Origin of the sequence: Ferruginibacter sp. (assembly GCF_028288465.1) — a bacterium.
Lineage (GTDB): Bacteria > Bacteroidota > Bacteroidia > Chitinophagales > Chitinophagaceae > Ferruginibacter.
Genome location: NZ_JAQBNR010000022.1, coordinates 1 through 115,343, shown reverse-complemented (window position 1 = coordinate 115,343; position 115,343 = coordinate 1). Strand labels below are relative to the sequence as shown.

The following is a 115,343-nucleotide window of genomic DNA, read 5'->3' as shown; positions in this document are numbered from 1 at the left end:
GTTCAGTGACATAACACCCAGCTTTCTTTTTGAGTATGAAAGCACATTATTTGCAAGAAATATTTCCAAAACTACAGTTGGAATGTACATACGTCCTTTAAGAACTATGTTTAACGAAGCCATCGAGGACGGCACTATAAGCAGAGAAAAAAATTATCCTTTCGGGAAACGTAAATATCGGATACCTACTTCCAAAAGTGTAAAGAAGGCCTTGGATCTAGAGGACGTAAAAAGAATATATTATTACGAATGTGATCCAACTAACGAAAACGAACAAAAGGGTCGTGATTTCTGGTTGTTTAGTTATTTCGGTAATGGTATGAATGTAAAGGATATCGCTGCTCTCAAATATAAAAACATTCACGACCAGTATCTCGTTTTCGAAAGGGCCAAAACGGAAAGATCGCTTCGCAGCGATCCCAAGCCAATCACTGTTTTTATTACTGAGGATATGTGGGCAATAATTAATCGTTGGGGGAACAATGACAAATCTCCAGGTAATTATATTTTTCCGATACTTGAGTCTGGTTTGTCAGCTTTGAGACAATTTGAATTGAACCTCCTTTTTGTGGCTTTCATCAACAACTGGATGAAAAAAATAATGACCAGTTTGGGAATTGAAAAGAAAGCAACCACATACGTTGCCCGACATACCTTCTCTACAGTATTAAAGCGTTCAGGCGCAAGTACAGAATATATACAAGAAGCCCTGGGGCATTCAGATGTAAAAACTACACAGCATTATCTTGACAGTTTTGACAAAGAAGTAAAGAAGGAATTTGCCCACCAGTTAACATCATTCAAAATTTAAATTTTTCTGAATATGAAAACAGATAAAAGTATACCATCTTTAAATACACTGGAAAATTTGGCAATAACTATCCAGTATACAAATACTTTTTTCCTGGATAAAGTTCAAAGGCAGGTGAATACTGCTTTAACACTTCGTAATTGGATTATCGGTTTTTACATTGCAGAGTACGAACAGTCTGGTAAAGACCGGGCGGATTATGGAAAACGACTTTTTAAAGCCATCGCTGAAAGTCTCATTAAAAAGGGGCTGAAATCAATCAGGGAAAGACATTTATACCTTTGCAAAGACCTGTATAAAGCTTACCCTCAGATTTTGCGGACAGTGTCCGCAAAATCGTATCTAATTGATTTTCAGCACTCTGACATTCTGCGGACAGTGTCCGCAGAATTGAGCCCTGACAAAATTCAGGCTGATATGAACCAGTTGCTTACTAACCTTAGTTTTTCTCATTTTATAGAGCTTTTAAAGGCTGATACAGACGTTAAACGCCGGTTCTATGAAGTTCACGCTATTCAAAGCAATTGGGGCGTGAGAGATTTAAAACGAGCCATTGAAAGCCTTTTGTATGAAAGAACAGGACTTAGTACCGACAAGGAAGCTACTCTGAAAAAACATATGGTCCAATATGATGTGAAACCTGAAGATGTATTTCGTAATACTTATTTATTGGAATTCCTGGGCTTAGAGGAAAAGCCATCTTATAGTGAATCCGATCTGGAAGAAAGTATCATCACCAACCTCCAGAATTTCCTAATTGAAATGGGACGGGGGTTTTGTTTTGAAGCCAGGCAAAAGAGAATAACGTTTGATAATAAGCATTATCGAATCGACTTAGTTTTTTATCACAGAATCTTAAAAACCCATATACTGTTGGACCTCAAAATTGGAGAGTTCGATCATTCAGATTCCGGACAAATGAATGTGTATCTCAACTATTATAAAGACAACGAATTCACCAAGGGCGACAATGATCCCATCGGTATTATTTTATGCTCTGGTAAAAATGAGGCATTGGTAAAATATGCAACAATGGGTTTGCCACAGCAGGTATTTGTTTCAAAGTACTTAATCAATTTGCCGAGTGAGAAGGAATTACAGAAGATTATTGAGGAGGAGAAAGAAAAACGACAATAATTATATTGCTATTTCCCAAATAAGATTTCAGAACATCTATTTTGAAATCTGTAAAAGCAAATATGTTTATTTTGATAAGTTTATAATTATCAATTTAGGACTAAATAAAAAAGCCACACCTGGATGGTGGGGCTTTGCAAAATAAAGTTTTTTAGACTTAATACTAATCCATTTTAATGAAAATTCCTTTTTCATCAAAAATCAAATCTTTTCCTTTAATCTCCGCTTCAAACATATGCTTACCGGAAGCATCGGTTACTTTACCAGCTTCTGTTATTTTAGCGCCATTATAATGTTTTGCAACATATGGAGCAACATTTGAAGGAAGTTGACTAACAGGAATTGCTTCAACAATTTCAAGAAAAATAGCTGCCGGAGTAAACGTTACGGAATTATCTTCTCCCGATTTTCCTCCCCAGTTTGCTTCGTAATTCCCTTTCTCTTTTTCCCAACTAACCTTCTTCGCATCTGGATACTTTTTAACGAATGCGTCTTTTACTGTTTTGGGTACATCTTTTTCTTTTAAGTCTTGCGCCATTAAATTAGTGGTAGTTAAAACACTAAATAAAAGCATTGATGACATGATTTTTTTCATATTACTTGATTTAATTTATACAATTTACTATTCGATTCTGTTGAGATACTGAAGCCTGTTAAACATCGCCGAACATCAGTATTAAAACACTACACTTTATCATAAATAATTGTTAAATACCAGTTATCTTTTATTTCTTACAATGCAAATCGGAAAAGAAAAAGAGAAGACTTAATAATTATTTAAGTCATTTCTATAGAACTGCTTTCAATTTTTCAACCTCCTCCCCAATCAACTTTTTCACCTCCATCTTCACCTGGTAGTAATTATCCATCACCTGCTGTTGTGTAACCTTAGATACCACAGGAATGTCTTTGTATTGGCTCACCTCCTCATTTAGTTTATCAGCATCATTAATAATCTCTGCATGAAACATCTTCAGTTTTATTTTCTCCTCCGGGTTATCAGCAACTAATCCAACAAACTCACCTGAAGAAAGAGCTGCAATTTTGGAAGCTGGTATGGCGCTGTCCAGTTGCTTGGAGTGGCTGATGGAAGTATCGGTGCGGTTTACGGAAACACTCTGCCTGTCTTGCATAATTTTTCCGAAACGTTCCGATAACAGTTTGGAAGTTTCTCCCATCACCTGGCCGCTGATGATGTTACCTGTGATATTTACAATGACGTCTGCTTGCTCTTTTCCGTAATCTTTTTTTAACTGGCTGAAATCCTGCATGGCTAATGTAGTGGCAACTTTATTACTTCTTGCAGTGGCAATCAGGCTATCCATGTTGTTAAAGTAGATGGTCGGAAATTCATCAAACACCAAACTGCATTTCAGCATCCCTTTTTTATTTACCTGCCTTACCAATCTGGAAATATAGAGCGATAAAACTGCACCGTAAATTTGTTGCTTCTCAGGGTTGTTACCTACGCAAACAATTTTAGGATGTTTAGGATTGTTGATATCCAAGGTGAAATCATTGCCAGACAATACCCAATACAATTGTGGGGAAGCCAATCGTGCCATACCTATTTTTGCAGAGGCAACCTGGCCTTCTAATTGCTCCATAGCATCGTTTTGGTAAGCGGTGATAAATGGGTTTACCAACACTTCAATTTCAGGCTGGGTATTGAGTATCGGGAACAGTTCGTCATAATCAGCCAGCATCAGTTCTATTACATGCGGCAGTGTACAATATTTTCCATCTTCATACTTTTTCAAAAACCAAATGATAGCCGTAACAAAGTTGATAGGCGATTCTACAAAAAAATCTCCCTGCTTGTTTATCCATTCTCTATTCAACCCCAATAAAATTGTTCTGGCTGATTCTGTTGCATCGGTAATATCATTCATAGTATTTGGATCTAAAGGATTGCAGCGATGCGATACAGAAAGGTTATCAAAATTGATAACATAGAAGGATGGCGGTACGGAATATTTATATTTGTTTTGTTGCAACCAGTTGTAAACAATTTTAGATAAGTCATCGTATTTAAAATCATATACAAACATGGCAAAACCCTTTTCAATATGCTGTTTGATGACATGCTGAATTACAAACCAACTTTTACCGGAGCCAGGACTTCCGATCACTAACAAACCTCTGAAAGGATTGATGATATTTATCCAGCTTTTTCTTACCCTGTTTTTTAAATTATACCGGGCAGGAAGATTGATAGAATATTCGTTGGATAAAAACCTTTCTTCCTGCGGAAAAGTTTCATTTAAAGAATTAAAAATATCGTTTGATAAATTCAGGCTGATTAACCGGCTGAGTAAATTACCACTGGCGAGTATTAGCAAATATCCAATACCTGTTACAGCCATGTAAATAATGGCGGTATTTTCTACGGTATAATTCAGGCTTAATAAAATTTTACTGCCAAAGAAAAGTAGTAAGCCGATCAGTAAATATGCTGTAACAGATTTCCAATTTATCTTTTCGTTTTTTTTGCCTTGTGCTCCCAATAAAGAAACCACTAATAATCCTATGGCCAAAAACTTAGAAGTGTATTGATTGTTAAATAAGCCAGTGTGCATGATGTTGGTCATTAGCCTATCTGTGATGGTACTTTTAATTTCCCAATGCTTAAAAGCCGCATAACAGTAATAATAAAAATGCAGCAGTAAAATAAAGATGCTGGCAAATCTTGTAAAGTCTAATATCTTTCTCAGCCCCTGTTCATTCTCCCCGGTATGTGACATAACTCTTGTTTTTATAAATTAATTTTCTTCTTTTTCTTTCTTTTCTTTTTCAGCAGATTGTTTGGAGTGTTATCGTATTGCTCTTTGGTTGATAAAAGCACATCTAATAAATTTTCGTTTTTAGTAGTTGTTGAAATTGTTTTGTTCTGCTGTTTATTAAGGTCATTTTCTTTCAGTAAAACACCCGAAGAACTACTGCCTTTTGTTTCGTCGTGGGTAAGTGGATTTTCATTTACTACAGCCAGCTTGCTTTGCAATGCAGCCGCACTATATCCTTTGCCTAAATCACTGCCATTGAAAACAACTTTGTTTTGGTTGTCAACGAAAGTGATGCCATACAACCTGCCTTCTGCATTTTGTCTTAGTACGGTATAAATATTTTTTTGATTCAAAGCAGCTACTAAATTTTTCATACTTCCTGATGAAGTTTGCAGGCAATCATCAATAGCATTTTTAGTTCTTTGTTTCAATGGTTCCTTTGCAACTTCATTGGCAATAAATTTCTTTTCCAGATTATCAAGTATTGGTTTGCATCCAATAGAGCTTGCTTTGATGGGTACTCCAACCTTATTGCCATCAGCATCCAAAATGCGGTAAACAAGTCCACGGTTCTTGTAAATCCTTCCTTCTTCTTTACCTCTGTCTGCAACCACATTGAATTGTTTTAAAGCTGCATTAAATTCCGGTAAAGAAGTAAACTTGTATTGACTAAATACTTCACCCACCACATTTGAAATACTACGCTTTGTTTCAGACTTTCCATACACCGCTTTTTGTGCATCCACCGGCTTGATGCCAGGCTTCATTAATTGCTGCTGCCTTTCTGCTTTTATCAATCCATATTGTTGCTCTATTTCTTTTCGTGCTTTTTCAGATTGATTCCTGCCAATGTTGTGGGTATTAATTCTGCTGCCATCTTCCTTGATGGTGGTACTTACAATGTGAATGTGTGGATGCCCTGCATCCTGGTGTTTGTAAACAAGGAAAGGTTGTTGCCCAAAGCCAATCTTTTCCATATACACATTAGCAACCTCAATCAGCTTATCATTTGATAGCTTTTCAGAAGGGTCAAAATTTAATGAAATATGGATGGTCTTGGTGGTTGCTCTGCTATTCAAATTATTCAACATTTCAAAGCCATTTAATTTTTGATAGAAATTCATGTTCTTTGCTTCACTTAAATAATTAGCAGCATGCAAACATTCAGCAGCACCTTTCTGCACTTTTTTTTCGTTGTAGTTCAGTGCAGCTTCAATACTTTTCGGTATCGTTATTTTTGCAACCATTGCTCATAGAACTGGCTAACCTTTAATTTTATTTCTTCCACCTTGCTCACCAATGATTTTTGTAAACCATCGTAATGTTGTATCCAAAACCTGAACTCTGGTATCTTATCAAGTATGTGCAGTTTGTGTACCGCCTGGTTAAAATTATTGCCTATGCCATTGAGCTCTTTTTTTAACTCCAGCATCTGTTTCAAAAAATCATCTGCCGATTGGTTGCGATACTTCACCGTAACTGGCTTTTGCATTGATACGTTTCGGATATATTCACTAAGGCTCCTTTCTGTGGTTTGTTGCTGTTTCTTTTTTACCTGTTTTAACTCCTCATCATTCATGCGGATTTTGATAAAGATTTTCCGTACCTCATTTTCCTGCTTCTTCATAATGCTACTTTTAAGTTTTGTTACAATACTTCAATCGTCTTTTACAATCCCCGTACGACTCCGGAGTGAAGGGGCAAGATTTCAAACGTGGCCACGTTTGTACATCTTGCCATGTGCAAGACCCGGCACATTACGCCTTGATAAAGATGAATACTTGAAGAATTTGTGAGGATATGTTTCGGAGATACTTTGAAACATAAAAAAGACAAAGCCAGGAGGCTTTTCAATAAAATCACTTACATAGACTTTTTCTCGTTCCACAAATTCATTTTCACAATCAATCTACCATCATAGACAAGGCAAATTTTATACCAAGTGCAAGTAGTAGGCCGCTAAATTTCCCCATTGTTAGTAAGTGCTTTTTGCAGCATATCGGGATTGAATTATTATTGTGTTATGAGAAATGCCTTAAACAACCTTTTCAGCAATCAAATAAATTTAGAAGATAGCAGCCAGTTTTATTACACAATTACACCTTACGAATTGACCAATGCTTTGGGCAGTATCATAGCTGTTTTACAGGAATATAATTTTACAAAAAAAGACGATAATAATGGGCAATTTTCCTGCAAATTATACAAGACAAAAGAAGGTAATTGGTATGATATTGAAGAGGCAAAAACAACTGTAGAAAAAGGAACGTTGAGACTACTTAAATCCGCTATAGACACCAAAGAAAACAAAGATATTGCTGGCCTGTAATACGTATTAAATGATAAATTCTTCCGGACTTATTTAATTAAGAAAAACTCCATAAACTCTTCGCCATTAGTATCTTTCACTAACTGAATATCATCTCCAATTTCGTACATATAAGTGTATATCCCATCGTCTTTTATATGCAGAAATCTGCCTGGTTTATTTATTGAAACTGGATATTTTGAATACCATTTTTCAAAGTGATTTTTTGTCTCAATTTGTTCAACTGGGATTGTATCAAGATTGATCACCCTGTTAGTGCCATCAAACAGATGATCCAGCGTTAAAACCCTTTCTTTTTTTACCTCGTTTTTGTTTTTACTTAATGTGCGGTAATGAGGAGCTTCTATCCTCGTTAAATAACTGGCATGGGCTGGTAAATCCTTATTAACTTCTTGAACAAAATACACGGCTATTGCTACATTTTCCCAGGGCAGAGAATTCTTTTCCAAATGGGTTATTACTGCAAACAGGCTCAGCGCATCTGAATCCAATAAATAGCTAAGCATTTCATTGACTGAAGAAGGGATAAAACCTATTTTCTTTCCTTGTAAATACAGTGCGATGGCGCAGTCATCGTACTCATTCTCCGGCTCTCTTACAAGCTCTAATAAATCGCCTTCTTTCATACTATCCAGCAATTGCATTCCTTCGTAGTGGTGGAAGCCAGCTACGAAACATTGCAACAGGTATATTTTTCTAAAATTCTTTGTTAACGAAACTGGTAGTTTGCCGATGGCAATAGAAGCAATTAATTGTTTTAGGAAGCCTGAACGGTTCATGCCAGGTGTTGTGTTTTTTAAAATGAATGCGTATTGTTTTCCATAACTTCAATAGCACTTTTTTACGATCGTCATTCTTCAATTGATTTGATGTACTTATCAATATTTTTCAATTGCTTATTAATCTTTGCAACATCAAATTCAGTAGGATCAAATTTACCGCCTGCCCATATTTTTGTGTCCTTATAATCAGGATGACGGTTATTAGATAATATGGATAGAAAATCATAAAATCCTGTTATCCCGCCACAATCTTCTGGTGGGCATTTTAATGCACCTGATATGCAAAATGGCAATTGTTGAGTGTTGGCGAGCGATTCATATTTTTCCAATATTATTGAGTGCCCCCATCCGTCGCCAAAATCATATTCATACTTGAAACTTTCACCTTCTTTATCAATTAGGGCTATGAGTTTGGTTTCCTTGGCATTTATAATATGACTTTCATCTTGTCCTTCCAGATTTTCAATGATTTCCCCAATCCGGTAACCTTCAATTGTAAATTCAAATAAATGAGCGTTTGTCCAGCCCATTGCAATTTGGATTGCATGGTGAAGTTTATAAAAAGTGATATCTCTGGGCAGAAGTAATTCCCGCCAGATTAAAGGGCTGGTTTTATCAAGATTTATTCTGATTCGAATGGCCTCAGTTTCTTTTACTTCCCGTTTCATTTTTATCGATTTTAAGTCCGGTTTATTTTGATATTTGAAAGTAATTCCTGCTTCATCAATCCTTATTTGTACCGTTGTCTAATTTTTCTATTTCCTTCTTTACTTCATCTATCAACTGCTGCTCGGTGGGCAGGTACAGCTGGTATTTGCTGGCAATGATTGTTTTGTTGCTTTCCGGTAAAGTAATTTTTACTACTGCGTCGTTTTTATCGGCACATAATAAAATGCCGATGGTGGGGTTTTCAAAATCCTGTTTTTCAAACCGGTCGTAGTAGTTTACATACATCTGCAACTGCCCAATATCTTCATGGGTGAGCTTGGTAGTCTTTATTTCAAATATCACAAAGGATTGCAGCAAGCGGTTGTAAAAAACAAGATCAATAGAAAATTCATCGCCCTCAATATGGATGCGTTTTTGTCTTGCTACAAAAGAAAAGCCGTTGCCTATTTCCAGCAAAAAATCCTGTAAGTGGGTAATGATGGCCGCCTCCAAATCTTTCTCATAATAAGCGGCTTCTCTCTTTAAGCCCAGGAACTCTAACACCATCGGGTCTTTAATAATCTCCTTGGCATCGGAAGGCTGTTTTTCTTCCCTGGCTACTGCCAGCACATCTTTTACCTCGTTGCTTAGTAAGAGCCGTTCAAACAACTGGCTGTTTACCTGCCTTTCCAGTTGCCGGGCCGTCCAGTTGTTCTTTGCTGCTTCGGCGATGTAAAACTCCTTTTTATCCTGGTTGTCAATGCGTATGAGGGTACGGTAATGTGTCCAACTGAATTGTGAACGCAGTGCGTTCATAATTGGAAAGCTACGGTAAAACTGCCGAAACAAATTTAACTGCCGGTAAGAAAAGCCACTGCCAAACTGCGGTTCCAAGGCTTCTGCCAATGATTTTATGAGAAACGTTCCATAGCCAGCCCTATCCTTACCTTCCTGTTCTTCTTCTAAAATAACTTTGCCAATTTGCCAATACATCAGCACCCTTTCGGTATCTACCGTACGAATGGCTCTGTCCTTTGCCGTGGCAATGATGGACTTTATTTGCTGAATAAGTTCTTGTTTTAACTGCATGGTGCTACTGCTGTTTTATGATTTTACTTTCTACATCTGCTTTTGCAGGAAACAAATTTTTTTTACATGGGTCATAATTATTCTGTTTCAGCAATACCAGTAACCTCGGGGCTAACATTCTCTTGTTAAATTTTGCCTGTCAGTTTTAATAACATGTATCTTGAGGTTTTTATATTTGTATCATTTCAAAATTCGGGATTCTGTGCAATAATATTTAATCAATCTTATCTCTAATTAAAAGCTTAACCAAATTTGCTGGTTCAATGCCAATATTTTTATGACCACAATCTTCTCTCATTTTTTGTATAAAACTTAAGTAGGTTGTAATCACAAATTTTGCTTTTTCATTATTGTCTTTATAATCTATTCTTGCAGAGTTTCTGTAAATAATATAAGCATTTAACACGTTATCAGACATCCACATCATTGCTCTGTGATTAAAAATGAACATTTGCTTTTCAAATTCCTTTTCGTCTCTTTCTTGATAAACAGTTTTATATAAACCTTCTCCTAAGAATTTTGCAAATTCATCGTAAAGCTCAATTTTCCTTTTCCTGAGATTATCCTCAATTAATTTTTTTAAATCATTTTTTCTCGAAGCCCAAGAAACCCAAAGGGCTACAGATGCGCCAACTAAGGCTCCAAAAAATGGCATAATCGTAGAAAGTAAAGTTTGAGGCATAGTTTAAATTATTCAAAGAGATTTGCAATATTATTTTCGGGCTTTATTATTTCTAATACTTCAACTATTTCGTGTTTTGTTTTTGCTTCGCTGAAATTATTGCTGTATGTATGCGTTGTCTTCATCTTTACTTTTAAAGAATCATTAGATTGAATGGTTACTTTTCGTGAGTGAAAATCATTCAACCAATTGGAATCAAGCATAGTTGCAATCAAAGGTTTTTTACCTCTCAAAAAATGCCAAATAGGCTTGTCAGTTAACAATTCAATCTTTTTAGCCTTTAATACTTCAGTCGTTTCATTCTCAATTGAAGATTGTCCCAGTTCGGCCAATATTTTTGGCTTATTAATATTAATACCGTTTTTAATTATGGCATTTCCGAAAGAAGACTTGTATTCAAATGAGTCATCTTTATCCATTTTGTCAGTAAGTTTTTGCACTCCGGCAATTGCATTTAAAAAGAAGTAAAGGTTTAAATAATCAACCATTAAAGCCTCGCCTTTACTGATTTCTGAAAGCTCTTTATTAATTTTATTGGCTATAACCTCTAAGTCCTTTTTGCTATCAATTGAGGGATTTCGTTCTAAATATTCCAGTAACCAATATTTTGCCTTTAAAAGAAAATTTCCAATTATTCTTTTCCAATCTAAAGCTTTAATGGCATCGTCTGGAATTCCTTTCAGGACCTGTGCCACCCTTGTTTTAATGGAACTATACTCAATATCAGCAAGCCTGTAGTATGGAATTCCACCCTGATAAATTGAACTAATAAGATATTTATCAAAGTCATACAAAACTTCATAGAATTCTTTAAGGGAATCAAAAGAACTAAATATTTCTTTTTCTTCTTTGAATAAATAATTCAGTTCGAACTCAATTTCTGTAGCTGACGTTTTTGCCATATCTTAACTATTTTCTTTTTACTTTTCTTCTCACAAATAACCCGGCCGTATATTTATCATAAACACAATTAAAAACTCAATCCTTTTAGTTTTATTAATAAAAACTATTAGCGCATTATCTATTTACAAAAATTTACTTCTGTTCAATTATCTTTATTTCATCTTCGGTTAAGCAATAAAATTCGTAGACTAATGAATTTATTTCATTTTCCAAATTAGTTGTATTATGAATAGGGGCAGTCTTCTTTAAATCAATAATTTTAGATACTTTTTCTTCAATAGATGCAGTTATAGAATTACTTACATTTGGAATAGCAAATTGAAGAATATCTCTTATCATAATTTGTGGGAAGGTATCGTCATTACTTATTTGGAATTTCTTTCGAAAGTACCAACCAATAAACTCTGAATTGAGAATGCCAAGTAAAGCTTTATAGCTGAGTAAAGCTTTACCGGTCTGAAGTTTTAAAACGAATAAAAGTGTGTTACAGTAAGATGTATTGGGAATATAATGTGCTATTAAAGTTTTACCTGTTATTTTTCTTATAAGTATTTTTTCATTTTCAAAATTTTCTGGCAATCTAGGCGCTGCTAACCAAGGACCATATTTAAGCCAGTTGTTTTCTTTCCAAAGAAGTGAATAATGGCCAATATCTTTTCCATCAAAAAAGGGAAGCCAATTGTTATCAATTTTCTGGATTGAAGTGAATGGTTTTTTAGCCCTTATTTCTTCGGTCTGGATTGGCTTTCCTTTCCCAACTTCATACGTCTTAATACCTGAAAACATTCCTGCAAATTCAGCCAATTTTGGAAATGTCACATCGAGTCTTTGAATAATTGATAGCTCATAGATATTGCTTTGAAGATTAAAGTTTTTTCTGTGATACCAAAGCTCACTTGAAATTCCGAATGACCTCTTTGGAATCTTAAGATCACTTATGGATGATTTCTTTTCGAATAAATTTACTTGTACATTGCTTTTATTATATGGTAATTCTGAAATATTCTTTTGAAAGAATAGCAAAATAGTATCCACGGTAGCATCGTTAAAAACATTCGAAGGGAGCAAAACTAATTCAGACACTATACTATTTTTTAAAATAAAGGTTCTAATAGATTCGGTGAACCCAAGATTAATTAATGTATCTGGAATAATATATCCAAAATTCCCATGGTTTTTCAAAAGACAGACTGCTCTTTCAATAAAAAGTGTATAGCTTTCCCCTCGCCAATTAAATGTTTCATACTCTTTTTCATAAGGCACACCAGAGCTTTTATTGAAATTTACCCCATATGGCGGGTTACCTATCATCATGTCAAACCCAATATAATCACCATCACCGTTCAACACCTCAGGAAACTCAAACCGCCACTCAAAAGCGTTTTCATAAATCTTATTATTTTTTATTTCCCCAATTTCAGTTTCCAGCTTTGTTATTTCATTGCTTAATTGCTCTATCTTTTTTTTAGTATCCTTATTCCTTTTATTTCCTTCATCAAACAATTCTTTGGTCTGGCTAATATTAAATAAATCGCCCCGTAGTTTAGATAGCTTTTTATATTTGGGGTCATTGGGGCTTATATAACTTCTAAAATCTTTTTTAATCGAATCAATCAATTCTTCCATCTCCCTTTTCTGCTCCTTACTTTCAGCATCCCGGTATGTTTGCACGGCCACTTTATAACTATCAATACTCCATTTGCTGTTGCGTAGTGCACTCTTTATATCAGCATCTAAAGCAAAGCGGCTAATAAGACTGTTGCCGCATTTTATGTTGATATCAATATTCGGCAATGTTTCGAGTTCTGCGTAGTTACTTGAAGGCGTGTAATAAGCATTTTTCAGCAATTCAATCCACAAACGAAGGCGGCATATTTTTACCGAATTAGGATTTATGTCGACACCAAATAAACAGTTTTCGATAATGGTTTCCTTTTCATGAAATAAGGTTTCCTGTATGCGCTGGCTTTCTTTATTTTGAGGATTATAATCAAACAACTTTCCATCTTCATCCGTAATAATCAATTCATCATTCACCACTTCCACATGATAATCCCTTAATGATTTACCGGCAGCGTCCTGTAAAATCTTTAATTCACTTTTAACGGCAATCATTTCATTTAATGCACTTACCAAAAAGTGTCCGCTACCTACAGCAGGATCACAAATATGAAGGCTGTTGATAATTTTATTAGCTTCCTTTTTATCATCAATTTTATTGTACAAACTATCCATCGTATCACACTGCCAACCCTTGGTGTCATTAAATTTTTGAAGCACTGACCTGCGAATGGTTTCTTTACACATATACATGGTTACAAAACCCGGTGTAAAGAAAGAGCCATCTTTATAACCATTAATTTTTTCAAAAATCAACCCCAACACAGAAGCATTGATAAGATTTTTATTTTCTTCCTGTATTTCTTCACCGCCCTCACTTGTGAAATCATAGGCATCTAAAAATTCAAACAGGTATTGCAGCGTTGGTAAAGAGCCGGTTTTTCTTTTACCCTTATCATCTTTTAGTACAGTGCTGCCGCTTAGAGGAAGTTGCAGGCGATTATCTAATTCACTTATATTGATTGTTTGTCTTTCCAGTTCAATACGTTCAAATAAAGAGCTATTGAGGTAAGGAACTTTACTGAACTTTTCCTGAATATGGTTTCTTCTGCTCCCCGGCTTTTCGGCTAACACCTGGAAGAACAGGTTGCTTAATTCATCAAAATCAAATACCAATTTACTGTTCAGAAAAAGATAGTCTTTGTTTCCTTTATGGTATTTATAAAGTTGGGCTTCCAATAATTTTATGAATAACACCCGGTTAACCCATGTAATACAAAGCTCTAATGCCACATTGAATAATTGCTCCTCTTTGTTAGCACCAAATGTTAAAAGGTTGCTGATATTTCTTAAAGCATCCTTGTCTTCCAGCTTAATGATCGTGTTTTCCAGCAACGAGGCTTCATCAGACTTTGCTTTTCTTTTTATTAATTTTTTACTGCCATCCTTAACTTCTTCCAAACCGATGATGTGCAGCAACTCTGTATAAAACTTTGTATCAAGGCTATTGCTGTCATTTATAAAAGGCTGCTTCAATAAGTGGGCAGGCGATAAAATCTTATAGAGTCCAATTAGTTTAGTGTCGTCTGCCTTATCTATGTTGGCAACATATTTTTGATAATCCCGAACATCGAAATAAGCTGCCGGCATTTCTTCTGTTACTTCATCCAGAAAAGCTTTGGCAATACTATCATAAAAAAACTTTGTGTCTTTACCACTTAACTTCCAGTTTTCATAATCCTTCTTTAGTTTACTATTGCGAAAAACATTCTTTTCAAACCAAACTTCATCAATGATGAACCACTCATAAATATTGGTTACTACCAGGTATTTGATATCTGTGTTGCTATGGTCAAAACGTTCTCTTAAATAATACAGAATAAGTTCCTGCAAAGCCTTGGAATTCGGCTTAGCTTCTGCCATCATCTCCGACTTGTTGGAAGGCTTTTTTACTTCAAGGATTACGCCTACAGGCTCTTTGGTCGTTTTTCCTGTATGTATCACCAGGTCATTCCTGTCTTTGGTGTTTATTTCAAACTGGTCTTTGTACCAGGTGTCTTTTAAAAAGTCGGCTATCACATTTTTCAGGTGTTCTTCACTTTCCTGCTCATTGATACGGGCTAGTAATTGTTGAAGATTCTTCTTAAATAGTTCTATATAATTTCGGCTAACCTTTTCCTTCAGGTAGGCCTTATTTAGTGCTTTAATCGGCTTCGTTAGGTCCAGTTTCATTTATCAGGCTCCGGGTTAGTTATTAGTTTATGGCGTTTGCTAAAGGAGTTAGTTGTAAATATAGCTTATAAGCGGCAAACTCAACCACTTACAGGGTTTGGTGCAATAAAAAAGAGGGTTGTAAATCCCTCTTTCTTAAAAATATTACTGCGGATTTCAACACATGTTATTCACTTCTTTCGATAAATCAGCTTTAGATAAAACCTTTAATTTTTCACCTGATATACCAGCAATTCCGCACTGCGGCCAAAACCTTTTGGTGAAGCAACAACCAGCCGGTTGATTTGGGGGAGAGTCAGGGAGGTTGTTGCACCAGAACGGGTGTTTGCCTTTTCGGATACCAGGTAGGTATCGGGGTCTAACTGGCTCACAATATTAATGTATCCACCTCCACAACTTAAAAAGATGGCCCCGTTTTTTGGTTCATAAAAAATATCATCTGCATCATTTTCTATAGGTACCGTAGTTATTGGTTTGCCGGTAACAGCGTCTAATACCAAAAGTTTTGCCGGATGCCTGCAACCAATAAAAAGGCGGTGATTGGCTATGTCCAATGCCATTGGAAAATTGGATTTGGCAGCAGTCAATTTCCACCTGTCTGCCACCATTTGCTTATCCAAATCGATAATCTCCACCTGTTGTTTGTCGGGAACATTTACGTAAATTTTCTTTGCAGTGATATCCAATTGAAATGATTCAGGATGGCCTTGCAGTTTTATATCGGCCACCTGTTTCAAAGTAGCTGCATCAATAACAGCAATGCCTCCTTCACCATAACCAACATAAATCTTTTTGTTTATAGCATCATAGCGCACATTGTCGGCATCGCCCGGTAATTGAATGGAGGTTATTTTTTGATAGTTGTCTGCGTTAAAAATATCACAAGCACCGTTACCACCATTTGCCACAACAACAATATTTTTACCGGCAATAAAAGCGATGCCCTGTGGCTCACTTAAACCGGTGATGCTATGAATAACTTTGTTCGTTTTTAAATCCACCACCTCTACGCTGTTATTTCCCAATGCCGCAATAAAAATGCGTTGGGTGGTGCTGTCAAAAGCAAGATGATCAATTCTGCCACCGACACCGGGTAATGCAATGGATGTAATTAATGGAAGTGACTGGCTCTGTTTGGAGGGCTGTGCATTACAACCTTCCAAACAAAAAACAACCAATGTTATAGCAATACAATAACTTTTTAATTGACTCATCCTGCTATATTTTAATGCCCCATACCTTTTCCTGTTTTATCTAAGGCCGCCTTTAATCCTTTTGCCAGCTTTTCCGCAGGGCCAACACCCCAATAATGCAGGAAGAAAATTTTTGGTTCTTCGTGAACCATGTGATTATGAACCGCTACTACCTCAATTCCATTTTCAATAAGTGTTTTAATTACAGGTTGCACTTCATCCATCAGCATGGTAAAATCGCCAGCTACTGCTGCTTTTTCCGGTGTTCCCTGCCACGCCGCCCAGGTATTGAAACCCATAAAAGTGCTGATAGGAACACCATGTTCTTTAAGCATTACATCGGGCCTGCCAATAGTGTATTTGTACACGCCCTTGCTCCTTTCCCCTTTATGCCCCATCAAAGAATCCAGCATGGGGATGTTTAAAGTATTTACAACGCTGTCGCCTTTGGCTGCTTTGGGATCTGCGCCTCTTACCTCACTTACCTTGTTCAAAATAGCTTTTGCATTGGCTGCAAGTGTTGCGGCATTACCAAAGCCATCAATATGCATATACATTACATTGGGCCTGTTGCGTACAAAGTGATTGTGAATAGCGGTGATGGAAAGACCCTGCCTGATCACCTCCTGCTGTACCGGGGCTACATCATTTTCAGATAAGATAATATCACCCATCATCATTACACTATCGCCGCAGGGAGTAAATGCTATCCATGTACCCAATCCCATCGGTGGAATTATTTTAAATCCATCTACTACTATGTGCAGGTCATTTTGCGGAACAGTGATTTTGTATTCACCATTTTTTACTGTGCCCTTCATGCCCGTAACCTCCGCAATTTTAGCGGTATCCAGCTTACTACTTTCAGGGGAACAGGCAATGGTGTCTTTTTTCGTTTCAGCTACGACCGGTTGCGTTGCGGTATTGTTGCAGGATGCTATTACCATACCTGTAACAATAGAAACACATAACGGGATTTTTCTAATTAACTGTTTCATGTTTTTTGTTTTAATAATCGGTTGAAAATTTATTTTCTAATAATTTCTCTTTAAAAGCTGATTTAAAAAAATACGCAAATGTGATGATGAAAGCCCTTGTATCTGCCTTGCCATACCGGTAATTTGAAAACTCAGGCGTGTTGTTGATATAGCCGCTTTTGAATGTATTAAACACATCAGTCACCGTTAAACCCAGCCGTGCATTGCTTTTGCCCAATTTTTGTTGATACCCAAGGTCTGCGAAGTACTGGGCAATTCTTTTACCCTGCGGTGTGGGAAGTGCGGAATTGTAGGTGCCTGTAACCTGTAACTTGCTATCCTTCCATAGCACAAAATTGTTTATCAATTTGGCATACCAACCGAAAGCGGATTGAACTGCATCGGTTGAAATATTATCTCCATTTAATTTTTGCTGAAACAGAGAAAGGCTGACATTAAAATCATACAACTTTGACGGCTTTGCGTTAAATACGTTTTCAATTCCGTAGGTTGTTGCATTGCCGATATTTATAGGAAAGGTAAAATTGGCACCATTGGGCTGCAATTGGGAATATTGCCTGATGGTATTTATGGCATAGCGATAAAAGAGATTGGAAGACAGGCTGTATTTGTTCCATTCTTTGCTATACCCTAATTCCATCGCATGAATAATTTCCGGTTTTAAATTTGGGTTACCACTATGTGGATTCAGAGAATCCGTTATATCTGTAAAAGGATTGAGCTGGCCTAAACCGGGGCGATTGATTCTTTTGCCATAACTAATTTTCCAGTATTCATCCGCTGTATGATAATAGACAAGACTTGCTGTTGGAAATAATTTAAGATAATTATTGGTAAACTTCGTGCTGTTGCTTTGTGTGTTTCCATCATTCAAAACCTGCTCTGCTCTTACGCCTACATCATATTTCCAGTTTTCTGTCACAGTTTTACCAAAGCTTGAACTGTATTGAACATAAGCTGCATGAACCTGTTCATTAAATTTAAAGATATTGCTGGCGCCGGTGTTAACTACATAGATATTGTTTACTAAATCTGAGGTTTGGAAATCTGCATGTATACTTCTATAAATTCCTTTGTAACCGGTTTCAATTATAGCTCTTTTAGAAGCAGGGAACGCATAATCTAATTTTGCTGTGGAGACATTGCCATTTTCATAATTATGTGTTCGTTGATACCAGGTATTTCCTGTACCTATGTCGTATTTATCAAGGGACTGAGATGTGATATTTGTATTCTCCCTATCTCGGTTTATTGATGAGGTTATATTTGCTGACAGTGTCTTTCTTTCATTATTAAATTTCCTGTTGTAGTCCATAGCAAACTCAGCTACTTTCGAACGTTCTATTTCAATGGAGTGCCTGTTGGTGTTAGAATTCAAGTCGTTGTTCTGTTTATATAAAGCACTGTTTAAACTTTCATTGTTGTCTTGGCCTTCCATATTGCCAATGGCTTCAAAAGAAAAAGTATTCTTAGTGTCAGGAGAGAAGTCAGCATTGAACTTGAGGTTTTGCAATTGCTCTAATCTTTTGTCTTGCCTTTTTTGATTTAATAAATATTCATCGGGCATATAAAAGTTGGTACGGCTTCCATTAATTTTTCTTGTTCGCCCTGCAAAGCGGTTATCGTATCCTAAGCCAAGATTCCATTTTTTTGTTTTCTGGTTTACAAGAAAGGAACTGTTTATTCTGCCCCGGCTGCCCAACCCTGCACCCAATGCCACAGCTCCATTGGTGCCGTTTTGCTTATTTTTTTTAAGTTTAATATTGATGATACCGCTTTCCGCATTAGCATCATATTTAGCTGTGGGATTATTGATGATTTCTATACTCTCAATACTGCTGGCAGGTATCTCGTCAGGGTTACTTAAATTGGAATTTCTGCCGTTGATTAATATTAGGGGCGTTTTCCCCCTTAAAGTAATTGCTCCTTCTGCATCTACCGATATGGTAGGGGTGTTTTTAAGTATGTCGGTAGCGGTTCCTCCGGTAGCAGTAATATTTGCTGCAGCATTTACAATAAAACCCTGCGGTGTTTTTTCAATCAGTTTTTTTTGAGAAGTCACTGTTACTGTTTGAAGAAAGTTTTACATCCTTGTTTAGCTTATAGTTTTCAAATTTTATTGTACCTGCCGTTGCTGTAACCGAAAAGTTTTGTGCAGATGGTTTGTAGCCAATCAAACTGAATTTTATAATGTATTTGCCGAACTCAATCGGATCAATTATAAATGATCCTGAAGTATCAGTGGTAGCATAGTATGCAACTTTTCCTGTATCTGCCTGATTAAAAATAGTAACAGTAACAAATTCCAATGGGATGTCTTTATCAAAAACACGACCTGTAACCTTTCCCGTTTTTTGCGCCAACAGAAACTGGCTAAAAAAGGATAATGAGAAAGCTAGAAAACTTTTAATAACAATATTCCGGGTTCGTGTCAACATTTATTTACAATAATAACTTTAATAAAAGCCCCAGCAATGCTGCCACGGCAATTACATAAGGCTCCTGAATTTTCTTAATGTAAATTAAGGATAATAAAGAAGCCAAAGCTATTAAGGCTGTCGGTATATCAATGATGCTCCTGGTAGCTATCACAATTACTGCCCCCACCAATGCTCCAACAACGGCAGCAGTAATGCCATCTACAAATGCTTTGATCGACTTATTTTTTGCAATCTTTTTAAAGTACGGTGCAGGAATAACTGTAAATAAATAGCATGGTAAAAAAGTTGCCAGAGCTGCAACAGAGGCACCAGGAAAACCGGCTATCAGGTAGCCGATAAAACCTACGGTAATTACAACCGGGCCGGGCGTTATCATGGCTACTGCCACTGCGTCGACAAATTGCTGTTCGGTGAGCCAGTGATTTTCTGTTACTACACCTGCGTGTAAAAAAGGAACAATTGCCAAGCCACTTCCAAATACAAAGGCACCGGCTTTGTAAAGAACCATCCAATTTTCCCCAACGTATTCCATTCAAATTGCCAAAAGCCAGTAATGCCGAGAATGATACTGTTTGCAGCAATAGGTTTTTTTATCCATGCCGGAGGAGCCTTTACAAACATATAGATCAACCCTGCGGCAACGAATAGTAAAACGTTTTCTGATTTGGTGATTACAGTTACAATGATACCCGCTGCATAAAAAAGCCACAGCAACCAATTTTGTTTAATGGCTTGCAATTGTATTTTTCCAACAGACTTTAATGTAAGCTTGTAACTGCTCATAATAATAATACCTATCACTGCAGCACCCACCCCATAAAACACTGCCTGCATCCAGGGCAGCCCGCCAAATAGTTTATAAATGATGCCCAGCAACACTACCATAATAAAAGAAGGTATCACAAAAGCAAGACCGCATAAGGTTGCACCTAAAACCCGGTAATGTACAAAGCCCATATAAATACCTAACTGTGCTGCCAATGGTCCCGGAGCTAATTGCGCCAGCGCCAATCCTTCCCGATAGTCTTCTTCTGAAATCCAGGTGCACTTTTCTACAAGGTCACGGTGCATGTAGCCCACAAGTGCAACAGGACCACCAAAGCCGATTGTGCCTAATTTTAAGAAGTAAATAATCAGTTCACGGAGTGTGTAAGCAGGTTGATTCATTTAGTGCAGTTATTTTATTTTTAAAGATTTGGGTTCCAGGTGTGTTTTTCTTGTGGTACATATTTTGCCCAGCTATATAAAGCATCGTATAACTTCATTCCAAGTTCAAGCATCTCGTGATCATTGGCATAATTGTAAGAAAGCCCTGCTGAGATGGCCCATAGCCCGGCTGACTGTTGCGCTAAATCAAACCGGTCGGTATCCGCCCCACGGACAATTAAAGCGATTTGCAATAAAGCCGGATCTGTGAGTTGATGTTTGTGAATGATAAAATCAAATGTACATTCGACATGATAATGGGAGTATTCTGCTCCCGGAATATCATAAGGTATCGCATCTAATTCCATTGCTTTTTCAAACACCTGATCTTTTGGAACATAAAAAAACGTTGCATCCTTATCTACAAAGTTTTTGATAAGCCATGGGCAGGCTATCCTGTCTATTTTGGGTCGTTCTCTTGTTATCCATTTCATGTTGCATTATTTAACATGCAAATTTGAAAAGATAAAAAGTTATTAAATAGAATGCAATTAACCTTTTGTACCTGCTTTACTTTTTGCCAGTTCTTTTTTGTAAGTGGATGGATTTTTACCGGTGTGTTGTTTAAAGATTCTTGTAAAATGGCTCTGGTCTGAAAAGCCGGTGAGATAGGCTACTTCTGTAAGTGAATAGCTGCCCGCTTTTATTAGTTCAATTGCTTTTTCAATGCGTAGTTTCCTGATATATTTTCCGAAGGAAAGATTATTGAAGTGCTTGGAAAATTCCCTTGATAAATAAGAAGGATTTATATCAAGGCTTTTGGAAATATCCGTCAAACTTAAATTGGTGTCAATCTGGTCCTGAATTATTTCTTTTAATTCTTTAACCCAATCCGGTGTTTTCTTTTGTGCAGCTTTCTGGTTGATGAATTTATTAAACACATCAATGAATAAATGATCAACCGGGTTTTGTGTATGCTTTTCTTTTTGCAGATGCTTGGCCCAGCTATACAGGGCATCATAAATCATCATGCCTTTTTCCAGTAGTTTATAATCGTCTTTTGTATTATAAGCCAAGCCTGCTGAAATAGCCCAAAGCCCGGAAGCCTGGCTGGCTATATCATGCCTGTCAGTATCGGCACCTCTTACAATGGGTGCCATTGCAAGTATTGCAGCATCTGTAATTTTATATTTTTCAATGATGTAATCAAAAGTACATTTATCATCATGATGTGAAAATTCTACATCAGGAATATCAAAAGGAATTGCTTTTATTTTATCTGCCTTTTCTAGTACCTGGCTTGCAGGTACGTAAATAAATTCGGCCTCTTTATCTACAAAGTTTTTAATGAGCCAGGGGCAGGCAATGCGGTCAATCTTCGGGCGTTCTCTTGTGATCCATTTCATAATACTAAAGATTATTTAATACTTACCAGGATTTTATCGATCCTTTGTCCATCCATATCCATTATTTCAAAATTAAACTTATACCATTTTACTTTTTCGCCTGCGGCAGGTATATGATTTAATTCAGCCAATATTAACCCGCCGATCGTATTGTAATCGCCTTTTATTTTTTCTTCAGCTAAATCAAAATAGTTTAAAAATTCAAAGAAAGGATATTGACCATCAGCAAGCCAGCTATTTTCATCCCGCTGTACAATGCCATATTCATCCTGGTTATATTCTGTAGCATCGCCTACTAAAGCATCCAGTATATCATCCATACTTACCAGTCCTTCCACAATGCCATATTCATCTATTACAAAAGCATAATGCAGTTTTGATTCCCTGAACTGTTCTAAGATTTTATAAGCCGGGGTATTGCCATGAACCATAGCAGGTTGCTTTAAAAATTGCTGCAGGTTAAAAGCAGCGTCTTTAAAGTTTTTTGGAAAAATATCTTTTACAGAAACAATGCCGAGGGTTTTATCCAAACTTTTATTTACAACCGGGTATATTGAGTGCGGTTCCATTTCAGCCCTTTGTTTAATGGTAGCAAGATCATCTGTTATGTCGAAATAAACCAAATCGCTCCGGTGAGTCATCAATTCACTAACCTTACGATCACCCAATGCAAAAACCCGGTGAACAATATCCTGTTCTATCTCCCGTATCTCACCACCCTCGGCACTTTCCTGAACAATGGCTTTTATTTCTTCTTCACTTACGATACCATCTTTCTTACCTTTTAAACCGAAGATGCTGAGGAATAAATCGTTTGTTTTTGTAAGTAGCCAAATAAATGGTTTGGTAATAATGGAAATATAGGTCATTGGCCTGGCTACCAGCATAGCAATGGTTTCCGGAAACATCAGGCCAATTCTTTTAGGAATCAATTCGCCGAAAACGATGGAGAAGAAAGTAAGTATAATCAATACAATCACAACTGAAACTGAATGGGCGTATTCTGTAAGAAAGGAAACTTTTATAATGATGCTTTTTACGTCTTCAGTAATCTGTTCTCCACTGTAGATACCGGTTAGTATCCCTATCAATGTAATCCCTATCTGGACGGTTGATAAAAATGTGTTGGGATTACCAGCCAGCTCTAATGCTTTCTTTGCATTTTTATTGCCTCGTTTTGCGGCCGCTTCTAACTTGAACTTTCGTGATGACACCAAGGCAATTTCGCTCATGGAAAAAATGCCATTGAGAATAATAAGGAAGAAAATAATTAGTATTTCCATTTGAATAGAATTGCTTGAAAATAAAAAGGCGCTTTATTGTTGAACTGCCGGGTTGGTTTAAATCTACTTATAATTTTTAGCTCCTGCTAACTTGCTTATTCATCCGCCATATTCTTCAGTTTCATTAACAAATTATAAGCTCCTTTAAATACAAAAGTTTCGATCATCAACTTTTCATCAATAATAATTTCGGTAAACCCATTTTCAGTATTACCGGTTTTCACTTCTGTCATTTCGTACTGGTTCTTTCCTTTGGCGATAAAAACGTATTGTTTGTTTTCAAAACGTACAATGGCATCATCAGGCAACACTTTTGCATTATTGCTTTTTACTTCAATATCGGCAGTCATAAACATACCTGGTAATAATGTTTTGTCATACTGTTCAAAATGGCAATGCACTTCAGCGCTTCTTTCATTAGAAAGGTTTTTGCTGATTAAGATAATTGTACAAAGATGTTTTTTGTCAGGATCGGTATTAGTATAAGCCATTAATTTTTGCCCTACGAAAAGTTTGTTCATGTCTTTTTCGAATACAGTTAAAGCCAAATGAATATCCGTTGGGTTAACCAGTTCAAATAAAACCTCAGAAGGATTTACGAATTTGCCAATATTTACATTTACGCCGGATACATACCCATTGATAGGCGAATAAATATTGATGGTTCTTGAAATATTATTTGCAGTAATTCGTGCCGGATTGAGGTTGATCAGTTGTAATTTTTGTTCCAGTGATTTGATCAAAATATTTTGCGACAGGTAAGCTGCTTTGGTTTGTTCGAAAACTTTGTCGCTGGTGGCTTTGCTTTGGTTCAATTCCTTCTGACGGTTGTATTCACTTTCATTATAACTAAAGTTTGCTTTTGCTGTAAGGTAATCCTGTTGCAACTGGATATATTGCTGGTCTTCCATCACGGCCAATACTTCGCCTTTGCTGATGTGCATACCCGGCAATAGTTTTGTTGACTTTAAGTATCCTCCCAGCGGAGCACTAACAGATACCATGTTTTGCGGCGGAACATCTATTTTACCATTTACTTTCAACACGGATGAAATAGTTTGTTCATTTAGCTTTCCTGTAACCAGCCCGGAATTTTTAAGTTGTGCATCGGTAAGCGTTGCTGTATTTCCTGTAACCTGCACTGTTTCATTTGGTGCTTCTTTTTTTTCACTGCCGCAGGATATCAGGGTAAGTATGATGCTTGAAAGAATGATTATTTTCTTCATTGTATAATGATTTAACTGTTTTTAAATTTTACTGATGGTTTAAAAATGAACATTGCGGCAATCGCAATCAATAGCGTAAGTACACCTCCATATAAAAATTCTTTTTGAGGAAATCTAATACCTAAGAAACCTGCTATGGGATAAGTTATTGCCCACCATAAATGCGAAAATGCAAAGTGTGAACCATATACTTTTCCCTGGTCAGCAGATGCAATATTTTCCGCTATTAAAGTTTCCGAAGGCATTTCTGCAAGGCTTTGCCCCAACCCTGCAAAAAGCCATAATACCAGTAACATACTATAGGGAACATAATTGGCAAAACAAACGGTAAAGCCTAAAATTAAAGCACCACTGATCAGCGATATGCTTCTTGTAGTTGATTTATCTAAACTGCCTGCAACAAAAGCTGCAATGGCAGCACCAATTCCAAAAGTGGCCATTACCCAGCCATAATATTTATCATCTAAATGCAAGCCATTCTTTGTATGCCCGATTGTGTTTACTAAAATCATTGCACCAGCAATGGCCGACACAAATTCAATGCTTAAGGCAAAGCGCAATGTTTTATTGCCGAATAAAAGCCGGATACCTTTTATAACATCGCCCCATGTGTTTTGTGATTGTTGTGCGGCTGCTGCTACGCCTTTTTGCAGTTCCTGTTTTGGAATAGCAAGTATTAAAAATGCGGCTGCAATAAACGAAATGGCATCAATAAAAAATATTTCTCTTGCGCCCAGCCAAACCGCCACAACACCAGCCAATGCAGGCCCTAATATACCTAACAATTGATAAGTAGCGGTAGATAAGCCGACCGCTTCCCTGTAATACTTTCCTTCAATAACCTGTGGAATAACTGCACGGTAAGTGGGAGTAAAAAAGGCATTGAATACATTTAGAAAAAATACCAGAACATAAATATGCCATTCTGCATTAATAAATGGAAGGCAACAAATAATTGCCATGCGGATAAAGTGAGTGATGTATAATATTTTCTTGCGGTCAACCTTATCTGCCAGTACACCTGCAAAGGGTGAAAAAATAATAAATGCCGTAACTCTCAATGTTAAAGCTGTGGCAAGTATTACAGCTGAACGATCTTTATCTAATTGATAAGCTAACAATGCTAAACCAACCCATGTAAAAGCATCTCCAATCAAACTAATAGTTTGTGCCAGGTATAATTTTGCAAACACTTTATTCTTTAAAGCCTGAAACGGCTCGGTAAGTATTTGCAGGGTTGTTCTTTTATCTGTTGCTGTCATTTTATAATTATTTGGTGATAAAAGAATTGATCTCTACAATACTTGTATTTCTATTTTTTATTGCTTCTATGTAATCGCTTTTAATAGTTACTGCCTGGTTCACTAACAACACCCATTCTAAATAATTTATATCGCCACCTAAAAATTGTTTGTTGGCAGTGCTGGTAATAAGGTCCGCATTTTTTAAAGCCGTTGATTCAAAATAATTAATCGCTTCAGTATATTTTTGATACTGAGCTACAGCAGTCTTGTACGCAGTTTCAAAGTTTTTCAGGTTTATTCCATACTCATTTACAACGATAGCTTCATTTGCTTTTGCTGCATTGATTTTTGCCTTTTGGCCGTTTGTAAAGATCGGTATGCCCAGCCCAACCTGCACCGACTGAAACTGTGGTACGCTGTTGTAAGTTTTATTGTTTGCGCCAGTACCTTTCATCCCCATGATGTTATAGCCAAATGTAATATCAGGCAATAGCTTTGATTTTTCCACTTGTGTTGCTGCTGCTGCAATCTGTTGTTGTTGTTTCAAATATTGCAGAGCAGGATATACCTGTAGTATGGAAGTGTCAGCATTGGGAATGGTATTTATTTTAAATTCCTTTTCATCAGGAATAAAAATGATATCCGTATTCAACAATAATTGAAATTGAATTTGAAGTAACTCCATATCCTGTTGCAATTGAGAAAGCTGTAACCCTATTTGCCCACGTTGATTTTCAGCAGTTGCTTTTTCCAACACATTGCTTTCGCCTTTATTGAAACGAAGGGTGGCTTTACTTAAAAATTCAGCAAACAAGCTGTCGTTTTTTTGCAGGAGTTTTTTCTTTTCCTGTACATACAACAAATTGTAGTAAACCTGTGCCACTTGTTTTTTCAATATCGCTTCTTTCATACCAACATTCAATACACTGCTTTTCCATTCTTCACTCAGCAATGTTTTCTGAGTGGCATACACTTTCGGAAAACTGATGGTTTGTGAAATACCTGCTTTGGTATCAAGATAAAAACTATTCATTTGTCCAAACTCTCCAAACACATTGGTGGGAGGGATCACCTTTGCAGTCTTTATTAATTTCTGCTGGTACTCCGCCCTAAACCGCTCATTTTTCACTGACAGGTTATTTTTTATAGCCGTATCAGTTGCAGAATATAAAGTAATAGGCGTTTGTGCATTTGTCTTTTCAACTGAAAACAACATTGCAAATAAAATAATGATAGCTACAACTGGCTTTTGGGTTTTTAATGAAATTCCTTTTTCAAACATGATGTATAAAATTGGTAAAACAAATAAGGTAAGAAGGGTGGCTATTAATAGTCCGCCAATTACAACAGTTGCCAATGGCCGTTGCACTTCTGCACCTTCTCCGGTACTTAGTGCCATTGGCAGAAAGCCCAGCGAGGCTACAAATGCTGTCATCAATACAGGTCGCAAACGAATTTTTGTACCCTGTGTAACTATGCGCTTTAAATCTTTTGTGCCTTCGCTCTTTAAACGGTTAAATTCTGCTACCAGTACAATTCCATTGAGCACCGCCACGCCAAACAAAGCTATAAAACCCACACCTGCAGAAATGCTGAATGGAATGCCACGGGTGGCTAATGCTAATATGCCGCCAATAGCAGAAAGCGGAATGGCTGAGTAAATAAGCAACCCTTGCTTAACAGAATTAAAAGCAAAATATAACATCAGGAAAATCAGCAATAGGGAAACGGGCACTGCAATGCCTAGCCTTTTTTTTGCAGCAACTAAGTTTTCAAATGCACCGCCATAAGTAATATAATATCCGGGTGGTAGTTTCATCTGTTGCTCTGCTTTCAACTGTAACTCTTTTACCATGTTTTGTATATCTCTACCCCTTACGTTAAAGCCAACTATAATTCTTCGCTGGGCATTTTCTCTTTGTATTTGATTTGGCCCTTCAATGATTTCTACTTTGGCTACCTGGTATAAAGGAATCTGAGTTCCCTTTGGCGTTGGAATTAAAAGATTTTGAACATCTTCTAATCCTTTTCTTTTTTCAGCAGTTAACCTTACCACTAAGTCAAAACGCTTTTCTCCTTCATATACCATACCACTGCTTTGTCCTGCAAAAGCGGTATTTACCACTTTATTAATATCACTGATCTTTAACCCGTATTGAGCAATTACAGGCCGGTTGTATTGAATAACGATTTGTGGCATCCCTGTTACTGCTTCAACATATAAACCGCTACTGCCTTTTACGGTATTGCAGATGTTGCCTAGTTTATTTGCATACAAAGCAAGCGTATCTAAGTTCTCTCCAAATATTTTACAAACCACATCCTGCCTTGCACCGGATATTAGTTCATTGAACCGCATTGCTACGGGATATTGAAAACCGAATGTTACACCAGGAACTGCTTCAAGTGCTGTACTCATTTTGGCTTCCAGTTCTTCATAACTTTTTGCTGATGTCCATTGGCTTTTGTCTTTCAGGATAATCATCATATCTGTGGCATCAATGGGCATGGGATCGGTAGGTACTTCACTGCTACCTGTTTTGCCCACTATCTTTTCCACTTCGGGAAATTTTTCCAAAATGATTCTTGACCCTTTCGATACTGCCTCAATGGAAGTATTTAGGTTACTTCCTGGTAAAACCCTTGTTTCCACAGCATAATCACCTTCGGGCAATGCAGGAATAAATTCTCCACCCAATTGAAATAAAATAAAAACTGAAACGGCAAACAATACTATAACTGACGCTATAACTGTCTTTGGTATTCGCAAGATCTTTTCTAAAGTATGTTGATAAATACGTTCTAGTCTGCCCATCATTTTATCAGAAAAAGTTCTTTTATGCGAAACCTTTTTACTGAGAAATAATGCGCTCATCATGGGGATATAGGTGAGTGAAAGAATGAATGCACCCATCAACGCAAATGCAACGGTTTGTGCCATTGGTTTAAACATTTTTCCTTCGATGCCTTGTAAGGTAAAAATGGGTAAATAGACAATGAGAATAATTATTTGCCCAAACACTGCACTGTTCATCATTCGGGTGGCTGAGTGTTTTACTTCTCCTTCCATATCTGACTGCGACAATTTATTGATGCTGTTAAATTTTTTGCTGTGTGTTAACTGGTGCATCACAGCCTCCACAATGATGACAGCACCATCCACAATTAACCCAAAATCCAATGCGCCTAAACTCATCAGGTTGCCACTTACGCCAAATAAATTCATCATTATAATGGCAAATAACAGTGCCAATGGAATTACCGAAGCCACTAATAACCCTGCACGAAAATTCCCTAAAAACAGTACCAGCACAAATATTACAATCAATGCGCCTTCCATTAAATTTCTTGTAACCGTACTAATGGAATTGTTAACCATTTTAGTCCGGTCAAGAAAAGGATCTATCATTACTCCTTCAGGTAAGGTCTTCTGTATTTGTACAATGCTTTCTTTAATGTTCTTAATTACTTCATTGCTGTTAGCGCCTTTCAACATCATTACCACTGCACCAGAAACTTCTTCCATGCCATTGTAGGTCATTGCACCATATCTTGTTGCACTGCCCAATCTTACTTCGGCTATATCACGGATTAAAACAGGGGCTCCATCAGCAAGGTTTTTCACCACAATATTATTGATATCATCAAAGGAACCTACCAGACCCTCGCTGCGGATAAATAAAACGGTAGGGCCTTTTTCAATATAGGCACCACCAGTGTTTTGATTATTATCTTCTAAAGCACTGAACACATCCTTGATGGTAATATTTGCCGATTTAAGTTTTGCAGGGTCAACAGCAATTTCATATTGTTTAAGATAACCACCAAGACTGCTCACTTCTGCAACACCCTTAACGCCTAACAACTGCCTGCGTACAATCCAATCCTGGATCGTACGTAATTCCATTGCAGTATATTTATTTTCGTATCCCTTCTTTGGCCGAACCGTATATTGGTAAATTTCACCAAGCCCTGTGGTAACGGGGGCCAGCTCGGGTGTGCCAAATCCCTGTGGGATTTGTTCCTTTGCCCGTTGCAACCGCTCAGATACCTGCTGCCTTGCCCAATACACATCAGTTGCATCATCGAAAACGATGGTCACCACTGATAAGCCAAAGCGTGAAAAACTCCTGATTTCTTTTAAGCCCGGAATACTGTTATTGACCTGCTCTATGGGAAACGTAATTAAACGTTCTATATCAGGCGCACCCAATGCAGGAGCTATTGTAATTACCTGTACCTGGTTATCCGTAATATCCGGCACGGCATCAATAGGCAGTTTGGTTACCTGGTAACTGCCATAGCCAATAAGGCCAATTATAAAAAGGCCGATAATGAGTTTATTCTTAATAGAAAACTCAATGATTTTATTAAGCATAGTTCTGTCTTGTTAATCATCAATAAATAATGCAGTGGTCACTTATACAGTAAGCACAACAGGCATAAAGCAACATTGGCTTTATGCAACAGCAAAAAAGAAATGATTAACAGGACTTCGGCGGTTGCCAAATTCTGGATAGAAGAGAAGGTGAATAAAAAGGAGTTGAATAACTAATATTTTCTTTAATTATAACTGTCTTGTCTACTTGTAATTCAAACCCAACTGGCGTTTGAAAAATAAAAGTGGCTTGTGAAAATCCTAAGTCATGAGATTTGAATGGAAGTTTTTCATGTTCATTGTTAGCAGATGAATGGGATTTTTCTTCATCATAATGTTTGTGCAAGAAACTGACAAAAGAAATTCCGGCATCGTCTTCTTCGTGTTCTAAGTAATGATGAATTAAAGCCGGTAATTTCAATAGCTGTCCTAATTCTATATTGGCACACAGAAAAATCAGCAAAAATGATATGGCGGTTAATTTTTTCAGTAAGGCAAATATATTGTAAAAAAGGCATAATCTCCGTCCGGATTAAATTGGCACTATTGCCCAAAAGGCTTTTGACCAGCGCAATTAATATTGTCTCCCGGTGATACCTGGAAGTATTTACAGAAATACAGGTAATACTGGTACCGGTAATTAGTCTTTGGAATATCAGTGCCACTGCCACATTCTACCCCTCCATTGATAACATTTACTGTGGCACCAAAGCCCGGAAGTCTGCCTTTTTCAATATCATCTGGCGTGGGAGCCCATGTTCCGGTGAGTATATCGTGACAGGAAGGTTTTGGAAAATTGAGGTGTCATCCAAAACCATAAAGCGGATGCAAATGATAACAGTGGATCTTTTGACAATAACTCCGGATGTAAAAGCAATGTATCCTTGCTGCCAAACCATGCTTCGCTAAACTGGCCGTAATTATAATTCCAGGTTAATTGTTTGGGGCCTCTGCCATAATAAAACTTCCCTTCAATGGCTGGATAATTCTTCTTTGATGTATCGTTGTATTGGTTTTTAATACCAGCGTTGGTTTCTTCTAAAAAATACAGACCCCATTTAAAATAACCTCCCGGCGCATCATCCCAGCCTCCGCTGGTTTCCTGGGCTATATTTGCCAGAAAGGCTGATAGTTCTCTTTTTTGAATTGTATCATTACCATCAGAAAGAAAAGAAGGAAATAATTTGGATGCCTGTACAAATGTTTTATAAGAATAGAAATCCGGATTATTTGAAATAGAATCTTTTTGTCCTATGCCATATCTTTTTGGAAACAATTGATTCCATTTTTTTTCAGTAAGATACCTGGTGATTTTTGGAGCAGTAATTTTCTTATTTACAAACTCTTTTAGAGGCTTTGGCAATACTGTTATTTGCCCATAGCATAATTGCGAAAGGAGTAGGAGAAAAAAAGAAATGGGTACAATATTTTTCATTCGAGTAAGCCTTATTAAGAAAATAATTTTTGCTCCTGACTAAATTGAAAATTTATATAACAAAAGCCTTTACCGGATTCAATTGGCAGTGTCAAAGATAACAATTGTGTACGGCTTAGAATTATAGAAATCTCAGCATAGTATAGACTATACAAAAACATTGATAGTTATGAAAAGCCCATGAATTCTATTTTACTAAATAGTGTGAATTTAAGAATAAACTTATTTGAGAAATAAAAAAGGGGCTAAAGCAACCCCTCATCAGCAAAAGAATAATACCCTTCACTAGTAACGATGATGTGATCTATCACCTTTATTTCAAGATTCATTCCACCAGTTGCAATCTTCTTTGTCAATTCTTCATCTGCTCTGCTTGGTTTAAAGGTTGCCAGAGGGATGATTATGAGATAATATTATGTTGCAGGCATTCGCTTTTAAAGCCGCTGTAAAAACCAATTTAGGGTCTGCCACTGTACCTGCAACTCCTCCGGTTGATAACTCATAAATCCCTAAAACTCTTTGAGCCCGGTTCATTAAAAACTTTAAACTGTTCTACAAATTCAATCTTGTTTTCATCCCAGGTTAATCTTAGTAACTCATAACATTCTTTGGAGGATTTTACTAATGGTCTTTCAGATGGTTTTATTTTGTTTTTGTAAACCAATTCAACTTCTGACACCATGTTCAATACTGATAAATTCATTAGCTGTTCCATAATATTTCATTTTAAAGATTTAAAAATTAATTATGGAACTATCACCGCCTTTTGGCGACCAAGGCAAGGAAGCAACGGAATATATAGCGCAGCGGTTTATGCCGGAATTTCATTGCCGCCACGGAGACAAATGGCGAACTTTGTGGGAGAATTAATGAAGAAAAAAATACAATTCCCTTTAAAATATCCTACGGTATTTTAAAATAAACTCAATTAATTTTTATCGTAAAATATTGCATTAAGCCAACGAGCCACGCCCTCAAGCGTGGCTCGTTTCCAGGTGTGCGCCAGACATGTCAGTTCACTATAGGGTGTAAGTCCCGAACGCACTTGATAGTGGGAAGCGTTAGCTAAAAAGGCAAGGGTGTCCACCGTGAGGTGGAATCTGAAGGAAGCCTGAGGCAAATTCCCGGCCTGACGAACAGAAACTGCATATGAGGCGGGTACAGCCGGACAATGCTGCGCAACAAGCAAAAGTCCAACACTATACGGAGGCTGTGAACGTAGATGCAGCGGGCACATGGGAGGAAAGCGAACTAACTTACTCTGGGAGATCTTACGGTACAGTTGGCAGCGGGATGAGCGAATCCCAAAGCGGCAACGGTTCATAGTAATATGAATACGGTACAATAAGAAGTCAGCAGAGGCCATAGTAGGAAGGAAACGAGCTCCGTAAAACCGGGGAAGTCTCACAGACAAACTGAAGGGCTGAATGTTAGAACCGGCGGTATTTTACAAGGATTTATCATTGAAGCGATGAAAGCAGAAACACGTTAGAGAACTACTGTACCGGGATAAGCCGGAAGCTGAAAGAAAGTACAGACAGAGCTGAGCCAAATGATGCATTCCCGTAAGAGAGACGCCATGCGAAAAAAAAAATGTAGCATGCTTGAAGAAATTCTGGACAGACGCAACATTGAAAAAGCCTTGGTAAAGGTTGTTTCAAACAAAGGTGCCGGCGGTATAGATGGAATGCAAACTGATGAACTCAATGCATACATCAACGCTAACTGGCAAAGTTTGCGTGCCGGTATTTTGGAAGGAACCTACAGGCCAGCCCCTGTGCGGAAGGTAGAGATACCAAAGCCACAGGGAGGAAAGAGAATGTTGGGGATACCAACTGTTGTGGACAGGCTGATACAACAGTCAATTGCCCATTGGATGCAAGGTTATTACGAACCCTTTTTCTCTAAACAAAGCTATGGGTTCCGTCCTGGTCAGAATGCTCATCAGGCGGTGCTACAGGCACAGGAGTATTTAAACAACAGCAAGGCATTGGTTATAGAACTGGACTTAGAAAAGTTTTTCGATCATGTAAACCATGATAGGCTGATGGCCTTGTTAAGCAGAAAAATTGCAGACAAGCGTACACTAAAATTAATGAGGGCATACCTTACAAGTGGTATTATGGAAGGAGGAGTATCTAGCCAACGGACTAAAGGTACTCCGCAAGGAAGTCCATTAAGTCCGCTACTATCCAACATTGTATTAGATGAATTGGATAAGGAGTTGGAAAAGCGTGGGCTCAGCTACGTTAGGTATACAGATGATATTAGTATTTACGTTTCAAGCAAAGCTTCAGCAGAACGGGTCAAAGTGAATGTCATGAATTTTATTGAACGAAGACTTCAGTTGAAAGTAAACAGAGAAAAGAGTAAGATTAGCCGTCCCCACCAGAGTAATCTGTTGGGTTTTTCCTTTTATCAATACAAAAGGAAATGGCTGGTTCGGATTGCGAACAGAAGTATAGAAAGGCTTAAAACAAAATGCAAGGAAATAACGAAACGGAGCAATGCACTATCAGAGGAAGCAAGAATAAGCAAACTCACCTTACTGATCAGAGGATGGGTTAATTACTTTGCTACAGATACTGCAAAGCATCTAATGAGAGGATTGGATCAATATGTTCGCATGCGGCTCAGAATATGTAAGTGGAAGCAATGGAAGAAGCGAAAGACAAAAGCATATAACCTGAGAAAGCTTGGCATACCTGCAAATAAAGCATACCAATGGTCATTCAGCAGAGGATTTATCCGTACTGCAATCAGTCCTGTATTACAGCGCAGCCTCACAAATGAATATTTTCAAAAGAAGGGCTACGATGGTTTTCTTAACACTTATATCTGGCTAAAGAAAACGCAGTTATCATTATTCTAACAAACCGCCGTATGCCAGAAAGGCACGTACGGTGGTGTGAGAGGACAGCGTAGGAAATAATCCTACGCTTCCTACTCGATTTAACAATCTGATAGAATAAGGGGCAAACTTTTTTGTTTGCCCCTTAAAAATCTTAATTGTAAAATTCCATTACCTCAGCCTTTGCAAAACTCTCACAAAGTTGAAATGCTTTTTGTGTCCTCAATTGTCCGGTACCACCAAACAGTAAGGATTTAAGTTTTGCTTCTTCATTTTTGTAAATCCTTACATTTTGAAAATATCCCGTAACGGCGTTGTAAGCACCAAACAAACTGCCTTTAGTAGTTTCTAATTGTTGCGTTTCATTTGTCATAGCATATTCAAAAGCGGCATCGGTCATGTTTTTAAAACAGGTGGATAATTCATCATCTTTACCAGCCTGTACATTTTGCAACACTTCTTTGTTAGGTACTAAAGCCATTTGAATCAGTTTTTTTACTTCGGGGTCTGTAATACGAATTTTAGCCCATTGATTAAAAACACCTTCTAACTGGATACTTAAATTGTTTGTAATGCCCATTAGTTTGTGGGCTTCTTCTAAGCGCTCTTTTGCATTGGCGGTATGCCTTATTTTAAAAGCATTGCTATGGTTTTGAAGGGCTGCATTTAAAGTATTATTGCAGACAATCCTAACGGGAGTAAACGCTGCGGTAATACTGCCGCCGCCATCGTGGGAAGTAGTTAAAAATAAATACTGCTCAATCAAATCATCATTCCCTACTTTGATGTAATTGGGCAATTTAGCAGTAATGAAAATTCTTTCTCCTTTGCCCAACACGCCTGCGGTTTCATATTGTATGCCATCACCGCCAACAATAGCATCAAAAAAACTGAACGCATCAATATTTTGTACCACTTCATAATCTTTACCCACCACACCTAAAACTGTTTCATTGTCGGTACGGATGGTTGCAAAATAATTGGGAACTTCTATTTCTGGAATCTTTATTTCGACGTCTTCATTGGCTGCTTCGTTTTCGTTATCAAACGTAAACAGTTTTCTTTTGGCTACGGTATAATCAAGCCCTGCAAATTTTAGTGCCTCTGCACTGGTTGGGTATCCCTCTACTATTTGCCCCAGGTCATGCCAGGCTTTTTCCTTTACTGAAAAGAAACTGTGTTTGCCAGTTAGTTCGTTGAAATTTAAATTGTGTGCCATGATTGTTGATTTTAAATTTTGAAAATAATTTTTTTATAAAAGAGCATCAGCATTTTACCAACGCCCTTTTGATTTTGTTCTAAAATGGTAAATCGTCTGCTGGTTCTAAAATTGCTCCCGCATTTTCTGTAACTGGAACTTCATTCTTTGTACTTGCCTTACCATGCAGTTTTATGGTGTTTACATGAAAGGTTAATGTGGCTTTGGCTTCACCATCTTTACCGATGTAAGCATTTACACCAACTCTTCCTTGTAACTCTACCAATGTACCTTTGGTCAGGTACTGTACAACACCCGGATTTACCCAATAATCGCATTGCACATAGGTTACTACTTTTGTTGATTCGCTACTGCCTTTTGCTTTGTAGCTGTCGTTAATTGCTATATTGAAGTTTACCACCTGTTTGTCATTTTTCAGGGTGCTGATTTTTGCATCACCTGTTAATCTTGCTGTCATTTCCATGATTGTAAATTTTAATTGTTTAATAAATGTTTAAAGTCGGCATACGCCTCGTTCGTTCTAATCGTAGCAACCCGGCCTTGAAACAGGGTTTGGCAAAAGCAAGGTTTTTGTAAAAAGAATACTACCCCACAAATATTTTCTCCGAAGGAGGCCAAACCGGGGTGGAGATTATTTTTGCAACACCCGTGGCCAGTCCCGCCCCTGCATTTTGGCGGGACGCAGACCTTGCTTTTGACAAATCCTGTCAAGAAATTTGCGTCAGATAAGGATGAATGAGTTTTTAAAAAGTTGATTCTCATAAAATCTGCTTTGCAGTATCTTTATAATTTGAAGTAGCTGGAATTGTGGTTGGTGAGGTACGAGCCAATCTCAATGACCAATCTCATTGTCCGGTGCAGTTCTCCCGGCTTATTTGCCGCAGGCGAAATGGAAATAAGGCGGGTGTACTGTGCCGGGGTCACTGCAATAATTTTTGCAAAGTCTATCTTTTGAGCAATCATTTAGTCACCTTTACAATTTGATTAATCTGGAATTATGTTTGGTTAGGCACAGCCGGTCCCGATTTTTTCGGGAAGCCAATCTCAATGACCAATATCATTATCCGGCACAGTTCTCCCGGCTTATTTGCCGCAGGCGCAAAAGAAATAAGACGGGTGTACTGTGCCGGGGTTGACTTAATATTTTTAACCGCTTTCTATTGTTGAATCTTTAAAAGAATCCGTTAGGGATAGAAACGGGAATCCTTCTGGTAAGAAGATTGTAGTGAAAAGCCCGACCGCCAGGGAACGGCATAATTATTTGTACTTTACTTACAGTTTTTAAGACACAACAAAACTTATTACAGTTGTTTCATTTTACCTGAAATTTGCCCCCTATGCCTATATACAGTTTAAAGGAAGGTTATTATCTATACCATGATGTGGAGTTTGTATTAAATCAAATTGGCGAATTATATGAAGTTGATGTAAAGGATAATACAGCAACGGCAGTAAGCATAATGGAAATTGATAAGAAAAATCATTTTGCCTCACCCGAGAGTAAAGACAGATTCAATGCCATCGTTCCAAAAATAAAAGCGTTGCATACCAGTATGTATCATTTACTGGAGAGCATTTACAGGGCTTCCGATAATAAAGTATTCGACACCGCTGCTATCGAAAAGCGATTCCCTGATTTTAAACATTTCCGGATGCTGAATAATAAAATAAAACATTTTAATGAAGCTGATATTGATTTTATAGAAGTAGTGCTGATGGACGGAACAAAAAGCATTATAGAAATTGGTTGCCAATATAAAATTGGTGAATCATGGGACATAAAATACTATGCCCAGTTTATTATACTGTTTTTTGAGATTTTAAAAGAACTCAACATCGTTAGTTTTAATAATGATTAAACCCGTACAACATTTCTATCTTTATTTTGTAAAAGGCTTTTTGCATTTCTGAAAACCCTTTTTACCTGCGGCTTACAATACATCCGGTAAATGATAACAACTGATGAAAGAATAGTAAGCACACCAATAAAGGCAATTGAAAATTCGATACTAAATAAATCTGTAAATACGCCTGTAAGTAGTGCGCCGATGACATAGCCTAAATCTCTCCAAAATCTAAATACACCTAAACTCTTTGCCCGTTGCTGTGGGTTGGTATCTTCTGCAATGCTTGCCAAAAAAGTAGGATAAACAATTGCGGTGCCTATTCCAAGAATAACTGAGATAGCAATATAATGAGCAACGCTGCTTGAAAATATTATCAGTATAATAGCTATGCCCTGTAACAACATTCCCCAAAACAGCAAGTCCTTTTTGCAATAGATGTCAGCCAGTTTTCCAGTTATCAACTGACCTAATCCCCACACTGCCGGGTAAACGGCGGTTATAATTCCTATCTGTGCAATACCAAAACCTCTTTGTGCCAGCAGCACCGGCAGTATACCCCAAATCATTGCATCGTTCAGGTTGTTAATTAAACCGGCCTGTGTTACCGACCCTAAATTTTTATTCAGCCAGCTTGTTTCTTTAAATACATTTTTCAAAAGGGGAACGCTGCTATTTAGTTGTGCTTCTTTATTTACATGGCCACTTGTATCTTTTACAAAAAGCCATGACAATAATGTTCCTGCAATAACGAACCCAATTCCTATAATAAAAGGATATGGCCTTAACCCATAATTATTGGCAATGCTGCTGGTAGTAAAAGCTACTAATCCTAACATGCCGTACCCAGCAAATTCATTCAGCCCCATAGCAAAGCCTCTTTCTTTTTCACCTACTAAATCAATTTTCATTACCACCGTGCTGCTCCATGTTAAACCCTGGTTGATGCCTAATAAGATATTGGCAAATATTATCCAGTTCCAATTGTTTGCATACATCAAAATAAAAGGAACAGGAATACCAACCAGCCAGCCAAATACCAATAATTTTTTCCTCCCAAACCTGTTGGCCAATGCGCCTGTAAAGTAGTTGGTGAATGCTTTAAATAAGCCAAACACAATTATAAAAGATAAAATAATGGAGGTGGATGTTAAGTGAAATTCTTTCTTCGCTATCTCAGGCAGCAGTGTTCTTTCCAAACCTATCATGCCACCAACAAGTGCATTGATGAATACCAATAACCAAAATTGTTTCCAGTTTTCTTTTAAGCCTAATTGCACCACATTCATTGTATTAAATATTTTCAGGAGTTTAATTATTTACAGGAAAACCCTTGTTAATCCAATCTATTTTAATATTGTGCTGCAGGCTTAATAGTTTGTGATTGGTAAATTTCATTTCGTTTAATAATGCAAAAGCAGGCCGGATATTTGGGCAATGTTCAAATGGACAACAGCCGCAATAAATTACAATGTTCCTGTCTTTTTTCTCCTTTGCTAAAAATTGTTTCAATTTAATAAGGTTGCCTTTATCATTTGCAGGGCCAATATCAATTGAACCCTTTACCAATGCATCAGGACCAATACTAATGATTAGAGGTTTTGTATCGGTCTTATTATTGATAATGGCTGCAAGGTCTGCCGGTGGCATCAATTGGCTCGGCTTCCAGGGCTCTGTTTGTTTTAAGCTAAAGGATGCAAAAATTATAATTACTATAGGCAAAAAGCTAAGTAGTGTTTTTTTATTTTTCATGTTATTTTTTTTATAAGAATTTGATTTATGAAATTGCACACCTGTTTGCCCCGGCTTCCAAATCAATTGGGTTTACATCACTAAAATCGCCGTTAATATTTTTCTCCACAATTGAAAGATAGTTGGCAGGTGTTGGTGGAATGCGTTGCTGAATGGTATTGATAAATTCTTCTTCGCTTAATTGAAGTATGGCTACATTTTTTTTAATAATGCCGATTGTTGTTTGAATGGGAATATTGTCAAAATCTATTGGCTGACTGGTGTGGGCTGGCATTACAATTATATTTTCATCAAGTGCTAATATTTTCTGTAAAGACTGATAAAGTAATTTCGATTTTTGTATGGCTTCATCATTGTTTGCCTTCAGGTCTGGCCTGCCAACTCCACTGATAAAAAGCGTATCCCCTGTAAGCAATACTTTATCATCAATAAAATAGCTGGTACTTTCCAGTGTATGCCCTGGTGTTTGAATTGCTTTTATTTTGATATTGCCTGCATCAAAAATAGTGGTGCCGGTTACTGGCTCAAAGTTGAAGTTTACTTTGTTTGGTATTGGAAGATAAAGCGGGACATTATTTTTCTCTGCTAATTGTTTTGACCTTGAAAGATGGTCGGCATGAATATGCGTTTCCATAACATACTTTAGGGTAAGTCTTTCTTTTAATAGAAGTTCCTGATAAGCTTCAATTGGCAGCGAAGCATCTACTATTATTGCTTCCTTATTGGATGCAATGATGTAGGAAAGACAACCTTTACCAGTTCTTCTGAATTGTATTACATCAAAATAAGGGAAAGAAATTTTTGCAGTGTTCCATGCCAGGCTCCAGGCTTTCATACCACCTTGTAATGAGTACGCTTCAAAGCCTTGCATCTGTAACAAATCTGCGGCAATCATACTGGTTTTGCCACCGGCACAAATGGTTACTGCCGGTACTGTTTTATCAAGGTGCAATCCATGTAAGGCATCGGGATTATTTGCTTTTAGCTTATCGTAAGCATTCAAATAAATACTGCCCGGAATAAACCATTCTGTTCGTTCTTCAATGGGTCTTATATCAAGTATAGAAACTGCTTTACCGTTCTCTAACCAGCTTCTGAGTGTGTTGGTATTTATTTGTTGTATGCCCTCCATAATGCAAAATTTTATTGCACAAAGGTGGCACTCCTAAATGGCTAATCCTTTAACATAGGATAAATAATTACCGGTGTGCCCGGATACGGCTTAGGCTCACTTGTGTAATGCCAAGGTAAGAAGCAACATATTTTAAAGGCACTCTCATTAATACATTGGGAGCTTCGCTTAATAAGGCATTGTACCGTTCTTCTGCTGAATGAAATTGCATCCCTTCAATTCGGTTTACTGTTTCTACATAAGCTGTCTCAAATATTTTACGAAACAATCTTTCAATCTCCGGAAAGGTATCATAGATTTTGAAGAGTTGATTGGCATTAATGGCTACTACCTCACTATCCTCCAACACCTGAATTGCTTTACGACTTGGCTTACCGCTAAATAAACTTTCCACTCTTGCAACGATGTTGTTTTCAAAAGAGAAGCTCTCTGTTACATCTATCCCATCTTTAAAGTAATAGATACGGGCCAATCCTTTATTTATAAAGTAAATTGTTTTGCAGGTGTGGCCAATAGGTTGCAGGTCTTTGCTTTTTTTAATCGTAACGATACTGCTTATTGCTTGAATCGCAGCTTCCGCTTCTTTGGAAAGGGGATTGAATTTTTTGAAGTATTGAAAGAGTAAGTTCATTAGATATTTTACAATTTAAGAACTAAAAAACTGAAATTAATTTCTCTGCAAATTGTTTTATAGCGAGATTAGTTGCCCAAATATTTTTCTTAATCCCAAATTTATAATTTACGTTTTCAAATTCTAATCCAATTTCCCGGGCAATTGAATTAGAAATAGTTTGCTCAATAATGCTTCCTGATTCTACCTTTTCTTTAATAAGATGTCCGATGTTCATAACAAAACGAGCCAGGTTTGCAAACTCTGATTTATCAGGATATAAAGCTCCAATAGGTCTTTCCATTACACAAAGTGTATAGTTATCTGGCATTGATACTGCTGTCTGTCCCTGTAATTTTGAAAGTAATGCTTTACTACTACCATGAGCAACCGATTTAATTTCAACTTTATGTTTAGTTGCTTTGGGCAGTGTCAAAGTAAAGTCCTGACCAAGTGGGTCCCTAACAATTGAAATATTCAATTTCATTGTTTCAAACGTTTCTCTGAAAGCATCTTCAATATTCCCCCCCCCACTACATTTTTAATTTTTTCAATCAGTATGTCTTTTTTATCATCCATTAGTTCAAACCCGGATTTGCGTAAAGCGATTTTTATTTGCTTCCGCTGTTTTGCTGTAATATTTTCTATTATCTCTACTTCGCCCCAATTAACAGCAACATAAGGGATGCCGAGTTTCTTCAATTCCTCTTTCACCATCATTTTGCAGCGAATGCTTACCATGTATTTGATGTAGAGTTTCATTATTGTTAGCTTATTTAAACAGTTATATAAACCACTTTTATTAATCTTATAATCTATTTTGACAACAAACGTTTATTTGCTGAATATCTTTTCAGCATTTATTATTTGCACTTCTCCAAACATAGTTTTTAAACGATTTTTAATAGTTACAGTTTCAAACCCAGCTTCCGAAATTAATTGAGGCAGTAATCCTTTTGCATTGGCATCTGTTGATTTAAATCCATCAAGGCCTCTTATAATATTAAAAAGCGTTCGCTGTACCCATGATTTTGACCGGCCAAAATCTGCAATAAACAGGTCGCCGTTATTTCCTAAAATTCTGAACGCTTCCGCCAGTGTTTTTCTTTTTGTATCTGCATCAAGGTGATGAAAAACCAAACAGGAGAGTATTCTGTCAAAGGCTTTGTTCTGAAAAGGAAGCTGTGAACTATCATAATCAGGTAAGAGAATATCCAACTTCTTTTCTTTTACTTTTTGAATTGCCTTATCTAATATTTCTCTATCCACATCAATGCCTGTTACCTTCGCTTCCAGGCATAATTCTTTTATCATAATGGTTAATGTAGCTTTACCAAAGTCCAATACTTTCAGTTTTGCTGAAATATTAGCTGCTTCAATTAATACCCGTTTCATTTTCTTCGCAGGCATGGTGCGATTAATAAAGAAATCATACAATGGAGTTAACCATTTGTAGCGAAGTGCTGGTATGTATTTAGTTGTTATAATTATAATAATCTCTTTCTAAAATTAATTGCTACACATTTTGGATTAAAACTACCGGTCAAAATTGGCGGGTACTGAAACCGCTCTCCATAAAGCATTTCATTATAAATAAGGAAACTAAAGCAGGGCTCCGACCCATATAAATTATTATTCTTCTTCATGCTTCTCTTTGGCAATAAATCTTTTTTATTCCTTTGCGTTGTTGGCAGGAAAAGCAATTTTAATAGGTAATTGTTAACCCGGCACCTAAGCCCATATCACTATCATAATGCGATGAAACAGAAATATACTTTGTAGCGATATACCTCAATCCTGCCATGTATTCTTTATCCGTGTTTATCATCATGCTAAAACGCAAACGCTTTGTTACAGGCACATCATCCCTGCCAAATTGAAAACGAAATTTGCCATCACCATCTACTCTGGCATCTGCAACAAACAGCATAGGTAAGGTGTAAGCAATACCTGCTACTACTGTTCTGCGATTGTTCTTATTACTTGTTTGCCCAAACCAATTTTTCTCTTCATTGCCGAAAATGTTCTTGGGGCCACCTTCTACTTTATAGTGATAATCAAACCCAACATACGGATACCACCATTGCATACGGCCTAAGTAACGTCCTGCCATCGTTTCACTTTCGTAGCCGTGCATATCGTGATAGCCCAAATGCCAAAGTGTGCTTAGTTTCCATCTTGTATTTGCCAGCATGGCTTCTCCATCGCTGCCATTGTTTTCTATACCCAACTTTCCCATCAAATGAAACATCCTGTCATCTGCAAATAATTTTCGTTGTGCTAATTTAGGATTTGGTATTTCCGGATTGGCAGGCTGATTTTCATAAGTAAATACCCTGCCCATGCCGCTCATCATGTGGTACAAAATATGACAATGAAAAAACCAATCGCCATAAACATTGGCATTAAATTCAATGGTATCTCTTTCCATTGGCATGATGTCTATTATGTTCTTCAACGGTGCATATTCTCCCTGACCATTCAGTAGTCTGAAGTCGTGTCCGTGCAGGTGCATAGGGTGACGCATCATGCTGTTGTTGAATAAAATGATCCGCACATTTTCTCCCTTTTTTATCAGGATCTTATCGCTTTCAGAAACTGTTTTGTTGTCAAGTGTCCATACATAGCGGTTCATATTTCCGGTGAGGTCAAACTTCAATATTTTTAAAGGGCCTTCTGGCAAAGTTGTTTTTTCCGGTGCTTTAAGCATAGTGTAATTCAGTGAAATAATATCAGAAGTTTCGGCTTCCATGTTCATTCCCTGCATACTATTATTATTCGGCATTTGCATGTTATGCCCTTCATGGCTCGGCATTGTTTCTTTTGGCTTTTCTGCTTTGGGGGTTTCATCTCCGGTTATTTCAGGATACATTACTGTATTCATATCCATCACCTGGTTCTCCATTTTCATTCCTTCCATTTCAATCATGTTGCCTTTCATATCCATCATCTGGTTCATCATACGCATACCGGCAAAATATTTTGGCCGCTTCATTTTAGTTGCGGCTACTTTTTCGCCACTGCCCAACCACAAGGAAGCATGTTTGGTACGGTCTTCAGGTGTTACTAAAAATTCGTAACTTTTATTTTCTGGAATGGTTACCACTACATCATAGGTTTCAGAAGCGGCTATTATCAACCTGTCCACCTCTACCGGTTCCACATCATTGCCATCAGTAGCTACCACGGTTATTTTGCCACCTGCATACGATAGCCAAAAATAATCTGACGCCGCTCCATTGGCAATACGCAACCTTACTTTATCACCTGCTTTAAACTGTGACTGTTCATTTTGGTTTTTACCATTCAGTAAAAAATTATCGTAATACACATCTGTTAAATCCATTGCGTTCATCCGCTTCCATTCGTTGGTAACTTTTGTTTTAAAATGACCTTGCTTAATTGCTTCGGCATAGCTTTGTGTGCTACCTTTTTGTACAGCAAACCAATCTGTAGCTGCATGTAAACTCCGGTGTACTTCCTCTGGTTTCATATCTATCCATTCGCTAAGCATCATGGGAATAGTTGGTATATCCCATTCCTTTCTTTTGTTCATAATAAACATACCGTACATGCCGATTTGTTCTTGTAACCCTGTATGACTATGATACCAATGCGTGCCATGCTAGATGATGGGGAACTTGTACAAATGCGTTGTGTGTGGCTTGATAGGCATTTGGGTAAGGTTGGGTACGCCATCATATTGATTGGGCAGAATCAAACCATGCCAATGCAACGATGTTTCTTCGTCTAAATTATTGTGAACAGAAATTTCTGCCGTGTCGCCTTCAGTAAACGTGAGGGTAGGCATTGGTATCTGACCGTTTACTGCAATGGCCCTTTTTGATTTTTTTCCAAATGTTACTGTGGTATCGGCAACATATAAATCGTAACGTACTGTACGAGGTGGCGTGTTATTTGCGATTGTTTTTATGGAGCCTAAGTTTGCTTTTGGCATTTCCATATTATCCATAGGTTTATCATCCATTTTCATATTGTCCATATCCATTGATTTCCTGTTAGAAGTATCTTTGGACATTTGCATTCCATCGTGTCTATTATCTGCTGAATTTGAAACAGCTTTTGGCTTTTCCTTAATTAATTTCATACCACATTTGGAGCAATTGCCCGGTTTCGTGGCATGTATTTCAGGATGCATTGGGCAGGTGTATGTTGTGGGCTGCATTTGCATACTATCCTTCTTACCCATGTTCATTGCTATTGGTTTTGTTGTATCCTTCGGCATTTGCATATCAGCATGCTTTTGTACTACCGGCTGCTTTAAGGTTTTAGGTTTTTCCTTTACCAGCTTCATTCCGCATTTAGGGCAATTACCCGGTTGGATGGCATGTATTTCTGGGTGCATTACACAGGTGTATGTTGCAGGCTGTACCTTTTGAGTGTTTTCTTTTTTGGTCATGTCCATACCTTTCATCTCCTGAGCAGATGCAATTGAATATATTATCAACCCGAAGGCCATTACAATTATTTCTTTCATTTTACTAATTTTTATTACACCTATTTTCTTGATGAGTTGTGGCTAATTATAATCTTCCATACGCCTTTCACTTTTTTTAATACTGAGGTGGTTACACCTTTTGGTGTTTTTTTCATTTTTTAATTTTTAGCCGAAAGGCTGTCTTTTGATTGCTCAACCCAATTGATAATAATAGCTTTTTCATCTTTGCCAATCCGGGCATTTTTGTGCATCCATTTGTAAGATGATAAAGGCATAGCATTATCCTTAATACTGTTTGCAATTCCCGTCAATTTGCTTAATTGTTTTCTTGTCGAATAATTACCAAACTCACTAAAGTTCAACACTGATTTACCCTCTCTAATATGATTAGCCATTAACCATCCCATCGGTTGAATATTTACATACCAGGGATAGTTAGTGTTATTGCTATGACAATCATAGCAAGCATGCCTTAAAAACACCTGCACACTATCAGGAACCCTCACCAGTTTTGAAATATCATTTGGCAATACCTGATTGCTTACATTCCTTGCTGGTCGTATAAATTGAATGGCAATGAATACTACAAGAAGTACAAGCAATATTATCTTTACGGTTCGGCGCATGATTATTTTATTTCTTCTTTCATGGTGCCGCAGGTTGGCATTTTGCTACCTAAGTATGGATTTTTAATTTCTTTCACTTCGCTTATCCATATAGCCCCTTTACCATCATTTGCCATTGGGCAAAAATCTTTATAGAGTGTTTGCCCACCATTACCAAATGTTTTAACAAGGTCTGCCATGTCTTTACTCAGCATTACAAAATGCTCCCGTTGATGTGCAATGTTTCCGCCATTTTTCTCAATATGCTCTGCATGTTCTCTTGCATCATCTTCCACATCTTCAAATGTTTTCTTTTGGTCGGTTGAAAGAGCTGTCTTATCAAAAGTTTTAAATGCAGTTTCTAAAGATGTCCCTGCTGTTGCAGCATCGGTACTATTGTCTTTTGTAAAAGCATTCTTTAATTGTAAATATGCCGTTACAATTTCTTTAATAGAAACTGCTGCTTTTGTTTCTGCAACTGGTGGTGGCGTTGCTGTTGCAATATCAGTTTGTGGCTTTACCTTGGCCGTATCTGTTCCGCTGCTTTTGTTTTCAGTTGCTTTATCGGTACTGCTATTGCATGCAGTAAATGTAATGGCTGCAATAGCCAAGCTGATTATTATACTTTTCATTTTTCTTATTTTTAGTTCGTTATAATGCAAATAACCTCACCCGGCTTCCTGTAAAGAAAAAGCAGGGGAAGGCATAGTTTTTTGTTATAATGTTTCTTTAACGCTGCCGCAGGTAAGCATAGCACTGCCGTAATAAGGGTTTTTGATTACCTTACTACTACTACTAAGCCATGATGCTTTTTTCATTGGGCAATATTGTTGGTAAACGGGTTCTGTGGAGAGCTTTACCGTTTTGGCTAAGGCAAACATATTGGTTGATAAAGTTGCAAACTTTTCCCTTTGTACCTTAAGGTCTTTAGTCTGCGAAATTGCAGTTGCATCGCTTAATAAAGCATTACGGGGCTCGTCTTTTATTGTTTCTTTATCAATACCATTTATTGCTTTAACAATTTCTGCTGAACTTGTAGCAGCAGCATTTGCATTGCTGCTAACCAATGCATCTTTTAAATTGTAGTAGGAAGTGAGTAATTGTGAAGGCTGTATCCTGGTGTTATCCTGGGCAAAGCTATGTTGTATAAATACAGTTGCAAATAATGCAACTATAAAAAATATCTTTTTCATTTTAATCTGATTTAATGTTTAAACAAAATAATTACGGGCATGAGGATACCTCATGCCTAAAACATTAAATCAAATCATATTTGAAAACTCTGGATTGCTATGCGAATGTCGGGGGGAGGGGGATAAAAAAACCTGGCTCTATATTTTGGGGGGTAAGTCTTTGATAAATTATAGACATCTATGCCTAAGAAATTGCTGATGATGGCGGCACACACAGGTGCATCAATAACTGTTTTTGCACTTTGATTCAGGGCTTTGTCTAAACGCTGAAATTTTTGTACATCATCATTGCAACAGCCTTTTTTTTCTTTCTTTTCAGGCTTGTTTTCTTCATGCTCATGTTTTGCAGCCTGTTTATGATGGTCATGTTTAACACCATCTGCATGTTCATGAATCTCTGTCGCTTCTTCATCGTGATGATGAGTTGCATTAAATCCCATATCTGCACCCATAGCACAGGCAAAACCTACCATAGTATTCAACCCGAATACTATCAGCAGGAAAGCAGCTTTGAATTGTATGGATATGTTTCTTTTCATTACCGAAGATAAAAATAAGATAATTTTTGGAAAATCACCTATTCCCGAACCTAAAGGTAAACCAGCAGGATGATTTAGGAGTTACACAATTATGGAAAATAGTTATAGAATTATGGCTTTTATACCGCTTTAGCAATCTTCTCCATAATATGATGACTTTCGCCAAATTTGCACAGAGCATCACAATTGCTGCGAAGTTCTGAAAACAGGATGTATTTGATAACTACATTATTTTGCTTAATCGCAGGGCGGCATAATTGCAGACATACATCTTTTTCTCTTTTATCAGGGACTATCAAATAAAACACTTCATCACCATCTGCAATAGAATAACTCAAATCTGTCAGCCGCAAAATGCCTGAATAGATACTCGTACTTTTTTCCACTTCAAAGGCGGCAATCACATTATTGGTATTTTTTTGAAACCACAAAACATCAATCAATTTTACAGTGTTCAGCGTTTCTTTGTCCAAATTAATTTCAGGGAATTGCTGCAAACTCATAAACGAAAAGTTATTACCGCAATGCGACCTTGAACGGTCGTTGGATGCAGCGATAACATCATAGCCTAAAGCACTACCTATCTTCAATAAATGATATTGCATTTCGGTATGCAGGTTCTCTTCTTCTTTTTCCTGTTGCACATCCTGCTGTCGTTTCTCTATTAATTTTTCTAATTTTTTACGTTCCGGTTCTGATAAATATACATCACTGCCTAAAACCAGTTTCTGTGTTCCAATTTCAAACAATAGCCCCGCTATTGCTCCCAGGTCTGATGATAATACAGAACGGTGTTGATTATTGGTATCAATCATTACCTCCCTTAACTTTAAGTATTCACTCCAGCTACCAAGCTTCTTTTTGTCTTTGAATAGAAAATTAAAGCCGTTGATAATTGCTGTGTTGAAAGGAGGAATAATGGTAGGATGCAAAAAATATAAAATACTGGCTACCGAAGGGCCAAGCCCTTTAATTTTTAAACTATCTAGCCTTATGATTTCTTTGATTATCTGTTCTTCTGTTTTTGCATTGAGACAGTTTTCGAGAAATTGTCCAAAAGCTTGTTTGTTATTTTCATTCTCATAAATATCCGGTATCCTTAATTTGGGTTTCCAATAAAATGGGTGTGAAGCACCTTCAAAAACCTGCTTTTGCTCCGTTATGCAAGTAAGCACAAATTCTAATGAAGAACCTTTGAAATCATTCGGAAATTTTTTATTCTTAATGTCATCAATCACCTGCATTACACCCCTTCGAATTGAACGGAATGCTTTCAGGCGTTCTTCATTATTGATAAACCATGTATTGAAAACAGATTGTTTATCTTCTTTGTATTGAAGGATGATTTGGGAGAGATTGCTGTTCATACTTGTATTGAAACAGCAAAATACATCATTTACAGCAATCTTTTTTTCTTACAAAAATTGCTTTGAAGATTCGCCAGAAAAATTGCCCTATTGATTTTATTGCAGTCATTATAACATCTTTATTAGCATAATAGCACTCATCCCTATCATCAACGCATCTTCAATAATGGTGATGGTACTCATGGGCAAATTAAACACTGCACCCAAACAGGCGCATTTTATTTTACGTTTATTAGCCACACTTTGCAGAACACCGATAATACTAACAGTCATTACCACAAAGGTAACAATATTCGTTAGGATGGGGCTGAACCCGGTAAGAAAGGCAATACCCAATGCCAGTTCTGCAAAAGCATATACATAGCCCCAGCCGCTCCATTTTTTTGCCACAATATCATACATGCTGTAACTTTCTGCAAACCCTTTTAGATTCAATAATTTGAAAAAGGAAAATACCAGGAAGAAGCCAGCCATAAAATGACTCATCCACCGCATCCAGAAAAATTCCCCGTGTATATACTCAACCAGCAGTGTAATGCCAATAATGTATCCAAATATCAGCAAGATAGGCTTGTAAGTTTCTATCCATGATTTTGCTTCTTCTTCCGCAATAACAGGAGCAACAATATGTAGCTGATGATTGGTTTCTGATAACTGATATTTTGGATAATCAATTAGTGCTTCTTTCAATTCACCGGTTGCAATATGTTTATCCATTTCAATTATTGCTTCTCCTTTTGCCAAATTAATTGCTACATTCTTTGCACCAGGAACTTTGGATAATAATCCCTGCACTTTTGCCTGGCAACCTCCACATGTCATTCCGCTAACTTTATATGTATGTGTCATAGTATTTTATTTTTGTACTACAAAGTTACCATCACATTATGCCTAACCTCTTATAGAATCGTGGCAGCGATTTATACAATTTTGGGTTGTTTCTAATTTTTAAAAGCGCATTGAAGAAATAAAGTATTTCTCCAATGCTCCTGCCGATTAGCCTTTTTTCATTTTAGATTTCTTCGTTACTTCTGTCATGTCCATATTGCATTGTGAACATTTGCCCGCCTTGTCGCTGGTAACATCCGGGTGCATTGGACAGGAGTACATTTTCATTACTTCCATTTTCATTTGCTCCTTTTTCGATTTGGTTAAATCCATACCGCATTCAGAACATTTGCCTGGCTTGTCGCTTGTTACATTCGGGTGCATGGGACAGGTGTATTTTGCCTGTTGCGCCACGGCTGCTTTTTTTGCAGGCATGTTATTTTTACCTGTTTGTGCAAAACCAGCAAACGCTGTGGTTATTGCAATTAAGAGAATGATTACTTTTTTCATTTTTTTTTATTTTATGATGATGAAAGAATTAAGCTTGTTTTCTTTGATAATGGCAGCAATCAGGAAGTGCCTGATATAGGGCATTATTAGCTCTACACTTTTCTGTGTCGTTTCCAATAAAAAAAATGTTATCTTTCTAAATAAATGTTTCCCGCCCGTTTACCATGGGGTACAACTTATGCCGTAAATCTTACTTCCGACGCATCGGGTATCGGCAGCTGGAAGGAAGAGCAGTTTATAAAAGCCCTGCACGAACGCAAATGGATGGGGCTTGACAACACGAGGCCACTCATGCCGCCTATGTCAATGATGCCTGCAATCAAAATGAGTGATGATGAACTGAAAGCAATTTTTGCTTATTTAAAAACAACAACACCTGTTAAAAATATTGCACCACAGGCAGTATTGCTACCACCTGCTGCTTCTAAATCCTGATCATTACAATTATTGAAGGTTGCATATTCCAAACCGGTGCAGCTAAAGCTTTGCCTTCGCTATCGTGCGTGGCATGCCCAACAGGTGATTCGATTTGATTTGTTTTTTGCCACGCACCGTGACGATGAAACACTTTTTTACGGCGGTGTACTCTTTGATCAAATTAAAGTTAGCGGCTTCCATTTATAAGATCTTTTCCAGCAATATCCCTCGTTGGCTTTTGCAGAATGGCCGAGGATGTTGCGCAGGATTAATCACACTCGTCACTTCGTAGTAAACAACGTTCACGGCTAACGCAACGGATATGGAGGACGTTTTTGGAAGTAATAACCGTGAACAATGGCTGCAGACGAAGGAGCAAAAACTTTGGCCGCAGCCGCTACGTATTTTTTACGGGGTCCGCTGCCTGCTACTTTAGGTTGTACAAAATTGAAGGCCGATGCACATTTTTGTACGCCGTTACACACCCTGCCATACTTATGAAGCGCAGGTGCAAGTTGGCTACTGAATTTTTGCTTCGCTATTTCTTTTACTATTCTTGTATACCTGTTCGGTATTTAGCGAAGGAGTGTCGAAGCAGTCTCGAAGCAGACCAAAAGAAGGCCCGTATCAGGCAGGGTTGGCAGGGCGGGACGTAGCAATTGATGAACGCGAGCATAGGCTATCCTGCCGCAAATATAAACACCTGTGTTTTTGTCCTTAAATATTTCTTTATCTCGTATTTCTTTTATCAAAAGGGAGTATTACATTTAGACCATAACACTGTTATCACCAACGTTATCTATTGCCTGAACCGTGTACAACATTTGTTGTACGGAAAACCTAGCAACCAACCGTTTTGATCAACAAGTATAAACAACCTGCTTTTAACTTTGACCAAGAAGCGCCGGCAACAACAGCCTGAAAGCCTGCACCGGAAACCACTGCACCGTCAAGCAAACCAAACCTGCAGCAAACAGTGATGACAGCGTTGATATACAGCGGCTGCTGCACATTAACCGAAGTTCCTCCATAACCGGCGTCAAAATTTCGGTCAGCCCCGCCTGATTGTTTTTGCTGCCACAACTTGTTACATTGAAAAACCCCTATAAAAATGGAGGAGTACAAAACCTCCGGGGATCGCTTGGACAGCGGGTAGTTTATGTGTTGCTGCCGGCTGGTTTTTGTATTGGCAATTGCGGGCGGTATTGCTAGCATGGTATTGCACGTTCAACCATGATTGTAAACTTAAGAAACAGCAACTGATGGGTTAAATCCTAAAAAGGATTGCATCAATGTTGGTTAGTAAAACAGGTATGGATTTGCAATATAAAATGCCAGCTGGCGGAACCCTGCATGGTTCGGTGGCCCTCTGGAATGAGCATCGGTTTTCAAACCGATACACAAATGTCAAAAAGTACGGACGGAATTTTAGGAAAAAAGCTTTACAAAATGCTGCAATTTGCAGAGCAATTCAGTGAGGAGCAAATTGTCGTTACGCAGTCACGACAATTGACCCTGGTCGCATATTTTAGTTTTATTTGGTTTAATTACGCTGAGGCCAACCTGTATTTTCGCTTACTAAATACTTATCTGGAAAATCCAGATTTCAGTCAGGGAAAATTTCACAAGTATTCGGATTTAAGTGTTGATAAATTTCGTTTGCAAAATTGGCTTTTAAGAGAACATTTTACCAAACAAAAAATCGCTTTAAAACATACAAATTTGAGAAAGAAACATAGCCGAAAAAATATTGGTAACTATATAGCACCTAGGAAAATTGAGGAAATAAAGAGGGACAGGATGAAATTTTAGTCCCCTTTGCAATTCGCGAATATATCCTGGCAAAATAAATGTAGAATCTGCTGGCATTGTAGTATTAGTGTTCATATACCCAATAATAAAAGTTGCACAATTACTACTTGGCAATATTATCCCTGTTATTTTTTATAAAAAAACAATATCATACAACATTAGTCGTTGTTAGATAGTCCTACCATTAAATCACTAAAACCCACCAAATGAAAACTAAATCGTTTCTTATAATGGCCTTGTTTGCCCTGTTTTTTATTGTATCCTGTAAAAAACAAAGTGCACATCCTCAACTTACTTTTTCTAATAACGTTGCTCAGGGTATCGCTAATTCAAGCGGCGAATACACCATCACAGGTCATATTAGCTCGGTTGTTAGCCTTAGTAAAGTTGTGCTAACCAAAGAGGGGCAAACAACTCCTTTTCTTGTTGATGATGCCACTGCAAAAAATAAAAATGAATATGATTTTTCATACCTGGTTACGGGCATTACTGCCAATACCTACATCATCATAGATATTTTTGATCAGGGAGCCGGAAAAATAACGCAAAGGTTTTTGATAACTATCAAGTAACAGACATGCCGGGCTTAATGGTTAAAAACTCCAACTTCTGCAACGGCTATAAATTATTTCAACAATCTCTTTTAAGGGGGATTCGCTGCTACCATAATGTTTGATAAGAGCGTTTGGCAGTTGACGATTTTAAATAAGTCATAACTCTTCATTTAATACATTTATAAGGTTGCCAGTTGCAGCCTTATTTATTTTACCCTTGTCTGTAGCTGGAAGTGCGGGTGCTTTACAATATGATTATATCAGGGGGTAATTGACGGATTTTGGCGTTTGGTTAATCGACTAATATCACGACGAAGCATGCCGCTGTTTAAAGATATAAATCGAAAAAAAAATTAAAACTTGTAGGGGGCGAACATTTGCCGGTGTTCTGATTGCCCCTCCCTTAAGGAAAATTATCAATCAATTTGACTCTTATAAAACGCAGCAAACACAGGAGTGCGTCAACCGAAGGAATTGTTAACAGGCGCTGAATCAGGATCTGCGGGGTACTGCGCTCAATGAATTTATATTCATCTTCCATGTCCTCAAACCCACCGAAAATAACAGCAATGCTTGCGATAAGCAGAGGGGCCTGAATAGAAATCCTGGCCCGTACACTGTATTCTTTGAATCGCAATCTAAAAATATCAAATTGTGAACCAAAAATTGTGTGACAGGCAGGCAACTAAGCTTTGCCCAATCATCTGGGCTGGAAGCCGTTTGTACATTTATTTTACTACCAGTTCCCGGCTTTTAATACGCTGCTGTTTAATATAGAAAATTATTTTTAACTTACCACGGGTTTCATTTAAGTTAAGTAACTAAAGGGTACTGTTTGAACAGTCAGCCCTTTTTTGGTACTTTTACTAATCATACAATATTGTCCCGCATATGAAAGAAGAGACAGTACAACTCACCGTTTTAAAATGGATTGTCAGGAGCGCAGTGATAGCCATTGCCATCTTAGCTGGTTTGGTTGCTATCCGGATGGCTGGCAGATAAGTCCCCAAATAAACCGGGTGTGGTAACCTACTTTTAATGATACGCTAAAACAAAACGTTTTTCTTGAACTATAATGCCAGCCAGTACAATTTTATGTCCTCCCTTTAAAATATATTAACGTTGCTATTTTTACTATTGTTTGCTAAAAGGGTTTTGTATGGTTTTTCTATTTTACAAATTTCACTGGAAGGAATGGTCTGAAAAAAAAATTACCGATCAGGGAACCGGCATCTTTTACACCAACAAGGCTCCGGACAATCCCGATGATTTACTACGCACAATCAAACTCTTTGCCCACAAACCGGCTACTGCATTGCTGACAATTGAAGGACTTTTTAAAATAAGTAAAGCCACCTATGAGCTGGAACGGGGAAAGCCTTTTTATCTCTCTCAGCAGTAGCTGCACTTTATACATTCCGAAAATGTTCCAGCAGATGCTTGCAATAAAACGTCTGCCCGGGCACAGGAAGGCCATCACGTTTTGCATACACCTCATTCCTGCGCCGGAAACAGAGAATACTTTTCCCGGCATTTATTCGAGTGCAGGGTTTTTTATTTTTGCAGTTATCGCCGCGTCATGTAAAAACCTTCTGGAGGATGTGGTTATCCCGAGGCTTTGTTGTATTTGAAATAAATGGTACAGCGGTTGCCTCTTTGAACTTGTTGCTGTGAGAAGATCTTTGTCATTCATGTGGACAAAACCCAAAATATTTTATGTATTAATCGCCGCATTTTTTTTAACAAATGCACGGACGGAATTTTGAGGAAAAAAATCTTCGCAGAATGCTGCAATTTGCAGCGCAATTCAGCGATGACTCAATTATCGTTACACTGTCACGATAATTGGGCTGGGCGCATATTTTGGTTTTATGACGTTTTAAAAACGTTGAAGCCAAAATATTTTATCCAAACTCAATAGCCAAAGGGGTATTCATACTCAATATATCATTGGATGATATTATTTACACAGCTCATTCCAGCATGCCAATCCCTGTGAACCCGGATACGCTTGAACCGGATAGCCAAAGCCCCGGCGGCAGTACCAAAAATTATCTAAAACCTGTTTAGTGGTCTACCGCAGTGCCTGGAAATTCCTATTTTTTATCAGAGACGCAACGCCAAATATCCTTCGGCAATATTAACAGGCGGAGCTTGAGGATATTTTAGTACGCATACAATCAATAAAAAAATCATTACCCTATAAGGATATTTTAATCCTGATAGTTACTACTTCTGTGTTAGTTGGGAATTTTTTGATTTAAAAATTTCAGGTTACTTCTGTAATGTATAATCGATTTTGACCTCAGTTTTACCATCACCATCTGTATCTAAGTCTGCCCCCGTTGCTTTCAATACATCGTTTACATAAATTGAACCAACAAGATTATTATTGGTTGCCTTTGTATCTAACTTTAACGTTGTACCTGGTTGCATAGACAATGTTGTGTCTTTAGTTCCGGAAAATGGAGTGAACACATAATTGTCTGTAATGCCTTGTGTTATTTTAAACTGGTTAACATTATTTCCTGTAACAGTGTATCTCACTTTGTATGTTGTGCTGTTGGTATCTTTTTTACAGGAGAATAATAAAAAAAAGATGGAGCATGATAGGATGATTTTTTTCATAGGATTAAAATTTAGACAAACATAAATCTTTTAAACCAATATTTCAATGTATTACTACCTGGTATATCTACCAAACTGCCAGGCAGGTATTTATAATCTGAAGAGGGTTTATACCAAAGGGAGATACAATGGGCTAGGGGAAGAAAGGGGTTTTTGATGATTGGAGTACGTACCAACCCCATCTGGTCTAAGCAAACTCTTCCAACTCAGCAGGCTTGCATGACGCTTGGTAGCAAAGGTATTGTGAGTTGGCTATGCTTGTGCCAGACAACAAAGAGACCTGTCAAATTTTGAGCAGCCAATATTACCAAACAGCAAAAGCTAACAACGAAAACTAAACTCAACAACAGCACGCTTACAACTTTCTATAAAATGCCATTTATATTTTTATAGCTTTAGACCATTAGCAGTAAATATAAATTTGGGGACAGCAACAGAATGTATTTCATCAGCTTTGCAACAGTAAACTGGATAGCTCACAAACCGGCTACTGCATCGCTGACAATTGAAGGGCTTTTTAAAATAAGTAAGGCTACCTATGAGCTTGAACGGGGAAAGCCTTTTTATCTCTCTCAGTAATAGCTCCACTTTACATATAACCTAAGAATGTTCCAACAGACGCTTACAATAAAATGTCTCCCTCCTCATTCCTGAAAAGTTTCCTGATAACATCCATCTGTTCCTCCGCTGTTTCACGGCATAAGAATTATCAACAACCAAATGTCTGCACAAAAATTGGATTACATGCCGCCCGGCTGTTTTACGAACAACAAGTGAATCAATTTAGGATACCAAAGCATTTGGTGAAGTATACGAAAGGAAGAGAGTGCCGGTACAGATACCGGACCGCGGGAAGGGGGGGACCTTCTTGCGGCTGATAGAGTTGGAATTGAAAAATGAAATCACACTGTAAAAACAGATCGTCTGATCAATTCCGGTGAAGGTTGCGAACACTTATGGATGAAGTCCTGCATCAGGAGATAAACCTTTATATCCAAATATCAATCTTCACTGGAAATAAGTACATTTATACATCCCTAATATTTATTTCATATGAAGAGGTAATAGTTAAAAATAAATTTGTACTAAATTTAAAAAGAATATTCCTGCCCAATGAACGAATTAACCGCCAAAATAGAAGCTGATCTGATCTATAGCCCGATCGTGAATTTTGCCATGCAGCAAAATCATGTGCCGGTTGTCCGAAAACTAACTATCAAAAACATTGGTGAGGATGCACTGGCCAATCTTTCAATTGAAATAATCTCAGAGCCTGAGTTTGCTATTCCCTGGAATAAAAAAATTGATTTGTTACCCAAAGATGATATGGTTGACTTAGGCCCGGTCGATATTAAATCCATTACAAGATACCTGGCTGCACTAACAGAGAGAATCGTTGGCAGCCTTTCATTGACAATTAAATCCGAAAATGAAATAATCTACGATGAAGTATACAGCATCGATATATTGGCATATGAGCAGTGGAATGGAATAGGAATTCTTCCGGAAATGTTGGCGGCATTCGTAACGCCTAATCACCCGGAAATAGCCAAGATTATAATAAGAGCTTCGGCCGTTTTACAACAATGGACTGGTAAACCTTCTTTTGATGAATACCAAAGCCAGAACCCTGACAGAGTGAGAAAGCAAATGGCGGCAATTTATGAAGCTATTGCAGAATTGAATCTGGTGTATTGTACAGTGCCTGCCAGTTTTGAAGATACCGGGCAGAGGGTGCGTATGTGTGATACCATCTTCAGTCAAAAAATGGCAAATTGCCTCGACATTTCGTTGCTGTATGCGAGTTGCCTGGAGGCAGTTGGCATACATCCCATCCTGATAGTTGTTAAAGGCCATGCATTTGTCGGCGGGTGGCTCATTGATGAATCTTTTCCAGATAGTGTCAATGATGATCTTTCACTGCTTACAAAAAAAACGGCTGATGGAATAAACGATATTGTTTTGGTGGAAGGCACTTTTATGAATGCAGGCAATAGTGGAGGCTTTGATGATGCTGTGCAGGCCGCTAATTATAAATTACTAAAAGAAGATGACTTCCTGCTTTTTCTTGATATCAGACGTGCAAGGTTCAGTGGCATCAGACCTTTACCACTAAGGGTACAAACATTGAATGGTATAGAATTTATAGAACAGCCAACTCAAAGCAGAAACAGTCATATTCCTGAGGAAATTGTACCCACCGGAAAATTGATAGATGTTAGCCGGATTGAAGTTTCCAAAAAGCAATTGTGGGAAAGAAAATTACTGGACCTCACTCTAAGAAATAATCTGCTTAATCTGCGAATAACAAAAAATACAGTACAACTTATATTTACTCAATTGCATAAATTAGAAGATGAACTTGCAGCTGGTAACGAGTTTCAAATTCTACCAAAACCAACAGATTGGGATAACTCTCTTCGCAATGCTGGCATATATCAATCTATCAATGTTTCAGAACCAATTGCTGATTTAATAAATCATGAATTTACTCAAAAACGCCTGCGATCTTATCTTGCAGAAAATGAACTCAATGCCAGCCTTACGCATTTGTTCAGGTCTTCCCGTATATCGCTGGAGGAAAATGGTGCAAATACACTTTATGTTTCATTAGGTATGTTGAAATGGTTTGAAACACCTGAAAGTGAGCGCCCACGTTATGCTCCAATATTATTAATGCCTGTTGAGATTATTCGTAAATCTGCTTCCAAAGGATTTGTTATTCGCACAAGGGAAGAGGAGACCATGATGAATATCACCCTGTTGGAAATGCTCCGGCAAGACTTTGATATCAACATAGGAGGACTAGAGAATTTACCCAAGGATGAAAGTGGTGTTGATCTGAGACTGGTATTCAATATTATACGGCAGGGTATTATGACAAAGAAAAGATGGGATGTAGAGGAACAAATCTTCCTGGGTATTTTTTCTTTCAGCAAGTTTATTATGTGGAATGATATTCATAAAAACTCGGAGATACTCTCGAAGAATAAAATTGTTGCAAGTTTAATTTCAGGCAAAATTGAATGGAATATCCCTGAGCTTACATCAGACACTATCAATTTTGATGAGTTGCATCATCCCGCTACTATTGTACTACCTATAAGTGCTGATTCATCACAACTAGAAGCCATAACAGAATCAGCAACAGATAAAAGTTTTGTATTGCATGGCCCACCCGGCACCGGTAAATCGCAAACCATTACCAATATTATTTCCAATGCATTATACAATGGGAAAAAGGTATTGTTTGTGGCAGAGAAAATGGCGGCACTTTCTGTTGTAAGAGATCGGCTTGAAAAAATAGGACTTGGCGCATTTTGCCTGGAATTACATTCCAATAAATCCAGAAAATCCGCAGTATTGGAACAATTAAAAAGAACCTCTGCTGTAACAAAAGTGATCGCTCCTGAAAATTACAGATCGGAAGCAGAGCGAATTCATTTGATCAGGACCGAATTGAATGGGTATGTGCTGGCACTGCATAAAAAATATCCTTTCGGATTTTCTGTGTATGATTGCTTTTCTACAGATGCACAATTGGAAGCGATACCAAACGAAATAAAATTTACGGATGCAGCAATTGAAACACTTAGCAGAACCGATGTAACGCACTGGAATGATGTGGCCGAAGAAATACAGGCCGCAGGTTCATTGCTGCCCCATCCATATAACCATCCGCTGCAACCAGTAACAACAAAGGTATATTCTCAGCAACTTAAAAATGAATCAAAGGAATTATTAAGCGAAATAATCCAGGTATATAAAACCTATGCTATTGCATGTGAAATCCTTTGTGCCAAGCAACAAATCACTACTCCTATCATTAACCGGGAGCAATTTGATTCACTGAACAGCATTGCCCGTTTACTAACTACGTTGCCCGATATTCCTGCATCGATATTCACTACAGACAATGTTGAACAGGTGCTGGGGCAGTTGATGGCGTTGTGTGAAGAAGGCAATAAAAGAGATGGGATGAGGGCTGAATTATTGAATCATTTTCAGCAAGGCATTCTAACAATCAATGCTGCTGAATTACTGACGCAATGGAATTTTGCTGCTACCAAATGGTTTCTGCCAAAATACTTTCAACAAAAAAATGTGAAGAATGCGCTGAAAGTTATTTCACTAAATGGCAAAATTGATCATACCGAAATCACCTCACTGCTGGAACAAATTATAGCCTTCCAAAAAGTGCAACAGGTAATCGACAAAAATGAAAGCTTCTTAATTCCCCTGCTTGGATTTCTTTGGAAAGGAGGCGAATGTAACTGGCCGCAACTGGTGCTTATTTCAAATACGGTGATTCATATTAACCGGGAAATAATCCTTGTAACCGGCAGTACAACCAGTGCCAAACAGTGGCGGGATCATATGGGTAAAGAGCTGAATGAGGGTGCCAATAATTTTCTTGCCATACATGGAAAATACTTACAACAATTTACCGATTTGCATTTGCACGTAAAAGCGCTGGAAAGAAAATTAAAAGAAAATTTAGGCATTGATCTTACTGACGCAAAAGCAACAACTAATAATTTCATTCCTGAGGCTACAACCATTTTAGAAAAGGTATTGGCAGCCATTGAACAATTGAAGGATTGGATTAGCTGGTTGAATGCAAAAGAAAGCGCTATACAAGCAGGGCTTACGCCGGTTATTGTAGCCTACGAAAATGGCAGGATAGAAAGTAAGCAGGTAACCAATGCCTATAAAAAAGGATTGTACCGTTCCTGCGCCAATTATATGATACAGAAAGAAACTGCATTGAATATTTTTAATGGCAGGCTGTTTGAAGATAAGATCCGCCGGTTCAGGGAAATGAGTGCGTATTTTGAAAAGCTGACCAAAGAAGAACTCTATGCAAAACTTGCTTCCAAAATACCGGACTTTACAAAGGAAGCTGCCCAGACATCCGAGATTGGTTTATTGAAAAAAACTATCGGTAATAATGGCCGTGCAATGCCCATTCGTAAATTGTTTGATGCCATTCCTAATCTGCTTCCGCGGATAGCTCCCTGCATGCTGATGAGCCCTATTTCGGTAGCACAATATTTTGATGCAGCAGGTCCAAAATTTGACCTGGTAGTTTTTGATGAAGCATCCCAGATGCCTACCTGTGAAGCCGTGGGTGCCATTGCGAGGGCCGCCAATATGATCATTGTAGGCGATCCAAAACAAATGCCACCAACCAGTTTCTTTTCTTCGGCCAGTAACATTGATGAAGACAATATTGAAAAGGAAGACCTTGAAAGTATTCTCGATGATTGCCTGGCATTATCTATGCCTTCCAAACATTTATTGTGGCATTACAGAAGCAAACATGAAAGCCTGATCGCCTTTAGCAATTCAAAATATTATGATAATAAATTACTCACGTTTCCATCGCCGGATGATATTGCCAATAAAGTAAACTTTATACCCGTTGAAGGTTATTATGACCGGGGTAAAACCAGGCAAAATAGTTTTGAAGCCAAAGCGGTGATTGATGAAATAAAACGCAGGTTAAGCGATCCCGTGTTATCGAAACGAAGTATCGGTGTAGTAAGTTTTAGTTCTGTACAACAAACACTGATGCAGAATATGTTTGATGAATTGCTGAGTACGAATCCGCACCTTGAAGCAGTTGCCATGGAAAGTGCTGAACCTATTTTTATTAAGAACCTTGAAAACGTACAGGGAGATGAACGGGATGTAATACTGTTCTCGGTAGGATATGGACCTGATAAAGAAGGAAAGGTGAGTCTGAACTTTGGCCCGCTCAACAGGGAAGGCGGATGGCGCAGACTGAACGTAGCTGTTACCCGTGCCCGGTATGAGATGAAAGTATATTCAACACTAAGAGCCGACCAGATTGATATTACCCGTTCTTCTTCTGAAGGCGTGGCAGGCATCAAAGCTTTTCTAGAATATGCAGAGAAAGGCCGCTCTATGCTGGCCACCAGAAAATCAACCATTGAATCAAGAGAAGGCGGATTTGAAAAAGCACTGGCGGAGAAGATCAGGCAACATGGATACGAAGTACATACCAATATCGGCTGCTCCGGCTACCGCATTGATATTGGCATTGTAAATAAACTAAAGCCTTCAGAATACATCCTCGGAATTTTATGCGACGGCAATAATTATCATTCCGCCAAAACAGCAAAGGACCGGGAAATCATTCAGCAGGAAGTATTAAAATTATTGGGCTGGAACATTCATAAAATATGGTCAACCGACTGGTGGGAGAATGCCAACCGTGTAATGGATGATACAATCGAAGCCATAAAGAATGCGGAAGAAAATAATGGAAAAATAATTGAAGGAGAGCCTGTTCAAACTTATACTCCTGAGTCAGAAAAAACAGAACCCTTGGTCTTAAACAATTTCCAACAGACTGAAGCAACAGTACCAATCAAAAATAATTTTGCAGGCAATCTCTATACCATCTGTAACCTTGACATCGTGCGTTCCACTTCATCCGATGACTTTTTGCAATACAGCAATACGCAAAAAATAAAAGACCAGATTAAGCAGGTGCTGGACATAGAAGCACCCATTATGAGAAACCTCTTGGCCAAACGGGTGTTGTCTGCCTGGGGTATTTCAAAACTCGGTGCCCGGATCAATGCGCAATTTGAAAAGCTGTTAAGTGAATCCAATTTAAATCAAACCGGCATAGGTGGCAACCTTGTATTTTGGAATAATACACTGGATCCAATTAATTATAAAGACTACAGGGTAGCAACCAGCAACGGCCAAAAGCGGGATGCAGAAGATATTCCCGCAGAAGAAATTGCGAATGGCATAAAAGATATTTTGAGCCACCAGGTTAGTCTGCCAATCGAGGACTTAGTTCGGGAGGCATCTAAACTATTTGGGTTTGCAAGATCGGGTGCCAATGTGGAGATTGCTATGCGGAAGGGGATTGCTAAAGCCATCGGCAATGGGTATGTTTTGGAAAAGGATAGCAGGTTGGTGTTTATAGAAAGTTGAACACGCATGAATTTCATTATACCGGAAAAAGTGTTCCTGCCGCTCACTTGACATAGGAGTAATGCTCTTTGCCAAGGGTTGAAATTGATAATAATTTGTTTCTTATTTCCATATTAACTCAGCATGTTCCAGCATATGCTTACAATAAAACGGCGAGTTCCTCATTCCTGAAAAATTTCCTGATAACATCAATTTGCTCCTCCGCTGTTTCATGGCATAAGAATCATCAGCAAAGGAGTGCCTGCACAAAAATTGGATTACATGCCTGCCCGGCAGTATCATTCAGGCTGGCGATTGAACCTATGCAATCATATTGGCTGACAGGTAATAATAATCCTGCTTATTACAGATTTTCATCAGCAATGTTTTACGAACAATATGTGTATGAATTTGTGATATTAACGCATTTTAGTGAAGTATTCGGGTGGAAGGGCTTTTCTGTGATGGAAGATGCACCAACCACGGCTGCAAAGCTAAAATATTACCCAATTGCAGCACTAATGCAAGCTTGCAGTGGTTCTTACTTCATCTCCCGACTAAAGAACCATTTATTTAGATATTCTAAGTTATTTAATCCGTAAAAGTGAGAAATTGTCTCATTTTTACGGATTTAAATAGTATATTTGTGAGTATTACACTCAAAAATGTATTTTATGTTATTAGAATTTACTGTCGGCAATTTTCTATCCTTCCGGGATAAAAAGACACTGAGCCTTGATGCTACAGCAGTAAAAGAGCATGCGGAAACCAACCTGATTTTAACAGAACGATATAAGATTTTAAAAGGCGCTGTTATTTATGGTGCCAACTCAAGCGGCAAAAGCAATTTGGTTAAAGCCATGTCTACCATGCGGAGACTGGTATTGCAATCTTTTGAGCAATCCTCTACTGCAGAGTTGGATATCACCTCTTTTTTATTACAGACGGAGAACGAAGAGAAGCCTTCCTTTTTTGAAGTATTGTTTTTGGTAGATGAAACCAGGTATCGGTATGGTTTTGAGGCGGATAATTATTCCATCAAATCAGAGTGGTTGTATGAAGCAAAAAAAACAGGAGAAAAACCTTTGTTTATCCGGGAGGAAGATGGAATTGAAGTAATGAAAATATTTCCGGAAGGAAAGGATCTGGAAGAAAAAACAAGGGATAATGCTTTGTTCCTGGCGGTGGTGGATCAGTTCAATGGAAAGACGGCCAAAACAATTATGAATTGGTTTACCAATTTTGTCACTATCTCGGGCTTAAGCCACGAACGGTACACTGGAGTAACTTTTAGACTGCTTGAAAACGAGGCAAGCAAACCGCTGCTGCAAGCTTTTTTTAACACGGTTGATTTGGGTTTTGATTCTGTAAAACTGAATAAAAAAGAGTTTGATTTAGCCAGGCTGCCTAAAGATATGCCTGAATCTATTATGCAGGAATTAAGTATCAAGCTTCAGGGTAAAACAATGGTAGATGCAATTACGATGCATAAAAAATACAATGACAAAAACAAAGTAATCGGAGCTGTTGAGTTTGATATGGATAGTCAGGAATCTGCGGGTACCAATAAAGTGTTCAATATGTCGGGACCTGTGTTTGATGTGTTGAACGATGGAGGAGTGTTGGTGGTAGATGAATTGGACGCCAGTTTACATCCTTTGCTCACTTTGGCAATTACCAAACTTTTTAATTCCAGGGATCATAACCCAAAGAACGCACAACTTATTTTTGCGACACACGACACAAATTTACTGACCTACGGCAATTACCGCAGAGACCAGATTTATTTTGTGGAAAAGGATAAATATGGTGCATCGGATTTGTATTCTTTGGTAGAGTATAAAGAAGAAGGGGCAACCAAAGCTGTTCGTAAAGACCGCTCCTTTGAAAAAGACTATATCCAGGGGAGATACGGTGCTATTCCTTTTATTGGTAACCTTTCAAATATCGTAAAAGAATGGCAAGAAAAATAAAGATACCCAATGAGCACAACCTAAATATGTTCCAACAGATGCTTACAATAAAATGTCCCCCTCCTCATTCATGAAAAGTTTTCTGATAACATCCATCTGCTTCTCCGCTTTTTCACGGCATAAGAATCATCAGCAAAGAAGTGACTGCACAAAAATTGAATTATATGCCTGCCCGGCAGTATCATTCTGGCGTGCAGTTGAACCCATGCAGCCACATTGGCTATTGTTTAATAATAATCCTGCTGATTACAGATTTTCATCGGTAATGTTTTACCAACAACATGTGAATGAATTTGAGATTTCAACGCATTTTGGTGAAGTGTTATAAAGGAAGAAGTGGTCGGTGGAGATAACGAACCATGGGAAGAAAGGGTTTTCGGTGATGGAAGACGCACCAACCACTGCTGCAGATTTAGTTGTGATTTGCTTTCAGATTTTTTAATAACTTAGTTCTTACACAACTATCACAAAGGAACCGATAACCACGGGCAGTTGTGATTTGCTTTCAGATTTTTTAATAACTTAGTTCTTACACAACACACTCAATTTTAAAACAGCCCCAACAGCGTTGTGATTTGCTTTCAGATTTTTTAATAACTTAGTTCTTACACAACTGCGGCAGTAAGGGATTCAATGTTGTGGTAGTTGTGATTTGCTTTCAGATTTTTTAATAACTTAGTTCTTACACAACAAAAGAGTATGGCATGGAAATGCCCACACGTTGTGATTTGCTTTCAGATTTTTTAATAACTTAGTTCTTACACAACCACTCAAAAGTGATATCCTGAATGCCTGTAGTTGTGATTTGCTTTCAGATTTTTGAATAACTTAGTTCTTACACAACATTAGGGCAGCTTTGCGTGTCTCCTTCCCCGTTGTGATTTGCTTTCAGATTTTTTAATAACTTAGTTCTTACACAACCCATCATTGAACCTTCAACAATCATTCTTAGTTGTGATTTGCTTTCAGATTTTTTAATAACTTAGTTCTTACACAACTTAAATGGAATGGATACAGACACGCAGCGGTTGTGATTTGCTTTCAGATTTTTTAATAACTTAGTTCTTACACAACACAGTAGTATTGATTACGTACGCATCCAACGTTGTGATTTGCTTTCAGATTTTTTAATAACTTAGTTCTTACACAACCAAAACCACCTTTACAAAGCACTTATCACAGTTGTGATTTGCTTTCAGATTTTTTAATAACTTAGTTCTTACGTATCCCACCGGCCAAGTACATCTTTTAGACCTTGATTGCTGACTATATCTTAGCCATCAAAATTATTTTAGATGGAAAGCAAACAGCAAACCCGGGATCATCATTTTGCGATGATTACCTTATGGAAGCAAAGCGGACAAACTCAGAAGCAATTCTGCCTGCAAAATAATATTGCCTATCATGTGTTTCATTACTGGTATAAAGTTTACCGCGATCAGCAACCTGCCGGCGGTTCTTTTGTTGCGCTAAACCTTGCAGCACCACGCCAGGCCAATATTGAACTTCACCTCACCGATGGCAGGCGGATTGTTTTTCATCAACCGGTGAGTGCTGATTTTTTAAGAGCATTGATTTACTAAGTCATGCTGCATTTATCTGCCTCTGTTCAATACTATTTTTACAACCAGCCGGTTGATATGCGCAAAGGATTTGACAGCCTGAGTGGCCTCGTACAGCAGCATATGCAACTCAATGTTTTAAACGGAGGCATCTTTATCTTCATCAACAAAAAGCGCAACCAGGTAAAGCTGCTGCTGTGGGAAGGCGACGGACTGGCACTCTATTACAAACGGCTGGAACGTGGCACTTATGAATGTCCGAACACTTCAGATGGCTTTGGTTTAAGCGCCACTCAACTGCAATTGATATTACAGGGAATACAACTCAAAAGCATAAAAATGAAAAATCGTTATCAACATACTGTAGGTAAATAAATTTACTGAAAGCTTTGCTGGCATTGAATTGTATTCAGAAATTTACATCCTCAATGCAACACACAATTACTGATACCGATTACAAAAGTTTATACGAAAACGCATGCTTAAGAATTGCAGTGCTGGAGCAGGAACTGGCACAGATTAAGAAGATCATCTTCGGATCTAAACAAGAGCGCTTCGCTCCAACTGATTCAACAGCCGCTACACAATTGTCGCTTAATGTTGAAGCCGAAGCAATTGCTGCAGTAAAAATCACCAATGCAAAAAAGATAGAATATACAAAGGTTACCACAGCAATTACTCCTGCCAAATTGCATCCCGGTCGTAACCCATTGCCTGAACATTTAGAACGCAGGGAGCAAATTATTTTACCTGTTGAAGACATCAGCCTGTTAAAAAAGATAGGCGAAGAAGTTACCGAAGAACTGGAATATGAGCCAGGTAAATTATTTGTAAATAAAATCGTTCGGCCCAAATATGCAAAAACAGGTGGCGAAGGTATACTCATTGCTCCCATGATAGAAAGGCCGCTGCCTAAAGCCATTGCAGGGCCAGGCCTGCTGGCGCAGATCACCATTGATAAGTACGTAGACCACCTGCCGCTGCACCGGCAGATGGAGCGCTTTAAAAGAGATGGTGTCAACATGGCTTACAGCACACTAACCGATATGGTGAGTGGAACCTGTTCCTTAATAACACCGCTATACGAGGCATTAAAGAATTATACACTCCGCCTGGATTACCTGCATGCAGATGAAACACCCATCAAAGTATTGGATAAAGACAAAAAGGGGCAAACGCACCGCGGCTACTTTTGGGTATACCACAGCAGTGTAGAAAAGCTGGTGTTTTTTGATTACCAGCCCGGCCGCGGCAGAGAAGGCCCGCAGCAGGTGCTGAAAGAATTTAAAGGGTATTTGCAAACGGATGGCTACAGCGTATACGACTTCTTTAAAGAAAAAGAAGACATCACCGTATTGCACTGTATGGCCCATGCCCGGCGTATGTTTTATGAAGCCCAGGCCAACGATGCCCAACGTTCCGCCTATGCGCTCGAACAATTTGCAAGCCTGTATGCCATAGAACGTACTATTAAAGAACAACAGCTTACGCATGAACAGTCACTGCAACTGCGGCAACAACAGGCCGTACCCATATTGCAAAGTTTTGGTCAGTGGATGAAGGAAGAGTATGTACAAACACTACCCAAAAGCACCATTGGCAAAGCATTGGGCTATAGCATAGAGCGTTGGAAGGAACTGAGTATTTACGCCACCGACGCTAAGTTCAACATCGATAACAATCCGGTAGAAAACAGCATACGGCCGGTAGCCATAGGCCGAAAGAACTATTTATTTGCAGGGTCGCACGAAGCAGCTCAGCGAAGTGCGATGCTATACTCCTTACTTGGCACGTGCAAATTAAATGGCATCAATCCATTTATTTGGCTAAGAGAAACCTTGCGCCGTATTGCCACACATCCTATCAATAAAATTGAAGAATTACTACCGCAGAATTTTAAACTCAACACAACCTGTAAAATTAAATACACTTGCTAACTGTAGCAAGATGTACTTGCCCGGAGGGATACGTTCTTACACAACCGGGTGTTGGTGTCAATCTCTGCTTTAAAGTTGTGATTTGCTTTCAGATTTTTTAATAACTTAGTTCTTACACAACATCCAATGGTACAACCAAAACACACCCACCGTTGTGATTTGCTTTCAGATTTTTTAATAACTTAGTTCTTACACAACCGTGTTCTTCACGTTTGCGAATGTTGGACCGTTGTGATTTGCTTTCAGATTTTTTAATAACTTAGTTCTTACACAACAGTAAATAAGCTGCGGGTTATCCCGGCAATGTTGTGATTTGCTTTCAGATTTTTTAATAACTTAGTTCTTACACAACACAACATGGAATGCAGCATTAAACAGGTGGTTGTGATTTGCTTTCAGATTTTTTAATAACTTAGTTCTTACACAACCTAACAGGCGAAAACATAAAAGCGGGAACGGTTGTGATTTGCTTTCAGATTTTTTAATAACTTAGTTCTTACACAACTAGGATATACAGCAACAGAAGAAGCAGTAGTTGTGATTTGCTTTCAGATTTTTTAATAACTTAGTTCTTACACAACATAGGAGCAGTAATACACACACCCACAGTAGTTGTGATTTGCTTTCAGATTTTTTAATAACTTAGTTCTTACACAACGATGAAGGATTATTTGCACCAAAGTACATTGTTGTGATTTGCTTTCAGATTTTTTAATAACTTAGTTCTTACACAACAATCTACGTGGCTATAACTGGTGGTTTACTGTTGTGATTTGCTTTCAGATTTTTTAATAACTTAGTTCTTACACAACTGCCGGATCGTAGCTAACAAAACGCGCGCGGTTGTGATTTGCTTTCAGATTTTTTAATAACTTAGTTCTTACACAACATGGCGAACGTCGGCCAGATATGTGGACATGTTGTGATTTGCTTTCAGATTTTTTAATAACTTAGTTCTTACACAACTATACATATGCACGGAATAATATGGACAGAGTTGTGATTTGCTTTCAGATTTTTTAATAACTTAGTTCTTACACAACTATACAAAAACTACTATGCGAACAAACAAGTTGTGATTTGCTTTCAGATTTTTTAATAACTTAGTTCTTACACAACGGGGTTCCCTTACATAGCACTTAAAATACTGTTGTGATTTGCTTTCAGATTTTTTAATAACTTAGTTCTTACACAACAGGGGTGGGACACACAGAAGTTGCAACACAGTTGTGATTTGCTTTCAGATTTTTTAATAACTTAGTTCTTACACAACGCAATGTTTCCAAAGGTAGCAGGCTACGAAGTTGTGATTTGCTTTCAGATTTTTTAATAACTTAGTTCTTACACAACGCTATAGGGTTGTTTAGCTTGCCAATATAGTTGTGATTTGCTTTCAGATTTTTTAATAACTTAGTTCTTACACAACAACATATTCGCTGACACGTCAACCGACGCAGTTGTGATTTGCTTTCAGATTTTTTAATAACTTAGTTCTTACACAACACGAACCCATACAACTACCTGTCAGACCCAGTTGTGATTTGCTTTCAGATTTTTTAATAACTTAGTTCTTACACAACCAGCGAACGAAGTACTAGGAACTAAAGAAGTTGTGATTTGCTTTCAGATTTTTTAATAACTTAGTTCTTACACAACTGCAAAACGCACTATTAATAACATAAAAAGAGTTGTGATTTGCTTTCAGATTTTTTAATAACTTAGTTCTTACACAACAAACACTGGCAATACGGATTCATATGGAAAGTTGTGATTTGCTTTCAGATTTTTTAATAACTTAGTTCTTACACAACACATATTCGCAGACACGTCAACAGATGCAGTTGTGATTTGCTTTCAGATTTTTTAATAACTTAGTTCTTACACAACAAATGGAGAATGTAGGAGCAGTAATACATAGTTGTGATTTGCTTTCAGATTTTTTAATAACTTAGTTCTTACACAACAAGAAATACATCGTATGAAGGAGAAACAATGTTGTTATTTGCTTTCAGTTTTTTTAATTTCTTTTTTCTTACACAACTTCATATTCGCAGAAACTGCGATAGACGCAGTTGTGATTTGCTTTCAGATTTTTTAATAACTTAGTTCTTACACAACTGGTGCCTCTTTTTAAAGTTGTATCCCCATAGTTGTGATTTGCTTTCAGATTTTTTAATAACTTAGTTCTTACACAACACGGACAAAATGTTGTACAGCCTGAACGGTGTTGTGATTTGCTTTCAGATTTTTTAATAACTTAGTTCTTACACAACTCGGACGTGCACGGCAGCTTTTAATTACTTGTTGTGATTTGCTTTCAGATTTTTTAATAACTTAGTTCTTACACAACAAAATCATAGAAGTCCTCTGCATCTGCAGCGTTGTGATTTGCTTTCAGATTTTTTAATAACTTAGTTCTTACACAACTACCAACTCCCCGGGTTGATAGTGGCGGGTGTTGTGATTTGCTTTCAGATTTTTTAATAACTTAGTTCTTACACAACTTTATCTTGTATGCGGTCCAGTGTCCAGCGGTTGTGATTTGCTTTCAGATTTTTTAATAACTTAGTTCTTACACAACTGTCGTACTGTAAATATACATGAAATCAGGGTTGTGATTTGCTTTCAGATTTTTTAATAACTTAGTTCTTACACAACAGGATTGGCTGAAAGTCTATCCTGTTGTGTATATTGACTGTTTTTTAGGATTTAAAATTCCAGGATTCCTTCATTTTTTAAATCCTGGTGGAGATGTTAAAACATTTCTAATTGCTGTGCCGGAGGAGTAGTTTCGGTGAGTTTGTGTCCGTGAAAGATCTCCATCATGCCAAACTGCTTATCAGTAATGCACATTATGCCTACATGGCCTTTTTCCGGAAGTATCTTTTTTACCCGTTTTATATGCACATCAGCATTCTCCCTGCTGCTGCAATGTCTCAGGTATATCGAGAATTGAAACATTTGAAACCCGTCTTTCATAATGTTTTTGCGGAAAAGAGAATATATTTTACGCTCCTTTGGGGTTTCTGTCGGAAGGTCGAAAAATACAAGTACCCACATAATACGATATGCATTTAAGCGGTTATTCATTTTCTAACATATAACTTATACCGATTTTTATACAAATTCGGGATATAGTATCTTTCGTTGTTTACCTTCAAAGCACTTTACCAGTGAAGCAGTTGTTTTTTGTACGGCCACCATTAACGGACTTTTCTCATCATTGATCTTTACATCCATTGCAGGTATGTTTAACAGATCTTTTTTCATATTTGGGGTAAGTTCCAGGAAATTGCCGTTAAGGTTTACAATATTTACAACCATCTTATCTACAAAAGGCCGGTAGGGTTCCATAATGTCATCTGCGAGGCAATAGGCATTGTATTGATTTTTGTGAAAAATGCCAAGGGTGGGTAGTAACCCACTAGCTACCAAATTTCTTGCTACAACAGCCCTTAATATAGCATAGCCATAATTTAATAAATTATTAGGAGGCTCGCCAAAGCGTTCCCGCTTAAAGTCAGGGAAAATTTGAAAAATATTTTTCCAGTAATAAACTGCCGCTACGGCTTCATGATTGTCACTGTCGCCACTTTTAACCTCAAGAGCCCAGTTTCGCATATTTTTAACTGGTATCCTGCATGTTTCAAGTAAAGCAGCCTGGTTATTTATCTTGCAACCGACGGTTTGTTGCCATAATTGCTTTTTTAAGGGAATACTGGCTTCTACCTGCGCCTGAAATTTTGCACTTTGCAAGGTATGCCCATCTAAATTTAATAACATGCCGGTAGGGTGGTGGCTGTTATCACAGGTAATAAATGCTACATTATTAGCAAGTAATTTTGCTATCAATGCCTGAGTGATAGTTATTTGCTGATGATCTAATATAAGTACCCCTATATCTTCTATAGGCAAGCTTTTTATTTCGCCGGTTTCTTCGCTTTGGAAAACAAGTTGCTCATCTTTTGTTTTGAGATAAGCTGGATTGCCGAAGTATAGCGTACGTTTAATCATATACTGGGTTTTATTATATTGCCCAAACGACCTATATTTAGTTTCCAGCAAAAGTCTTTTATTGAGCGGCCATCAATATTTTCATAAGCATCTTGTGAGCCAAATTCAATTCCCCTTTTTACTGAATCCGCAATATAATGTTTAATAAAGTAAATTCGATTGCCGCTAAATTTTTGAACTATATAAATGTTCTTACTTCTTTCAACCGTATTATTCCAGTAAGGCTCATAAAAGATGCTGACATTGTCTACAATCATTTCTTCATCTTTACGTGGTAAGTAAACAAAATCTCCCTGTTTTAAAGTGAACAATAATTTAGCCTTATGTTTTTGCTCAAAATATTCTTTAAACGAGTTGTCCTTATTAAATTTTTGTTTGTCTCTAGCATTATTAAATGCAGTTTTTAAATAGTCAGTGGCATCAAAAAAGGTGATGATATCAAATGCTCGCTTTATTTTCTTGTCAGGGTTTGTCTGCTCCATCACTGCAAACAGATAATTGTCTCCGGTTTTTACATAAAGTGACGAGTTATATGCTTTACCTCTATCTAATCTTTGTAGTGTATCAACTATTTCTTCTGATTTATTTTTTTTCTTTTTATTTGGGTCTTGATAAAATATTTTAATGGACGAAATAGGAGTGTGAGGTGATAGCTCTCCTTTGGAGTTTCTTTTGTTGGCTAATTTGTTATTTAAATCCAATATTCCTTCTGCAGAAAAGGCATCTTCCTTTCTTAGGCCATAATCTTTCAAATGTGCTACGATTACTGTTTTCAAATAAGGGTTTACAATTTTATCTATAGTTTTTTCAGTAGCAAAGTTTTTTCCTGCTAATTTTACTAATGGAATCCTATAAGTCTCTGCATTTTTTTGTTTGTTATCGCCAGAACCTTCCTTCCCATATAGCGTTCCTTCATGTAATTGCCCTCTTATTTTAATTTGAAGTTGGCCGGCACCATCATATTGAATCAATAATTTGTCTTTGGGCTTTTGAGAAACGATTATTTTATCAATCTGTTTTTCCGCTTGCTCAGGAAAACCGGGCCAGGGCATTGGTATTTGCCGGAATCTCTCTAATTGTTCGGTGACCTTTTTTCGTTTAACTTCATCTAAGTTCATTATCTCATCCAGTAATTCAGTAGGCGTTCCTTCGAAATTTGGAAGAATTTCATCTTTATGTTTTACAAGCCAGTCCTGTAATTCTTTATTGAGGTTATTTAAGCTTTGTATATGAGATTGCTCTGTACATGCTACAATTAGTGCATCTATTGCATGATGGCGGTGATCAATCCGCTTGCTCCAGTTTTTTATAACGAGCTTATTCCTTTTCAGTTGAATAAAATTTGTGCGAAAGCATGCTTCAAAATGCTCTTTATCTAAAATTGTTTCATCAAAAAGAATTTCTTTTTCATTATACTCTTTTTTCTGGGCTTCCATTTTTTTTGAGTAAGCATCATATTCATTTTCTATAAATTTTTCATTTTTCAGCATGTCTTCATACCTTCCAAGTAATAGCCCCTTGAATTTATCAGTTAAACCCCACTGGTGTCTTAAATAATCAGTTACACCACCTGTAGTTGATTTCACGTTCTCATTGCCAACAATTTTATTTAACTCTTCTTTTACCTTAACAGCAATGTATTGTGTGTCCTTAATTTGCCTGGTAATTGGATCCTCAGGTACTTTTGTAGCTAATAGATTTTTACGTTTTGCACCAAAGAATATTTTATTGACTTCTTCAATATAAACTTCCTTGCTTCTAAGTGATTGAGTAATCGAACCTGCTTCAAAATATTCCATTGCGGTTCTGTTGCCTTTGTCTTTGTTGATAGTTGTTTCACAGATTACTTTGTTCGCGAACGAATCATCAAAATATCTTGACTTTGGTATAATATGGTCAACATCATACATTCCCTTGTCAAACAAATCTGCTAGTCTAATTGGTTTGCCCGAATAGGGAGATAAATGTCCTTGTTCTTTCCAGAGCCTCATTTTCTCAATTTCAGACTTTGATGGGTCCCTATATTGCTTAACATATTCTTCCTGCACATTTTCTTGTGATGCCCAGAGTTTGTATTTCTCAATATTTGCGTTCGTTATTTCAATTTTATACTCCATTAAATGGTCTTTTACAAGCCCATTCTCTTTTTGATTTTTCTGGTTTGACGTATGAATTTTTGCCCTTTTGTCCGCACTGTTTTTTAATTCTCGGGCTAATTCTATCCATATTTCACCCGGCTTCATGCCGCATTGCTTCCAAATATCCTGTACAATAACTAAAGCCTCATTTACAATTTGTTCAGCAAGCGGGTTTCTTAATTCACCTTGTTTAATCCTCTTAATATCTTCAAAATTCTTTATCACGGTATCTTTTGAATATTCCACGGCAGTGTGCTTGTCATACACTAAAATGGTCGCAAATGAATTCATAATTCCTCCGTCTGCCAATAACTCTATATTCGTTTCTAAATATTCTTGCGCAGATTTCTCAAATGGGTCCGATACGTTCTCATTAAGAAGCTTGATAATTTTATTCTTTAAAGTCTCTGAAAATGCGCCATCAAAGTATTTACCTGCCCTCACCAAAGGCAAAATATTTTCAATGGCTTTCAGGCTCAGGCTGGCGTAGGCTCTGCTAAATTTTATTTTTGAAATTTGGACTGCGATTTCTTCTATATCGCCAATGTTAGCAGCATACTTTTTTAGGAAGACAAGTACCTGGGATGTCCTTTCACTATTAAGGTCATACTCATTTCCTTTGCCATTATAGAGAATATCCCACAATTCTATTTGTCTTTCAAGGTTGTCAAGTTTTGTTATGCCCCACAGTTTTTGCAAACTCTTTTTCAGCAATAACTTTGTTTCGTTGCCTTTCATTTTTGATTTTGCATCAAGGCCATTTAGGAAGTCAATGTTTTGCCTGAGACCACAATCCTTTTTTACTTTATTAAAAACGGTTGCAAATGCTAATTCTTTTTTGCTTTGCAGTTCTTCAAAAAGCCATTCTTTTATTGATATGGGTATTGGTTTGTCAATATATTCGTATTTAATTTCTCCTTTTTTATTTACACCTTTTTCGTTTTTTGTATTAATTGTGAGTTTGTTTATCTGTTCCCAGATTTTGTATTCCTGAAATATAGGATGGCTTTTAGCAACTACCTTTTTGGTTGGCTCGAATCTGCAATTTGAAATTAGATGAGATTGATCTTTCAGTTCTCTTTGATAAAAAATGATTTGGTCTTTAACAAGATATTTCAAGCCATTCTCTAAGGCCAATTTTCGGTATAGTTCTTTCTTTGATTGTTTTGATTGATCTGTTTCCGGTTTTTCAAATTGTCTTTCCGGGAATATAAATGAAACAATTTTGGTAAGCAATTCTCTATTACAAGAGAGGTTGCAGAACTCATCATTTATTTCTAGTTGAGTCTGCCATACCGCATTAAATTCTGCTTCATATCGAGAACGCAATACCACGTTGTTCCTGATTTTAGCCCATCTGTTTTCTTTAAGTACATCAAGAAGGTGTTCTGAAATAAAGACTTCCCTTCCTGCCGCTTTAGACTTGTCTTTAAGTTCCTTTTCAAGATTTTCCATCTTCTTCCTCCAGCTAGTTTTGCTTGGAAGTTTGAAAAAATAACTATTCTCCCCTTTTTTGGGTCTCGTGATTACTATTTGGAGTTCTAAAGATTCACCCGCTTTTAGCATATCCAGGAAGGTCTCACCCTCTATAATAGTTTCATCAACTCGCTCGTCGTCTACTTCAACTTTTATTTTCCTTTTGTTTAGCTCTTTCCCTTTGAAAATTATTTTTTCAGGTTCTCCCATACTGATAATGTTCGTTAAGACAGAAAAATTTACTTTACTTTTCTTTGTTTCATTGTCTTCTTCGTCATTATCTTCTTTGTCAGGCTCACTATTTCCTCCTGAATAGCCACGTAATTGATTATACAAATAAATGACTCTTCCTAACTCTTGTAGCGATATTTTTTCATTTAAAGCTTTTACCCGAAGTTCTATTAAATCAAAAGCGGTAAGTTGTTTTTGATCTTTTTTGATAGGTTTAATGCAAACCCTGTCAATTCTATTAGGATTATCAAAAGGCTGTATAAGTTTTATTTGCTCGGGCAACATATTCAATTGTTCAAGCGCATAAATCAATTTATTTCTACGTTGCTTATAACGCTTATTCAGTTTACGTGCTCCTCTGGCTAATCTTCTTACGGCATTTTTTGTTTGTGCCTGTCCTCTTTCAAACTTACTTAATTCCGCTCCCATGGGTATAATGCGGCTGCCCATTCCTAATATTTCATGGTTTTCTTTATCAATCAATGCCCAACCAATACTATTAGTGCCTAGGTCTAATCCTAAAACAGTTTTTGCCATACAGCTGTAGTTTATATTTTTTAGTATATCTTTAAACTTGAAAGCAAATCACAATAAGGACTATTCCGTTGTGAAAATATTTAAAGCGGCGTAAGTCGCTTTTTTATTTCTCTGCCTTTACAAACATCCCCTCCAAATACCTCTCATACAACTCAAACAAAAACTCCATCCGCTTAGCTTCCGATGCAAATGCTTTTGTACCATAACATATATCTACCGCTTTATCCAACTGTTGATGAGCCTTTACCAATATCGGCGGCATAATGTTGGGGTCATACAAATCAGCAAGGCTGCTATCAGGAAATTGCGCCCTTGCATTTAATACCTGTTCTGCAGCCTTCTCTACTGTTCCTTTTTGCTTATCTGTTGGGTTTTCCGGCCAGGGGTAATTATTATACACTAAGTTATTTGAATAACGATAATCGCTTTTAAGTCGTCCACAAACATATTTCATCCAAGTCATGTGCATTAATGATGTAATGATCCCGAAGGAAAATAATGTTGCTGTTGGAATAGTACGGGCTAAATCGCTTGCAATAATATCTTTTGACAGAAAACCAACAGGAATATATTTTCTATTTTCTGAAGAAACACCAGGAATTAATAAATAGTCTGAATGGGGCTGTCTTATTTCTCCAAAAAGCATAGGATAGTCTGCAAGTTTTTGAGTAGCTATGCGTGTGCTCTTTAATCTATAATCTTTTACTGCTTGTATTTTTAATACGATTCCTTTTAATTGAGCATATTGATTAGGTGGTATGTCTTTTAACCAGATACACCAGCGCTTAATGCCATTAATGAATTCCCTGGAACCTAAAAATGGTTTAATAAAAGTTTTAATCAATGGTTCTTTTGAAATCATATTATTCATTTCAACATCATCCAACAATAAATTCCCTCCATCATTTGCCATACTTCCATAAGATATTTCTGGTACATTACAGATAGGTTTATTTCTTGAAGCCAGTATAGTGTCATTCCCTTCTACTAAATAAGGATTAATATTTTTTACTCTTACTTCGTGTGGCTCACCCTTTATATTTTCATATTCATAAATCTTTTTTTCAGTGCTATCAAAATTTGCAAATCCAATAATTACAACATGAACAGCTGCGTTTCCTTTAGCTTCATTTTGCCAGCTAAAAGTGCGATGTGCAAAATGGATCTTGGTTTTATGTTTATTAAACAATTCATTCCATAATACGCCAACCTGTTCGCCCTGGGCAATTGAATTGGTACTTACAAATGCCGTTTTCGTTGCAATAGAATGCCGCATATATTGAGCAGCTTTTATATACCAGGCAGTTACGTAATCTAAAACTCCGGCCCCATTAACACCAGTGAATACATCTTCCATATCCGCTTTCTGTCGGGGATTCTGCAAGCTTTTACCTATAAATGGCGGGTTACCAAGAATAAAATCAAATTTTTTCGACGGCTTCGCCGTATCTCTGTTTTCCGGCGAAGCCGGATTTTTTTCTTTAAGAAAAAAATCCGAATGAATTCTATTGACTGATTTATCTTCTTCCAAAAGCCCCTGCCAATTTATACTTAAGGCATTACCATGTACAATATTGGCACTCTTTGTTAATGGTATTCTTTTCATATAATTCCCAAATTGTAAGCTAGCTTGTTCATTCATTTGATGATCCATTAACCACATGGCTACCTGTGCTATCTGGCTTGGGAACTCTTCATATTCTATACCATAGAATTTATCTACATCCAATAAGAAGTAATCATTGATACTGGTAAGTTGCTGGTTCTTTAATAGCAGCTTTACGATCTCCAGTTCCAATATACGTAGTTCACGGTAAGCTATAATTAAGAAGTTACCGCAGCCGCAAGCAGGGTCAATAAAACGGAGATTGCTTATTTTATCGTGAAGCTTCCGCAGTTTATTTTTGTCTGCTTTACTTTTTTCAAACTCAAAGTATAAATCATCAAGGAACAGGGGCTTTATCAGTTTTAGAATATTTTTTTCGCTGGTATAATGAGCTCCTAAATTTCTGCGGGCTTTTTCATCCATTACACTCTGAAATAGAGAACCAAAAATGGCAGGAGAGATTTTACCCCAATCTAATGCACAGCTATCTAAAAGTATTTTTCGCATGGCACTGTCAAAATGCGCCAATGGTAACTGTTCTTCAAACAGTTTCCCATTCACGTAAGGAAATGCGCCCAATGTTTCATCAAGGTTAGTGAAACGCTTATCTTCTTTTGTGTTTAAGACTTGGAAAAGTTCTGCAATATGTGCTGCAAGATCACTGCCATCTTCTTTGGTGTTAAGTTCAAGGTAATCATACAGCATTCCTTTTTCATTAAAAATATTTGTATCATCAGCAAACAGACAAAATAACAAGCGTACCAGATAAAGCTCTAATTCGTGACCGTTATAACCTACTGTTTTTAATTTATCATGCAGTTCGCCCATTAATTCCGCCGCCTTTATATTTACGGGGTCCTGCTCTTTGTATATCCGCTTTTCATAGCCAGCCAATAATGCAAATACATGTATATTATCAACCAGTTTATCCAAAGTGAATTCCTGCTTATTGCCTTCTTCATCATAAACAATAAACCGGTCAAAATCACAAACCATTATCAGCCTGGGCAGTTGTTGTTCAGAAAGGTTATGACAATATTCTTTTGCCTGTATATAAGCTTTTTCCAGGTCTTTTCCTTTGCTTTTCATTTCTACCAACAGCATGTTATACCACAGAAGGTCTATATAACCGTCAGTAAGATTGAGCTTTTTTACCCGTTGTTCAAACGTAGCCACTTTTTTTCTGGAGATGCCAAATACCTGTAAGAATTCAATCAAAAAAGGTTTTGCGTCAGCTTCCTCCCGTTGGGTATTCTGCCATTCTTTACTAAAGGCAAGGGCACGATTTTTTATTTCTGACCAGCTTAATGGCATGTAGGGTTTTAGGTTTAGAGATTAAATATAAATAAAGATATACGTATTTATACAATTGATACTTCCCCTCAATGGTAATTTGTAGGAATTTAAAAATGGAGGCTCCCGATAAATTCAACGTAATTCAAAATGTAATTGCTTTCTGTTAAAGCCAATTGCTAGTCTTCTGTTTGAAAATAATAGGGAGAGGGTTGTGTGGTTGTATGCCTCAAAGTAGGCCGCATAACTCAAGCGTTAGTGAGGTAGAATTAAATTATTGGTTATTACATTTGTTGTCAAAGTTCGATATCCTGAAAATACTGAATCCCTTCGAAAACCCTACAGTGAATTTATACCAATTAGTGGAGGCAGTTTATCCTTTTAATTGCACGTCATTTGGGCCAAATAATTGGATATGTATGTTCTGGTGTTTTACTAAATGTTCTGTACGCTGCATTAGTAGATAGTCAAATCTCTCTTTACTTCCTTTGGAGTATCCAATATATCGCATAAATTCTATCAAATCCATTACATGCAACTGCATTGGCTGATCAATCATGGTTTGAAACATTTTCATCACTACAGCATCCCATTTTCCAAAAGGTAAAAGCTCCGAAACAAGAACAATACAATGAGGCAGTAAAGTCCTATCAAATTCTACTATCTTTTCCTTCGAACTGTATACCAGTTCATTCTCCCGGATTTTCTTTACGGCACCAGTCAATTGATTAAGCCCTTTCTCAATTTGCTTTTGCACCCGGGCGACTTTTTTATCCATACTCCTTTCTGCGTCTTTATTTAATATACCGAGCGCTTTTGTTTCAACCAGAAAAAGTCCGTACTGGGAATAAGCAAAAATATCAGTTAGTTCCCGAAAACTTTTCTTACTCTTTATTTGAGGCCTTAAATAAATATCCTGATTAAATATAGATTCAAGAGCTGCCCATACCTGATTTTCAAAAATTGCACCCTCGTTCTGATCATTTATTATTACTTTCCCTTGGTCATTGACACCTATAAAATTGTTATCCGATATTTTCCATTCAGTAAGTTCACCTTCCAAAGAAATCGTATTAATTTTGTGAACGGTATCGAATTGGCGGGTTATACCCAATGTAAATTGGAAGCAGTCCAGTGAATGGCTAATTTGCCTGGTAAAATCCCCGGAATATAACTCTTTTAAATTGCCGACTAACTTTAATACTTGCTTCCTATTCACTGGATCAAAAGAAATGATTGATGTCGCAACACAAATACATAATTCATTATAAAAATGAACAGGGATTAACTCATTTTTTATTATTCTAACGATGGCCGCATGTTCTTCTTCAAATCTTTGTACACCGGTAACACTGATGTAATGAACTGGATCATCATAAATTCTGACACCGGCATATAAAATATTAGGTATTTCATTTTCGTCTTTTCCAAATTCAAATACAATCCTGCATCCATTTATCAGAGCCCGGATTGTAGCGGATGAAGCTTTTATCATTATCTTAAAATCAGCATCGTCACAAACATACCACAATGATGCTTTTTCATGAATAAGCTCTTCAGAAATTCTTTTTAGATTATCTACTTTCGATAACATAATACGAAACTAAAATATTACAAGATAAATAGTTCAAATAAAAACTGCACCAGATTCTCTGGCATAAAAAAATACTTAAATTTTTTTATATTTTTCGTTTACAATAAGAGGAGTAAATTTGAAGCTAATGAAAACATCCCTTTCATATCTTCCTCAAATAAAGCAAGACCAAATCTTGCAGGTCGTTGATATTATCAAAGAAATAGCACATCCTGAAAAGGTTATCTTGTTTGGGAGTTATGCTACCGGCACTTGGGTAGAGGATAAATATTTTGAGAACGGCATAAACTATGAATATATTAGCGATTATGATTTTTTAATAGTTACAAAAAATCGTGTTGAAAAGGAATATGATATACTGGATAAAATACTTAACCGTAGCAGGAATTTATTTAGAACACCAGTCAACGCGATTATTCACGATGTTGGTTATGTAAATGAAGGTCTTGAAATAGGCCAGTATTTTTTTACTGATATTGTTAATGAGGGAATATTGCTTCAAGATAATAATTCTATAAACTTTTCTGCTTCCAGACAATTGTCCTCATACGAAATGAAAATTATTGGTCAACGATATTTTGATAAATGGTTTGCATCCGCATTTAATTTTGTTCGTTTTGCAAATGACGCTTTTAATACTCTTCTAATGGAGAAAAAGCCGTTGAATGATGCAGCTTTTCTTTTACACCAAGCTTGTGAAAAGCTGTATAACACAATCTTGTTAGTCTTTAAATCTTACAAACCCAAAACCCATAACCTTGAAAAATTAAGACAATATTCCAAGCCTCTGTCGGAAGAAATTTTTTCTATTTTCCCATTTCCTGTGGATGACAAATATGAAACTCATTTATTTGATTTACTTAAGAGAGGATATATTGATGCGAGATATAAGGATGATTATATAATAACCGAAAGCGAATTTAGAGAATTGCTTTCAAGGATTAAAAAGATGGAGGAAATTGTAGAGCGAATATCAGTCGAAAGAATAAAATCCATTAAGGATTAGGGAGCGATTTTTTTACTTGTTTCTTTTTTTAGTTTTTGGTTTCTTGCTTTTTTCTATTTCAATTTTTTCATCGGAAATCTGTTTTTCAGTTATTTTATCATATAGTTTCGCAAACTCAGTAAAAGACAATCCAAGATTTTCGATCATTGTGAGAAGGGTGGTGAACTGGATATCTCTCTTACCCGCCGATGTATTTTGAATGATGGTATAACTTAATCCTGATTCAGCCTCTAGTTGTCTCATTGAGTCAACAAGTCTGATGTCTTCAATATTATTAACCTTATTTTTTATCCCAATACTTTTTTTCTGCTTGAGAATAATCCTGAAGCAAGTTGCCAGTTTTAATTTTGTATGTTCCTTATTTCCAAGTTCCATTCTAACTGGGAAATTGAACTATTATCAAAAATATTTTGATACACGTATGTGTACTGTGTAATTTTTTAATTATATTTACAAGCAAATAGACTTAAGATAATTTTCAAAAAAATCATCTCATTACTGCGAACCTGAGAAATTCCAGCTAACATGAGATTGAAACCAACATACAAGTTCTTAAGGAGCGGTGGCCCATTTTGTTACAGGGGTATTTTCTCAGGTCTCAGTAATGAAACAGTGGGCGCCGCTCTTTATCTCTGCATTTCGCTAACGTCCCGCAATGCCGCAGTACAGGGCATTGATATACCTGACAGCTTTCAAAATATTCCGTCTTCAACACTTTCCGCTGCAATTGCATACACGGTTGGCAGTCTTAATATAAGGGCATGGCTTTCTAATTATTTAACCTGTATTCCAAAAAATTATCCATGGGTGATGTTGCATTCCATGGATACCAAAAACATACAACAATGAGAACCATTCCGGCTACCCCCGAACTTGCATTTGCCTATTACCATCCACTGCTGCAGCGCTATGCAAGGCGCATTATTCTCAATGCTGCAGTGGCAGAACTGCTGGTAACCCAGGTGCTGCAGGATCAGCAGGCCATCGATGGGCTGGCACCCCGGCCACAGTTGCGGCAGGTGCTTAAAACCGACCTACTGAACCGTTGCAGGTACTGGCGGCAGGCCACCATATTTGACCGGCCACTAGTAAAAGTACCGCCCTTTCTCCCCGTACAAAATGATGATAAGAAAAACCACCCCATAAACTGATCCGCCGCTATGAACAAGCTAACCATCAATACACAGATTCACCTGGTAAAAACACTGTTTGCCATCAAGCCTAAAAACCCTACTTAGGCTGTATAGCCGTGTCATTACGTCCATCTTTTTTTACTGAAATAATCTGCAATGCAAACACTCAAATATTGCTTACTGTCCATTTTATGGCCGGTAATGAACGGTCTTGCGCAAGCTCCTCCGCAACGGATACATACCCTTACTGTCGGAGACCGCCTGCCTGATATTGTCCTGCATCAATTGTACAATTACCCCGTGGCCTCCGTCTCCTTATCGCAACTGAAAGCCAAAGGGGTGATACTCGATTTCTGGAGTACCTGGTGCGGTTCCTGCCTGGAATCCTTTCCCGAAATGCATGCCCTGCAGCAAAAATTTGCCGGGGCCCTGCAGGTGATCATGGTAAACAATTATCCGGGCGATGATGCCAAACTGGTGGACAATTTTATGCGTACCCGGAAAAAAAGAAGCGGCCAGGCTTTTACCTTATCCTACCTGCTACAGGATACGGTTTTAAATCAATATTTTCCCTACAGGTCTATTCCACACTATGTTTGGCTGGATGAGCACCGGAGGGTGGCAGCCATTACCGGGCAGGAAGAGCTCACAGCAACTAACATTCAGGCATTGCTGGAGGGGAAGCCCCTTGCCCTGCATGTAAAAAATGATGACCTGCTTTTTGATGTGGCCAAAAACGACCTGGTAAAAAGTGATTCTGCCGCCGCAAGGGATTTTTTATACCGCTCACTCATTACGGGGTACAAAGAAGACCTGGGGGCGGTGATTGGTAAACTTACAACAGAAGAGGGGAAAGTGTACCGGTATTATATCATCAATTACTCCCTGCTGCAATTGTACCAGCTTGCGTTTGCGGATATACAATCCCTGCCGGTTGACCTGATCTTTATTGACCCGGCGGTACAACCCCTTTTTTTTGAACAGAAGGAGGCCGGCAGCAAAAAGCTATACTGCTACGATTTGACAACAAGACCTGTGGAGCCCCGGCAAATAACCCATGATATGCGTACCGACCTGGAACGGTATTTTAATGCTACGGCAAAAAGGGAAAACCGTTCCATGGAATGCTATGTATTGTCAGCCAATGCACAGTCGGTTAAATGCAAAACAAGGGGTGGTACGCCTGCCGCTGATCTCGATAAGGAGTCGCTGAACAAATACATCCGCAATGGAACCGTAGCTGACCTTACGGCGACGCTAAGCATGATTTTAAACAAACCCTGGATAGATGAAACCGGGTTGAAGGCACACATCGACATTATCTTTCCCTATGATTTTTATACCTACAACCTGCGGCAGGTAAAAGCCTTTTTACTGGGCTACGGCCTGGTGGTAAACGAAGCCGCCCGTACCATACCGGTAGGGGTAATCAGTCCAATCCCATGACAGCATATAATACTATTACTAACTAAAAATATTTATTATCATGAAAAAACTGATTTGTTGCATCTGCGGGGTGGGGCTGGCGTTGTTTTATATCACAACAGCAGCGTGGGCCCAAAACGGGCAGCCCGTTTTGCCCGCCGTAAAAGGCACCATAATAAACGAAAAAAAGGAGCCGGTGCTGGCTACCGTAACCGTAAAGGGAACAAAAAAAGCAACGGCTACCAATGCCGGAGGGGAGTTTTTGTTACAGCAGGTAGCAGCCAATGCAGTGCTGCTGATCAGCGGTACAGGCATCCGTACTTTTGAAATAAGGGTGAACGGCCGCAGCGGGCTGGGGTTGTTAAACGCCGTTACAAAAGTGTTTACCGCAGAAGCGGTGGTGGTTGAAGCCAGTACCGGTTACCAGTCTGTAAAGCCCAATGAGGTAAACGGTGCCGTAGTGCTTATTGATAACAAAACCCTGAACCAGCAGGTGGGTACCAATATTTTAAAACGCCTGGACGGGGTTACCAGTGGCCTGCTCTTCAATATTGGCAAGAGCAACAGTAATTCGCAAAACAACACCGGGATTTCCATCAGGGGTTTGAGTACCATCAACGGGCCGCTTGATCCTTTGATTGTACTGGATGGGTTTATTTACGAGGGCAATATCAGCAACATCAATCCCAATGATATTGAAAATGTAACCATATTGAAAGATGCTGCGGCTGCTTCCGTTTGGGGAGCCAGAGCCGGCAACGGGGTCATTGTTATCACTACCAAAAAAGGAAGCCTTAATCAAAAGATGTCAGTAAGCGTAAACTCCACTGTAATAGTGCAGGAAAAACCCAACCTGTTTTATTTACCGCAGATGGCATCAGCAGATTATATCAATGTGGAGGAGTTGTTGTTTAACAATGGTTATTTTGATAACCAGATCAGTTACCAGCCCTACCTGGCCTTAACGCCTGCGGTGGCAGTATTGCTTAACAAAAGGAACAATACCATTACGGCTGCGGAAGCCGACCAGCAACTGGCAGCGTTAAAGGCAACAGATGCCCGCAACCAGTACAACCACTATGTATATCATCCTGCGGTAACCCAGCAATATGCGGCGAACATCCGCGGGGGCAACAGCAACAATGCGTATACATTTGCTGCCAGCTACGATAAAAATATCAGCGAACTCAAAAGCCGGTTTAACAAACTAAACCTGAAAGCGGAAAATGTTTTTCAGCCGGTTAAAAATGTAAAGCTGGATGTTGGGGTGTACTATACCAATAGTCATTCCGTTTCGGGGATGCCGGGCTACGGTACCATACGGCCGGGGCAGCGCTATGCACCGTATTACAGCATTGCAGACAACAACGGTTCCCCATTGCCGGTGGCTACCACCTACAACCCGGCTTTTACAGATACAGCCGGTGGCGGAAAATTACTGGACTGGAAATATTATCCGCTGGACGATTACCAGCATGACCGGACAACCATTAATTTGCAGGAACTCTACGCCAACTTTGGAATCAACTATGCCTTCAGCAATAGCCTGACTGCCGATGTAAAATACCAGTACCAAAACCAAACTTCCAACAATGAACGGCTGCAGGATATCAACAGTTACGAAGCCAGAAATACCATCAATGCTTTTAGCCAGTTTGACCCTGCTACCGGGGTGGTGACCTACATCGTTCCTCCCGGCGGTATCCGCAACCTGGGCAACGCAGTCACGCAATCACACACATTCAGGGGGCAACTGAATTTTAAAAAAGCCTGGGGGTTGCATGGGGTAAATGCGATAGCAGGTATTGAACAAAGGCAGGTAAAAGGACTCACCGACGAATTTACCAGTTACGGATATACAGCTGACCCGTTAACCATTGCAGCGACTGATTTTGTAAATGGCTATCCCGATTTTATCAGGGGCTATCCCAATACCATTTCAGGCCAGCCAAGGTCATCCGCCACTATTTACCGGTTTACTTCCCTGTATGGCAATGCCTCCTATACTTTCAGGGAACGGTACAGTGTATCTGCCAGCGCCAGAAGGGACGGGTCGAATATTTTTGGCGCCAATACCAATGATAAATGGAAGCCTTTGTGGTCGGTTGGTGCAGGCTGGAAAATATCCGGTGAAAATTTTTACAACAGTGAGCTGGTAAATTATTTAAAACTACGGGTATCGTATGGGTACAGCGGTAATGTAGATCTGTCAAAAACCGCCCTGCCTGTAGCGAGGTATGTAGCCAACGACCGCAATACCAATTACCCCTATTCGCGGATACAGGTGTTAAACAATCCTGACCTGCGCTGGGAGCAATCCAGGCAACTCAATACCGGGCTTGATTTCGCCCTGAAAAGCAATGTACTGTCGGGGTCTGTTGACTGGTACAGCAAATGGGGTACGGACCTGTATGGTGAAACCCTTTTTGATTATACCACATCGGGCTTAAGCAATTTTATTATAAAAAATGCAGCTAATACAAAAGGAACGGGGATTGATATTGTACTCCGCAGTAAAAACATAGATCAAAAAATCAAATGGTCAACCAGTGTATTGTTCAGCTACAATAAAACCATTACCACCCAATATTACGGGCGGTATGCCAGCCAGGCTGATATTTTACTGGGGGGAGGCAACACCATCATTCCGGTGGTGGGGAAAGAACTTTATGGTATTGTGGCCTATAAATGGGGCGGGCTGGATGCCACCGGCAATCCGCAGGGTTATGTAAACGGCCAGTTGAGCACCGACTACAATGCCATCGCCACTGAAGTGGCAGATAAGGAACTGAAAGGCGGCAGCATTGTGTATATCGGCTCCGGCACGCCGCATTATTTCGGGTCGCTGGTCAATACTTTTTCCTGGAAACAATTTTCCCTGGCCATCAATATTTCCGCTAAACTGGGGTATTATTTTTTAAGACCCTCCATCAATTATGACCCCCTCATCTATGCCGGAGGGGGAAATAAGGATTATGCCCGCAGGTGGCAAAAGCCGGGGGATGAAAAAACAACCAGCGTTCCTTCCTTTGTTTACCCCAACGATTACAGCCGGGATAATTTTTACGGGAGTGCGGAAGTCAATTACCCGAAAGGAGCGCACCTGCGGCTGCAGTACATTAACCTTGCCTATACACCCGGGATTAAGTTCCGCCATGGCCTTCCCTTCACGGGGCTGGAGCTGTATGCCAACGCAGCCAACCTGGGTATACTATGGCGGGCCAATAAACAGCAGCTTGACCCGGATTACCCGGCAACTGTGCCGCCTGCAGCCATATGGGCGTTTGGAGTAAGATTTAATTTTTAACACCTTAAAACTTATAAATATGAAACCGTATAAATGGTTAGTCTGTTGTCTTTTACTGGTTGTGCTCCTGAAGGGTACAGGGTGCAAAAAATACCTTGCTGTAAAATCAGATGCTTCGCTGGTGGTGCCCGGCACCACCGGCGATTTACAGGCACTGCTGGATGATGCCGCTTTTATGAATTACAATACCCCTGCCCTGGGAGCATCTTCAGCGGATGATTTTTTTATGGATGATGCTACTTTTACTTCCAACTCCGTTTTTGGAAAACATGTATACCAATGGATACCTTATCCTTACCGGTACCCCAACGACTGGTCCCTTGCCTACAGGGCCATTTACAATGCCAATGTATGCCTGGAAAGGGTAGGGCTGATTGCACCCGCACCAAATAACCGGCAGCAGTTAACTTCCATTAAAGGAGCTGCCTTATTTTACAGGGCCTATTATTTCCTGGAGCTTGCCTGGTTGTTTGCAAAAACTTATGACAGTGCAACAGCGCAAACTGATGCGGGCATTGTGTTGCGCACCGGTTCTGACTTTAATGTTCCCTCTGTAAGGGCTACGGTAAAAGCTTCTTATGAAAAAATCATCCAGGACGCCGCGGATGCTGCAGCCCTGCTGCCGGATAATCCGCAGCAGTTGACCCGCCCGTCAAAATGCGCCGCCTACGCATTGCTGGCCCGGGCTTTTTTATCCATGCGGCAGTATGACAGTGCCGGTAAATACGCCGGGCTAGCCCTGCAGATCAAAAACACTTTAATGGATTACAACAACCCAGGCGAGGTGGATGTTGCTGCCGGGAATCCCTTTAAACGCTTCAATTCCGAGACTGTTTTTTATACCACTATGAATTCTTACATCGCCCTGTATCATCCGATCATGAACAATGCCCGGGTGGATACCAATTTGTATGCTGCCTATGATGGCAACGATTTGCGCAGAGCAGCTTTTTTTACCGCTGCCGGCAGCTATTACAGCTTTAAGGGAAATTATGCGGCGGATTATTTTGATACCTTCAGCGGCATTGCATCCGATGAATTGTGGCTGACCAGGGCGGAGTGTTATGCCCGTGCAGGCAACACAGCTGCCGCACTGGAAGACGTCAATCTATTATTGTCAAAAAGATGGCTTACAGGAACTTTTGTCCCTGTTGCAGCGAATACAGCAACGGAAGTGCTGGCCCTCATTTTGAAAGAAAGACAAAAAGAATTGCTGTGCAGGGGTAGTCTGCGATGGATGGATATTAAAAGACTGAACAGGGAAAATGCCAATATTACGCCGCGGCGGTTTATTGCCGGTGAATATTTTACGTTACCGCCCAACGACAACCGCTATGCATTGCAGCTACCCCAGGATATCATTGAAACAGCGGGTCTGCAGCAGAACTAAACGCAAAAGGAAAGCTGTAAAAAAACAGCTTTCCTTTTTGATACCGGGAATGATTAATTTTTATTCCGGATGGTAACGATATTACCGGAGGTAACATAGGCCACATTGGGTGAAGAGGTAGTAGCCTGTATTGCTGCGGTTGACAGTAAAGTGGAGCCGCTTACATAGGTGCTTGCGACCTCTATTCTGCAGGCTTTTACCGCACTGTTGTTACAGGTACCCAGGTCGGTTACATTTATCCATTTGGATTCATCTTCCACATTGGCTACAGTCGGACTGTTGTGGGCATAGTCAAACTCAAAATAAGAATCAGCCAATTTATTGGTGGCAACTTTCGGTGTGGTGAATGCTGCCGCACCAATGGCAGCAACGATGGCCAGGAGGCCAAAAAAATAACGTTTCATAAAAGATCATTTAAGTATAGAAAATAGGATGGACCGTTCTTTCATCCGGCTGCTTTCCCCAACGCTGTCAGGGTCAGTCTCCTGCGCTTAGCTGTTTAATTCCTTGCGGAATTAGGGTGGGGTGGGTGGTATGGCTTCCCGGTGCTTCCGGTACAACACGATGCCAATAACGGAGAGCAGGATAAAGAACATGTTAAAAACAATGTGCTGCGGCCAGCTTAACTGTTTAAGTACGCCACCGCAACTGCAGGGAACATCCGATGAAAAAAGCAGCACATACACCAGGTATACTGTAAAGCTGCTGAGCAGCAGGAGGGTGGCATACAAACCTGTTAAGCGGGTGTGTGTAAAAAACAGCAACACTGCAATGGCGAGTTCGGTGCCAGGCAACAGCCAGGCAAAAATGCCGGCAAACGGGTGCAGCAGGGGCGACCTGCCCAATAAAGATATAAAGCCTGCATGATCAGCCAGTTTGCTGATTGCTGCATACAATAACAACAGCAGCAGGGCAGCACTGATGGCGTCCGCTGCCATTAGCACAGTTTTCGCAGGCACTCTTTTTCTGGTATAGAAATGATTGTTTGCCATGGTGAATGGTATAAATGGTCAATGACAGGCAGTCTCCTTTTACGCCGGGGCAGCATCCTGCCTGCCCTGTAATAAGCCACGGGCCATAGTGCCATAATAGTTTTTGAAATTGTGTTTGAGGAAAAAGCCCTGTTCAGTACTGCGGATTTTAATCTACCGCCCCTGACTGCTGAAGGCCGCATATATTATCCTGTTACAAATCCCTTTTGCCGCTTCATTTTGTTACTGTAAAGGTTGCACATGCTGCAGGTAAATAAAACGCCATTTTGAGACTTTGTTATTTAACTTTCCGCAGGGGCAATAGCCTTCGCATTGGTTCAGGCCGTTTCGTGCAGTTCCGGGCCAGCAGGAGGATTTGCCCGGGGAAGGTTGCCCTCTCCGTGTAGCTTTAATACTGCCCCGGGGGGATAGCCGAACTTTTTTTTGAACTCCCTGCTGAAGTGGGAAAAGTAATCGTAGCCGGCGGCAAGGGCCACTTCCTGTACCTGTTTGTTTTGCAGGGAGAGCAAGCGGTGGGCCAGGTCAAGGCGCTCATCGCGGATAAATTCCGGCACCGTTTTGCCGAATAATTTTTTAAACTCCCGCGTAAGAGTTTTGGCAGTGATGGGAAAAAGCCGGGTGATTTCTTTTAGTCTGCCCGGGCTGCCTGTGCCTGTATTGGCCAGTATATAATCCCTTACAGCGAAGGCTGTTTGCTCGTGGGTTTGAAAAAGCGGGTGCAATGCCCTGTCTTTTAATTGCTGGTTGTAAAAAGACAATAGTTTGAGAATGTAACTGCGCAGCACCAGGTCGAGCGCAGCGCCCTGTTTGGTGCATCTTTCCATACTTTTAATGATGCGCAATACCGCCTTTGGAAAATAAAATGGCTCGCTCAAAAAACCATTCAAGGCATTTGTTGCCAGCAGGTGTAAAACTGCATGTACATCCGGATGTTCCAGCGCCATGCTGTTTAAATAACCGGGGGGAGGAAGCAGGCAAAGCAGGTGATATTCTCCGGCTGGCAATGCGAGCGGATATTTCCCCGGAGGCAAATAAAAAACCGCGTAGGTTCCTTTAACCACATTCATCTTTTTACCTGCCAGCCATTGTTCACCGGGATTACCCTGCAGTAAAAATACAAATCCCGCCGCAGCTGCAGGCACCTGTAAAAAAACGGCATCGCTATCGTACAGTAAAAAGGAGAGGAGTTCTATCCAGTAATCCGGGCCGTTGAAAGCCTGTGAAAGCAAGCTGCCGGCAGCGCCTTCCCATGCAGCGGCACTGGCAAAAGGAATCCGGTACAGGTAGTTGCCGGCCACCTGCGTTTTCTGCTGCCTCCCAGCCTGGTCTCCGTGTTGCAGGATGATATGAAGTGGCTTTTCCATTTAACGTTATTGTGCATTTTTTCGGATATCCCCCGGTTTTTGGCCATAATATTTGTGGAAAGAGGTAACAAAGCCGGAGAGCGTTTCATAACCGCATTGCTCAGCTATGGAGGTTTCTTTGTATTTTGTTTCCGTAATCAGTTTCAGCGCACGTTCCATTCTTATTCTCAGCAGGTACTGGTATACCGAGGATTTGAAAATCGCTTTAAACCCCTTCTTCAGTGTATATTCGTTGGTACCGGCCTGCCTTGCCAGGCTTTTTAATGCCAGGTGAAAACTGATGTCAGCTGTCATCAGATCCCTGGCCTGATACACGGCTTTAATGACAGAAGGCGGGTGCTTTTCGGGAGCATGGATAGAAGCAACTGTTTTCATAAAACGTAATTTAAGTTGGCTAATTTTTGTGTTTGCTATTTTGGAACACCCTCAATGCCGGCATTCCTTGCTAAGCATACATATCCTAAAAACTGATTTTAAAAAGATGGCTAAGCATGCCTGCCGGTTTTTTCAAAAGGATATTTGAAAGTGTAGAGTAAACAACAGCCGTTTCATCAAAAGGAAATCTTTTTGTAAAAAGCAGTCAGTTGCAGGGACAAAACCGGACGGGCGTGGACAATAGTATGATTGTGAAGGTCTGTCAGCACTTCAACATAAAAGTCAGACAGCTTATATACAATCAGGTATTTGTTTTCGATGGTGGCAGAACACACATACCTGCCGGAGCAGCACAATAACTGCACCCGTCCCTGTAAAGAGAACCGGCAATATTCTCCTCTCGTTATTTTCATGCGATAAACATATTTGCATTAATACCCTGAACAGGTAAAATGGCGGGATATATTGAGACATTTGCCGCCACTATATTTTAACCATTCCCCTGCACTGAAATAGCAGCCAGCACCGCAGCCTGGTAGCTGTCTTTTAAATGCACATAAGCGAACGTGGTAGCGGGTTTTGCCCCCAGCTTCTGTTTTTCAACGGAAGCCGAAAACCCCAGCAGGACACGCTGCTTATTCAGCTTTTTTGCTCTTAGTACCACCTGGTACAAAGCCTGCCGGTAGATGCCAAAGCTTTCATTGTGGGTATAATCCAGGCCGATGATCATTGGGATATAACTGTCTTTTGCCAAACAACTGAAAACAACACAGCAGGGTTTGTCAGTTGCAACAGAAGCACCGTTTAATGTCAACTGCAGCATTTCCCAATGCTCATTTTTTGCCAGTTGCTTAAACAGTTTAAGTGGTAAGGGGAATGTATTCAGCTCCAGGCTTTTTTGCTGCACATTCAGGTACAATTGGTACCAGTAGTCAATTTCTTCCTCCCAGTCTGAGATATGGATTACTTCCACCTTAAATTCATTCGCATGGCGCAAAACTTTTTTACGCAGATGATTGCGTCCGTTGGCCGAAAGCGAGTTATAAAATTCCTGCGGTGTATTCCAGTTCAGGGAAGCTATGGAGTGGCAATCAGGCATATTAACTTTGAAGAAACCGTTGTCCACCATCAGGTTATCAAAGTCCGCATTCATTTCCTGGAAATCTCTGAAAACAATTTGACTGGCCTGGCGGAGCTCCAGTAAACAATATATTTTTTCGAAAATAAGCTGCAGGGCGTCTTTCCATAATGGAGCATTTCGATTGATAAAAAGATGTTGGCCCTCCGTGAGCAGAGAACCACTGCAAATGATTCTGCTCGTCAGGTAATAAGGCGCTGCTTTTCTTTGCAGCTCGATTTTACCGGAGATTTCCCGCGGGGACAACATGTCGTCTTTACACAAGGCCGTTGTGAGAAAAGTAGCCGCTAGTACATTTCCCTGCAGGTCTTTCACCAGTAAATAATCAAACTCCCAGTTGTCTTCCGGTAATTCATTTTCCGTAAAGGCGGCTTCCAGCAGGTTGAGGCCCTCCCAGTCAAAAGTTCCCCGGCCCTCAAACAGCCTGTTCCATTCGCTTTTAGGAACATCCTGTATGCTCGTGTAATGCTGCAGCTGAAGATCCAGCGTTTGCCTGATGACGCTTGCAACGGATTTGTCTAATTGCATCTCTTCCGGCATGGGTACTTTAAAGGCTTTGTAAATTTCAGGAAGTGAGCTATTTTCTTCCTGCATGGCAAGCGGAAATTCGGTTGCAAGGGTGGCGATCATTTTTTCAATATCGGAAAATGTATGCAGCCGGGTGATGGTAAAACGTATACCGGTTTGTTTCATGGGTACCGTTGGAAAAATACCGAGGTTTACATAATAACCGGCATCCAGCATTCTTTTAACCAGGTTATGGCCCAGTTTGGGCAGGCTTACGCCTATAAAAAATATGGCGGCACCTGCTTCTGAAATTACTGGCAGTTTGTACTTTTCCAGCGTCAGTCTTGTAAACTCGATATTGTCCCGCAGTTGTGTCTGCATATCTGTAATCTCCCTGCTCAGGTGTATCTTAGCCGAAGCAATGGCTGCCCCCAAAGCAGATGGCTGCATCGGCCCCGAACTGAGCAGCGGTCCTCCGACTGTACGCACTTTCCTGGCCAGCTCTTTATCAGCAAATACCAATACTCCGCCGCCACAGGCAAAGGCTTTATTTAAAGAGGTCGCCATTACCATCCTGGGGTGTATGCCATGCCGACTCAGCAAAAATCCTCTGCCGTTTTTCCCATGTATACTCATGCCATGGGCATCATCAGCGTAGTAATGCAATTCAGGATACTGGTCCATTAAAGCATATATTTTATCTACGGGGCTACTGTCGCCAAACATAGAATAAATGCCATCAGCCATGTACCAGATTTTCTTGTGTCTTCCGCGAAGCGTGGCAATCCGTTCTTCCAGCAAATCCATTCGGTTATGCCGCAAAAGCTCAATATGAACTCCCCTGGCTTTGACCAGCTGCACGGCTGTTTGAACGGAATTGTGAACCTGCTGGTCAAGGATGACAGCATCCGTATCTTCTATCAGCACGGGCATAGCGGCAATATGTCCAAGCGTGGTAGTGGGGGTTATGACACACCACGCATCAAAAATGTGCTCCAGCAATGTCTGCAGCTCTTTGTACAATCCCAGGGAAACATAGGCACGGGATTCGGAAAACTGAGTTCCATAGTCATCAATGGCTTTTTTTGCCCCCTCTTTTATTCTTGGATCAAACTCCAGTCCGAGATAGCTGCAGGAACCGAAATTTAAAACCGGTTTTCCGTTCAGCAGGATGCGGATACCGTTAAATGGCTGATTGCCGGTATACAGGTGTAAAATACCTTTTTCAACCCCATAGCTTACTATCTGGTCAACTGTGGTGTAAAATGAATGGTGCTTGCTCATAGATTGTTTTATTTTATGATGAAGAAAAATTTTCTTCAAACTTGAAATTTTTGCCCCTCATAAAAAACCCATTAAATACTGATTTTTTTATTTGCCTGCTATAGCATTTACGTAGGTATAAAGACGTATTTTTTTTTGAAATTATTGTTAACTTTAAGGAATGGAGATTGATACACCCTATGTACATCTTTGCATGAAAGACAATATTCTGGTAGGGACTTATAAGAAGGATCTGCATATTGATCTGGCTGTTGCAAAGCAAATTGTCCATACCCGTCTGTCTTTCACCGGCGGAAGAAAAGTACCTTCCCTCATTGTGAGCGGAGGTGTAGTGAGTATAGATAAACCGGCGAGGGAATATTTTTCTTCTGATGAAGGCATACAGGGGCTCTCGGCCTGCGCCATCATTGTTCATTCAGCATTCAGCAATTTCCTGGGTAATTTTTTTCTCTCGGTCACCAAAACCAAAATACCTGTAAAACAATTTGCTGATAGTTCCCGTGCCGAAAAGTGGCTACAAAAATTCATTGTTTAAATACAAATCCCTTTCAATGGATAAGCGCCTCAAAGAAATTAGTACCAGGTTAAGCGAATATTCCGCGGGGAAATTTGATAAAAATATACTCCTATCACCCCGCCTCGATGAGGTGGATGCCATCATCAACGGCATTAATATGCTTGGAGAAGAGTTAAAGGCGGTAACCATTTCCCGAGACTATTTTACCAATATTTTTAATTCAGTTTCGGACATGGTTTTTATTTTAAACAACAAGGGCGTTATCGCAGATGCGAATACTTCTGCCGAAGCGCAGTTGCAATATGAAGCGGGAGAGCTGATTGGTAAACCGATCAACGAACTGCACCGCGGCACCGGGTCTTTCCTCCGGAGCATCGTCCGGGAATTAAAAAAGGGCAATGGACTGATAGCCGAGAGCAGCGTTTTATATTCCAGTGAAGGAGCGGCCATACCTGTCAGTATTTCTGCAACGTATTTTAAAGAGGTACATCAGCAGCAGCCGGTTATCCTGTTGACCGCATGCGATATAACCTATCAGAAAAAGGCAGAGAACCTGGTCATCAGAGCCATCATTGATACACAGGAAACAGAAAGACGCAGGCTTGCAAAAGACCTGCATGACAGTCTCACCCAGCAATTGTCGGCCATTAAATTTTACATTGCTTCCATCGTCAAGTCGGTAAAAAGTCCGCGGGAAAAATACATCCTGCTCAAATCAAATGATGCCCTTACCACAGTGATTAGCGACATGAGAAATATTTGTTTCAACCTGATGCCAAAGACACTGGAGGAATTTGGCCTGCTGCAGGCAGTGAAAGAGTTTTGCAATCATTTTCTGTATCAGAAAAAAGCCAACTTTATCATCGAACAAACCAGCTCTTTGCCGGAATTGTCCAGGGAGCTGGCTGTTGATTTGTACAGGGTCGTTCAGGAATTTATCACCAATGCCATCAATCATGGCAGCGCCAATAAAATTTCCATCCGGTTTAGTTACCTGAACGGGATATTGAAAATATTGCTGGAAGACAATGGTAAAGGATTTAACATCCATCAGTCCGGCGGCGGCATGGGGCTTCAAAAAGTTCAATCCAGGATAAAATCGCACAAGGGCGCATTAAATATGATAAGCACTATTGGCAAAGGCACTTGCTTTAAAATCAGCATTCCATTAACTAAACAGGTATGACTGCAACAACCAATAAAAATAAACCGCTTATACAGGTTTTAATTGTGGATGATCACAAAATGGTCAGGGATGGTTTAAAAGTAATGCTGGCATCTTTAAACAATACCATTTTGTTTAAAGTACGGGAAGCGGACAATGGTGCAGATGCCATTGCGAAAGTAAACCGGCAGCATTTTGATTTGCTGATACTCGATTATCAGCTCCCGGGAATGTCCGGAGCAGACATCATTTACCGGATCCTGCGGTTTAAACCGGAAATGAAAATTCTTGCCTTGAGTAACTACGATGAACTTTCCTACATTCAAAGCATGATGGATGCCGGCGCCCGGGGCTATGTACTAAAAAATATTGAGCCTGCTGAAATGCTGAATGCCGTTAAAACAATTCTTTCCGGTGGATTTTACTACTGCAGTGAAGTAGCGGTAAAATTAATTCATTTTACAGACGATCAGAATGCAAGGATCTGGCAGGCCGGTGAGAAGCTAACCCGCCGTGAGCGGGAAGTGTTGCAGCTTATTGCGCTTGAAATGACCAATGAGGAGATTGCGCATCAATTATCTGTTGCCAAGAGAACGGTTGACAGCCACCGGCAACATTTGATTCTTAAATTGCAGGTGAGAAATACAGCCGGGCTGATGAAGGCTGCACTGAATTTAAATTTATGGTAAAAGGGTTAGTTGCAGTCTGCTGTGTTTGCAATTCCGGGCAGTAGTTAAAGCTTCTATTGCATATATCTGCAGTTTATAATTTATTGACAATGTTTATCCATTTGAAAAGCATATCCCTTACATTACTGGTTGTTGATTTATCCGGCGCATGATATTTGGTTTCCAGGCTGCCAAAAGAAATATCTTCTTTCTGAAGCGTAGTAAAAGTTTTGGCCGCTACCCTTAGCATAGGAGCTACTGTTCTGTTGATGATGATTTTGTCTGCTACCAAAAGCTTTATTATCAATGCCAGTTTTGCTACCGATAAAGAAGTGTGTATTTTACCATCGTTTATGTTGGGGTCGGGCATTGCTATCATTGTAGTCTGCTCGGTTTGATAGAAAGAAAACTCTTCCTCTAACCAGTAAATTAGCTGGTCTTTCAGACCGGGATAATCGTTATACAGCGCATGGTTTGGCTTTACAGTTACCTGGTTCATCTCTTTCAACTTGTATTTTAACATCCTTAGTTTGCCCTGTATGCTCTCTTCAGCCGTTATGAGCAATTCAAGTTCATTAGTTAAATAACTTGTGACATCCGGAGAATTAAAGTTGAACCTAATTAAAATCTTCTTTAATGCAGCGGTCACAGCATCGGCTGGTAAGGTCAAATCGATTGTCAGCAATTCCTCTATTATCCCTTTCATGTATTGTGACAGCGCATACGTAATCGTATTGCCTAAAATAAATTGCTCCACCGGTTGTACAATAAGCCGGATCAGCTTTTCATTCGCCGCTCTTACCTGAACAGCTGTAATAAATCTGTCGAGTTCCGGCTTTAGTTCTGTTTTAATGCCTTCCATGTTTGTTAAAGGTAATTTCTGAAAATGGTTGAAATATTTAGCAAAATGTACCTGTAAGAAACAGAGCAGTTCATTGAGACAGCTATGCAATGCTTCAATCAAAAAAGCATGGTCATCATGTTTTGTATTGGCTTGCGGGCCTGGGTAAAGCTGATCAATCATTCTTATAAAAGTTGACTGATATTTTTCTACGATCAGCGCCAGCGCTTTTTCATCCCGGCAAGTAAATACTTCCGCCATAATTTGCATTCTTATTCTTTCTTTTTCTGCCCTGCATTCTGCCGCAAGTTCGTCGTCCGATTCCTTTTTTATGGAAGGCATCCTCTTATCAGGGGATGCGAGTGCAGCAATGAGTTGATCAAACCTTTCGATTACGTAATTCATAGAAAGATCATTTAAATGGATAGAAAATGCTGCAGGTTACAGGATTCTTTAAATGATTCAACAGGTGATTCACACGGTATAGCATAAACCAGCTACTCTGTAATTGTATTTCAAATTTAGGGCAGCACAGAATTTTTAAGTTTATCATTCGGGAATATTTTTAATTGCAGTATACCGGGATATCTGTCAGTTACGGGGAGCAACTGCTGTAAAGAAAGGAAAAAACGTTGAGAAGAACCATTGCAAATAATGCTAAATGCATCAGAGGCTTGGAATATGTCTGCAGGAAATGAACTGCTGCAAGTGAAATTTAATAGATGACGGCAAGGGCTGGCGTTATCAGAAGCGTCAAACCTTTTTCTGATTCTATGATTGGGTTTAAACCAGTTGACCACAAGAATATTTTTAAGCACTCGTTTTCAGCCGGCAGATATATACTTATCAAGCTCTTCCATCATCTCTGTACTGCCAATAAAAAAAGGCGTTCTGTCATGTACAGAAGTGGGTTGTATTTCCAAAGTCCTTTGCCTGCCGTTGGTAGCCTTGCCGCCGGCTATCTCTAAAATAAATGCAAACGGATTGCATTCATACAGGAGTCTTAGTTTGCCTTCGGGCCTGCCGGCAATTGCCGGATACATAAAGATGCCGCCCTTTATTAAGTTGCGATGGATATCACTGACCATACTGCCAATATACCGCTGGGTGTATGGCCCTCCGGTAGCTGCGTTTTTTTCCTGGCAGGCGGTGATGTATTGCTGTATGCCCGTCTGGTACTGAAAATAATTACCATGGTTTACGGAGTATATTTTTCCGGCCGGGGGGCACTGCATGTTTGGATGGCTCAGCGTAAATTCACCAATGGACGGATCCAGCGTAAATCCGTTTACACCCCTGCGGGTAGCATAAACCAAAAGGGTAGAGGAGCCATAAATGACATAGCCGGCTGCTATTTGCTTTATGCCCTGTTGTAAAAAATCGGCTGTGTTTACGGGTGACCCTTTGGGGCTTAATCTTGGAAGTACACTAAAAATAGTTCCGATGGCTACATTCACATCTATATTGCTGCTGCCATCCAGTGGATCCAGCAGGCAAACATATTTGCTGTTATTGCTTATTTCATCATCAAAAACGAGTATATCGTCCAGTTCTTCACTGGCAATGCCTGCACAACTGATACCATGCCTTAATACCCCTGCAAACTGGTCGTTGGCATATACATCCAGCTTTTTCACTTCTTCACCCTGCACATTCATGGAGCCTGCATCGCCTAAAATATCCACCAGGCCTGCTTTATTGACTTCTACGTTTACTCTTTTTGCCGCAAGACCGATATCCCTCAGTAACCCTGAAAGTTCACCGGTAGCATTAGGGAAATTGCGCAGTTGCTGAATGGTAAATTCATCCAGCGTTTGTATTTTTCTGTTGATCGTCATGGCGGAACGTTGTTTTTTTTGGCGCTAAAATAACAGAATTATTCCGGTCAGCAGGGCTATGCTGCGTATCACGTACACGATAAAAAATAAAAAAATACAGTTTCTTCAACCATTCCTATCCTTTTTTAAATCCTGTTCAAAATGTCAACGAGTGCACTGAATTGACGGATAACAACTGCCGCAATAAAATAATTGAACACACGATTGCAAACCGTTTTTGCAAACTGCAATAAAAAAAACACCCGTTACCTTCATCCTTCAATAACGATTATTAACCAAAGCCTCTATGTGATGCCCTTTAAAACGAAACCTGCCATTCCGGGAAGTATTTTAGCCAGTATGGGATTTCCTTTGAACCAGCCCGTTCACTACCAGTTACCACCCGAAATATTATCCCGGCAAACGGTACAGCGGGGCGAAGGGGTATTGAATGATACCGGCGCATTGGTAATTTCAACCGGTGAATTTACCGGTCGTAGCCCTGATGATAAATTTATCGTTAAAGATGAATTGACAGCCGGCACAATAGACTGGAACCATTTTAATAACGCGATCGAAGCAAAATATTTTAATCAGTTGCATGCTAAGATGGTCACCTGGCTGGCAAGTAAAGAAATATGGATAAGGGATTGCTATGCCTGTGCTCATCCAGCCTTCAGGCTTAACATCCGTGTGATAAATGAGCATCCGTGGAGCAATTTGTTTGCTTATAATATGTTTTTAAGACCCGGTGAAACATCACTGGAAAACTTTACACCGGACTGGCATATTGTACATGCGCCGGATTTTAAAGCTGATCCATTGGTTGATGGAACCCGCCAACCAAATTTTACCATTGTAAGTTTTTCCCAAAAAACAATTTTAATCGGTGGCACCGCTTACACCGGCGAGATTAAAAAAGCCATTTTTTCGATCCTGAATTATTTATTACCCTATGACAGGGATGTACTCAGCATGCATTGCGCAGCCAATTCAGGCAAGGATGGTGATACGGCAATATTTTTTGGATTAAGTGGTACCGGCAAAACAACATTGAGTGCCGATCCTGACCGCTACCTGATTGGTGATGATGAGCATGGGTGGACGGGTGACACCATATTTAATTTTGAAGGCGGTTGTTATGCAAAAACAATTGATTTAAATGCAGCAAATGAACCGGAAATTTTTCGTGCGATCAGGCCGGGGGCAATGGTAGAAAATGTCACTTTTATAGAGGGCACTAACAGGATAGATTTTGCCAGTAAAAAGATAACACAAAATACAAGGGTAAGTTACCCCCTGCATTTTATCAGCAATGCGATGGAAACACCCATTGGCGGAAGGCCTAAAAATATTTTCTTTCTTACATGCGATTCCTGTGGCATCCTGCCACCCATCAGTAAGCTTACTGCAGGACAGGCCATGTACCAGTTCATCAGCGGTTATACGGCAAAAATCGCAGGTACAGAAGCAGGTATTACAGAACCCAAAGCTACATTCAGCGCTTGTTTTGGTGCTCCCTTCCTGCCTTTGCACCCGGGCAGATATGCTGGCATGCTGGGCAAAAAAATGAAAGAAAACAAGGTGAATGTCTGGATGATCAATACCGGTTGGAGCGGGGGGCCTTATGGAATTGGCAAAAGAATCCCATTAAGTTATACCAGGGCAATGATCGCCGCTGTATTAAATAATACAATATCTGGAATTGAGTGTACTGAACATCCCGTATTTGGTGTGCAGATGCCTGTAAGATGTCCGGGTGTACCGGCGGAAATTTTAGATCCTGAGAATACGTGGGGCGATAAAGCAAGCTATGACGCAAAGGCAAAAGAACTTGCCGCTCTGTTTATTGCCAATTTTGAAAAATATAAAAATAAGGTGGGCGAAGAGATTGTAGCAGCCTCGCCAAGGATTTGAGGTTAAAAATTGCAGCCCTGCTTGCCGGTAAAACTCCTTAACTAAGTTGAGGAGTTTTTTTACGACCTGGTCTGTTTACCCTGGTTACCATTCAAAAAAAGATTCATTCTAAGTTGTGACTACGTTTATATAAAAATACCAAACCGGATCAGACGGAATAGCATACCAGTCCGGTTAAGATAGCCAACGTCACGTATATGCGCAGGTAAGCAATTAATACTGTTGGGGGCAAACAAGTGTGCTTTGAATCTTTCCTTATTTTAACATAGTAAATTTTAAAAAAAAATTCATAAAGGAAATTTTTCTACACTTATGATATTTTGTTTGGCATGTTTTTGGTCACAGATGTTATTGTAAATTAATTTAAAACTTAAAATTTATTTTATGAAGAAGATCATTTTAGGTATGCTGATATGTGGAAGTGCATTGACAACATTTGCACAGGACAGTACCAGCAAGACTGTGACTACCACCACAACAACAACAGGCCACAAGTATATTTATTATCCAGACCAAAATGTATACTACGACCAGGCGTCTGATACTTACTGGTATCAGGATAAGGGAGCGGAAAACTGGACCAAGGCCCAAAGCCTGCCACCAACGATTGTAGTAGATAAGGCCGGACAGCAGCAGATCGTGGTTGATGGAACAAATCCCTGGGCTAACAATGCTGCCGATATAAAAAAATATAAGGTTAAAAAAGATGGCTCGGTAAAAATAAAAATGAAAGATAAAAGCCCACAGTAAAGTATAAAAGTATTAATGATACTTTACCAAATGAAAATCACAGTCACCGTAAACGGAGCTGTGATTTTTTTATATAATTATTTCCGGCGAGTGCAAATGTTGTTAGTTGGTAAGCCTTCCATCCATTCAGGTTCGGTCCGAGGTTGATGAATTTATTTTTTTTAACTCAGTATTCCGGAAACACTATTTGATTGTGATATCAGAGATCTTCCTATGACTTAGAGATAATTTGTTGATTTAATTATCAGTCAAATGCTTTTTCTAAAATTTGTGCTGTTAACAGTTGTTTGCATTGGGAAAGAGGTTAAAAAATACAGGGGCCCAGGAATAGCATCCCAGCCCCTTTTTTGTCCAATAACCTATGAAAACCGGTAACGGTTGCAAATGGCAATATAAGTACCTTTATTGAGAGATAATTTCTACACCTAAAGAAACAGGCGACTGCAATTTTAATTAAAAGATTATTCAGGCATGTACCACTGGTGTGAAACATTGCTTTAGCCTGCGCTTTGGTCATGTTTAACCCGTCACCTTAAAAATATGGTGCAATCTTACATTTTTCCGGGGAGGGATAATATCACCACAGGAACAAAACGCAGTATCATAACGAAAAAAGTATAGCAGGATTCAGTACGGAAAGCTGGTGACGTAAAATTAAAAAACTAAAAAAAAAATAAATTAAGAGTGTCCGGATATCTAACTACTTTACAATTTTAGTAAATAAACAAACCAGCCGGCAAGTGCAAATCCTGCTATTAATGCTAAGTACCCCCATAAATAATTTTGTCTGATTTTATACCACATAATCCAACTGCTGACAGATAAAAAGATAAGCCCAACTGCAATTGCATCCATTGAAAACCGCCAGACCCGGGTAAGCAGCCAGTTTGGCTCAACATCCGCATTGTCCCTGTTGGCACCGTTGAAAGTATGAAGTGTTCTTAGCTTCCCCCAGATATTGTAGGAGAGTTCTTTCTGAATACCAGTACCCTTTTTAAAATCTGCGTGAATGTTACTGACGTGCCCCGGATAAGCAACACTGAAATCAACGCTGTCCGGTGTCATCTTTACATTATTTACTTCACCAACAATTTTCAACTGAGACAAGATAGTTTTCAATACCTGTATGCTATCCAGGCCAGCAGGAATACTGACGGTTATTTCTATTGTCTTCTCCTTTCTCTCGTCCCAAAAGCTGGCAAACTTCCAGTTCCCATGATTTAATAGCAGTCCGGAAAATGAAAATAACCATATAAACAGCACCAGAAATAATCCAATATGGATGTGCAGGCGGCGGTTTGAATAAGTAAGTTTTTTAATCAGCGTTTTGTAAGTCATCCGATAATAAATAATAAAAGTCCGGTAAAGATAATTGCTCCAGATATAATGGCCAGCCATCCTAACTTTCTTTCTGCTTTTAGAAAATACCATAAAAAAATTCCACTGGCAGAAAGAAACAGCAGTAAGTAAACTACCATGTCAGCCAGCAACCTCCAGGTCTTCATGAATGTGGCATTGCCACGAATTTGTGTATTGTGTGGCCCGGGCATTTTATGCAGGTAGTTAGTGGCCCTTAAAACCCCCTCCTCGTCTCTTGTAATTAGCACTTCATTGGTGTGTTTATTTACTTCAATCTTTGTTCTTTCTCCCGGTAAGGTTACGGGAAAAGAAATGTGATCGTCATTTTTTGAGATAAAATCTATTTCACCTTTAATCCCCAGTTTTTGTGTAATCGCTTTAGCTGTTTGCAGGTCAGACGTATCATAGGGGATTTTATCCAGGTGGGTTTTAATAACCGGCAAACGTTTTACAGGCATAACACTGTTTAGGTAACCTGCGTGATTTAACACGAGTACACTGATACTGAAGATAAGAACAAATGGACTGACGAATAAGCCGATGTATAAGTGAAGGGTACGAACAGGAGGATAGTATTTTTTCATTCTTGTTAAATGGCAGGTAAAAATTTTTTCTTATGGCGCTATAAACAAAATTAGATGAATCAGAGCTACAGATTGTTTTTAGCCAGGCATTATTTTGAAAGGAATTAAGTTAAGCTGATCATAAAAATGTAAAGAACCCTATAGCTTATTAGTAAAACAACGGTTTCCCATAGAAAAATAACATGAAAAAAAAAAATTAGTTAATTGGATTTTCTCCCATATTGATTTTGGTAATTTATCATACCGAAATTATAATTGATGATGCATGTTGCACGTGGCCCCTGCAAATATTTGCCAGTAATTAGTGCGAAGAAAAACGGATGAAGTTTCGCATGGTTTGCCGCCTCAACCTTTTTATTATGTATTATTGTAGCATGATAAATTTATACCCTTAATCAAAATTGTAAAGATGAACTAGTAAAAATTAGCTTAATTTTCTTTTTCTGATTGTTGTTTTTAGTTCTGATTTTTATGGATGGGGGATGGTGAAATAAAAAATGCTTCCTTTGCCTTCTTCAGATGTTGCCCATATTCTGCCACCATGGCCCTCAACAACCTTTTTACAAATCGACAATCCAATTCCACTTCCCTGATAATCGCTCTGGGAATGCAACCGGGCAAAGATTTCAAATATCTTTTCAATGTCTACCGCCTTCATTCCAATACCATTGTCCTCAATACTAAACAGCCACTCGCCATCCTGCTCAACTGCCGCGATTTTTACAATAGGAGGAACATTTGTAATGCTGAATTTAACCGCATTACTTAAAATATTTTGGAACAGCCGGCCAATATCTTCTCCATAAACCTCCAGTACTGGTAATGGTGTAGACCTGATTATTTTAGCATTCTTTTCCTTAAGCAGAGTTGATATATTTTGAAGGGCCTCTTTCAATGTATCTTCCAGGTTCGTCAGCGTTTTCAGCTTATTGGTGCTGTTTGTCCGGGATAAGTCCAGTAAACCACCTACCAGTTTCTGCATTCTTTTGCCACCGTCGGTTGCAAAACTAATGTATGTATTGGCGTTCTGATCCAACTGTTTCCCGTAATTTTTCTTCAGCAAATCCATAAAACTGGTTATCATCCGCAGAGGCTCCTGCAGATCGTGAGAAGCCATATATACGAATAATTCCATTTCTTTGGCCAGTGCGTCTGCCTTTTTTTCAGACTTTAGTAGCAGCTCATTTTTAGTGCGCAGTTCAAGCAACAGCACCACTTGGTTGGCCAGGCTACGCATTGCTTTTTTCTGATTAGCGGAAAGGTCTCTTACCTGATGATCGATTACACAAATAGTACCCAGTGCATAACCCCCGGGAGTCACTAATGGCATGCCCGCATAAAAAACTATATGAGGATGGCCTGTTACCAGCGGATTGTCTGTAAAACGAATGTCTTCTCTGGCATCAGGAACAATCATCAGTTCTGACGGGTTATTAATGGCGTGTGCGCAAAAAGCAATATCTCTCGGTGTCTGTATTTCTTCCAGCCCAATTTTAGATTTAAAAAACTGTCTGTCTTTGTCGATCAATGTAATTGCCGAGATAGGTGTATCGCAAATAATGGATGCAATGCTGGTAATATCGTCAAACTCAGCTTCGGACAGCGTATCTAAAATATCGTAACTGTGCAGCACTTTTAATCTTTCTGATTCGTTTTCAGGAATAATCGGTTTTTTCATCGGATTTATTATTTTGGCAAAGTAAAATAAAAAGTGCTGCCTTTATCCACTTCTGACTCAAGCCAAATACTGCCGCCAAAGTTCTCTATAATTTTTTTGGTAATGGCAAGGCCAATACCGGTTCCCGAATATTCATTTTTATTATGCAGCCGTTGAAAAATGATAAAGATTCTGTCGAAATATTCCTTATCTATCCCTATACCATTATCGGCAACAGAAAATTGCCAGTGATCATGTAAGTCTTCCACTTTAATATCAACTACAACAGGTCTGGCCTCGCTTCCGTATTTCAAAGCATTTCCAATAATATTCCGAAATACTTGTTGTATTGGGGATCTGTGCGCTTTCAGTAAAGGCAGTGGGGCAACACTGATCACTGCATTTTTTTCCTTTACCTGTTTTCTAAATAATACCAATATTTCATCAATCAACACATTCAAATCAATATTTTCCAATTCATGTTCTATTCTGCCAACTCTTGAAAACTCAAGTAAATCAAGTATAATCTGCCGCATACGTTGAGCTCCATCAACGGCGAAATCAATGTATTTTTGCCCATTATCATCAATGATACCATTGTATTTTTTTTCCAAAAGTCCTAAAAAACTGGTTATCATGCGGAGTGGTTCCTGCAGATCGTGAGAAGTAACAAAAGCAAATTGCTCCAGCTCCTTATTGGAATTAGATAAGGCTTGTGCTTGTTTTTGTAAATTTTCGTTGAGTGTGATCAGTTGATTTTCTGAACGTTTCCGTTCTGTAATATCCCTGATAAAAGCACAAAAGAATTCTTCACCCTCCTGTTGAATGGGAAGTACCGTTAACTCGATCGGAAATTCCTCTCCGCTTCTTTTGACCGCGTGTAATTGCAACAGTACATTCAATGCAGGTCCGATACCTGTTTTTAAATAATTAATCATTCCCTCGTTGTGACGGGCACGGTATATTTCGGGTATGATAAAATCCGAAAGTACCCTGCCCATCACTTCACTTTCATTCCAGCCAAAAATGCTTTCAGCCTGGGGATTCCAAAAAGTAACCAGCCCTTTTGCATCGATACAAATAATGGCATCCAGTGCTGAATTCATAATGAGTTCCCTTCTTTCCTCGCTCAGCCTTATATTTTCCTGTGCCTTTTTTCTTTCGTCAATATCCTGCAGACTGCCGTATAGCCGCACACATTTGCCATTGACAAATTCTGTTTCTCCAATAGAGCGTATCCATTTCTCATTTCCTTTTTCAGTTATTATTTCCAGCTCTACATCCCATGGAATACCATTTGTAATGGCCTCCTGAATTCTTTTGGTCATCAATTCCCGGTTTTTACCCTCCTTATACGCCATGATCGTTGTTACCAGATCGGGTTCAAACCCTGGTACAGCTTCATGAATTTCTCTGGTGATTGCTGACCAGAACAGTTTATGTTTTTCCAGGTCTAATTCCCAACTTCCTATCCTGGCGAGGGTATTCGCTTTATTTAATAGATTTTCTAGTTCTTTTTTATCCGTGATATTTTTTGCTACGCTAAACAGAACCCCGTCTTCCGCAGAGCGGGTTGCACTCCAGGCCAGCCATTTTATTTTACCGGATTTAGTGATGTAGCGGTTTTCAAAATATAAAGATGATACTCCTTTCCCAAGGGTTTTTACATCATTGTCTGTCTTCTCCCTGTCTTCCGGATGAATAAACTGGACGAATGGAACTGATAGTAGTTCGGCCTCGGTGTATTCAAGTATCAGGCAGATGGCGGGGTTAATTTTTTTGAAATACCCGTCGGTACCTATTACGCAAATAATGTCGGGAGCTGCATTAAATATCTGGTGTAATTCCTGCTCCAGTTGTTTACGTCTTATTTCAGCTCCGGTATATGCTCCCAGATTATTAAACAAAGGAGCGAATACACCTGATGCTGCTTCATCTTTTGACAGCGATAAAACGAAAACTCCAATTACTTCTCCTTTGTAAGTGATGGGTAAACCGTAGGTACTATGTAGTCCGGGTTTTGGGAAAGCAGCATTTTGAATGAGCCTGTTATCATCTTCTAGTATCTGCCACAATTGGGTGGTATTGGTTTGCCAGGTAATACCAGGTAAACCAATGCCCCTGGCAAAACTAATTGTATCATGACTGTCGTCATAAAAGCCGGGTATCGTTTTATCAATAGGAAAATTGGCAACCCGGTTAATTCTCTTTTGATCAGTGCCCACTAACCAGATTTCGGAAATACTGAACTCTCCAAACACAACCAGTTGCCTGGCCAACTTTTGCAAAATTTCATTTAAAACAATTGGTTCATTAAATAACTTGCTTACTTCAGACAGTAAAATGTTTTCGGCTTCTTCTTTTTTCTGTACAGTTACATCTCTTTCAATTGCTATAAAATGGGTAAACCAACCTTTATCATTTGCCACAGGGCTTACCGATATATTAACCCAGAAAGGTTCACCATTTTTTTTGTAATTGATTGTTGTAATTTCACAACATTCCCATCGTCGTATTGCTTCGCCCAGACGTTTCAGTTCTAGTCCATCCGATTTAGGTCCCTGTAATATCCTGGGGGTTTTACCTGCTACTTCTTCAGCAGTATAACCCGTCATTTGGGTGAAGGCTTCGTTTACGAAAACAATTTGCTGCCCTGGTTCGTCGAAAGGTTCTGCAGTAGTTATCATAACGGCATCACTGGCATTGACAATAACGGATTCCAATAATTTCAGGTGCTCTTCTTTTTGCTTTTGTTTGGTAATATCCTGCATGGCACCCACCATCCGGACTGCTTTACTCTCACGATCCCTTATAACAACACCTTTGTTCAATACGTAAGCATACTCCTTATTTGCTTTTAGAAACCGGTATTCTGCCTCCCACTTTGTCTGATTGCCTCCAAGGATAACATGGATATCCTGTAGTACTTTTGTCAGATCTTCCGGGTGGATATTTGCTTTCCAAAAATTATGATCGCTGTTGATGTCCCGTGGTGGATAGCCAAATATTGTTTCAATAGCCTCTCCCCAATAGATTAATCCGGTGTTTAAATCCCAATCCCATATTGCATCTGAGGTAGCTTTAGTTACATAACGGTACCGCCGGTTACTTTCACTCAATGATATTTCCAATAATTTTTGCGCCGTAATATCCTGTACTGTTCCTGTTAAAAAAATAACTTTACCCGTATTATTTTTTACCGGCTTGCCCTTTTCATGCACCCATTTTATCGAGCCATCAGGCAATACTATTCTATGCTGGAAATCCAGCTTTTTAGCATCACTTAGTGCGGCAATTTGTGCAATTATAAATGCTTTGCGGTCATCAGGATGTATGCTGGAAAGAAACGTATTGAAATCCGGCTGATTTTTTTCTACACTATTCCAAATTTTAAATATCTCCTTTGACCAATTCAATGCATTGCTTGCTACATCAAGCTGCCAATAACCCAGTTTGGCAATTTGCTGCGCTGTCTCCAGTTTAGCTTCCCTGTCCATTAGTACATTCAACGTCAGTTCTCTTTCAGTTACATCATTGCATACCACTAACATACAATCGCGGCCTTCGTAATAGAGCTGATGCCCTGTCACTTCTACCTGTATAACTTCTCCATTTTTTTTGCGATGTCTCAATATGGGTGAATGAAACACGCCGGTAGCAATTTTCCTGTTGTCAATTATTTCCATTGCCTGATGCAAATCACCGGCTACTTGTAAATCTTTAACATTCATATGGAGAAATTCTTCTCTGCTATAACCATAGTGTATAACTGCCATTTCATTTACATCAATAATATTACAGGTTTGAACTTCATAGATACATTTAGGTAATGGACTATTGTAAAATAAGAGGCGATATTTTTCTTCAGAATGTTGTAATGCCTGTTCCGCTTTTTTTCGTTCCGATATGTCGTGCCCAAACATAATAAATCTTCCATCTTCCAGCTTTTTAGTGCTTACTTCCATAGCGACAGCCCTGCCGTCTTTTCGCCTCATACTCCGCTCGTTTCTTACTGTTTCTCCTGATGCCGCTTCTGCCGTTTTAAAAGGATTGGCAACAAGATCTTCTTTAAATAAAATATCAGGCAGTGAAAGCATTAATATTTCTTCTCTGGAATATCCCGAAAGCTGGCAGCAGGCGGGATTGGCATCAATAAAATGCATGGTAGCATCCGTAATACAGATTGCATCAGTAGCCTGCTCGATAAGGGTACGGTAACGAAATTCGCTTTCTCTTGTTTTTTGCTCTGATATTTTGTATGCTGTTATGTTCCTGGCATAACAGGCAATACCAACCACCAACTGCTCTTTGTATATCGGGTTAAAATTAATGTCCCACCAGGTTTCATCTATCTCACCTTTTGCCGGGCTATATAATTCTAATTTATAAGCTTCTCCAGACAATGCCCGCTGATATACTTCTTTCCAAAAAAGCAGCAAGTCTTCCGGAAAAAAAGTTTCCAGCAATAAACTGTCACCGGGTTTAAGCAAAGCTGCTGTTTGCAGGTGAAAATTTTTAAGGAATGCCTGGTTTGCAGCAATCAGTTTATAACTTTTGCTCACACTCCAGATTAGGTCATCAGTACTGTTAATAAGTGCTTCTTTATCTCTTTTCTCAAATTCTTTTTGTTCTTCGGCTTTTAATTTTTCAGTTAAATCATTTAACATTACCAGTGCTACTTTTCTGCCATTATACTCCATCAAATGCCCATTCACATCCATAAATAGTATCTCTCCATTTTTCTTTTTATGGCGCCATATTTTTTTATGAATAGTTCCATAGTATTGTTCTGACTTTACCGCTGCTTCAATCAGTGGAATATCTTCTTCGGGCCTTAAGTCTTTGATGGTTAGTTGTAAAAATTCCGTTCGGGTAAAACCATATTTTAGTAAGGCTTCCTCGTTGCAGTCAATAATTTGTAGCGTTTCAAAATCCCAGATGATCATGGGGGCGGGATTGTTTTCAAAAAGGTTTTTATATTTCTTTTCAGATTCAAGCAGCATCATTTCCTGCTTTTTCTTTTCCGTTACATCCCTGGCGACAGCATACCGGGTTTGTGTTTTTTCATCCCATTTGGCTGACCATTGCATGGTTACCAACGACCCATCCTTTTTAACATACCGGTTTTCAAAGTTATTTTTACTATTGCCTGCCTTTACCTCAGCGGCAGCAAGCAGGGACGCAGTACGGTCGCCTTCATATACAAAATCAATAAAGCCTTTGCCAATCATCTCTGCCGGGGTATAGCCCCATATGGTTTCAGCCGCGGCGCTCACCTGCACAATGAGCCCGTTGGCATCCACTGCACAAATTATATCCAGGGAAGACTCCATGATGGCATCCATTTTTTCTTTTTCCCGGGCAAGTGCCTGTGTATTGAGGGTCTCGGGGGTAATGTCTTTTGAAAAACAGGCGACGCCAAAAATTTCGCCGGCACTATCATACATTGGGTTAAAGGAAATCAAGCCATATTCCATTTGCTGTTTTAGCGGGTTATATACCTGTTCTTTGACAGCGAATCTTTCTCCGGATAAGGCTCTTTTATAAAAGGCCTTCCATTTATTATTTAATTCACCCCCAAAGGCTTCTACAAAAACCGAATCGCCCTCTGCGGGAATTTTCGAAGTGGCTATTTGCATCCTTTCCAAATAGGCCTTGTTAGCGGTAATTATACGGTAGCTGTTATCTACCGACCAAATCAAATCCTGAGTGCCATTGATAATGGCCTCCTGGTTTTGTTTATTGCGATTGATTTTGGCCGCCTGTTCAAATTCATGGGTAACATCCATCACGGTAGAAATCATCAGGTTTTGTTGCGGAAGAGGAATGTTTTTAGCATTAACAAATTTGTGTTCGCCGTTTTGGGTAGTAATACCGATACCCTTCCAAGCCATCCGTTCCGGGTCACCGCTTTGTATATCATCTACAATTCTTTTTGTGATCAGTTTTCGATAGCCTTCCTCGGGATATACATTTCTAAAAAAACTGTCAGTATCTGTTAATTGACCGGCATCCCATCCATAAATTTCACTGAATTTAGTATTAACGATCGTGGCGCTACCATCATCCATTTTATTGACAGCAATGCCGATCGGCAGGTGCTGCAGGATGGTTTCAATAAATGCATTCCTTTCGGACAATTCTTTTAGTAATTCATCTTGCTGTTGCTGCATTTTTTTTTCTTCTGTAATATCCAGGGCCGTTATAAAAACGCCGATGATTGAATGGCTATCATCTTTAGCCGGGGAAAATTGAATACCAAAAAAGCAGGTCATTCCATCCGGACCAGTCACAACAACCTCGGATTTTTCAGCATTGCCGGCGAGTACCCGGGTATATACATTCTTCAGTTCTTCGCGTCTTTCGGGCTGGGCATAATCCAGTATTAACTGCCCTTTTTTCACATCCAGGTGAAGATATTTTTTATATAGATTTTCGAATTGCTTATTAAAAGAAATAACATGAAGTTCTTTATCCACTAACACAAATGCTTCTGCTGTATTATTGATTAGCAACGACATTTCCTGCTCTGTTTTTTTTCTATCCGTTATATCCAACATAGTGGTTGACGTCAATTCCTCCCCTTCGCCGCCATAGAGAAGGGTTGAAGAAAATTCAAGCCTGATCCGGCTGCCATTTTTTTTTATTCCCGTAAATTCTCCAGTCGCAAAACCATTTTCCTTTCTTTCTTTTAATTTTTCTTCCACTATCTTTTCGCTTTGATCAATAATACCCTGCCTGCCCAGTTGCTTTAGTTCATCTTCACTATAAGCAAATAGTTTACAGGCAGCCTTATTGGCTTTTATTATGGTGCCGTCAGGTTGTGTTAATAAAATAGCAATATAGGAATTATCGAAAACCGATTGATAAATAGCAGGTTCTGGCATCATAGTTATAGTTGAATAAAATAATTTAGTAAGATACTTGTTTACAGTAAGCATTCGTTGATCGCTTTTTACAACGTTCAAGTGCTTCTCAGAGTATAAACAAACACCGCAAATTGTAATTTATTGAAATGTTTCTTAAAAAACAGGACTTATTAAATTATATGGACTTACTTCTTAGTGAGAATAAGCAAAAGGTTATTTATAGAATGAAGCAATTTGCACCACCAACGCCCGTCTGAAAACATATAGGGGAAGCGCACAAATGGTCGTAATGACGTGTGTATTGTTCAGTTCTTGTTCGGGAATGCTTCGATACAGATTCAGTATTTACCGAACATGTGTCGAACAAGCGTCGAAGGCGGGGCAGCGAAAACAAGTAGACAGAAGGATACCCAGAAGCCTATGCCAACAGACCAGTGATTTCGCTTTGAAATTAAAATAACAAAATTTGTTTAAAGGTATAATGAACAAGGTGCTCTTAATCAGCATTAAAATGCTATGGGAAACAGGGGGTGAGTAAACACTATACTAATAACATCTTTACTATAGAATTGCATTGTTTCTCCTAGGTTTGCATTTGTAAACACACAAAATATATATAATTCATTTATTGAGTTTAATTCCATTGTAAGCTTCCCCATTCCTCGGCCGTGACAGTTAGAGTTAATAAACACTTTTATTAACTTTAAATTTTTACAATCATGAAGAAAAGATTTACCGAAAGCCAAATAGTGGCTACCATCAAGAAACAGGAAGCTGGCATAGCTGTTAAAGACATTTGCCGTGAAATAGGCATCAGCGATGCTACTTTTTACAATTGGAAAGCAAAGTATGGCGGCATGGAAGCCAGCGATGTAAAACGGATGAAGGAACTGGAAGCCGAAAATGCCCAACTCAAAAGCATGTATGCGGAAGCCAGTATGGAAAACCGTGCATTAAAAAGCCTTATTGAAAAAAAGTTTTAACGCCTCAGGAGAAACGGGAAGCTGTAGAGCATTTAGTCAGCGAAGAGTTAAGTAACCGCAAGGCGTGTAAACTGATTGGGATATCCCGAACTACCTGTCAGTATAAAACCAAACCAAAAAATGATACCGAGCTACAGGATGCATTAACAGCCTTAACCACTAAGCATGTAGCGATCGGCTACTGGCAATGTTGTTACCGTCTTTGGAACAAAGGCTATGTATGGAATCATAAACGTATTTACAGAGTGTATACAGCCATGAAATTAAATATCCGGCGCCGAGCTAAAAAGCGTTTGCCTGAAAGAATTAAACAGGCATTGATGGTACCTACAGCTCCCAACCAGGTATGGAGCATTGACTTTATGAGTGATAGCCTGGTGGACGGCAGGAAGTTCCGCTTATTGAATATCATAGATGATTTTAACCGTGAGTCCTTAGCCATTGAGGTGGATACTTCTTTGCCATCCTTAAGGGTAATAAGAGTCCTGGAGCGCCTGGTATTACAACGGGGCAAGCCTGCGAACATCCGTTGTGATAACGGCCCAGAATTTATCAGTCACAAACTGGAGCAATGGTGCAACGATAAAACAAGGCAGATCACCCTGCAGTTTATCCAGCCCGGAAGACCAATGCAAAATGCCTACATAGAAAGAAAAAATGGTAGCATGCGAAGAGAACTACTGAATGCTTACCTGTTCAACAGTCTCGCTGAAGTACGATGCTTAAGCGAAGAATGGCGGCTCGATTACAACGAAGAAAGACCGCATAAATCATTAGGATATCAATCTCCATGGAGATATGCAGCTCAGTATTACAAAGGCTCATTGAATGTACCATCGCTTTATCCACAAACGGCGAACGAAAATCATCCAAAAATTGAAGAGAGCCGTTTAGTGGATAAAATAGTTGAAAAAACAAAAGATGATTAACTTAGAAAACTCTAACTACCGG

Annotated in this window: 92 protein-coding genes, 2 pseudogenes and 3 CRISPR repeat arrays (1 of these 97 running past the window's edge); of the genes and pseudogenes, 28 read left to right on the top strand and 66 right to left on the bottom strand. The window is 38.8% G+C overall.

Annotation, left to right across the window (positions count from 1 at the left end; translation table 11 throughout):
• Together JWR61_RS11140 and JWR61_RS11135 are read left to right on the top strand one after the other, a co-directional pair.
• Positions 1–811: the 3' portion of a site-specific integrase gene (locus JWR61_RS11140; protein WP_301927886.1), read on the top strand. 521 nt of this gene lie to the left of the window's left edge; 811 of the gene's 1,332 nt are visible here — the last part of the coding sequence; its start codon lies off the left edge, out of view; it ends in the stop codon at positions 809–811.
• A 12-nt stretch (positions 812–823) separates the two neighbouring features.
• Positions 824–1,948, top strand: coding sequence for a YhcG family protein (locus JWR61_RS11135; protein ID WP_301927885.1), 1,125 nt, complete (start codon positions 824–826; stop codon positions 1,946–1,948).
• Positions 1,949–2,111: 163 nt separating this feature from the next.
• Here the strand turns inward: JWR61_RS11135 and JWR61_RS11130 are convergent, their stop codons facing one another.
• The 4 genes from JWR61_RS11130 to JWR61_RS11115 form a co-directional block, all read right to left on the bottom strand.
• A complete protein-coding gene (locus JWR61_RS11130; protein ID WP_301927884.1) occupies positions 2,112–2,543 on the bottom strand; it encodes a PepSY-like domain-containing protein in 432 nt (143 codons plus the stop codon).
• 193 nt (positions 2,544–2,736) lie between these two features.
• Positions 2,737–4,692, bottom strand: a complete 1,956-nt coding sequence (gene mobC / locus JWR61_RS11125; RefSeq protein ID WP_301927883.1) for a conjugal transfer protein MobC — start codon at positions 4,690–4,692, stop codon at positions 2,737–2,739.
• Between the two features lie 11 nt (positions 4,693–4,703).
• Positions 4,704–5,978, bottom strand: a complete 1,275-nt coding sequence (locus tag JWR61_RS11120) for a relaxase/mobilization nuclease domain-containing protein (protein WP_301927882.1) — start codon at positions 5,976–5,978, stop codon at positions 4,704–4,706.
• A complete protein-coding gene (locus tag JWR61_RS11115) occupies positions 5,963–6,358 on the bottom strand; it encodes a plasmid mobilization relaxosome protein MobC (protein WP_301927881.1) in 396 nt (131 codons plus the stop codon). The genes JWR61_RS11120 and JWR61_RS11115 overlap by 16 nt, the downstream gene beginning before the upstream one ends.
• A 396-nt stretch (positions 6,359–6,754) precedes the next feature.
• On the opposite strand from JWR61_RS11115, the gene JWR61_RS11110 reads away from it, so the two are divergent.
• Positions 6,755–7,060 (top strand): hypothetical protein, encoded by a 306-nt coding sequence (locus tag JWR61_RS11110; RefSeq protein WP_301927880.1) that lies wholly within the window; start codon positions 6,755–6,757, stop codon positions 7,058–7,060.
• Between the two features lie 29 nt (positions 7,061–7,089).
• On the opposite strand, the gene JWR61_RS11105 is transcribed toward JWR61_RS11110, so the two are convergent.
• From JWR61_RS11105 to JWR61_RS10995, 24 genes are all read right to left on the bottom strand, one after another.
• The gene (locus tag JWR61_RS11105; protein WP_301927879.1) at positions 7,090–7,839 is read right to left on the bottom strand and encodes an HIRAN domain-containing protein; all 750 of its coding nucleotides are present in this window, start codon (positions 7,837–7,839) and stop codon (positions 7,090–7,092) included.
• Positions 7,840–7,910: 71 nt separating this feature from the next.
• Entirely contained in the window at positions 7,911–8,510 is a 600-nt protein-coding gene (locus JWR61_RS11100) for a plasmid pRiA4b ORF-3 family protein (protein WP_301927878.1), read from the bottom strand.
• Positions 8,511–8,565: 55 nt separating this feature from the next.
• Complete coding sequence (locus tag JWR61_RS11095; protein ID WP_301927877.1) at positions 8,566–9,579, bottom strand: YhcG family protein; 1,014 nt, start codon at positions 9,577–9,579, stop codon at positions 8,566–8,568.
• A gap of 214 nt (positions 9,580–9,793) precedes the next feature.
• Positions 9,794–10,261, bottom strand: a complete 468-nt coding sequence (locus JWR61_RS11090) for a hypothetical protein (RefSeq protein WP_301927876.1) — start codon at positions 10,259–10,261, stop codon at positions 9,794–9,796.
• An 8-nt stretch (positions 10,262–10,269) separates the two neighbouring features.
• Positions 10,270–11,163 (bottom strand): hypothetical protein, encoded by an 894-nt coding sequence (locus tag JWR61_RS11085; RefSeq protein WP_301927875.1) that lies wholly within the window; start codon positions 11,161–11,163, stop codon positions 10,270–10,272.
• Positions 11,164–11,296: 133 nt separating this feature from the next.
• Positions 11,297–14,728 (bottom strand): TaqI-like C-terminal specificity domain-containing protein, encoded by a 3,432-nt coding sequence (locus tag JWR61_RS11080; protein ID WP_301927874.1) that lies wholly within the window; start codon positions 14,726–14,728, stop codon positions 11,297–11,299.
• A gap of 434 nt (positions 14,729–15,162) precedes the next feature.
• On the bottom strand, positions 15,163–16,170 hold the full coding sequence (locus JWR61_RS11075; RefSeq protein ID WP_301927873.1) for a YncE family protein: 1,008 nt from the start codon (positions 16,168–16,170) through the stop codon (positions 15,163–15,165).
• Positions 16,171–16,181: 11 nt separating this feature from the next.
• Positions 16,182–17,147: a DUF1259 domain-containing protein gene (locus JWR61_RS11070; RefSeq protein ID WP_301927872.1), complete on the bottom strand. Its 966-nt coding sequence runs from the start codon at positions 17,145–17,147 to the stop codon at positions 16,182–16,184.
• A 10-nt stretch (positions 17,148–17,157) separates the two neighbouring features.
• The gene (locus tag JWR61_RS11065; RefSeq protein WP_301927871.1) at positions 17,158–19,209 is read right to left on the bottom strand and encodes a TonB-dependent receptor; all 2,052 of its coding nucleotides are present in this window, start codon (positions 19,207–19,209) and stop codon (positions 17,158–17,160) included.
• Positions 19,184–19,585 (bottom strand): carboxypeptidase-like regulatory domain-containing protein, encoded by a 402-nt coding sequence (locus tag JWR61_RS11060; RefSeq protein ID WP_301927870.1) that lies wholly within the window; start codon positions 19,583–19,585, stop codon positions 19,184–19,186. The genes JWR61_RS11065 and JWR61_RS11060 overlap by 26 nt, the downstream gene beginning before the upstream one ends.
• Positions 19,586–19,589: 4 nt before the next feature.
• Complete coding sequence (gene chrA, locus JWR61_RS11055; RefSeq protein WP_301927869.1) at positions 19,590–20,096, bottom strand: chromate efflux transporter; 507 nt, start codon at positions 20,094–20,096, stop codon at positions 19,590–19,592.
• Positions 20,021–20,755, bottom strand: coding sequence for a chromate efflux transporter (gene chrA, locus JWR61_RS11050; RefSeq protein WP_301927868.1), 735 nt, complete (start codon positions 20,753–20,755; stop codon positions 20,021–20,023). Before chrA (JWR61_RS11050) ends, chrA (JWR61_RS11055) begins: the two co-directional genes overlap by 76 nt.
• A gap of 20 nt (positions 20,756–20,775) precedes the next feature.
• Positions 20,776–21,228 (bottom strand): chromate resistance protein ChrB domain-containing protein, encoded by a 453-nt coding sequence (locus JWR61_RS11045; protein WP_301927867.1) that lies wholly within the window; start codon positions 21,226–21,228, stop codon positions 20,776–20,778.
• Positions 21,229–21,285: 57 nt separating this feature from the next.
• The gene (locus JWR61_RS11040; RefSeq protein ID WP_301927866.1) at positions 21,286–22,140 is read right to left on the bottom strand and encodes a chromate resistance protein ChrB domain-containing protein; all 855 of its coding nucleotides are present in this window, start codon (positions 22,138–22,140) and stop codon (positions 21,286–21,288) included.
• An 11-nt stretch (positions 22,141–22,151) separates the two neighbouring features.
• Complete coding sequence (locus JWR61_RS11035) at positions 22,152–23,423, bottom strand: hemolysin family protein (RefSeq protein ID WP_301927865.1); 1,272 nt, start codon at positions 23,421–23,423, stop codon at positions 22,152–22,154.
• 95 nt (positions 23,424–23,518) lie between these two features.
• A complete protein-coding gene (locus tag JWR61_RS11030) occupies positions 23,519–24,649 on the bottom strand; it encodes an efflux RND transporter periplasmic adaptor subunit (protein ID WP_301927864.1) in 1,131 nt (376 codons plus the stop codon).
• Positions 24,650–24,660: 11 nt separating this feature from the next.
• Complete coding sequence (locus tag JWR61_RS11025) at positions 24,661–25,911, bottom strand: MFS transporter (protein WP_301927863.1); 1,251 nt, start codon at positions 25,909–25,911, stop codon at positions 24,661–24,663.
• Between the two features lie 7 nt (positions 25,912–25,918).
• On the bottom strand, positions 25,919–30,271 hold the full coding sequence (locus tag JWR61_RS11020; protein WP_301927862.1) for a CusA/CzcA family heavy metal efflux RND transporter: 4,353 nt from the start codon (positions 30,269–30,271) through the stop codon (positions 25,919–25,921).
• Between the two features lie 106 nt (positions 30,272–30,377).
• A complete protein-coding gene (locus JWR61_RS11015) occupies positions 30,378–30,734 on the bottom strand; it encodes a hypothetical protein (RefSeq protein WP_301927861.1) in 357 nt (118 codons plus the stop codon).
• An 80-nt stretch (positions 30,735–30,814) separates the two neighbouring features.
• Complete coding sequence (locus JWR61_RS28255) at positions 30,815–31,006, bottom strand: glycoside hydrolase family 19 protein (RefSeq protein ID WP_367881799.1); 192 nt, start codon at positions 31,004–31,006, stop codon at positions 30,815–30,817.
• 1 nt (position 31,007) lies between these two features.
• Positions 31,008–31,634, bottom strand: coding sequence for a chitinase (locus JWR61_RS11010; protein WP_301927860.1), 627 nt, complete (start codon positions 31,632–31,634; stop codon positions 31,008–31,010).
• A 317-nt stretch (positions 31,635–31,951) separates the two neighbouring features.
• The gene (locus JWR61_RS11005) at positions 31,952–32,035 is read right to left on the bottom strand and encodes a JAB domain-containing protein (protein WP_301928025.1); all 84 of its coding nucleotides are present in this window, start codon (positions 32,033–32,035) and stop codon (positions 31,952–31,954) included.
• Positions 32,036–32,084: 49 nt separating this feature from the next.
• On the bottom strand, positions 32,085–32,240 hold the full coding sequence (locus JWR61_RS11000) for a JAB domain-containing protein (protein WP_301927859.1): 156 nt from the start codon (positions 32,238–32,240) through the stop codon (positions 32,085–32,087).
• Positions 32,206–32,421, bottom strand: a complete 216-nt coding sequence (locus tag JWR61_RS10995) for a hypothetical protein (RefSeq protein ID WP_301928026.1) — start codon at positions 32,419–32,421, stop codon at positions 32,206–32,208. Before JWR61_RS10995 ends, JWR61_RS11000 begins: the two co-directional genes overlap by 35 nt.
• A gap of 32 nt (positions 32,422–32,453) precedes the next feature.
• On the opposite strand from JWR61_RS10995, the gene JWR61_RS10990 reads away from it, so the two are divergent.
• Positions 32,454–32,576 (top strand): hypothetical protein, encoded by a 123-nt coding sequence (locus JWR61_RS10990; RefSeq protein WP_301927858.1) that lies wholly within the window; start codon positions 32,454–32,456, stop codon positions 32,574–32,576.
• Between the two features lie 730 nt (positions 32,577–33,306).
• Positions 33,307–34,578, top strand: coding sequence for a group II intron reverse transcriptase/maturase (gene ltrA / locus JWR61_RS10985; protein ID WP_301927857.1), 1,272 nt, complete (start codon positions 33,307–33,309; stop codon positions 34,576–34,578).
• A gap of 133 nt (positions 34,579–34,711) precedes the next feature.
• Here ltrA and JWR61_RS10980 read toward each other — a convergent pair whose 3' ends face one another.
• From JWR61_RS10980 to JWR61_RS10970, 3 genes are all read right to left on the bottom strand, one after another.
• Positions 34,712–35,776: a DUF932 domain-containing protein gene (locus JWR61_RS10980; RefSeq protein WP_301927856.1), complete on the bottom strand. Its 1,065-nt coding sequence runs from the start codon at positions 35,774–35,776 to the stop codon at positions 34,712–34,714.
• Positions 35,777–35,855: 79 nt separating this feature from the next.
• The gene (locus JWR61_RS10975; protein WP_301927855.1) at positions 35,856–36,233 is read right to left on the bottom strand and encodes a single-stranded DNA-binding protein; all 378 of its coding nucleotides are present in this window, start codon (positions 36,231–36,233) and stop codon (positions 35,856–35,858) included.
• Positions 36,234–36,559: 326 nt separating this feature from the next.
• Positions 36,560–36,739 carry a hypothetical protein gene (locus JWR61_RS10970; protein WP_301927854.1) on the bottom strand — a complete coding sequence of 60 codons (180 nt, stop codon included), beginning with the start codon at positions 36,737–36,739 and terminating at the stop codon, positions 36,560–36,562.
• Between the two features lie 374 nt (positions 36,740–37,113).
• Between JWR61_RS10970 and JWR61_RS10965 the strand changes: the two genes are divergently transcribed.
• Entirely contained in the window at positions 37,114–37,635 is a 522-nt protein-coding gene (locus JWR61_RS10965) for a hypothetical protein (protein ID WP_301927853.1), read from the top strand.
• On the opposite strand, the gene JWR61_RS10960 is transcribed toward JWR61_RS10965, so the two are convergent.
• The 15 genes and pseudogenes from JWR61_RS10960 to JWR61_RS10885 form a co-directional block, all read right to left on the bottom strand.
• The gene (locus JWR61_RS10960; RefSeq protein ID WP_301927852.1) at positions 37,632–38,909 is read right to left on the bottom strand and encodes an MFS transporter; all 1,278 of its coding nucleotides are present in this window, start codon (positions 38,907–38,909) and stop codon (positions 37,632–37,634) included. The genes JWR61_RS10965 and JWR61_RS10960 overlap by 4 nt on opposite strands.
• A 22-nt stretch (positions 38,910–38,931) precedes the next feature.
• A complete protein-coding gene (locus JWR61_RS10955) occupies positions 38,932–39,372 on the bottom strand; it encodes a rhodanese-like domain-containing protein (RefSeq protein ID WP_301927851.1) in 441 nt (146 codons plus the stop codon).
• A gap of 25 nt (positions 39,373–39,397) precedes the next feature.
• Positions 39,398–40,504 carry an MBL fold metallo-hydrolase gene (locus tag JWR61_RS10950; protein ID WP_301927850.1) on the bottom strand — a complete coding sequence of 369 codons (1,107 nt, stop codon included), beginning with the start codon at positions 40,502–40,504 and terminating at the stop codon, positions 39,398–39,400.
• Between the two features lie 67 nt (positions 40,505–40,571).
• Positions 40,572–41,135: a Crp/Fnr family transcriptional regulator gene (locus JWR61_RS10945; RefSeq protein ID WP_301927849.1), complete on the bottom strand. Its 564-nt coding sequence runs from the start codon at positions 41,133–41,135 to the stop codon at positions 40,572–40,574.
• A gap of 22 nt (positions 41,136–41,157) precedes the next feature.
• A complete protein-coding gene (locus JWR61_RS10940) occupies positions 41,158–41,601 on the bottom strand; it encodes a hypothetical protein (protein ID WP_301927848.1) in 444 nt (147 codons plus the stop codon).
• A complete protein-coding gene (locus JWR61_RS10935) occupies positions 41,598–41,876 on the bottom strand; it encodes a hypothetical protein (RefSeq protein WP_301927847.1) in 279 nt (92 codons plus the stop codon). The genes JWR61_RS10940 and JWR61_RS10935 overlap by 4 nt, the downstream gene beginning before the upstream one ends.
• A 72-nt stretch (positions 41,877–41,948) precedes the next feature.
• Positions 41,949–42,524 (bottom strand): class I SAM-dependent methyltransferase, encoded by a 576-nt coding sequence (locus JWR61_RS10930; protein ID WP_301927846.1) that lies wholly within the window; start codon positions 42,522–42,524, stop codon positions 41,949–41,951.
• Between the two features lie 295 nt (positions 42,525–42,819).
• Positions 42,820–45,480, bottom strand: a pseudogene (locus JWR61_RS28250) (multicopper oxidase domain-containing protein).
• 251 nt (positions 45,481–45,731) lie between these two features.
• Positions 45,732–46,199 (bottom strand): heme-binding domain-containing protein, encoded by a 468-nt coding sequence (locus tag JWR61_RS10915; RefSeq protein ID WP_301927845.1) that lies wholly within the window; start codon positions 46,197–46,199, stop codon positions 45,732–45,734.
• Between the two features lie 2 nt (positions 46,200–46,201).
• Positions 46,202–46,810 (bottom strand): DUF3347 domain-containing protein, encoded by a 609-nt coding sequence (locus JWR61_RS10910; protein ID WP_301927844.1) that lies wholly within the window; start codon positions 46,808–46,810, stop codon positions 46,202–46,204.
• Between the two features lie 84 nt (positions 46,811–46,894).
• Positions 46,895–47,371, bottom strand: coding sequence for a DUF3347 domain-containing protein (locus JWR61_RS10905; RefSeq protein WP_301927843.1), 477 nt, complete (start codon positions 47,369–47,371; stop codon positions 46,895–46,897).
• A 74-nt stretch (positions 47,372–47,445) separates the two neighbouring features.
• The gene (locus JWR61_RS10900) at positions 47,446–47,910 is read right to left on the bottom strand and encodes a hypothetical protein (RefSeq protein WP_301927842.1); all 465 of its coding nucleotides are present in this window, start codon (positions 47,908–47,910) and stop codon (positions 47,446–47,448) included.
• A gap of 119 nt (positions 47,911–48,029) precedes the next feature.
• Positions 48,030–49,277 carry a type II restriction endonuclease gene (locus tag JWR61_RS10895; protein WP_301927841.1) on the bottom strand — a complete coding sequence of 416 codons (1,248 nt, stop codon included), beginning with the start codon at positions 49,275–49,277 and terminating at the stop codon, positions 48,030–48,032.
• 108 nt (positions 49,278–49,385) lie between these two features.
• Positions 49,386–50,126 carry a MauE/DoxX family redox-associated membrane protein gene (locus JWR61_RS10890; RefSeq protein ID WP_301927840.1) on the bottom strand — a complete coding sequence of 247 codons (741 nt, stop codon included), beginning with the start codon at positions 50,124–50,126 and terminating at the stop codon, positions 49,386–49,388.
• 147 nt (positions 50,127–50,273) lie between these two features.
• On the bottom strand, positions 50,274–50,615 hold the full coding sequence (locus tag JWR61_RS10885) for a heavy metal-binding domain-containing protein (RefSeq protein ID WP_301927839.1): 342 nt from the start codon (positions 50,613–50,615) through the stop codon (positions 50,274–50,276).
• Between the two features lie 144 nt (positions 50,616–50,759).
• On the opposite strand from JWR61_RS10885, the gene JWR61_RS10880 reads away from it, so the two are divergent.
• Entirely contained in the window at positions 50,760–51,050 is a 291-nt protein-coding gene (locus JWR61_RS10880) for a c-type cytochrome (protein ID WP_301927838.1), read from the top strand.
• A gap of 822 nt (positions 51,051–51,872) precedes the next feature.
• Here the strand turns inward: JWR61_RS10880 and JWR61_RS10875 are convergent.
• Positions 51,873–52,247, bottom strand: coding sequence for a hypothetical protein (locus JWR61_RS10875; RefSeq protein ID WP_301927837.1), 375 nt, complete (start codon positions 52,245–52,247; stop codon positions 51,873–51,875).
• Positions 52,248–52,436: 189 nt separating this feature from the next.
• On the opposite strand from JWR61_RS10875, the gene JWR61_RS10870 reads away from it, so the two are divergent.
• From JWR61_RS10870 to JWR61_RS10860, 3 genes are all read left to right on the top strand, one after another.
• Positions 52,437–52,844 carry a hypothetical protein gene (locus JWR61_RS10870; protein WP_301927836.1) on the top strand — a complete coding sequence of 136 codons (408 nt, stop codon included), beginning with the start codon at positions 52,437–52,439 and terminating at the stop codon, positions 52,842–52,844.
• Positions 52,845–53,050: 206 nt separating this feature from the next.
• Complete coding sequence (locus JWR61_RS10865) at positions 53,051–53,416, top strand: hypothetical protein (protein WP_301927835.1); 366 nt, start codon at positions 53,051–53,053, stop codon at positions 53,414–53,416.
• 1,141 nt (positions 53,417–54,557) lie between these two features.
• Complete coding sequence (locus JWR61_RS10860; protein WP_301927834.1) at positions 54,558–54,800, top strand: hypothetical protein; 243 nt, start codon at positions 54,558–54,560, stop codon at positions 54,798–54,800.
• Positions 54,801–55,672: 872 nt separating this feature from the next.
• Here the strand turns inward: JWR61_RS10860 and JWR61_RS10855 are convergent.
• Positions 55,673–56,026 (bottom strand): hypothetical protein, encoded by a 354-nt coding sequence (locus tag JWR61_RS10855; RefSeq protein ID WP_301927833.1) that lies wholly within the window; start codon positions 56,024–56,026, stop codon positions 55,673–55,675.
• Positions 56,027–57,139: 1,113 nt separating this feature from the next.
• On the opposite strand from JWR61_RS10855, the gene JWR61_RS10850 reads away from it, so the two are divergent.
• The 6 genes from JWR61_RS10850 to JWR61_RS10825 all read left to right on the top strand — a co-directional run bounded on the left by JWR61_RS10850 (position 57,140) and on the right by JWR61_RS10825 (position 68,455).
• Positions 57,140–63,004 carry a DUF3320 domain-containing protein gene (locus JWR61_RS10850; protein ID WP_301927832.1) on the top strand — a complete coding sequence of 1,955 codons (5,865 nt, stop codon included), beginning with the start codon at positions 57,140–57,142 and terminating at the stop codon, positions 63,002–63,004.
• A 95-nt stretch (positions 63,005–63,099) separates the two neighbouring features.
• Complete coding sequence (locus JWR61_RS10845) at positions 63,100–63,585, top strand: hypothetical protein (protein ID WP_301927831.1); 486 nt, start codon at positions 63,100–63,102, stop codon at positions 63,583–63,585.
• A gap of 72 nt (positions 63,586–63,657) precedes the next feature.
• Positions 63,658–64,956 carry an ATP/GTP-binding protein gene (locus tag JWR61_RS10840; RefSeq protein ID WP_301927830.1) on the top strand — a complete coding sequence of 433 codons (1,299 nt, stop codon included), beginning with the start codon at positions 63,658–63,660 and terminating at the stop codon, positions 64,954–64,956.
• 415 nt (positions 64,957–65,371) lie between these two features.
• Positions 65,372–66,107: direct repeats of the CRISPR family, unit length 47 nt; unit sequence GTTGTGATTTGCTTTCAGATTTTTTAATAACTTAGTTCTTACACAAC.
• A gap of 144 nt (positions 66,108–66,251) precedes the next feature.
• A complete protein-coding gene (locus tag JWR61_RS10835; protein ID WP_301927829.1) occupies positions 66,252–66,539 on the top strand; it encodes a hypothetical protein in 288 nt (95 codons plus the stop codon).
• A gap of 3 nt (positions 66,540–66,542) precedes the next feature.
• Complete coding sequence (tnpB, locus tag JWR61_RS10830; protein ID WP_301927828.1) at positions 66,543–66,893, top strand: IS66 family insertion sequence element accessory protein TnpB; 351 nt, start codon at positions 66,543–66,545, stop codon at positions 66,891–66,893.
• A gap of 53 nt (positions 66,894–66,946) precedes the next feature.
• On the top strand, positions 66,947–68,455 hold the full coding sequence (locus tag JWR61_RS10825) for an IS66 family transposase (protein ID WP_301927827.1): 1,509 nt from the start codon (positions 66,947–66,949) through the stop codon (positions 68,453–68,455).
• 74 nt (positions 68,456–68,529) lie between these two features.
• Positions 68,530–69,421: direct repeats of the CRISPR family, unit length 47 nt; unit sequence GTTGTGATTTGCTTTCAGATTTTTTAATAACTTAGTTCTTACACAAC.
• A gap of 1,183 nt (positions 69,422–70,604) precedes the next feature.
• Positions 70,605–71,113: a CRISPR direct-repeat array (repeat unit 47 nt; unit sequence GTTGTGATTTGCTTTCAGATTTTTTAATAACTTAGTTCTTACACAAC).
• A 96-nt stretch (positions 71,114–71,209) separates the two neighbouring features.
• Here the strand turns inward: JWR61_RS10825 and cas2 are convergent.
• From cas2 to JWR61_RS10800, 5 genes are all read right to left on the bottom strand, one after another.
• Complete coding sequence (gene cas2 / locus JWR61_RS10820) at positions 71,210–71,545, bottom strand: CRISPR-associated endonuclease Cas2 (protein WP_301927826.1); 336 nt, start codon at positions 71,543–71,545, stop codon at positions 71,210–71,212.
• Between the two features lie 27 nt (positions 71,546–71,572).
• The gene (cas1, locus tag JWR61_RS10815; RefSeq protein ID WP_301927825.1) at positions 71,573–72,469 is read right to left on the bottom strand and encodes a type II CRISPR-associated endonuclease Cas1; all 897 of its coding nucleotides are present in this window, start codon (positions 72,467–72,469) and stop codon (positions 71,573–71,575) included.
• Entirely contained in the window at positions 72,466–76,851 is a 4,386-nt protein-coding gene (gene cas9, locus JWR61_RS10810) for a type II CRISPR RNA-guided endonuclease Cas9 (protein ID WP_301927824.1), read from the bottom strand. Before cas9 ends, cas1 begins: the two co-directional genes overlap by 4 nt.
• 103 nt (positions 76,852–76,954) lie before the next feature.
• Positions 76,955–79,771, bottom strand: a complete 2,817-nt coding sequence (locus JWR61_RS10805; RefSeq protein WP_367881798.1) for a DNA methyltransferase — start codon at positions 79,769–79,771, stop codon at positions 76,955–76,957.
• 352 nt (positions 79,772–80,123) lie between these two features.
• Complete coding sequence (locus tag JWR61_RS10800; protein WP_301927822.1) at positions 80,124–81,344, bottom strand: hypothetical protein; 1,221 nt, start codon at positions 81,342–81,344, stop codon at positions 80,124–80,126.
• A gap of 127 nt (positions 81,345–81,471) precedes the next feature.
• Here JWR61_RS10800 and JWR61_RS10795 point away from each other — a divergent pair, with 127 nt between their 5' ends.
• Positions 81,472–82,350, top strand: coding sequence for a HEPN domain-containing protein (locus JWR61_RS10795; RefSeq protein ID WP_301927821.1), 879 nt, complete (start codon positions 81,472–81,474; stop codon positions 82,348–82,350).
• A 12-nt stretch (positions 82,351–82,362) separates the two neighbouring features.
• Here JWR61_RS10795 and JWR61_RS10790 read toward each other — a convergent pair whose 3' ends face one another.
• The gene (locus JWR61_RS10790) at positions 82,363–82,725 is read right to left on the bottom strand and encodes a hypothetical protein (RefSeq protein ID WP_301927820.1); all 363 of its coding nucleotides are present in this window, start codon (positions 82,723–82,725) and stop codon (positions 82,363–82,365) included.
• Between the two features lie 150 nt (positions 82,726–82,875).
• On the opposite strand from JWR61_RS10790, the gene JWR61_RS10785 reads away from it, so the two are divergent.
• The 5 genes from JWR61_RS10785 to JWR61_RS10765 all read left to right on the top strand — a co-directional run bounded on the left by JWR61_RS10785 (position 82,876) and on the right by JWR61_RS10765 (position 89,605).
• Positions 82,876–83,199, top strand: coding sequence for a hypothetical protein (locus JWR61_RS10785; RefSeq protein WP_301927819.1), 324 nt, complete (start codon positions 82,876–82,878; stop codon positions 83,197–83,199).
• The gene (locus JWR61_RS10780) at positions 83,196–83,501 is read left to right on the top strand and encodes a hypothetical protein (RefSeq protein ID WP_301927818.1); all 306 of its coding nucleotides are present in this window, start codon (positions 83,196–83,198) and stop codon (positions 83,499–83,501) included. The genes JWR61_RS10785 and JWR61_RS10780 overlap by 4 nt, the downstream gene beginning before the upstream one ends.
• 138 nt (positions 83,502–83,639) lie before the next feature.
• The gene (locus JWR61_RS10775) at positions 83,640–84,929 is read left to right on the top strand and encodes a redoxin family protein (RefSeq protein ID WP_301927817.1); all 1,290 of its coding nucleotides are present in this window, start codon (positions 83,640–83,642) and stop codon (positions 84,927–84,929) included.
• Between the two features lie 40 nt (positions 84,930–84,969).
• On the top strand, positions 84,970–88,215 hold the full coding sequence (locus tag JWR61_RS10770) for a SusC/RagA family TonB-linked outer membrane protein (RefSeq protein WP_301927816.1): 3,246 nt from the start codon (positions 84,970–84,972) through the stop codon (positions 88,213–88,215).
• Between the two features lie 19 nt (positions 88,216–88,234).
• The gene (locus JWR61_RS10765; protein ID WP_301927815.1) at positions 88,235–89,605 is read left to right on the top strand and encodes a RagB/SusD family nutrient uptake outer membrane protein; all 1,371 of its coding nucleotides are present in this window, start codon (positions 88,235–88,237) and stop codon (positions 89,603–89,605) included.
• A gap of 53 nt (positions 89,606–89,658) precedes the next feature.
• Here the strand turns inward: JWR61_RS10765 and JWR61_RS10760 are convergent, their stop codons facing one another.
• From JWR61_RS10760 to JWR61_RS10735, 6 genes are all read right to left on the bottom strand, one after another.
• Positions 89,659–90,009, bottom strand: a complete 351-nt coding sequence (locus JWR61_RS10760; RefSeq protein WP_301927814.1) for a hypothetical protein — start codon at positions 90,007–90,009, stop codon at positions 89,659–89,661.
• A 111-nt stretch (positions 90,010–90,120) separates the two neighbouring features.
• Positions 90,121–90,597 (bottom strand): MauE/DoxX family redox-associated membrane protein, encoded by a 477-nt coding sequence (locus JWR61_RS10755; RefSeq protein ID WP_301927813.1) that lies wholly within the window; start codon positions 90,595–90,597, stop codon positions 90,121–90,123.
• Between the two features lie 317 nt (positions 90,598–90,914).
• Positions 90,915–91,961, bottom strand: coding sequence for a helix-turn-helix transcriptional regulator (locus JWR61_RS10750; RefSeq protein ID WP_301927812.1), 1,047 nt, complete (start codon positions 91,959–91,961; stop codon positions 90,915–90,917).
• Between the two features lie 6 nt (positions 91,962–91,967).
• Entirely contained in the window at positions 91,968–92,336 is a 369-nt protein-coding gene (locus tag JWR61_RS10745; protein ID WP_301927811.1) for an AraC family transcriptional regulator, read from the bottom strand.
• A 176-nt stretch (positions 92,337–92,512) separates the two neighbouring features.
• Entirely contained in the window at positions 92,513–92,749 is a 237-nt protein-coding gene (locus tag JWR61_RS10740) for a hypothetical protein (protein WP_301927810.1), read from the bottom strand.
• A 77-nt stretch (positions 92,750–92,826) separates the two neighbouring features.
• Complete coding sequence (locus JWR61_RS10735) at positions 92,827–95,304, bottom strand: aminotransferase class I/II-fold pyridoxal phosphate-dependent enzyme (RefSeq protein ID WP_301927809.1); 2,478 nt, start codon at positions 95,302–95,304, stop codon at positions 92,827–92,829.
• 121 nt (positions 95,305–95,425) lie between these two features.
• Between JWR61_RS10735 and JWR61_RS10730 the strand changes: the two genes are divergently transcribed.
• From JWR61_RS10730 to JWR61_RS10720, 3 genes are read left to right on the top strand one after another with little or no spacing between them, the layout of a single operon-like run.
• Positions 95,426–95,800 carry a hypothetical protein gene (locus tag JWR61_RS10730; RefSeq protein ID WP_301927808.1) on the top strand — a complete coding sequence of 125 codons (375 nt, stop codon included), beginning with the start codon at positions 95,426–95,428 and terminating at the stop codon, positions 95,798–95,800.
• Between the two features lie 16 nt (positions 95,801–95,816).
• The gene (locus JWR61_RS10725) at positions 95,817–96,968 is read left to right on the top strand and encodes an ATP-binding protein (RefSeq protein WP_301927807.1); all 1,152 of its coding nucleotides are present in this window, start codon (positions 95,817–95,819) and stop codon (positions 96,966–96,968) included.
• On the top strand, positions 96,965–97,636 hold the full coding sequence (locus JWR61_RS10720; protein ID WP_301927806.1) for a response regulator transcription factor: 672 nt from the start codon (positions 96,965–96,967) through the stop codon (positions 97,634–97,636). Before JWR61_RS10725 ends, JWR61_RS10720 begins: the two co-directional genes overlap by 4 nt.
• Positions 97,637–97,709: 73 nt before the next feature.
• Here JWR61_RS10720 and JWR61_RS10715 read toward each other — a convergent pair whose 3' ends face one another.
• Both JWR61_RS10715 and fbp read right to left on the bottom strand, forming a co-directional pair.
• Positions 97,710–98,861, bottom strand: a complete 1,152-nt coding sequence (locus JWR61_RS10715; protein WP_301927805.1) for a hypothetical protein — start codon at positions 98,859–98,861, stop codon at positions 97,710–97,712.
• 419 nt (positions 98,862–99,280) lie between these two features.
• Positions 99,281–100,294: a class 1 fructose-bisphosphatase gene (gene fbp / locus JWR61_RS10710; RefSeq protein ID WP_301927804.1), complete on the bottom strand. Its 1,014-nt coding sequence runs from the start codon at positions 100,292–100,294 to the stop codon at positions 99,281–99,283.
• A gap of 291 nt (positions 100,295–100,585) precedes the next feature.
• Between fbp and pckA the strand changes: the two genes are divergently transcribed.
• A complete protein-coding gene (gene pckA, locus JWR61_RS10705; RefSeq protein ID WP_301927803.1) occupies positions 100,586–102,190 on the top strand; it encodes a phosphoenolpyruvate carboxykinase (ATP) in 1,605 nt (534 codons plus the stop codon).
• Positions 102,191–102,574: 384 nt separating this feature from the next.
• A complete protein-coding gene (locus JWR61_RS10700) occupies positions 102,575–102,940 on the top strand; it encodes a hypothetical protein (protein WP_301927802.1) in 366 nt (121 codons plus the stop codon).
• A gap of 705 nt (positions 102,941–103,645) precedes the next feature.
• On the opposite strand, the gene JWR61_RS10695 is transcribed toward JWR61_RS10700, so the two are convergent.
• The 4 genes from JWR61_RS10695 to JWR61_RS10680 form a co-directional block, all read right to left on the bottom strand.
• Positions 103,646–104,278, bottom strand: coding sequence for a hypothetical protein (locus JWR61_RS10695; RefSeq protein WP_301927801.1), 633 nt, complete (start codon positions 104,276–104,278; stop codon positions 103,646–103,648).
• Complete coding sequence (locus JWR61_RS10690; protein WP_301927800.1) at positions 104,275–104,883, bottom strand: PepSY-associated TM helix domain-containing protein; 609 nt, start codon at positions 104,881–104,883, stop codon at positions 104,275–104,277. Before JWR61_RS10690 ends, JWR61_RS10695 begins: the two co-directional genes overlap by 4 nt.
• 469 nt (positions 104,884–105,352) lie before the next feature.
• Positions 105,353–106,561: an ATP-binding protein gene (locus JWR61_RS10685; protein ID WP_301927799.1), complete on the bottom strand. Its 1,209-nt coding sequence runs from the start codon at positions 106,559–106,561 to the stop codon at positions 105,353–105,355.
• A gap of 8 nt (positions 106,562–106,569) precedes the next feature.
• Positions 106,570–113,430, bottom strand: coding sequence for a PAS domain S-box protein (locus JWR61_RS10680; RefSeq protein ID WP_301927798.1), 6,861 nt, complete (start codon positions 113,428–113,430; stop codon positions 106,570–106,572).
• A 695-nt stretch (positions 113,431–114,125) separates the two neighbouring features.
• Between JWR61_RS10680 and JWR61_RS10675 the strand changes: the two are divergent.
• Positions 114,126–115,183: pseudogene (locus JWR61_RS10675) on the top strand (IS3 family transposase); the annotation flags it as partial.
• Between the last annotated feature and the right edge of the window lie 160 nt (positions 115,184–115,343).

Bases quoted from the DNA above. Each gene is read 5' to 3' on its own strand.
- chrA (WP_301927868.1), bottom strand. From the start codon at position 20,755: ATGAATCAACCTGCTTACACACTCCGTGAACTGATTATTTACTTCTTA.
- JWR61_RS10980 (WP_301927856.1), bottom strand. From the start codon at position 35,776: ATGGCACACAATTTAAATTTCAACGAACTAACTGGCAAACACAGTTTC.
- JWR61_RS11060 (WP_301927870.1), bottom strand. From the start codon at position 19,585: ATGTTGACACGAACCCGGAATATTGTTATTAAAAGTTTTCTAGCTTTC.
- JWR61_RS10725 (WP_301927807.1), top strand. From the start codon at position 95,817: ATGGATAAGCGCCTCAAAGAAATTAGTACCAGGTTAAGCGAATATTCC.
- JWR61_RS11070 (WP_301927872.1), bottom strand. From the start codon at position 17,147: ATGAAACAGTTAATTAGAAAAATCCCGTTATGTGTTTCTATTGTTACA.
- JWR61_RS10780 (WP_301927818.1), top strand. From the start codon at position 83,196: ATGAGAACCATTCCGGCTACCCCCGAACTTGCATTTGCCTATTACCAT.
- JWR61_RS10865 (WP_301927835.1), top strand. From the start codon at position 53,051: ATGAAAACTAAATCGTTTCTTATAATGGCCTTGTTTGCCCTGTTTTTT.
- JWR61_RS11035 (WP_301927865.1), bottom strand. From the start codon at position 23,423: ATGGAAATACTAATTATTTTCTTCCTTATTATTCTCAATGGCATTTTT.
- JWR61_RS10930 (WP_301927846.1), bottom strand. From the start codon at position 42,524: ATGCCTGCGAAGAAAATGAAACGGGTATTAATTGAAGCAGCTAATATT.
- JWR61_RS10720 (WP_301927806.1), top strand. From the start codon at position 96,965: ATGACTGCAACAACCAATAAAAATAAACCGCTTATACAGGTTTTAATT.
- JWR61_RS11120 (WP_301927882.1), bottom strand. From the start codon at position 5,978: ATGGTTGCAAAAATAACGATACCGAAAAGTATTGAAGCTGCACTGAAC.
- ltrA (WP_301927857.1), top strand. From the start codon at position 33,307: ATGCTTGAAGAAATTCTGGACAGACGCAACATTGAAAAAGCCTTGGTA.
- JWR61_RS11040 (WP_301927866.1), bottom strand. From the start codon at position 22,140: ATGAAATGGATCACAAGAGAACGCCCGAAGATTGACCGCATTGCCTGC.
- JWR61_RS10910 (WP_301927844.1), bottom strand. From the start codon at position 46,810: ATGAAAAGTATAATAATCAGCTTGGCTATTGCAGCCATTACATTTACT.
- JWR61_RS10935 (WP_301927847.1), bottom strand. From the start codon at position 41,876: ATGAAACTCTACATCAAATACATGGTAAGCATTCGCTGCAAAATGATG.
- JWR61_RS11100 (WP_301927878.1), bottom strand. From the start codon at position 8,510: ATGAAACGGGAAGTAAAAGAAACTGAGGCCATTCGAATCAGAATAAAT.
- JWR61_RS10975 (WP_301927855.1), bottom strand. From the start codon at position 36,233: ATGACAGCAAGATTAACAGGTGATGCAAAAATCAGCACCCTGAAAAAT.
- JWR61_RS10970 (WP_301927854.1), bottom strand. From the start codon at position 36,739: ATGATTGCTCAAAAGATAGACTTTGCAAAAATTATTGCAGTGACCCCG.
- JWR61_RS10965 (WP_301927853.1), top strand. From the start codon at position 37,114: ATGCCTATATACAGTTTAAAGGAAGGTTATTATCTATACCATGATGTG.
- chrA (WP_301927869.1), bottom strand. From the start codon at position 20,096: ATGGTTCTTTACAAAGCCGGTGCCTTTGTATTTGGAAGTGGCTTGGCA.
- JWR61_RS10950 (WP_301927850.1), bottom strand. From the start codon at position 40,504: ATGGAGGGCATACAACAAATAAATACCAACACACTCAGAAGCTGGTTA.
- JWR61_RS10765 (WP_301927815.1), top strand. From the start codon at position 88,235: ATGAAACCGTATAAATGGTTAGTCTGTTGTCTTTTACTGGTTGTGCTC.
- JWR61_RS10880 (WP_301927838.1), top strand. From the start codon at position 50,760: ATGTTTCCCGCCCGTTTACCATGGGGTACAACTTATGCCGTAAATCTT.
- JWR61_RS11105 (WP_301927879.1), bottom strand. From the start codon at position 7,839: ATGAACCGTTCAGGCTTCCTAAAACAATTAATTGCTTCTATTGCCATC.
- JWR61_RS10955 (WP_301927851.1), bottom strand. From the start codon at position 39,372: ATGAAAAATAAAAAAACACTACTTAGCTTTTTGCCTATAGTAATTATA.
- tnpB (WP_301927828.1), top strand. From the start codon at position 66,543: ATGCTGCATTTATCTGCCTCTGTTCAATACTATTTTTACAACCAGCCG.
- JWR61_RS10800 (WP_301927822.1), bottom strand. From the start codon at position 81,344: ATGTTATCGAAAGTAGATAATCTAAAAAGAATTTCTGAAGAGCTTATT.
- JWR61_RS10775 (WP_301927817.1), top strand. From the start codon at position 83,640: ATGCAAACACTCAAATATTGCTTACTGTCCATTTTATGGCCGGTAATG.
- JWR61_RS10860 (WP_301927834.1), top strand. From the start codon at position 54,558: ATGGTTTTTCTATTTTACAAATTTCACTGGAAGGAATGGTCTGAAAAA.
- JWR61_RS10695 (WP_301927801.1), bottom strand. From the start codon at position 104,278: ATGACTTACAAAACGCTGATTAAAAAACTTACTTATTCAAACCGCCGC.
- JWR61_RS11045 (WP_301927867.1), bottom strand. From the start codon at position 21,228: ATGAAATGGATAACAAGAGAACGACCCAAAATAGACAGGATAGCCTGC.
- JWR61_RS10740 (WP_301927810.1), bottom strand. From the start codon at position 92,749: ATGAAAATAACGAGAGGAGAATATTGCCGGTTCTCTTTACAGGGACGG.
- JWR61_RS10755 (WP_301927813.1), bottom strand. From the start codon at position 90,597: ATGGCAAACAATCATTTCTATACCAGAAAAAGAGTGCCTGCGAAAACT.
- JWR61_RS10885 (WP_301927839.1), bottom strand. From the start codon at position 50,615: ATGAAAAAAGTAATCATTCTCTTAATTGCAATAACCACAGCGTTTGCT.
- pckA (WP_301927803.1), top strand. From the start codon at position 100,586: ATGCCCTTTAAAACGAAACCTGCCATTCCGGGAAGTATTTTAGCCAGT.
- mobC (WP_301927883.1), bottom strand. From the start codon at position 4,692: ATGTCACATACCGGGGAGAATGAACAGGGGCTGAGAAAGATATTAGAC.
- JWR61_RS10850 (WP_301927832.1), top strand. From the start codon at position 57,140: ATGAACGAATTAACCGCCAAAATAGAAGCTGATCTGATCTATAGCCCG.
- JWR61_RS11005 (WP_301928025.1), bottom strand. From the start codon at position 32,035: ATGAATCTTGAAATAAAGGTGATAGATCACATCATCGTTACTAGTGAA.
- JWR61_RS11075 (WP_301927873.1), bottom strand. From the start codon at position 16,170: ATGAGTCAATTAAAAAGTTATTGTATTGCTATAACATTGGTTGTTTTT.
- fbp (WP_301927804.1), bottom strand. From the start codon at position 100,294: ATGACGATCAACAGAAAAATACAAACGCTGGATGAATTTACCATTCAG.
- JWR61_RS10905 (WP_301927843.1), bottom strand. From the start codon at position 47,371: ATGAAAAAGATATTTTTTATAGTTGCATTATTTGCAACTGTATTTATA.
- JWR61_RS10840 (WP_301927830.1), top strand. From the start codon at position 63,658: ATGTTATTAGAATTTACTGTCGGCAATTTTCTATCCTTCCGGGATAAA.
- JWR61_RS10900 (WP_301927842.1), bottom strand. From the start codon at position 47,910: ATGAAAAGAAACATATCCATACAATTCAAAGCTGCTTTCCTGCTGATA.
- cas9 (WP_301927824.1), bottom strand. From the start codon at position 76,851: ATGGCAAAAACTGTTTTAGGATTAGACCTAGGCACTAATAGTATTGGT.
- JWR61_RS10960 (WP_301927852.1), bottom strand. From the start codon at position 38,909: ATGAATGTGGTGCAATTAGGCTTAAAAGAAAACTGGAAACAATTTTGG.
- JWR61_RS10940 (WP_301927848.1), bottom strand. From the start codon at position 41,601: ATGAAATTGAATATTTCAATTGTTAGGGACCCACTTGGTCAGGACTTT.
- JWR61_RS11095 (WP_301927877.1), bottom strand. From the start codon at position 9,579: ATGCAGTTAAAACAAGAACTTATTCAGCAAATAAAGTCCATCATTGCC.
- cas2 (WP_301927826.1), bottom strand. From the start codon at position 71,545: ATGAATAACCGCTTAAATGCATATCGTATTATGTGGGTACTTGTATTT.
- JWR61_RS11090 (WP_301927876.1), bottom strand. From the start codon at position 10,261: ATGCCTCAAACTTTACTTTCTACGATTATGCCATTTTTTGGAGCCTTA.
- JWR61_RS10750 (WP_301927812.1), bottom strand. From the start codon at position 91,961: ATGGAAAAGCCACTTCATATCATCCTGCAACACGGAGACCAGGCTGGG.
- JWR61_RS10895 (WP_301927841.1), bottom strand. From the start codon at position 49,277: ATGAACAGCAATCTCTCCCAAATCATCCTTCAATACAAAGAAGATAAA.
- JWR61_RS10805 (WP_367881798.1), bottom strand. From the start codon at position 79,771: ATGCCATTAAGCTGGTCAGAAATAAAAAATCGTGCCCTTGCCTTTAGT.
- JWR61_RS10870 (WP_301927836.1), top strand. From the start codon at position 52,437: ATGTCAAAAAGTACGGACGGAATTTTAGGAAAAAAGCTTTACAAAATG.
- JWR61_RS10730 (WP_301927808.1), top strand. From the start codon at position 95,426: ATGGAGATTGATACACCCTATGTACATCTTTGCATGAAAGACAATATT.
- JWR61_RS10790 (WP_301927820.1), bottom strand. From the start codon at position 82,725: ATGGAACTTGGAAATAAGGAACATACAAAATTAAAACTGGCAACTTGC.
- JWR61_RS10745 (WP_301927811.1), bottom strand. From the start codon at position 92,336: ATGAAAACAGTTGCTTCTATCCATGCTCCCGAAAAGCACCCGCCTTCT.
- JWR61_RS11085 (WP_301927875.1), bottom strand. From the start codon at position 11,163: ATGGCAAAAACGTCAGCTACAGAAATTGAGTTCGAACTGAATTATTTA.
- JWR61_RS10990 (WP_301927858.1), top strand. From the start codon at position 32,454: ATGGAACTATCACCGCCTTTTGGCGACCAAGGCAAGGAAGCAACGGAA.
- JWR61_RS10875 (WP_301927837.1), bottom strand. From the start codon at position 52,247: ATGCTAGCAATACCGCCCGCAATTGCCAATACAAAAACCAGCCGGCAG.
- JWR61_RS10825 (WP_301927827.1), top strand. From the start codon at position 66,947: ATGCAACACACAATTACTGATACCGATTACAAAAGTTTATACGAAAAC.
- JWR61_RS11020 (WP_301927862.1), bottom strand. From the start codon at position 30,271: ATGCTTAATAAAATCATTGAGTTTTCTATTAAGAATAAACTCATTATC.
- JWR61_RS11000 (WP_301927859.1), bottom strand. From the start codon at position 32,240: ATGAACCGGGCTCAAAGAGTTTTAGGGATTTATGAGTTATCAACCGGA.
- JWR61_RS10995 (WP_301928026.1), bottom strand. From the start codon at position 32,421: ATGGAACAGCTAATGAATTTATCAGTATTGAACATGGTGTCAGAAGTT.
- JWR61_RS10785 (WP_301927819.1), top strand. From the start codon at position 82,876: ATGAGATTGAAACCAACATACAAGTTCTTAAGGAGCGGTGGCCCATTT.
- JWR61_RS10795 (WP_301927821.1), top strand. From the start codon at position 81,472: ATGAAAACATCCCTTTCATATCTTCCTCAAATAAAGCAAGACCAAATC.
- JWR61_RS10835 (WP_301927829.1), top strand. From the start codon at position 66,252: ATGGAAAGCAAACAGCAAACCCGGGATCATCATTTTGCGATGATTACC.
- cas1 (WP_301927825.1), bottom strand. From the start codon at position 72,469: ATGATTAAACGTACGCTATACTTCGGCAATCCAGCTTATCTCAAAACA.
- JWR61_RS10760 (WP_301927814.1), bottom strand. From the start codon at position 90,009: ATGAAACGTTATTTTTTTGGCCTCCTGGCCATCGTTGCTGCCATTGGT.
- JWR61_RS10680 (WP_301927798.1), bottom strand. From the start codon at position 113,430: ATGATGCCAGAACCTGCTATTTATCAATCGGTTTTCGATAATTCCTAT.
- JWR61_RS10890 (WP_301927840.1), bottom strand. From the start codon at position 50,126: ATGACACATACATATAAAGTTAGCGGAATGACATGTGGAGGTTGCCAG.
- JWR61_RS11030 (WP_301927864.1), bottom strand. From the start codon at position 24,649: ATGAAGAAAATAATCATTCTTTCAAGCATCATACTTACCCTGATATCC.
- JWR61_RS10700 (WP_301927802.1), top strand. From the start codon at position 102,575: ATGAAGAAGATCATTTTAGGTATGCTGATATGTGGAAGTGCATTGACA.
- JWR61_RS10855 (WP_301927833.1), bottom strand. From the start codon at position 56,026: ATGAAAAAAATCATCCTATCATGCTCCATCTTTTTTTTATTATTCTCC.
- JWR61_RS10945 (WP_301927849.1), bottom strand. From the start codon at position 41,135: ATGAACTTACTCTTTCAATACTTCAAAAAATTCAATCCCCTTTCCAAA.
- JWR61_RS10685 (WP_301927799.1), bottom strand. From the start codon at position 106,561: ATGAAAAAACCGATTATTCCTGAAAACGAATCAGAAAGATTAAAAGTG.
- JWR61_RS10915 (WP_301927845.1), bottom strand. From the start codon at position 46,199: ATGCGCCGAACCGTAAAGATAATATTGCTTGTACTTCTTGTAGTATTC.
- JWR61_RS11025 (WP_301927863.1), bottom strand. From the start codon at position 25,911: ATGACAGCAACAGATAAAAGAACAACCCTGCAAATACTTACCGAGCCG.
- JWR61_RS10770 (WP_301927816.1), top strand. From the start codon at position 84,970: ATGAAAAAACTGATTTGTTGCATCTGCGGGGTGGGGCTGGCGTTGTTT.
- JWR61_RS10690 (WP_301927800.1), bottom strand. From the start codon at position 104,883: ATGAAAAAATACTATCCTCCTGTTCGTACCCTTCACTTATACATCGGC.
- JWR61_RS11115 (WP_301927881.1), bottom strand. From the start codon at position 6,358: ATGAAGAAGCAGGAAAATGAGGTACGGAAAATCTTTATCAAAATCCGC.
- JWR61_RS11130 (WP_301927884.1), bottom strand. From the start codon at position 2,543: ATGAAAAAAATCATGTCATCAATGCTTTTATTTAGTGTTTTAACTACC.
- JWR61_RS10715 (WP_301927805.1), bottom strand. From the start codon at position 98,861: ATGAATTACGTAATCGAAAGGTTTGATCAACTCATTGCTGCACTCGCA.
- JWR61_RS11110 (WP_301927880.1), top strand. From the start codon at position 6,755: ATGAGAAATGCCTTAAACAACCTTTTCAGCAATCAAATAAATTTAGAA.
- JWR61_RS11135 (WP_301927885.1), top strand. From the start codon at position 824: ATGAAAACAGATAAAAGTATACCATCTTTAAATACACTGGAAAATTTG.